This is a genomic window from Psychrobacter sp. YP14 (assembly GCF_003209315.1).
Lineage (GTDB): Bacteria > Pseudomonadota > Gammaproteobacteria > Pseudomonadales > Moraxellaceae > Psychrobacter > Psychrobacter raelei.
In genome coordinates, this window is sequence record NZ_CP029789.1 from 2,652,886 (window position 1) to 2,768,228 (window position 115,343).

Below are 115,343 nucleotides of genomic sequence, written 5' to 3' on the forward strand. Positions count from 1 at the left end.
TGAGAAGCGTATATAAATGTGCTGGGAGCACATTTTAGCTTCGCAAGAGAGAATCTGTGATTCTCTAGTGCTTTCCGTATTATAAGTGGTGGGTCTGATAAGACTTGAACTTATGACCCCCGCGTTATCAACACGGTGCTCTAACCAGCTGAGCTACAGACCCTTAAGAGCTTGCTAAATCAAAGAACAACTTGTTGTGAATTCTTGCTGACCGGATGCGTCAATAAGGAGGTGATCCAGCCGCAGGTTCCCCTACGGCTACCTTGTTACGACTTCACCCCAGTCATCGACCACACCGTGGTGAGCGCCCTCTAAAAGTTAGGCTACCCACTTCTGGTGCAATCAACTCCCATGGTGTGACGGGCGGTGTGTACAAGGCCCGGGAACGTATTCACCGCGGCATTCTGATCCGCGATTACTAGCGATTCCGACTTCATGGAGTCGAGTTGCAGACTCCAATCTGGACTACGATAGGCTTTTTGAGATTCGCATCACATCGCTGTGTAGCAGCCCTCTGTACCTACCATTGTAGCACGTGTGTAGCCCTGGTCGTAAGGGCCATGATGACTTGACGTCGTCCCCGCCTTCCTCCAGTTTGTCACTGGCAGTATCCTTAGAGTCCCCGGCCAAACCGCTGGTAACTAAGGAAAAGGGTTGCGCTCGTTGCGGGACTTAACCCAACATCTCACGACACGAGCTGACGACAGCCATGCAGCACCTGTATTCTAATTCCCGAAGGCACTCCCGCATCTCTGCAGGATTCTAGATATGTCAAGACCAGGTAAGGTTCTTCGCGTTGCATCGAATTAAACCACATGCTCCACCGCTTGTGCGGGCCCCCGTCAATTCATTTGAGTTTTAACCTTGCGGCCGTACTCCCCAGGCGGTCTACTTATTGCGTTAGCTGCGTCACTAAGGAATCAAGTTCCCCAACGACTAGTAGACATCGTTTACGGCGTGGACTACCAGGGTATCTAATCCTGTTTGCTACCCACGCTTTCGAACCTCAGTGTCAGTATGATGCCAGGAGGCTGCCTTCGCCATCGGTATTCCTTCAGATCTCTACGCATTTCACCGCTACACCTGAAATTCTACCTCCCTCTCACCTACTCTAGCCTAACAGTATCAGATGCAGTTCCCAGGTTAAGCCCGGGGATTTCACATCTGACTTATTAAGCCACCTACGCTCGCTTTACGCCCAGTAATTCCGATTAACGCTTGCACCCTCTGTATTACCGCGGCTGCTGGCACAGAGTTAGCCGGTGCTTATTCTGCAGCTAATGTCATCGTCTATGGGTATTAACCATAGAGTCTTCTTCACTGCTTAAAGTGCTTTACAACCAAAAGGCCTTCTTCACACACGCGGCATGGCTGGATCAGGGTTGCCCCCATTGTCCAATATTCCCCACTGCTGCCTCCCGTAGGAGTCCGGGCCGTGTCTCAGTCCCGGTGTGGCTGATCATCCTCTCAGACCAGCTACAGATCGTCGCCTTGGTAGGCCTTTACCCCACCAACTAGCTAATCCGACTTAGGCTCATCCAATAGCGAGAGCGCAAGCGCCCCCTTTTCCCCGTAGGGTGTATGCGGTATTAATTCGAGTTTCCCCGAGCTATCCCCCACTACTGGGCAGATTCCTAAGTATTACTCACCCGTCCGCCGCTCGTCAGCAAGAAGCAAGCTTCTCCTGTTACCGCTCGACTTGCATGTGTTAAGCCTGCCGCCAGCGTTCAATCTGAGCCATGATCAAACTCTTCAGTTTAATCTTGCTATGAAGCTCTTTAAAGAAGCTTCTAAACTTGGCTCATTCAATACTAGCAAATTGCTTTTCCGTATGTTTCATATAATGAATTAACTTCGAGTTTTTCTGCTATTAAAGAATGATAATTTTTATAGTTAGTCACTTACCCGAAAAGAGTAAGCCCCAACTTTAATTTTTAGCATCCTAAATCAGCAAAAATCCACACAAGTTGTTCTTTGATTTTAGCTTTTAAATAGTTGACTTATTACGTCGTCCGTATTAAGTTAATCACACTAAGAGAAGTTTAAGCAATTTGCTTTCCTACTTAGCGAGCTATCCAGTATACCATCAATTCGGTATGTGTCAAGCTTTTGTTTTAATTCGTTTCATCAGGTAACAATCTCTAAATCTTATTGATTATCAATCCCGCTGTCCCGATGAGGTGCGTATTATAGACGCTTTATTTTCTTAGTCAAGGGCTTTTTTCGTTTTATTTGATTTTTTATCGTTTGGTGTATTACCAATCTTATTTTAACCAAATCCACTAAAGTGCTTCCTTAACAGGAGATAAAGTATACTAGACTCTAGAAGATTAAGCAAACAGCCTGAGTTAATTTTATTAATAAAATCAAAATTTTGACATAGCCCACTCTCTTTTCATCTTATCTATGCGCTGGTTTTTCTGTCCACTAGCGATTAGAGCTTCCCCATCGCTTGGAAGAAATCCCGATAAGCGGCTACTTTTTTATCTAAAGCCAGTGGATACGCACGAGAGGTCGATGGCAACCTATATAAAGTAAGCTGACGCCCACCATAGTTATAGTCTATATGCTGATTGGTTTTGGGCATCTTAGATTTAGGAATAGCTTTGCCTTGCTCTTGCGCTAATAAGTCCATCAGGATTTCTGTCGCTTTACCGCCAGTGGTAAATAGTACGTCAACTTTTGGAACTTGGTTCAATACCTGCTTTAAATTGACCGCTTCTACAATGGTTAAGTCCTTATCTGCAGCATTACCTTGCTCACGGATGGCTTTTTTTACGGTGGGACACGAGGCAATAGCGTGCTGACTCAAAAAATCCTTAATACGCTCAGGATCAAAGCGCTTCTCATCGCCCACACGAAAGTAGTCTGCATCATCAAAAAACACCCGGCCATATATACGCCACATATCATTATAGAAGTTAGGATAATGAAATGGCATCGCCCACTTATCTTGGGTTGGTGGAAAAGTTCCCATCATCATGATAGTAGCATTGCTGGGTAGCACTGGCTTAAAGGGATGACTCTCTATAGGCAGCTCTTTCAAATGGTTTTCTCTTGTCGAACTCAAGGGATTAGCTCCTTATTTTGTCTCTTGTTATTTTTTTAAAATCAACGTGATTATTACTTTTTATTTCACTGGATAAGTACTTGAGTTTTAAATAGTGTTTTTAAAATAGCTTGTAACATAGAGTATCTGAACTACGAAGTCTGTCAGTTGCTTTTGTTTTATTGGTATAATTGTTTTGTTAACTGCATTCCATATGTTTGGGTGCAGCATTTTTTTATCCAATTTATATTGTCACCTGTATCCCCTTGATACTCTCCCCTAAATTCAAGCCCGCTGTTCCCACACAGACGATGCTCAAAGAGGTTTTATGAACAGTTTAAACATAGAAATTATTAAACACCCTTTAGTGCGCCACAAGCTGAGCTTAATGCGTGCCAAAGACTGTAGTACTTATAAATTCCGCACCTTAACCAGCGAACTTGCTCGCTTAATGGCCTATGAAGCGTGCCGTGACTTTGAAATCGAAGAATTCGCTATGCAGGGCTGGGATAATACAGAGATTACCGGTGAGCAAATTGTTGGTAAAACTGTGACAATCGTACCTATTCTACGTGCCGGCCTTGGTATGTTAGATGGTGTGCTCGACTTAATCCCGACTGCCAAAATCTCTATGGTGGGTTTGCAGCGTGATGAAGAGACACTACAGCCTGTACCATTTTTTGAAAAGCTAGTGGCTGATGTCGATAAGCGTCCTGCGCTGATTATCGATCCGATGTTGGCCACTGGTGGCTCGATGGTAGCTACTATTGATATGCTTAAGAAAAAAGGCTGCTCTACGATTAAGGCATTAGTATTGGTTGCAGCGCCTGAAGGCGTACGTTTGGTAAACGAAGCGCACCCAGACGTGAAGATTTATACCGCCTCTTTAGACAGTCACTTAAATGAAGATGGCTATATCATCCCAGGTCTTGGCGATGCAGGTGATAAGATTTTTGGTACTAAATAAGTGTTTATAACCAACCATCAAAAGCTATCGAGTCATTAGCCATAACTCGCTATTTGCCATAACCAACTACTGGCGATAATGAGCCAATAATCATAGCAAGTAGCGAGGGCAACAGCTTAGCTTATGCGATAATGCCTAATCAGATATTGCCTGTCTGATTGGGCATTTTTTTTGATCGCGTCCTCTTTGACCAACACCAACTGAGTGAAATCTAAAATCATCACATCATTGCGTCGTCCATCTCGAGTGCGCTTATTGTGCTTGATGGCAAAGGCTTTGACCTTATCAGACTGGGCTGTGATGAGGTTAATAATGATTGGATCGGTGGCTTTGGTTTTGCTATAAGATCGCAGTGCCTGCTGCAAGGCTTGATACGGATTCACAGTCGCAATGAGCAGTTTTTCTTGACGTACGCTCTTAGGCAGCACACCACCAAACAATAACACTTGTCCCACAGGTAACCGCTGAGTATGGCGCATCAGCTCATAGCGAAGCAGCTCGGGCATATCGGTATTAAATACATCTTCGTTTTGACGATAAAAGGCGCTGAAGCTGCGCTGTATATAACGTCCAAATACAGTAAAGTTCACCCAGTCTTGGTAGTGGGCATTGTGCTGTAGATGCTGACTAAACTGCTGCTGTGCTTGGGTAATACTCTCATCACTCGAGGCATCTGTTAAATCCGAGTTTTGTAATAACACCGCGATAAGCGCTTGTGCACTCTTAAAGCTTTTGTCTTGCCACAACAGTGGATATAGGCTCTCATCCAATAAAGGTAAAGCTGGCACAAGTTGTGTTGGGGGGCGTTTGACAAATAAAGAAAACATCAGATTTGGGGACTGTGGCCGGCAGCCTTTTCAAAGCCCAATATATTGCTGCGCTCGGTCGTCGACCAAGGCAGCTTCTTTGTACCCTCTTTATTTAGACGCACCAGCACTGACTCTCCTGTGGCCACTAAAGCTTGCTGAGCGGTACTAAAGTAAGCGTATTCCATAATAATACTGGTATTACCTAGCTTCTTAGTACGCACGCCGATTAACAAAGTATCTGGGAATACCACAGGCTTTAAATAAGTACAGCTCGACTGCGCCAATACGGTCGTCACCTCATTACTAAAAGCGCCCAGCTCATTAAGATAATTGATACGAGCCGACTCCGCATATCGATAATAGACCACGTTGTTGACATGATTAAAGGCATCCATGTCATTCCAGACCACATTTTGCACATAAATACTGCCAAAGCCGGCTAAAGCTTCAGGCGGCTTAACATGCTCGCTTAAAAATTCACTGCTAGAAACGCTCTGGCTCATGGTAATAAACAATCCTTATGCAATTGGCTGACTCATGGGGTGAAACAAGACTGCCAGTAATTTTAAATTAACCTCAAGATAAATTAGAATACAGAGCGCTAACCCCGCGCCACACCTCAGATGTATCCAAATTCTCAATACGCACGCAGTTTAGTTGTAGCTGGTTTAAGGTATCCGTTAAGCGCTTTCCAAAGGTCAGATAGTTAAAATCATTTAATTGATAGTTAGGCACGGTCTTATCTGATATCTCATCTATCGAAGCCATCAGCAAGCGCCAATTAGTAAACGCTTCACCACTGCTGATTAGTACCAAAGGCTTGTGCTTAGAGTTAGCGTCTGGGTTATCTAATGGGCTGATGTGTAAGCTATTTAGGCCATTTAAGTTAATTGCATCCGGCAATCTCGCTACTTCCGACAAACCCAGCTGTGGCAGCAGCTGCTTAAAATCATGCTCAGCCTGTGGTGGGCATTGGCGCTGATACCAAGCAATGGCATCGACACCCACGCCATTTTCTTGCAAAAAATTCACCAAAACTCGGCGGCCACCTCTGCCTCGCCAGACCAAAATACGATTACCCACCCCCAAGCGGTTCAGCTGAGGCATAAGCATCATACCTTCATTGCTGTACTCTACAGGACAATGCACTTGCCAGCCGGCAACGCGTAACACCTCGGCTGTGGCATGGCCTACCGCAATCACCGCACAGCGAGGAACAAAGCCTACCGGACACGCCGCCAGTCCCATACGAGCCGCAGTGGGACTGACCACTACCAAAGCCTGATATTGATCTGGCTGCTGATAAAAATGCTGTTGATATTGCTGCTCTCTTTGGCCAATCTCAATCGCTGTCAACTCAAGCAGCGGCAGTTCTAGTACCGTCAACCCTTTATCTTGCATGGCCTGCGTTAATGGCTGCGCACGTTCGATGGGACGGGTATTGATAAAAATCATAGCACCCCTTTAAGTGAGGTCATTTAAAGTTCAAGCAAATGGCGCCTAAGTTGGCAACACCCCCAATCATCACGCTTTGTCTTTATTGTTGTAAATGGTCGCTAATATACCATCTGCACCCAATGACAACAGCTCATCTGCCACATCTATACCCAATTGCTCAGCTTGTGCTTCACGGTCGGCTTGATTACCCATCAAAGCAATGCGCTTGTCAGCTTTAAGCAGAGTCGTTCCATCTTCTGAACCCACACGGCCACGTAGCCATAGGGTCTTGTTATGCGACCCTGTGTCGTCATTTTCAGCCCCTTTTTCAATGACAGCAAAAGCGGCAATCGGCACCTGACATCCCCCTTCCAAACGGCGGTTCAAGGAACGCTCTGCCATGAGACGAATACGGGCTTGGCCATCGTTTAATGGCTTTAATAAGCTCAATACCGCGTCATCATCGCTACGACATTCAATAGCTAAAGCGCCTTGACCCACGGCAGGCAAGCTGATATCGATATCAATCTCTTGTTTGATACGATCACTTAATTCAACACGCTTTAGACCACTGGTCGCCAAAATGATGGCGTCATACTCGCCGGCATCTAATTTGCTTAAACGGGTCTGAACATTGCCACGCAATGACTTAATGATTAAGTCGGGGCGATGTGCCTTTATCTGACATTGACGACGCAAACTGGCCGTACCCACTACTGCACCTTGAGGCAGCGCATCTAGTGAATCATAGGTATTTGACACAAAAGCATCGGTTGGGGTTTCACGCTTACAGTAAGTGCCCAAGATTAACCCTTCAGGCAAAACCATTGGCACATCTTTTAATGAATGCACAGCGATATCAGCACGGCCATCATACAATGCCTGCTCAAGCTCTTTAACAAACAACCCTTTACCGCCAATTTTCGCCAGCGGGGTATCTAAAATCTTGTCACCTTGAGTAACCATAGTCACTAGATTCACCTCCAAATCTGGATATAGCGACTCTAGACGTGCCTTAATGTGCTCTGCTTGCCACATGGCTAAGGGGCTTTTACGAGTGGCAATATTAAGGGTTTTTAATGAGGTGGTGTGGGCTGATGTGGTCATAAATATCTTTTATTAGTATAAGTAGAAGAAGAAAGTATAAATACCCTCATATTTAACCATAAATAAAGGGGTAATGCAGTGTTGATATGTTTGTGTGGGCGCTTAGCACTTAAGTTTCAAGGCTTAACGCACAAAACTGGGTGCTAAAAACAGCGGCGGCTTAACTAGCATGGCTGGCGTCTGGTTTGCTATACTGCTTTAAGTATTCTAACCGCTTTGTGCCCTTTACTGGATTTTAACCGATATGACTGCAAATAACGATTCGACCCCTCTTGCAACCGATACAGCCACTACTACTTCTAACGCCAAAGCTGGCAGTGGACAAGGCCAACAAATGTGGGGCGGCCGCTTCTCTGAGGCTACCGACAGCTTTGTTGCCGCCTTTACCGCCTCAGTAGGCTTTGACCAGCGCTTCGCCAAACAAGACATCCAAGGCTCTATCGCTCATGCCACTATGCTGGGTAAATGCGGTATCTTAACGCAACAAGAAGTAGACACCATTATCAGTGGTCTACATCAAGTGCAACAAGAAATTGATGCTGGTGAATTTAACTGGTCTATTACGCTTGAAGATGTGCACATGAATGTTGAATCTCGCTTGACCGACATTATTGGCACTGTGGGTAAAAAGCTGCACACAGGACGCAGCCGTAATGATCAGGTGGCCACCGATATCCGCCTATGGTTACGTCAAGAAGTCGATAACATTGTTGAGTTGTTGGTTAAATTACAATCAGGTCTACTGACTTTGGCGGAGCAGCACACAGATACCATCATGCCAGGCTTTACCCATTTGCAAACTGCACAGCCCGTAAGCTTTGGTCATCATGTATTGGCTTGGTTTGAGATGTTAAATCGTGACACAGAGCGTTTGATTGACGCGCGTCGCCGTATCAACCAAATGCCTTTGGGTAGTGCCGCACTTGCAGGCACTACTTTCCCTATCGACCGCACCATTACTGCTGAGTTGTTGGGTTTTGAAGGGATTTGTGAGAACTCTTTAGATGCCGTTTCAGACCGTGATTTTGCGATTGAGTTTACTTCTGCAGCGTCTATTTTGATGATGCATTTATCACGCATGAGTGAAGAAATCATCTTGTGGATGTCAGCGCAGTTCGGTTTTGTACAAATCCCAGACCGTTTCTGCACCGGCTCATCCATCATGCCGCAAAAGAAAAACCCAGATGTGCCAGAATTAGTGCGAGGTAAAGCCGCTCGCGTCTTTGGTCAACTCATCACGCTATTAACACTCATGAAAAACCAGCCATTGGCGTACAACAAAGACAACCAAGAAGACAAAGAGCCGTTATTTGATTGCGTAGATACCCTAACCGGCTCACTACTTGCATTTGTCGATATGTTGCCTAATATAGTACCTAATAAGGAAAACATGCGCGCCGCCACCATGAAAGGCTATGCCACAGCCACCGACTTGGCTGACTACTTAGTGCGCCGCGGCGTTGCTTTCCGTGATGCCCACGAGGTAGTGGGTAATGCTGTTGCTCTAGGTATTAAACAAGGTGTGGATTTAAGTGAATTAAAACTTGAGCAATTACAGCAATTTAGTGATGCTATTGGCGATGATGTATTTGATTATCTGACCTTAGAGGGTTCACTGGCTGCGCGTGACCACTTAGGCGGCACAGCGCCAAACCAAGTCATCCAAGCCGTGGCTCGTGGTCGCAAACGTCTGGAAAAATACAATAGCAATTTGAAATAATCAGTTGATAATTAATAGGATAATACAATGACAGCGACTTTTGACCCAAAAGCCAATATGGTATTTTGCCGTAAGTATCAGCAGGATTTACCAAAAATGCCAAACCCACCTTTTCCTAATAAAAAAGGAGAGGAGCTCCAAAACACGGTTTCAAAAAAAGCGTGGGATGAGTGGTTAGAGCTACAAACGATGCTGATTAATGAAAACCATTTAAGCATGATTAACCCTGAGGCCAAAAAATTCATCACCGAACAGCGTGAGAAGTTTTTTGACAACGCCGATTATGAGCGTCCACAAGGCTGGACACCTGAAGGTGACAACCAGTAAGCCGCTTACTTCGCCACAACTCAGTAATCAAAAAAGGAGCGCTCATTTGAGTGCTCCTTTTTTTTGGCAGACATGTTGAGCCTGTTAGTCGCCGCTATTGGTATTGGTGCGAGCCGCAATATTATTAGAGGCCTCTTGCACCGCTTGTTCCACGGTGACAAAGTCGGTATGGCGCACATCTTTGCCACTGGTGCAATAAATCACCAATTCAGCAATATTGCGCGCATGATCGCCTACCCGCTCTAACGCCCGCAGAACCCACAGAATATTAATAACTTTGGAGACATGACGGCTGTCTTCCATCACATAAGTCATTAATGAGCGGCTGGCCGACTGATACTCTTCGTTGACCACCTCATCGCTTTGCAGCACCATAAAAGCTTGTTCAGGATCCATGCGGTTAAAAGCATCCAGCGCATCCAATAACATCACTCGGACTTGATTGGATAAGTGCTGCACTTCAGAGTAGCCCCGCGGAGAGACGCCTTCTTTTTTAAGCTTGCAAGCCATACGCGCAATTTTACTGGCCTCATCACCTACCCGCTCTAAATCCACCACCCCTTTTGATAGGGCCATTATCAACCTTAAGTCGCTTGCGGCAGGTTGGCGTTTGGCAACCAATAAGATCACCTGTTCATCAACCTTAATCTCCATCTGATTAATTTGATGATCAGCTTCAATCACAGTAGAGGCCATTTCCTCATTACTATCGACCAACGCGTGCGTCGCTAAGGTGACCTGCTCAGCTGCCATACGACCCATCTTTAAAAATAAATCAATGCACTGATTTAGGTCATGGTCAAAGCTTCGAGACGAGTGCTTTTCAGTGAACATTGTAAGGCATTCCTAAAGTTGGAAAATATCATGCAAGGTAGTGATAGACAGGTAATCATAAAAACCCCAGTCCAAGTCTATGCTGTGTTAGCCATAACGGCCGGTAATATAGTCTTCCGTGGCTTTTTGAGCCGGATTGGTAAAGACTTGATTGGTCTCACCCATCTCAACCATATCGCCCAGATACATATAAACTGTGTAATCAGACACACGTGCCGCCTGCTGCATATTGTGGGTCACAATAGCGATGGTATAGTCGTGTTTTAAATCTTCAATTAAGTCCTCAATTGCACCAGTTGAGATAGGATCGAGGGCTGAGGTTGGCTCATCTAACAGCAATACCTCAGGCTTGGTTGCGACGCCGCGAGCGATACATAAACGCTGCTGCTGGCCGCCAGATAAGGATAGACCAGAGGCTTTTAGCTTGTCTTTGACTTCAGGCCAAAGGGCTGACTTTTTAAGCGCCCACTCCACACGCTCATCAAGCTCTGATTTGCTAAGCTTTTCGTACAAGCGCACACCAAACGCCACATTGTCATAAATAGACATCGGAAAGGGGGTGGGTTTTTGGAATACCATACCAACACGGGCACGCAGTAAGTTCACATCCACTGATTTATCTAAAATGTTTTTGCCATCAAGATTAATCAAACCTTCAGCACGCATACCAGGATACAGATCATACATGCGGTTAAAAGTACGCAGCAAAGTAGATTTTCCGCAGCCTGAAGGACCAATAAAAGCGGTGACTTTTTTCTCTGGAATATCGATATTGATGTTTTTTAGGGCTTTAAAATCGCCATAATAAAAGCTCAAATCACGCACCTGCATTTTAGCGGCTGGCATGTTGTCTGGTATATCCGCTAGCGTTTGCTGGTTAAAGCTTGTGGTATCCGGCTGAGCAATTTGGGCACCGGTAGTCATCGGCTGGCCCAGTAAGCTTGTCGCTTGCGTGCTGCTGGTTTTATTCACAGGTTTTCTCTTTAATGTATCACTCATAATTGTGTCCCATCTTGCGTGCAGTATGTGCTGTCATTGGTTGACTTAGTGCTTGTGCGTCATGTGTTGCTAAATTCAGTTTGGGCTTAGCGGCTTTGCTCTTTGCCACTGATTAAACGGGCCAAGATATTTAGTGTCAGTACCGTCATGGTAATAAGTAGCGCCGCCGCCCAAGCTAGTGTGTGCCAGTTATCATAAGGGCTTGAGGTAAACTGATAGATGGTATTGGGCAAATTGGCCATCGCCTGATTCATATCGGTACTAAAGAACGGGTTGTTAAAGGCGGTAAATAGTAAAGGCGCTGTCTCACCAGTAATACGCGCAAAGGCTAATAACACACCGGTCGTCAAGCCCACTCGAGCCGCTTTGACCGTCACTGTGGTAACCAGCTTCCATTTAGGGGTACCTAAGGCATAAGCAGCTTCGCGTAAAGTGTTGGGTACGAGGTTAAGCATGTTTTCTGTGGTACGGACCACAACTGGAATCACAATCAGTGCCAAAGCCAATGCACCAGCCCAACCTGAGAAGTGCTGACCTTTTACCATCAGCGCGTAGATAAATAGACCGATAACAATTGAAGGTGCCGATAATAAAATATCATTTAAAAAACGGGTTACTTTGCCAAGCCAGCTGCCTTGTGAGAATTCCGCCAGATAAATGCCGGCCATCATACCGATAGGCGCTCCAATAAATAAGCCTGAGAAAGCCAACATGATAGAGCCAACAATGGCGTTACGTAGCCCACCCTCAGTCTGTGGCGGCGGCGTGTCTGCCAAAAAGATCGGCATGTCTAAAACCGCTTGAGAGCCTTCAACAAACAAGGTAACTAAAATCCAAGCCAACCAAAACAAGCCAAATGCCATAGCAGAGATTGCAAAGCCCAAGCCAAGCTTATTAATAAAGCGGCGCTTACTATAAAGACCTTTGTTATAACGGCTCTCAAAACTTGAGGTTGAAATGGCAGTAGTGGCATTAGCAGAACGCATTGGCTTTTTTCTCCGTATTTATCAAAAACCACAACCGCGGCTTTGACAAACTTATATTCGGTCATTTAACTCGTTGAAATAAAAAATCGTTGGTAAACGTTGGTAAATACTGATAAACAGTGAAGACCTGGTCGGTGACTAGAGTGACTAATTGCCTGCTTTTTTGTCGATACGCATCAGCATAAGCTTTGAGATAGACAGTACAACAAAGGTAATAACAAACAAGATTAGACCCAAATGTAGCAACGAAGCTAAGTGTAATTCACTGCCTGCCTCCGCAAATTCGTTGGCCAAAGCTGAAGTGATGGTTACCCCTGAAGTAAACAGGCTTGGGCTAATGTTATAAGCATTACCGATTAAGAAGGTCACCGCCATTGTCTCTCCCAAAGCGCGGCCCAGACCCAAAATCACCCCACCGACTACACCCGCTTTGGTGTAGGGCAAGATAATTTTGAACATCACCTCCCACGTGGTCGCACCCATGCCATAAGCTGACTCTTTTAATAAGTCAGGTACGACGGAGAACACATCACGCATGGTGGCTGCAATGAAAGGAATGATCATAATGGCCAACACTAAAGAGGCGGTAAACATACCCAAACCAATTGGGGCACCAGCGAAAAGCTGACCCACCACTGGCAGTGGAGAGACATGCTCAATAAACCACGGCTGAATATAAGTGCTAAAAAATGGCACGAATACAAACAGCCCCCACATACCATAAATAATAGAGGGAATACCCGCCAGCAACTCAATAGCGATGCCCAAAGGACGCTTTAGAAATGCAGGGCACAGCTCAGTTAAGAAGATTGCAATACCGAAGCTGACTGGCACAGCGATTAAAATGGCAATAACTGAAGTGACCAAAGTGCCATAGATGGGCGCTAATGCGCCGTATTTATCCTCTACCGTATTCCAGTCATTACTGGTATAAAAGCCCAGGCCAAACTCTTGGATACTTGGCCAAGCTCCTATAATTAATGACAGTAAGATACCGCCTAATGACAATAACACCAGTATCGCAAATGCTTTGGTCGCATTAACGAATAAAAAATCATAACGCTTTTGTTTTGCTAACTGGGAGTGTAGATCTGCCATGACAGCCTCGTTTTATTGAATACCTAAATAACACCTAATCTAGCTGCTACTGCTTGCGTACCTAAATAACTGGGTATTTAGGTACCTAAACGTTAATACGAATATTGCTTACTGCGCTGGGGTATAAACTGGCTTGCCATCTTTATCCACAACTTCATTCCACTTAGCTTTGAATAAAGCCACAGCTTTATCTGAGAAGGGTACAAAGTCTAAGCTCATAGCATCTTCATCACCGCGGGTATATGCCCAGTCAAAGAAGTTAAGCACGCCGGCCACTTTTTTTGGGTTTTTTGGATTTTTGTGCACTAAGATAAAAGTAGCAGCAGCGATAGGCCACGCTTGATCGGTATCTGAGTTGGTAATAACCTTGTAAAAACCGTCTTGTTTTGACCAGTCAATATCACCGGCAGCGGCGAAAGTTTCAGCAGAGGGCTGTACGATATTGCCGGCTGCATTTTTCATGGCAGCATAAGACATGTTGTTTTGCTTAGCGTAAGCATATTCAACATAACCAATTGAGTTTGCCATACGACTGACATTGCTGGCCACGCCCTCATTACCCTTGCCGCCCACACCTGTCGCTGACGTTGGCCACTGCACGGTCTTATCAACACCGATGCTGTCTTTCCATTCAGGTGATACTTTGGCCAGATAGTCTGTAAAGTTAAAAGTAGTCCCTGAACCGTCTGAGCGAAACACTGTAGTAATCGCGGTGTCAGGTAGGGTCAACTCTGGGTTTAAGGCAGCGATTGCAGGATCATTCCACTTGCTGATTTTACCCAAGTAGATATTGGCTAACGTTTCGCCATCTAGCTTTAGTTCGCCAGGCTTGATACCTTCAACGTTGATAACAGGAACCACACCACCAATAACGGTTGGGAATTGGATTAAGCCCTCTTTTTCTAGCTCTTCAGGCGTCATTGGAGCATCAGAGGCACCGAAGTCTACTGTGTTTGAGACGATTTGCTTAATACCGCCTGATGAACCGATAGACTGATAATTCACCTGACCTTTGGTTTCTTTGTTGTAGTCCGCTGACCATTTGATGTAGATAGGCTGCGGGAAAGAAGCACCTGCACCGGTAATATTCATCTCAATGCCTTCAGCTGACTTGAACTCACCCGCTGCAGCAGACGCTGATTCTGAAGTATTTGCTGTGCTGGCTGCTGCCGAGCTAGCCGCTGTCGTATCATCAGCTGTTGCCGCTTCTTTCTTATCACAAGCAGTTAGGGCCAACATGCTGGCAACAGTGACAGCTAATAGTGAATAACGCATGGTCTCTCCTAAAGAGTAAAAAATGTTTTTATATAAAATATAAGAAATACAGAGACTTAATAACGGATAAAGCAAAGCGGCTTGATATAAATCACTGTAATTGACGACGCTTTTGTCGGTCTTGTATTGGATTGAACACATTTTGACGTCTAAATATGACAGTTTGATGAAATGAATATCTTTTGTAAGAAATAGGTAACTTCAAAAAAAGTCGGGTGAATAATGTTACGCAACTGTACTGCGCTGAACATTTGGCTATGACGGTGTTTGAACCTTACTGGCATAGCATAAGACGCTACTCGGTTAAGTATTCCTTACATTATCTTTAACCATTAGAAAGTATCGCTAAACTAATTACCTGTAGAATTAGCCCTCGATGTTTTGGTGCAGACAATTAGGTTTTGATCGCGGTTCACTGCTTTTCACAGTAACGCCAAGATTTTATTGCCATCACAGGTGCCAATCATTTATTCCATTACAGGTCCAATTTATGAAAAAGCTTTTTATGCCAGTTACCCTTCTATTAACCTTATTACTGAGTGCGCCTGCCAATGCTGGCCTTGCCTCTTGGTATGGTCCCGGGTTTCATGGAAAAAGAACCGCTTCCGGTGCTATTTATAATATGTACGCCATGACAGCCGCCCACAAATCATTGCCTTTTGGTTCAAAAGTAAAAGTTACTAACCTTAAAAATAACAAATCGGTGGTGGTAAAAATAACTGACCGTGGTCCTTTTGCGCCCGGCCGTATTATCGATTTGTCCAAGAAGGCCAACCAATCGCTAAATTGCAATCTTTGTAAAGTAACCGTTGAAGTATTAAGCAAGGGTGATGGCAAGTACCGCAAACAATAACTTTGTAAAACCGCAGCGCCCTAGAAAAAATTAAAATAATATTGAGGACTGTTATTGCTCTAAAAGTTTGATAAGATAGCCCTTGATAAAACCATTAAGACTCGGGGTGCAGACCTTGCGTTATCTGATAGCCGCTGAAATGCGATTATAGACAACCACGCGTTTGCTGAGACATCACCCGTTGAACCTGATGCGGTTAATACCGCCGTAGGAAAGTCATTGCAACTCCCCTATACCTTATTTTTATCACAAAAAACACAACGCTTATTACTATGACAGCCCTTGAGGGTTGTGAATTAATGCGTGCTCTGCGCTTAAGATAAATCAGTTTGGATGTATCTTATCTCAGGTTACTCTAAGCGTTATGAGTCAATGTGTTTGTGTTAAAAAAGAGGGATTCGCTTTGTTAAGCGGCAGAATCTGCACTCACTGAGTCTTTATTTTTACTACCGGTTTTTAGCCTTTTACCCTAAAAGCCTCTATGGCACCTTGCCATTAACAAAAAATAAGGACATTTCTATGAGTAATGAACAACACACCATTAAGACGCCAGCGCACCGTAATGTAAAGGATGAGCGCTTCGATGAAGAGGCTCGCGACTTAACCCGCAGCCTGCCGGCGTCAAGAAAAATATATATCGAGGGCTCTCGTCCTGATATTCAAGTGCCGATGCGTGAAATAACTTTAACCGATACGCCCACTGGCGGCTTTGGCCTAGAAAATGGAGAAAAGAACCCGCCTTTTTATGTCTATGACACTTCAGGCGTCTATACTGACCCGAGTGTCGATATTGACCTCACCAAAGGCTTACCAAAGCTACGTGAAAAATGGATTGAAGAGCGTGGCGATACCGAAGTTTTAGACGGATTATCAAGTAACTACGGTCAAGAGCGTGCACGTGATATTAAAACCGCCAACATCCGTTTTGCTCACATCGACAAACCACGACGTGCCAAAGCAGGCAAAAATGTTACTCAGATGCATTATGCGCGCCAAGGTATTATCACGCCTGAGATGGAATACATCGCCATCCGTGAGACCCAAAAGCAGCATGAATTAACCGATATGCGCCAACATGCCGGCGAGACCTTTGGCGCTAATACCCCCAAAATCATCACCCCTGAGTTCGTGCGTGATGAAGTGGCAGCAGGCCGTGCCATCATCCCGAACAACATCAACCACCCTGAATCTGAGCCAATGATTATTGGCCGTAACTTCTTAGTGAAAATTAACGCCAATATCGGTAACTCAGCGCTGGGCTCAAGCATTGATGAGGAAGTATCCAAGATGACCTGGGCTACCCGCTGGGGCGCCGACACCATCATGGATTTATCGACCGGTAAGAATATTCATGAAACTCGTGAATGGATTATCCGCAACTCGCCTGTACCCATTGGCACTGTCCCTATTTATCAAGCGTTAGAGAAAGTTGATGGCGTCGCTGAAGACTTAACGTGGGAGATTTTCCGTGACACGCTGATTGAGCAAGCTGAACAAGGTGTGGACTACTTCACCATTCATGCCGGCGTGCTACTGCGCTACGTGCCTTTAACCGCAAAACGTCTTACAGGTATCGTCTCTCGTGGTGGCTCTATCATGGCACAGTGGTGCTTAGCGCATCACAAAGAAAGCTTCTTATACACCCATTTTGAAGACATCTGCGAAATCATGAAGCAGTATGACGTGGCCTTTAGCTTAGGCGATGGCCTACGTCCGGGCTGTTTGCAAGACGCCAATGATGAGGCGCAGTTTGGTGAGCTCAAAACCTTAGGTGAGCTGACTCAAGTGGCATGGAAGCACGATGTACAGGTGATGATTGAAGGCCCAGGTCACGTGGCGATGAACCGCATTAAAGAGAACATGGATTTGCAGCTTGAGATGTGTTCTGACGCACCTTTTTATACCCTTGGTCCATTAACCACAGACATCGCGCCAGGCTATGATCACATTACCAGTGCTATTGGCGCCGCTATGATTGGCTGGTTTGGCACGGCAATGCTGTGTTATGTGACCCCAAAAGAGCATTTAGGTCTGCCTAATAAAAAAGACGTGAAAGATGGCATCATCACTTACAAAATCGCCGCTCACGCCGCTGACCTAGCCAAAGGCCACCCTGGCGCTCAGGCACGTGATAATGCGTTATCGAAAGCCCGCTTTGAGTTCCGCTGGGATGATCAGTTTAATCTAGCGTTAGACCCAGACACAGCTCGTGAATATCATGATGAAACGCTGCCTAAAGATGCACACAAATCGGCCCACTTCTGCTCTATGTGTGGTCCAAAGTTTTGCTCAATGAAAATCACCCAAAATGTGCGTGAGTATGCCGCAGGCCTGCCTACCGGCTCTGAGGTCACCCCAAGTAGTGGCGAATTATCTGATGAGGTGCATCTTATCAAAGAAGTAGACACTGAGCTTGTTGGTCAAGTCGGTGAAGCCAGTTTTGAAGAGGTACAAAAGGGCATGGCTCAGATGACAGAGAAGTATAATAGCGAGGGACGCCAGCTTTATAAGGAGGTTTAGTTTAATTACAAAGACTTAGAGCTACATTTAGTTTTATGGTAGCTAGAAAGTTAAATAAAAATTAAATAAATAGTGTTGCTATTCTGAAAAAAAGCGTATTATTTCAGAATAACAACACTTTTTTATACTTTGTTGTTAATTTTTTGTTTTTCTAAGCTATTTCTCTACTTTAGGTCTTATCGTATGAACCATGTATACCGAGTTGTCTTCAATCGCGCCTTAGGCGTTTATCAATGTGTATCAGAGATTGCCAAATCTCGTGGCAAGTCTTCAGGAAAATCAGCGACCTCTCGCTCTTCAAATCATCTCTCCACGACATTCAAACTGACCGCTTTATCAGTGGGTTTGGGGTTGAGTGGCATAGGTCAGGCCGAAGTATTAGATGACGGCGGTAGCTATACATGGAGCGGAAATGTTTATTATGGTATAGATGATACTATTACCAATAATACGACTTTTCAGGCAGATAATATTTATTTATCCAATAAGACACCTGCCTCTAAATTAAATATAACGAATAGCGGTAAGGTTAATGCCAAACTTACAATTCTTACTAATGACGCTGTTACGACAATAGACGCAGGTCAACTAAATAGTGATACACTTTCTATCGGCTATGAAGGTACGGGATCTATTAATGCTAATAATGGGGCTGTTATTAATGCAGCACAAGGAATTAATATAGGTGACGGTAATTCTAAAAAAGGTAATGGTGCTCTAAATATCTCGGGAGCAAACTCTAAAATCAACTCGTCTATATTTGGTGTTGGCGCTAACGGTAATGGCCAATTTAGCGCATCTGACTCTGCGAACGTTAATGTTGAAAGCATGGTGCTTGGAAGAAGTGATGCTTCTAATCAAGGTAAAGTAACCGTCTCCGATAAAGGAACTGATGTTACTATCAACAATGTTCTGATAGTTGGAGAATATGGCACTGGTATATTAGATATTAAAGATGGTGCGAAGTTAAATACAAAAGCAATCTCTGTAGGTAACTTTGCTGAATCGAAAGACAATACTATCGATGTTTCAGGTCAAGGTAGTGCCATTAATAATGACGGATTACTTCTTGTAGGTGATCTAGGTGAAGGTACACTTACTGTATCAGATGGTGCTACTGTCAATAGTAAAGCCGACATTGTTTTTGGTCGTGTTAAAGGCAGTCAAGGCAGTGGTGTCATAACTGGCGAAAACTCAACTATCAGCTCTAATGGTGATATCTTAGTTGGTGTGTCTGGCACAGGATCCTTAACTGCAAGCAATGCCTCTAAAATTATTACCAGTGAAGAGATTTATGTTGGTAGAGATGAAGGCAGTAATGGCACCTTGCTAGTACAAGGTGAGCGTTCAAGTATTGAGGCTGCGACACTAACAAGCGGTGGAAATGGAACAGGTAGTACAACCATTAGCAATAAAGCCACTGCTACTATAAATGGCGTGACAAGAATTTCAGGATACGGAAATTTCACAAGCGAGCAGGCTAAAGGCTCTCTGACCATAGATAATGCTACTTTTAACTCTCCATCTGTCGTTGTTGCATCTGGGGGCGAAGGTACGTTAAACATTATTAATAAAGGCATATTAAATACTCAAAATATATTTTCAAGTTTTGATACGAATGCCATTGTTAACATAGATAATGGTGAAATAAACGTATTAGCTCCTACTGACTCTGCCTTTCCTTCTACTCTTTTTAACAGTTTTGATGCAGCCGACACTATTAACATCGATCAAGGTGGCGCTACTATACGTAATGAGGCAAGAGTCGATATCATGCCACTTGCTGTAATAACAGGCAGTGGCAACTTCTCAAAAACTGGCGCTGGTAGTTTATTTATAACCAGTACATCTAAAAAATGGCAGGGCGCTACTAACATCGAGCAAGGTGTTTTGCATATTGATGGTAATTACATCATGCGAGACGGTGAGGTACTTGGTATCGGTTTAAACAGTTTAACTGACTATGGTCAACTTGAGGTTAATGGGACTGCCGATATCACCAAGGGCACACTAAATGTTAAAGCATCCGATGCGGTTAATGCCCTAACCGGCAGTAACGAATGGAAAAATGTTGTCACTGCGACCACTCGTACTGGTGAGTTCAACTCTGTTACAGACAATAACCTGTTGGTGGATTTTAAAGCAGATTATAGTGATGCCAATGCCGTTCATTTGCGTATGATCTCACAAGCCGAAGCAGACGCTAAAGCAGAAGCTGAACGTTTAGCCGCTGAGAAAGCTGCTGCCGAAAAAGCTGCTGCCGAAAAAGCTGCTGCTGATAAAGCCGCCGCTGATAAAGCTGCTGCCGAAAAAGCTGCTGCTGATAAAGCCGCTGCTGAAAAAGCCGCTGCCGAGAAAGCTGCTGCCGATAAAGCTGCTGCTGATAAAGCCGCCGCTGAGAAAGCTGCTGCCGATAAAGCCGCCGCTGAGAAAGCTGCTGCCGAAAAAGCTGCTGCTGATAAAGCCGCTGCTGATAAAGCCGCTGCTGATAAAGCTGCTGCTGATAAAGCTGCTGCTGATAAAGCTGCTGCTGATAAAGCTGCTGCTGATAAAGCTGCTGCTGATAAAGCCGCTGCCGATAAAGCTGCTGCCGATAAAGCTGCTGCCGACAAAGCCGCTGCTGATAAAGCCGCTGCTGAAAAAGCTGCTGCCGAAAAAGCTGCTGCCGAAAAAGCTGCTGCCGAAAAAGCTGCTGCTGAGAAAGCCGCTGCCGACAAAGCTGCTGCCGACAAAGCTGCTGCTGATAAAGCTGCTGCTGATAAAGCCGCTGCCGATAAAGCTGCTGCCGATAAAGCTGCTGCCGATAAAGCTGCCGCTGATAAAGCTGCCGCTGATAAAGCTGCCGCTGATAAAGCCGCTGCCGATAAAGCTGCTGCCGATAAAGCTGCTGCCGATAAAGCTGCTGCCGATAAAGCTGCCGCTGATAAAGCCGCCGCTGAAAAAGCTGCTGCTGATAAAGCCGCTGCCGAGAAATTGAAAGCTGAACAAGAAAAAGCCAACAATCAGAAATCTAAAGCGTTTACTCAAGCTGTGAATAGTATTAATAACCCATCTGCTCTTGGCTTAGCAACTGTTCTAGACCAAGTTATTGATGACCAATTAGATACCACGACATCAGCGAACCCACTGGCGAAGCAGCTTATCTCAGACATGGATGGTTTAGACCAAGCACAAGTCGCTGCTGCTGCTGCTCAGCTACAACCGCTATTTATGGGTGGTGCAAACCGCTTAGTAACAGATACCAACTATGCTGTTGGTCGTGCTATCGAAGAGCACAGCCAAACCACCCCTGAGCGTAACTTATGGGCTAAAGCCATCGGTAGTGATATGACTCATGACGCCGATGGTTACGTCACAGGTTATAACTCAGAAAACTATGGTGCTATCGTTGGTCTAGATGTACCTGTTAATCCTAATTTAAACTTAGGTGTGGCTGTCTCATACATTGATAGTGATGCAGATACCGATGGTCACGCATTAACCCATGAGATTGATGCCAAAAACTGGCAAATCTTAGGTTATGGTAACTATGCGGTAAGTGATGCCACTTCGGTTAACTTCCATGCAGGTGCGGGTCAATCGCAGATTAAAGGTGAGCGTCATATTGCTGGATTGAGCCCAGCGATTGCTAAATCAGACTATGATGTCGACACGCTACAAGCAGGCTTTGGTGTGGCGCATAGAATTGGTTCAACAGAGCGTAACCTATCTCCATTTGCGAGTATGAATTATGCCCGTGCTAAGAGTGACAGCTACCGCGAGACGGGCGCTGGTGTATATAACTTAGCCGTTGATTCAAACACTTATGACTCATTACGTTGGACAGCAGGTGTTCGCTTTAATCAAGCCCTAACACCAACAGTTGCTCTAACCGGTCAGCTTGCTGGTGCGGTTGAAAATGGTGACCAATACTCTGATATTACCGCAAGCTTTGCTGAAGTAAACTCAGGCAAGTTCACAACGCGCGGACAAGAAAGCAAAGATGCCATTGGCATAGCAGGTATTGGCTTAGCGTTTAACCCAACTGCAAATACTACCATCTCTGCTAACTACCGCGGCGAATGGCGTAGTAACTATGATGATCATGGTGCAGCTATCGTGTTCGAAACTAAGTTTTAATGAGCACAACCTAATCGTTTAACAAAAAAAGCTTGAATCCTTAGGATTCAAGCTTTTTTGCTTTTATAGACTTAAAACAGCAGTACTAAGATTAACACCTTAACACTGTGTTTCTAAGACAAATGACTATACTTTAGAGGCGTTATAGATTTTATCGATAGACGCATCGATGGTGGCTGCGAATTCTTCGTCTGTTTGAGACTTTGATAGGCCTTCAGTGAAAGCACGTGAGAAGCTGGCAATCATACCTGGATTTTGAGCTAAGCGATCACAAGACTCATCACGGCTATAGCCACCTGATAGCGCCACTACTTTAAGCACTTTTGGATGATCAATAAGCTCTTGGTAGAAGCCTTTTTCTTCAGGCAAAGTCAGTTTTAACATCACTTGATGATCATCATCTAAGCTATCTAGGTTACGTAAAATCTCTTCTTTTAATAACACTTCGCTTTCAAGCTTGTCTTTGCTTTCAATGTTTACTTCTGGCTCGACGATGGGCATAAAGCCTTCAGATAAAATTTGCTTAGCCACATCAAACTGCTGCTGAACCACAGTCTCGATACCATGCTGGCTAGCTTGATGAATCACAGAGCGCATCTTTGTGCCAAAAATAGGATAATTTTTCGCTTTTCCTAGTAGTGCTGCTAAGTTTGGAATCGGCTTCATCACTTGTACGCCATCGATCTCTTCAGCCAGACCTTTATCTACCTTTAAGAAAGGCACAATGTTTTTGTCTTCCCATAGATAATTGGCTGTTGGCTTACCATTGACTTCGCGATCCATAGTGTCTTCAAATAAGATGGCACCTAATACACGGCCACTATCAAAAGTCTCACATGTCATGATGCGAGTGCGCATTTCGTGTACTTTAGCAAACATCTCTTCATCATTTGAGTATTCGCTCTCTTCCACACCGTACATACGTAATGCTTTTGGGGTGCTACCGCCACTTTGGTCTAAAGCTGCGATAAAACCGATGTCATTTTTGATGCGTTGTAACTGTTGCTGATAGCTCATAGTGCTTCCTATTTCTATTAAAGAGTCATGAAAAAAGGGGAATAAAACCAGTGACTTAATTTTTGTTATAAAGGTAACATAGGACGACAATAAAATCCTTAACCTTAATGTTTAATGGACTGATTGCTTAGTATCTAAGAAAAATCTAGGCCCAAATCCTATACCAAACTCTATACCAAATCCTATGACAGTCACTATCAAAATAATCTTTGCGCCTATTATACGCTACTGCGACTGAAAAATAAGTGGCTGACAAAAAAATCCGCGTCCCAGCTCACAGACGACATAAAAATGGGGCTTATTAGGGGTATAAACGTGAGTATGGTATTTGAATGGTTAACGCAGCTTGTGTAGATTTGGTGGCTCTGTGATAATGGCAGGCTTAAGCTGCGCGCTCATAGCCACAATTAAACAACCATAGCTTTGCGCAGATTTACTCTATTTTATTTTTATTTGAAGGATATTCCATGAAAGCTTTGACCACTTTAATGATGACTGCCACCCTTACTATAGGGGCTCTTGCTACAGGTTGTCAAACCACCACCCATGTAACACCTGCGACCTCACATGCGCACCCACAAATTACCACCCATCCTTTGACCAATGCTGCACTACAAGCCAATGATTGGCAGTTAATCGATGCCATGGACAACAATGGTAACAAGGTTACTGACCTATTTATCGATCCTGCCAAGCCACTAACACTAAGCTTCAATAAAATTGACAATCATGACATGGTGTCATTTATCAATACTTGTAATAACATCTCATCGGCTTATACCATCAGTGATAATAAGCTAAAGCTTGGCAATATTATGAGCACCATGATGGCCTGTCCAGATGCTGAAGCTAAGTTCGATGCCGCTACAGTGGCCACAGCCATGGGTAATTACACGCTAAGTGAAGATACCAACAAACATCCCATGCTGGTTATCAGCAGCGAAAAGCAAGTAGCGCATTTTAAAGCAGTTCCTAAGAGCAAATAATCAGTCTGTAACACGTATTGATGACTGACTGATAACGTATTAATAAAAAGAGCACCTGTCTTATGTCAGGTGTTTTTTTTGGCGGCAAGTTTTGAATAACGTCAAGCTGGCATGCTGATTGTTTTTAACAATATCATGACCAAAATTCATGTTGATTAAAAAATATACTATTTAGTACATGAGCATAGAACGCTCTTTAATGACTCAGCTTCATGCTCAATATGGCTTGTTTATCAGATATCACACCAACAAAAAACCACTTCAAAACTCTTTGAAGCCTTATATTACAAGCCTAACAGCTAAAATATTATTGCAATATCCAACCCACCCTAGGCGTTATGATTAGATAGCTTAAATTATTAAAACTCAATAAGATGAATTTAATTCATGTTTTATTTAAATAGTATCGTTTTTATTCATCTCATAATTTGAGTATCATTCATCTCATACACAAATTTGGTTTTATCTTGAACAACTAGGGTAGCAAATATTATGAGCAATAAATTTACTTATTCGATTTCAAAAATCCGTTTTGATGAACACTATAAGCCGGCTGATAGCACCCGTCTGACCACCAACTTTGCAAACTTAGCACGTGGTGAGAGCCGTCAAGAAAACCTACGCAAGACGCTGACCATGATTAATAATCGCTTTAATGCACTGGCAAATTGGGACAATCCAAATGCTGACCGCTATTCTGTTGAAGTTGATATTGTTTCTGCAAACTTAGATGTCGAGGGTAATGGTAATACCTTCCCAGCCATTGAAATCCTGCAAACCACCATTGTTGATCACAAACAGAACAGACGCATCGAGGGTATTGTTGGCAACAGCTTCTCATCGTATGTGCGCGACTATGACTTTAGCGTGGTACTGCTAGATCATTTTGATAAAAATCCAAACACGCCGCCACCTGCAAGCTTCGGTGTCCTACATGGCAAACTGTTTCAGCATTTATTAAACTCAGACGCTTATAAAGCCAATTTTAATAAGCAGCCTGTCATTTGCTTGAGTGTATCGACCAGCAAAACTTATCATCGCACTACCAACCAGCATCCGGTATTGGGGGTGGAATACAAGCAAGATGAGTATTCACTGACTGATGACTACTTCCACAAAATGGGCTTAAGAGTTCGTTACTTTCAACCTAAGGGTAGCGTGGCTCCATTGGCCTTTTATTTCTCAGGTGATTTACTCGCCGATTACACGGACCTTGAATTAATCAGTGCCATTAGTACCATGGAAACCTTCCAAAAGATTTATCGCCCTGAGATTTACAATGCCAACTCAGCGGCAGGTGATGTGTATCAGCCGAGCCTAAACTATCAAGACTATTCACTGACTCAAGTGGTATATGACCGCGAAGAGCGCAGCCAACTGGCAGTAAAACAAGGCAAGTTCACTGAACAGCAGTTCATCAAGCCTTATCAAGACACGCTTAATAAGTGGGCAGCAAGCTATGAAGTGCGCTACCCTGCTGAAGCGGTCAAGCCTCAAAAACACGCGGCTTAATGGTTTATACAAAAAACCTTGTACCGCCTTTTAAACTAAGTTTTTTTAAGCCTTATTAAAATAGAGAAGATAACCACCATGGCACTATTATTACCGACTTCGACCGCTGGTAGCTTACCCAAACCCTCTTGGTTGGCTGAGCCTGAAAAGCTTTGGTCACCTTGGAAACTAGAAGGCGATGAGCTGATTGAAGCCAAGCAAGATGCGCTGCGCTTGACCTTACAAGAACAGCGACATGCCGGCATCGATATCGTTAGTGATGGCGAGCAGACCCGCCAGCATTTTGTGACTACCTTTATTGAGCATTTAGATGGTGTCGACTTTAAACAGCGTGAAACCGTCAAAATACGCAACCGTTATGAGGCCAGTGTGCCCTCGGTAGTGGGCGCAGTAAGTCGTCAAAAGCCAGTCTTTGTCGAAGACGCTAAGTTCTTACGTCAACAAACTGATCAGCCAATCAAGTGGGCTTTGCCTGGCCCGATGACCATGATTGACACCTTATATGATGGTCATTATAAAAGCCGTGAAAAACTGGCTTGGGAGTTTGCTAAAATTCTAAACCAAGAAGCCCGTGAGCTCGAGGCAGCTGGTGTAGATATCATCCAGTTTGATGAACCCGCCTTTAACGTATTTTTTGATGAGGTCAATGACTGGGGTATTGCCACCTTAGAGCGTGCCATTGAAGGTCTAAAGTGTGAAACTGCCGTGCATATTTGCTACGGCTATGGTATCAAAGCCAATAATGACTGGAAAAAGACCTTAGGCTCAGAGTGGCGCCAATATGAAGAGGCGTTCCCTAAGCTGCAACAGTCAAACATTGACATTGTGTCGCTAGAATGTCAAAACTCACGGGTGCCCATGGATCTAATTGAACTGATTCGCGGCAAAAAAGTCATGGTTGGTGCCATTGATGTGGCCACCAATACTATTGAGACCCCAGAGGAGGTGGCGGATACCTTACGTAAAGCGCTGCAATTTGTGGATGCAGACAAGCTTTATCCTTCGACCAACTGTGGTATGACGCCGCTGTCTCGCCAAGTCGCCCAAGGTAAGCTAAAAGCATTGAGTGCTGGCGCTAAAATTGTTCGTGATGAGCTAAGCTCTTAAGCTGTAGTCATCTCAAAAAAAGCGGCTCATCTGTAGCCGCCCTCGTTTTTTGATTTAGGATTGAAGTAATGATTGAAGCTACTGACTTTAGAGATGCCATGTCTTTGTTGAGCACCGCCGTCAATGTGGTGACCACCACTGGCGACTCTGGCATGCATGGGTTCACAGCCTCTGCGGTGTGTAGCGTTACTGATATGCCCCCAACTTTATTGGTTTGTATGAATCAAGCCTCACGCTCACACAGCCATTTTGTTAACAATAAAATTTTGAGTGTCAATGTATTGGGCGCGCAGCATGAATCCCTCTCTAATGCCTTTGCCTCAAGACTCACTCAGGCTGAGCGCTTTGAGCAAGGCCAATGGACTGAGCTTGCCACCGGAGCACCGGTATTACAAGATGCCTTAGTCAGCTTCGATTGTGAGATTGAGCAAATCCAGCAGGTAGGTACACACAGCGTATTTATGTGCCGTGTGGTAGATATTCAGCTGCCTAAAGCCGAAGATACTGCTGAGCAAAGTTTGGTTTACTTTAATCGCTCGTACCACCGGCTAGGCCAATTGGGTCAACTGGCACTATCCTAACCGAGACAGTTATTAATGCCGGTGGCTATTTTGCTTAAAAGGCCTTATAAATAACACAGCTTTTAAATGAAATGGCTGTCTCAATAAAGTAGCCCTCTAATCCAACTTTTAACTGAGAAGAAATTACCCTGTGGAATTAATCATCTTTTTAATCATTGGCGCTCTGGCAGGATTTGCAGCAGGGCTATTTGGCGTGGGCGGTGGTACCATCATCGTACCGCTGTTGTTTATTGTGTTTACTCAAATGGGCTATGACCCAGATACCATCATGCATCTAGCATTAGGTACCTCACTGGCGACCATTATTGTCACCTCGATAAGCTCACTTATGGCGCACAATAAAAAGGGCTCAGTGATGTGGCCAGTGTTCAAAAACCTAGCGCCTGGCATGGCATTAGGCTGCTTCTTTGGTGCAGGATTGGCCGGCCAGATATCGGGACTACACCTACAGATTATTGTTGGTATCTTCTTGCTGTGGGTAGCCTATAGGATGTTCTTCGGTGGCAAAAAGGCAGCGGCCAGCACGACTGATGCCAATACTGCGCAGGCCATACTGCCGTCAAAACCTAAACAGCTAGCAGCAGGAGGGGTGATTGGTATTGCTTCTGCCATCTTCGGTATTGGTGGGGGCAGCTTAACTGTGCCTTATTTGACCCGTTATGGCGTGGTTATGCAAAAAGCGGTCGGTACTTCTGCAGCTTGCGGCTTACCTATTGCCATCGCCGGCGCATTGGGCTTTATGTTATTTGGCATGCAGCAAAAAATAGATGTCCCTAATACCATTGGTTTCGTACACATTTATGCTTTTTTGGGCATCAGTGTCATGAGCTTTTTTACCGCCAAACTGGGCGCAAAAGTGGCGCACATTTTATCACCTGCCATGCTAAAAAAATGCTTTGCCATATTGCTTACGGTTGTGGGCTGTTATTTTCTCTACAAAGGACTACGTTAAGTTTTCGCCTCATTTGTAACTTAATAAGCTTGGCTCAAGCCTGCCATCAAAAAGCCCCTGCTAGATATCTAGCAGGGGCTTTTTCGTGCTTGTCCGTGAATGTGCTAAAGTCATATCGGCGTCAGCAGTATGATACTTTATTACTCGCTGACAGCTAACCTGTGTTATGACTGCCGATTATTCCACTGTCACTGACTTGGCCAAATTGCGAGGCTGATCCACATCCGTCCCACGCATCACAGCCACATGATACGATAAAAACTGTACTGGGATACTGTATACGATGGGCGCTAAATGCTCATTAACATCGGGCACATTAATCACATGTAAACGCTCATCGCTCACCAAATCACTTGACTCACTGGCAAAAACATACAGCTCGCCATGACGCGCATGAACCTCTTGCATGTTGGCTTTGAGCTTATCTAACATGCTGTCTTTTGGTGCCAACACCACAATCGGCATGTCTTTATCGACTAGCGCCAATGGACCATGCTTAAGCTCGCCTGCCGCATAACCTTCGGCATGAATATAAGAGATTTCTTTTAGTTTAAGCGCGCCTTCTAAAGCAATAGGATATTGCACGCCGCGACCTAAGAATAAGGTACTCTTTTTGTCCTCAAACTTCTGGCTCATGTCCTCAATGGCTTTATCTAATGCCAAGCTCTTATCAAGCTGACCTTTTAGATTGTGCATTTCGGTGACGATGGTTTTTAACTCATCGGCATTGATACGCTGCTGCACTTTACCCACTTTTAATACCAGTAGCATTAAGGCGGCAAGCTGAGTGGTAAAGGCCTTGGTCGAGGCCACACCAATCTCTACTCCAGCCAGTGTCGGAACAAAAATATCAGTTTCACGCACCAAGGATGAAGTGGCTACGTTACACACACTCAAGCTGACCAGTCCGTTGAACTCTCCTGCTTGAGCTCTACGCTGGGTCTCACGAAGGGCAGATAAGGTATCGGCTGTCTCACCTGATTGGGACAAACAAATCACCAAGGTATTATCTACCACTACCGGTTCGCGGTAGCGGTACTCACTGGCCACTTCTACCGAACAAGGTAGACGAGTTAAGCTCTCAAACCAGTATTTTGCTACCATACCTGCATGGTAGCTGGTACCACACGCCAGTACTTGAATTTGGCTTACTTTGGCCAAGGCTTCTTCATGACGCTGTAAAAACTCAGGTTTTAGATCATCAGCATCAATACCCATCTCTAAAGTAAGGGCCACTGCATCAGGCTGCTCGTAGATTTCTTTGAGCATATAGTGTTTAAATTCGCCTTTGTCGGCATTGTGATGCTTGGCATCTAATTCGGTAACTGCACGCTCAACCGCTACGCCATTGGCAAACACTTCAATGCTATTGCGCTTGATAACTGCAATATCACCCTCTTCTAGATACATAAAGCGGTTGGTCACCGGCAATAGTGCCAATTGGTCAGAGGCGATAAAGTTCTCACCAATACCCACACCGATAACCAGTGGTGAGCCTAAGCGAACGGTAATCAGCTCATCTGGATTATCCACGTGTAGCACACCCAGCGCAAAAGCACCATGTAAACGGGGGACAACTTGCTCTACCGCTTTAAATAGGTCATTGGTTTGTTGATAGGCATCTGCCACCAGATGCGCCACCACTTCTGTATCGGTCTGCGAGGTAAAGATATAGCCTTTATCTAACATCTCTTGTTTTAAAGGGCCATAGTTTTCAACGATACCATTATGCACCACGGCGACTTTACCCGATACATGCGGATGTGCATTCTGCTGCGCTGGCTCGCCATGGGTTGCCCAGCGGGTATGAGCAATACCGATATTGCCTTTGAAGTTATCGGTATTACTGGCCACAGCATCTACTAAAGATTGTACTTTACCCACCTGACGCTCACGGTACAGCTGACCATCACGAATCACGGTCAGACCCGCTGAATCATAACCTCGATATTCTAGGCGCTTAAGACCCTCTAGCAGAACATTAGAAATATTACGCTCAGCAATTGCTCCGACTATTCCACACATAACCCATCCTTAATCTTGCAAAATTCATCTTTAATATTAATAGTTGTTATTAATAGCTTGGTTCGCTCGTGCTGCAGGACTGTAGAGACGCACTACAGCCTGAACACTCAGCGCTTTTTTTGATTACTTTAATTTTAAATCTTGGTAAATAACTGACGTTGTTAACTGTTACAGCCCGATCACTTCTTCTTTTCAGGACGCTGATAGTTATCTTTTTGAACTTGACGACCTCGGCCGATGGCTAAAGCATTATCTTCGACGTTTTTAGTAATGACAGAGCCTGCACCAATAGTGGCAGTTTGACCAATAGTTACTGGTGCCACTAAACTGGTATTGGTACCAATAAAGGCATTATCACCGACGATGGTCTGATGCTTATTGACCCCATCATAGTTACAGGTTATAGCGCCTGCACCGAAGTTGACGCCAGCACCAATTTGGGCATCCCCCACATAGCTTAAGTGATTAACCTTGCTGCCCTCGCCAATACGTGATTTTTTTATTTCAACAAAGTTACCTAGACGGGTATTTTTTTCCAAAACTGTTTGTGGACGCAAATGGGCAAAGGGTCCAATGGTTGCGCCCTGCGCGACTTGTGCATCATCAAATACGCAGTAAGGCTTGATGTGGACATTGTCACCAATCTGACTGTCTTTAATCATACAGCCGGCTTCAATAGTCACATTATTACCCAAGCTGACTTTACCTTTGAACACCACGTTAATGTCAACAAACACATCTTGGCCGACGCTGACTTCACCGCGGATATCAACACGATTGGGATCAGCAAATTGCACGCCTTGGACTTGTAAATCCTCTACCAGTTTGGCTTGCCATTTGCGCTCAAGCTGTGCCAATTGCTGACGGTTATTAACCCCTTCAATTTCAAATTCATAATCAGGCTCAATGGCCGCAATGGCTATACCATCAGCCACCGCCATCTTAACGATATCCGTTAAATAATATTCTTGCTGAGCGTTGTCATTGCTCAAGTTGGGCAGATATTGATGCAATAAGGCATTATCTACACAGTAGATGCCACTGTTGATTTCACGGATGGCTTGCTCTTGCTCACTGGCATCTTTTTGCTCAACAATGGCAGTGATATTACCTTGCTCATCTCGCTTGATACGACCTAAGCCAAAAGGGTTATCAACCGTTAGAGTCAACATAGACATGCCTTGTACATTGGCCTGTTTTAATCGGCTCAAGGTCTCAGCACTTACCAAAGGCACATCGCCATATAAAATTAAGCTTTTGCCAGTACTTGGTAACTCATCTAAAGCTACCTTGACTGCATGGCCGGTACCCAACTGCTCAGTTTGCTCAACCCAAGTGAGGCTATAATCAGTCATCGCCTGCTGCACTTGATCACCACCAAAGCCGTACACCACAATGGTTTTGTCCACGCTGATGCTCTGACATGTATCGAGTACATGGGCTAATAAGGGTTTATCAGCCAGTGTTTGTAACACCTTAGGTTTGGCAGATTGCATGCGGGTGCCTTTACCGGCTGCTAAAATAATGGTGGTGAGCGTGTTATTCATATATTTCCAACTATTACCTAAAAGAGATATAAACGGGTAGACAAAAAACCATTATGACCCAGCTACAACATGTACCACTGGTACATGCACTCATAAATCCAACGATATTGAGTCGATATCGATATAAGTAGGCCAATACAAGGAGGCTTAGCGCATTAAAAGTTTAAAATTATGTTACTAAATATATCAAATCCAGCAAGACCAGTTCAGTTGCACAATTGTTGCCAATATTGGTGATAACACTCATCGCAAAGCCTTACTTGATATGGCACTAGCCTCACTATTTTTGTGATGAGCTTATCAGTTTGTATGACCTCTTATGACAATGGCTAGAGTTACAATGGATAGAACATCTCTACACTGGCCACTATCATAAGCCAAGCGACCAGTGCCATTATCCCCGCCAAAATATCATCCATCATGATGCCCAGCCCGCCGCTAAGCTTACTATCAGCCCACTTCACGGGATTAGGTTTGGCAATATCAAAAAAACGAAACAATATAAAAGCCAGCACAATGGCTGCACCATACAAACTAAGATTTAAGTGCTGCGGCAAATAAGTGATAATAAATGACAAAGGCAATAGGCTAATCCACATCCCAGCCCATTCATCCCAAACAATGTGTGGGTCATCATGCACTTGCATTAAATCTGAAGTACGCCCGCATATCCATACCCCGACGATGCTTGCCATCACAGTGACCATAAAAAAAGTAATAAAGCCCAACTGCAACAAGGGCAGAGCAACTATCAGCCCACCGACCGTACCCCAAGTGCCTGGTGCTCGCTTTGGTAGGCCACTACCCAGACCAATGCCCAACCAATACACCCCTTTATCTAATGCCGTTGCCCCCTTTGGTAATGGCGGGCAGACATTGGCCTTGCGGATATCAGGTTTATGATTGTGATTCATATCAGGCTCAGTTCGATTGGGTGGATTGGCATTACTGGGTGTCATCGGTGTGCTCTGCTATTAGCTGTGATGCATGGCTAAAATGCTGATACCCTTTTAAATCAGGATACTCAGTAAAGGGATAAGGTGCCTGCTTGCTTAGCCGCTGACCTTGATATCTTAATTCAATTAACGATAGCTTGTCGTTATTTGGGTTGAGATTCTCTGCCTTACTGTCGACAGATTTATCTATAGCCACTACCTCTCCAATACAGGTAATCTGGGTAAATGCTGTGGACATCAGCGTCTCTGACAGGCTAACAGAGGCCGGCAACGTAAATAACAGTTCGTAATCATCTCCACCAGTTAATTGACAGCGCAAACGCTGAGTAAGCTCAATGTTTTGTAAGGCGCTGCTGGTCGGCAATTTATCTAAATGTAACTGCACTGCCACATCGCTTTGTTCACAGATGTGGCTTAAGTCTTGAACTAAGCCATCAGAGACATCTATCATGGCGGTGACGTCACCTTCAGCCGCTAAAGTATTGCCCAAGCTGATACGCGGGGTAGGCATATTTAAGCGGTGCGACAGCTGCTTACCGACTTGAGTATCTGGATGATAAAGCGCATAGCAAGCATCGCCTAGCGTTCCTGAGACATACACCTTATCACCCACTTGGGCGCCGCTACGATAGATAGGGGTTAACGCTTTATCAATAAACCCATTGGCTGTGACACTAATGACCAGTTTTTCGCTGCGTGTGGTGTCGCCGCCGATAAGCTGCACCCCAAATTGGCTGCAAGCATGAAACAATCCTTTGGCAAAATCGCTTAGCCAAGCCTCCTTTGCCAGTTGTTGTGGTAGGGCCAGCGCCAATAAAATACTGTGCGGTTTAGCGCCCATGGCGGCGATATCTGAGACGTTCACTGCTACTGATTTATAACCAATGGCAAAGGCCAATGTCTCAACCTGATCCCAATCCTCAGCAAAATGCCGACCCTGCACTAAGGTATCCACACAGGTGACCCACTGAGTCGGCGAGGACAAGGCAACCACGGCTGCATCATCGCCCACACCTTTGGCAATCGTGGTACATGCTACCGATTGGCTCAAAGCCTGCTCACTGCTTGCCGCCGTAAAATAGCGTGAAATCAGCTCAAATTCAGTCATTGGTCTTCATCCTAAAGGGTGACTTGCGTAACTGCACATTAAATAAATATAAGGCTTTAAACAAAAGGCCATCTATTGACGCAATAGATAGCCTAAAAAGCAGTCATAAGGGGCGATAACTTATAGCAGTGGTCATCAATATGGTCATTGATAATCAGCTAAGGTGTTGTTCATCTATAAGCTGATTCACCCACAACCTTTGCCTATTTTTTTGGTTTTAATCCAATTCTCGGCTTAGGCTGACGTGATACTTCACTTATCTCATTGCTTGATTGCTCAGCGCTTGACCCCTCTACTGTCTCGTCACTTGCTGATTCAGTGGCCACCATCGGTGCTTCATCTGCACTTTGACTTTGCTGCTGTTGAGAGTGCTGCTGTTTTTTGTGTTTATAGCCTGTACCCGTGTCAGCCTCTACTTCCACGGTACGTAATTGAGCCGCCAACTTATCCATCACAGCATTAATCAGTTTGTGGGCATCTGTGGCACCAAAGTGAGTGTTGAGCTTCATGGCTTCATCAAGCACCACTTTATAAGGGATATGCAGGCTATTTTTTAGCTCATAAGCACCGATAAGTAGCACCGCATGCTCTACCATATCAATCTTATCGATGGCCCGATCTAAATGCTGAGCAATAAGTGCCTCAAGATCAGTAATCTGCTCAGGGATTTCGCGCATTAAGGTATGATAGTAACCCAAATGTACGGTATGCATGGCATTGGTGGCACGTGTACGGGCGGCGATGTCATGAGGTGGGTTCGCTTTCCACTCCCCCTGCCCCATCTGCTCGAAGCGATGATCCGTCATTAACCACTCATACAATCCTTGTAGTGCAAAGCGACGTGCCTTACGCACAGCTGCGTGGCTAGTTTTATAACTAGATTCATTGATATCAAACTGGTCATTTGATTGATGCTCATTTAGACGGTTGTCTTCAGTTTGTGCCGGATTTTTGTTGCTCATGTATATAAATACCTATCATCAAAGGTGCAGCTTTGACATTACTATGGAGTATGAACTCAGAATAATTGGTGGAAAAGCCCACTGCAGTCTCAGGCTACAGTGGGTGTACCGCTATAAAAATAAGCTGATACCATAAAAACTAGTCTTGGTCTTGATCTTCATAGTCAACATCAAGCTGAGACAATACGGCGATCATCTCAAGAGCAACCATGGCCGCTTCAGCGCCTTTGTTGCCCGCTTTGGTGCCTGAACGTTCAATGGCTTGCTCGATGGTGTCTGTCGTTAAGATACCGTTAATCACTGGAATATTGTAATCCATAGACACGCTGGCCAAACCACTTGCAGAGCTGTTAGCCACCACATCAAAGTGCGGGGTACTACCACGGATAACCGCACCTAATGCCACAACGGCATCAAAGCGGTCTGATTCTGCGGCACGCTGCGCAGTCAAGGGTAATTCAAAAGCACCAGGAACACGAATCACACTGATGTTGTTGCCTGAGACGCCGTGACGTAATAATGCATCAATGGCGCCATCTACTAATGACTCAACAACAAAAGCGTTAAAACGACCCACAACAATACCAATGCGCGCGTCTTTGTTTTGGTATAAATTGCCTTCAATATGAGTAATGGCCTCACGTTCTTTTTGTAAATCTTGCATAACGGCATCCTAATGTGAATGATGAAGAAAAATTACAGCTATGATAACATTTTTTAAAGGCGGTTTTAGCGCTGATTGGTGGTTAAAAGTAAAGTCTTTGCCAAAAATTTTAGGCCAGTGACCACTTGCCTGCGCTTAATGGCCACTTTTGCAGCGGCTTAGGCGTTGAGCGCCTTTTTATTTACCAGTTATTTACCAGTTATCTACCAATTATCCGCTTATCTAAGCCGGCTATAAGCGCATCTCTATGCCTTGCTTAGCCATAAACTGCTTGGCCTCAGCAATGCTGTATTCACCAAAGTGAAAAATACTGGCCGCCAGTACCGCATCCGCACCACCCTCAAGCACACCATCTGCCAAATGCTGCAAGTTACCGACACCACCTGACGCAATCACGGGTACATTAACTGCGCTGGTAATGGCCTTCATTAACGCCAAATCATACCCCTTTTTCGTGCCATCGCCATCCATAGAGGTTACCAGAAGCTCGCCGGCGCCAAGCTCTGCCATTTTGACCGCCCAAGCTACCGCATCAAGACCGGTCGGCTTACGGCCGCCATGGGTAAAAATCTCCCATCTTGGCTGACCCTCGACATCCTCAACTTGTTTGGCATCAATGGCAACCACAATACATTGGCTACCGAATTTGGCGGCCGCTTCTGCCACAAACTCGGGGGTGAATACTGCCGCTGAGTTAATCGCTACTTTATCGGCACCAGCATTAAGCAGGTTGCGAATGTCTTCTATCTTGCGCACCCCTCCGCCGACTGTCAGAGGCACAAATACTGTCTCTGCTATGCGCTCTACCATATCATAAGTGGTCTCACGACCATGATGGGTCGCAGTAATATCCAAGAAGGTAATCTCATCTGCGCCTTGCTCGTTGTAACGGCGCGCCACTTCCACCGGATCGCCAGCATCTTTGATATCCACAAATTGCACGCCTTTAACCACACGGCCATTGTCTACGTCCAAACAGGGGATAATTCGTTTTGCTAACATTGCCTACATCCTATCGTTAATGGGTTGGTTGGGGTGGCGGCTGGGCTAAGCTTTAAGCATAAAGCTGGCTTAATAAGCCGCTTAAACTGCGCCTTCGCTTAGCATTTTAGCAAAAATTGACCGTAATATTTGCGCTATTATTCTATTATTGGTCACGCCCACAATTTAACAAACATTTGACTGATAACTGCCCGTCCGCATTGATTCAATGACCCACAGCGCTCTTATTGTCACGCTGGGTTGGCTATAATCTTCAGCTCAGCTTATGATAGTATCAATTGTGCTTATTATAGCCGGATCTATCGCCCTGTCTTGCCGTGACTTATTGGCTGTCTTATGAAAAATCGCTATCTCAACAGTATGGTGCCCCCTGTGATATTAAGGCACCTTAAAAAAGCAAAGTTCTTGGGATTGGTGCTGCTGCTTATCGCCTTGGTGTACTCTTTTGTCATGAGCTCAGCTTGGCTGGTATTGTGCTATGGTCTGGCGCTATTTTTGTTTGGTATGCAGTGTATAGAAGGCGCATTGCAAAGCGCGGCTGGCGGTAGGCTTGAGCAGATTATGGCCAAAAGCACTGAGACTCCGATTAAGTCTTTTTTGTTCGGCATTGGGGCCACTTTTTTATTGCAGTCCACCACCTTAGTCTCTTTACTAACCATCGCTTTTTTGAGCACAGGCATGATTAGTCTTGCCGGCGGACTGGCGGTGATACTGGGCACCAATTTTGGGGCAACCAGTGGTATATGGCTTTTGGCTTGGGCGGGACAAAGCTTAAGCTTAAGTCCGGCTGCACTGCCCATGCTGGTAGTGGGTGTTTTGCTCGGCTTTATAGATAAGCGGCTCAAGGTGTTCGGTCAGGCATTGATTGGTATTGCGTTAATTTTTTTAGGGATCGATTCCATTAAAGACGGCTTTGGCGCCTTTGGTCAAATTGAGTTGTCTGATATTAAGGCCAGTGGTATCTCTCAAGTGCTGCTATTCACCCTGCTGGGGTTTTTGCTCACTTGTGTACTGCAGTCCTCTCACGCCACTTTAATCTTGGTATTGGCCGCTTTGGCTGCTGGCCAATTAACCCTCACCCAAAGCTTTGCCATTGCGCTAGGGTCTAACTTAGGCAGTAGCTTTACCACCGCCTTGGTGGGCATGCTCAGCAGCGATAGAAATGGTCAGCGCTTGGCACTGGCGCACCTGATATATAACTGGGTGACCGCATTATTAGCCCTGATACTATGGCTGCCTCTTACCTTTGCTGTGGGGGCGATTGCCACTGTCATTGGGATGCACTCACCGTTGTTGCAACTGGCCTTGTTCCACACCTTATTTAACGTATTGGGCGTTTCAGTATTTTGGGGTATTCAGCAGCCGTTTATCGAAAAGCTGCACCTATTTTTACCCGATAAATCACCAAAAAAACAACTGCCCGATGGGGCAGAAGCTGTACACCCTCTACATTTACACCGCAATATGCTCAAGTCCACAGACACTGCCATTCATGCCGTCCATCAAGAGATTGAGCACTTAACCACCTTAGGGCTTGAGGTGGTTTGTCATGCCATTTATGTGCCCAACGCGCAGCTATATACGCCTTCTTCTGAGCTGCCTAACCCTGCTCGGCCGCTGCAGCTTGATGTGCAAAGCTTATACGAGTGGCAGATTAAGCCACTGTATAGTGAAATATTGAATTTCACCAGTAAAATAGATATCCATGCTAATAAGGTACAAAAGAAGCTTACCGATGCTCATATCAATGCCTTCCACGTGGTAGAAATGGTTAAGCAAAGCAAGCACTTACAAAAAAATATGCAGCAATTTTTAAATACTCCTGGCACCTCCATTTATCAAGATTACATGGCGCTGCGCCAGCATCTTTTTGATATGCTCATAAGCTTTAATCGGGTACGCAGCCTACAAAAACAAAGCCTTGATAGGCAGCAGGCCACCGAGATTTTTGTGCAGCACACAGAAGCGTCCATGTCACCACACCACCATGTGCTCGACAAGCTTAGAGAGCATAAGATTGATAAACTGCAAGCCTCCTCGCTCATTAACGACATGAACTATGTGCGCCGTATTAATAGTGGATTGTCTGAGATTTTAATCAATAGCCAAGATTTAAGCCTTAACAGCGTGAGTACAACTGGGTCTGCCACTAAAGTGATAGACACCCCCATTGGTGTAGACAAGTCAGATAACGCTTAGTTATAGCGGTGCAGACAGATGCCTCTTGCCTGCTTTTGCGTATAATGAGAGTATAGGCTATAAATTAGCGATTATCTTTGAGCCTTTGTGCTGTATCTTTTAACTGGCTTTTACCCATTAACCCCTCATCGATTAAGAGAGCCTCATGTCTGTTTATACTCATCTTTCAGAAGACCAATTTGCTGCTTTTTGCCAAGCTTTCGGCGTATCTTTTGCTAAAGCCATTCCCATTACCCAAGGCATTAAAAACTCAAACTGGTTCATTCAGACCACAGAGAATGCAGACGGTGAATACTCTTATGTCTTTACCTTATTTGAGGAGCGTCCACCAGCTGATATCACCAAAATGGCCACCATTTTAAACCGCTTAAAAGGCACTTTACCTGTCGCAGCACCTTTGGCTAAAAAAGCTCGAAAAGCTGATGGCTCAGCCGACTATCTGATTCAATACGAAAATAAAGCCATTACCTTAGTGCCTTGCCTATCAGGTGGTCATCCGGACAAGACCACACCCAGCATGTGTTACAGCATGGGACAAGCACTAGCGACCTTACACAACACGCTACAAAGTCTCACACCAGCCGAAGATTACGGGGTACCGTTATACCCTTGGCATCAGGTGCGTGATCGTGAAATCAAATTTATGCCCGCTGATGAAGCACGGCTTATGCAAGACATCTGGCAAAGCTATGAATCGCTGCCTTTAGAGTCTTTGCCCAAAGGTTTGTGCCACTTAGATATGTTCGCTGATAACACCTTATGGAACCTAACCTCTGGCAAAGAAGAGCTGACCGGATTACTTGACTTTACTGAAGTGAGTGTTGAGCATTATGTGATGGATATTGCCATTACGATCAACGACTTCTGTACGACTTGGGGCGTGGCCGGTGATGGCGAATCGGTGAATTTTGACACTCAAAAAATGCAGGCTTTTATTGAAGGCTATCAAAGTGCTCGTCCTCTGAGCACCGCTGAGCAGCAAGCGCTGCCCATCATGTTGGCCATGGCAGCCGTTACCTTCTGGCTACTGCGCTTAAATGTCATATATTACAACCGTGAACAAGGTCGAACCGGCGATAATATCATGGTCAAAAACCCAGACCTGATGAAACGCTTGGCCGCTTATCACTGGGGACAAGTCGAAAAACTTGGTAATGACCAACAAACGGTGTATGTGTTAGAGCATGCCCGCTGTAAGGATGATAATCCTGACAATGATGTGGAACACTATAAACTTATCGGGGTGTTTGCCACTCAAGAACAGGCAGAAGCCGCCATTGAGCAATTAAAAAGTAAACCAGGCTTTAAAGACTATCCAAATGGTTTTCATATAGATGCTTATCCACTGGGTCAAATTAACTGGTCATCGGGGTTTGGTGACTAGATTGGTTGTAGATAAATATTAAGTGTTTCACGTGGAACAACGCTATCTCTATAGTGATAATGACCAATTAGAAAGATCAATAAATAACGATAAAAGGGATTCAAAATGACTCAACACGTAGATGACTGGCATAAACTGGCGACTTATGACACCAATATACAAGCTGAACTGCATTCTAATTTGCTCAAAAACAACGGCATCAATGTCTCACTACAAGCACTGAGCGCCATCCCTGGTATGAACTCAGGTGCGGTATTATGGGTGCGTCATGATGATCTAAATGAAGCCAAACGTATTTTGTATAATATTGATTCTGCTGATTCAAGCGATCACAGCAGTCGTTAATTAAGCAGTCATTAATTAAAGAATTAAATTAGGTGGTAAAACGTAGATGTGTCAATTACTAGGAATGAATGCCAACACCCCCACTGACATCGGGTTTAGCTTCACAGGATTTCACAACCGAGGCGGAAACACCGACCACCATAGCGATGGTTTTGGTATCGCTTTTTTTGAACCGAGCAAATGTGATGCACCCAACCAGTCTGAGGCACAAGGTCGTGGCCGCGGACTGCGCCTGTTTCATGATGATAAGCCAAGCTATGAATCCCCAGTGGCCGACTTAGTAAAAAACTATCCCATCAAAGCACTTAACGTAGTGGCTCACATCCGTAAAGCCACCCAAGGTAGCAACTGCTTGGCCAACACCCACCCTTTCGTGCGTGAAGTGTGGGGCGAGCAATGGGTATTCGCTCATAATGGTCAAATGAGTGAAGGCTTTATTAAGCGCTGCCAACGTTTACAAGACAATGGCAATAGCGAGTACTGCCGGCCAGTTGGCACAACCGATTCTGAAGTGGCGTTTTGTTATTTAATTAATCGTCTAAAATCCACCTATAAAAAACGCCCCTCTGATGAGGAGCTGTTTCGATTTTTGACCGCCCAGTGTCGTTATTTGGCAGCCAATGGATTGTTTAACTGTCTGCTGTCTAATGGAGATTGGCAATTGGCGTATGCCAACTCCTTACTGTTTTATCTGACCCGTAAGGCGCCCTTTGGTGAAGCCAAGCTGGCTGATGATGAGTTATCTATTAACTTTGGGGATGTCACAACCGATAAAGACAAGGTGAGCATTTTGGTCACTGTGCCGTTGACCGAAAATGAAGAGTGGCAGCAACTGGCGGTCAATGAATGTTTGGTCTTTCAAGAGGGCGATATTATATTTCGTGACACCCCAAGCCTACGCAAATACTTAACCATTGAAGAGGGTATTGCCATTGCCCGTCAAGTGGGCGCCAGTTTATAAATACGCCCCGCAGCAACGTTTGAACTTCTCACCGGAGCCGCAGAGACAAGGCTGCTTTTGGCTAAGTCCCATCACCACTGTGGGGTCTAAAAAATACCAGACGCTTTGCTCGGTGGCCGCGTCACCAGCTGGCTTGTTGCCGCTTGTTACTTTAACAAAAGTAGACAGCTCATGATGGGCATGTAGCGCTAAATTACCAGCTTCTAGACTGTGATAGTAAGCTTTAAATTCAACTTGTGAGTGGCGTTTGTCCAGCTTAGCAATGTGCTGCACAATTTGTAGTCCGGCCCACTGGGTCTGCTGCGCCCAGTCGCTAATGTCTTGACGGCTGAGTAGGCTTTGCTGAGCAGGAATAGTGGTGTCGATAATATAATCGATCAACTGCAACACAAATGCACTGTAGCGAGAGCGCATTAAGGCCTCACTGGTCGCGGCTATCGCTTGGCCTTGGTGCAGGGGCTGACAACACTCACTATAGCTCATTTGTGCCTGCACAGCATCGCTATCTGTGTGGGTACCCAAGGCGACAGTGGCCGGTACAGTACGGCAGGGGCAAAGTTCTTTTGGCATAAGTATTCAACCTTAGAGCACAATTATTCAATCCATTTTAATATCAGGATCACGGTGATGATTGGTATCAAAATCAAAGCAGGTCTGACCCTCACGCTACTATTAATAAGCTGTTATTAATGAGCTGATACTAATAAGATAACCTAGTACTGAGCTTAGCATAGTATTTGCAGTTACTGCACGCAAGCGCTAACTTAGCGGCCGCTATGTGGTTGTCTTTTATTCACTGTTAAATTGGCGAGGCTTTATGCTATTAACCTCTTTATGCGCCACCTCCGCTTTGTCTTTATCTTTACAGACAATCAACTGCCGTAACGACTCTAACCCCATCTCTTTAGCGAGCTCTGCATCGGCCTTCTATGTTAAAGATAATGGCTCATTAGAGAGCTCTCAACTAAGCACAAGTGACCGAGTAGCACCTATTGCGGCAAGTACTCACACTGGCGCTAGTCATCCTCAGCTTAAACCCAATAAAGCGCCATATTTACTCGGTGCAGCTCAAGCTGATATCACAGGCGCTGCGGCAGAGACAGGTATGTTCGGTTATGCCGCGCAGCAAGTGGCTCAAGGTATCAATGATAGATTGTACGCTCATGCCTTTATTATTGTAGACAATCAGGCAGACAGCGCACAAACCACTCAAAACAGCGCCCGTATTGTCTATGTATCGGCCGATATGGGTGCCATGTTTAATGCGGTCAGACTCGAAGTGTTAAAACGCTTGCACGCCTTGTATGGCCCACTATACACAGATGCCAACGTTATGCTCACGGCTACCCATACCCATGTGGGCAATGCCGGCTACTCCCATCAAAGACTGTATCAAATTGCCAGTAAAGATGACACCACTGCCGGCTATAGCGAACAGAACTTCACTGCCATAGTTGATGGCATCGTACGCGCTATTAGTAAGGCGCATCAAAGCTTAACACCCGGCACCTTATCACTAGCACAAGGCAAGCTCACAGGCGCGACACGCAACCGCTCAGCCGCCGCTTATAACAATAATCCCGATGCCAAAGCCTATGACAGTAATGTCAATGACACCATGACTCAGCTGCGCCTTGATGATCAAAATGGCAAGCCTTTGGGCGCCATTAACTGGTTTGCCATTCACCCAACCAGCTTTAGCAATCAGTTTATGTACTTAAGTGCTGATAATAAAGGCTATGCTCAGCAAGGCATGCAAGCGGCCATTACCAAAAAAACAGGCCAGCCCTTTGTGGCCGCCTTTGCCAACGCTGATGAGGGAGATGTGGTGGCCGCAGGAGGTAATGCCCACTCCTCGGCAGGCTTCGAGGGAGAAGATGAGGAATGGCATAACGTGGTTCGTGATGGCTCCTTGCAGCTTAATAAAGCACTTGAGCTATGGGACAAAGCCGAGCCGATAGTCGGACCCATTGACACACGCGCCCGCTGGATTGATTTAAATGGCTATGTGGTGGATGCTCAATACACCCACGGTGCTGGCGAGCAAAGATTATGTGTGCCAGCTCGCGGCTATGCGTTTGCCGCCGGTGCGGAAAATGGCCCCTCCGACATACCCGGTATCTATGAAGGTATGACCAAAGACTCTTTGAGTATCACTGACAAGATTAACAGGACCGATACTTCGATATTGGGCAGCGCTACTCGAGCCGCTTTTGGTGTGGTGGGCGCTGTCAGTCAAGATCCGTGTCAGGCCGAAAAGCCGGTGCTCCTACCTACCGGTAAATTGGGCTGGGTCAATAGCAAACAGCCGGTACAATTAATGCGCATTGCCAACCTAGCCTTAGTGGCCATACCCGGAGAGCCAACTACCATGGTGGGGCGGCGCTTGCAATCTGCGGTGCTGGATGAATTAAAAGACAGCGGCGTCAATACTGTCATCGTCAATGGACTGGCCAATAACTATAGCGGCTATGTTGCAACCCGTGAGGAATATGCACTGCAACATTATGAGGGCGCCTCTACCGAATATGGCCCATATCAAAGTAATGCCTATGTGCAAGAGTATGTACAACTGGCTCGGGCACTCAAACACAATCAGCCGCTAAAGAACCATACCGCGCCATCTTCTATAGCAGCTGGCAAATTCGCTGAGCGACCCGGCGTCGTATTTGATGACAAGCCCTTTAACCAAGCTTGGGGACAGGTACTTGTGCAGCCCAAGCAGCATTATCAGAAGGCCGAGGTGGTTAGTGTGAGCTTCCGCGGTGCCCATCCAAAAAATAACTTACGCACCGAGGACACCTTTTTAAAAGTGCAGCGCCTAGTGCAAGGTAAATGGGTAGACTACCTGACGGATGCAAGCTTTGATACTCGGTACAGTTGGGCGCGCGAGGGCATCACGTATAGCAAAGTTACCATTGATTGGCGCATTGATAAAGACACGCCTTCTGGTACTTACCGTATACTGCATCAAGGAGATTGGAAAAACGGATGGGACGGTAAAATCACCGCGTATGCGGGTGCGTCTTATGCTTTTGAAGTGGAATAACCTGCATAAAAAAAGCCAGATACACGGGGTATCTGGCTTCTTTAATGGGGAGAAAAGTATGAAACAAGTGTGTTGATTGCAACGTTTAATTTAACCGCAGTGCTTAATTTAAACTCAGTATCATTTAAACTCAGTATCAACGGGTTAACAAAAAGCGTTAAACAAAAAAGTTACTTTTTCTTCCACACTTGGCTGCGTGAGAATGGACCTAAGTGACCTTTAAGCTTTAGGTCATTTCCTTTTAAATCAGCAGTTAGACGATACGTTTTGCCATTTTCTGGATCAGTAATCTGACCACCGCTGTACTTACCGCCACCCGTTGCTTTTAGACCAGACATTACAGTACGGCCCACAAACTTCTTACCTTCAGCGCGTGTAGTAGAGATGATTTTGCCAGTTAATACGCCGCCAGATTCAGTGATTTGAACCACAGCTTTTGGTTGACCATCGTCATAAGTTTGCCAAGTAGTATTGGCTAATGGATCTGCTGCCATCGCTACGGTAGCGATGCCTAAAGCTGATAAAGCGAGAACAGACTGGTTGAATAGTTTCATAGTACGATTCCTTTCGAAAAGTGGAGACATGGGTTGATTGAGATAAAAAACTTAAAGAGTTAATGCATACGCTTAGTAAAGCTAAACACAATCACCACTCAATCTGCCATGCTTAAATCATGGTTTAAGATATCTTAGACACTCAATTGAACACGGTCAAGATATTTTTTTATTTAACTACCATAAAAGGTATGATTAATTATAACGTCTAATAAATAAAAAAAAAGTGTTAAATCAATAAATTATTACTACACTATTTTTAAAACGTAAGAGTTATGAAAAAGGATTGTCTACTTCCTTGCTATTTTGCGTCTGCTCACTTACAAAACCTTGGGATTTTGAAATTGGCTCAAGCTCGCCTGTTGACTGAGCCGCTTGTAGCTCACTGACGATATCAGAAAACAGGGCTTGTAATCGCATGGCTTGGCTTAAACCCTCTGGCGTCTTTTGAATATCTATATCACCATAGACGATGATTTTATCGGTCTGGTTTTCAAATATTAATGAGCCAATTTGCAAGCTTTGATGGTCATTTTGATAAGGAGCAAAGGCTGGCTTTATACGTTGATCAGCTTGACTCATTGGGTCTTTGGTCTGTGTTTGCTCAATATTTTGTTCGGTATTTATGGCACTGTCTGGCTGCGTCATGATAAGGCATCCTATGTAAAAGAGAGATGGCTACTATAGCGACTTACTTCTTAAAAAAATTATCCACTACCCAGTGTAAAATCTCAATCAAAATAAGATACCACAGCGGCTGTTCTTGATCGGCTTTCGGGTCGGCTTTTTTTTTGTTGTCATAATCGCCCCTATCACTGACATCACCGAGGCTAATCTCTAACGGCATAGCGGCGGCCTTGGCCTGTGAACTAATGGCAGGAAAGACATCAATCCCAGAGCGCAGCGCCAACTCATCGACGCTGATAATCTCTACAATGTCACTGTCATCATTGGGTGAGTAGTATACCCCCGCTTGCTCAGTCTGCGGCACATATACCGCCTTGAACATATGACTTGGTACCAATACCCGATTATTAATCTGAGTGACCTTTTTACCGGCAAATACCACACCGGTCACAACATACACCTCACCATGCTTTTTGGTTAAATAGCGGGTAACCGATTCAATATTTTTCCAAGAATAACGGTTATTTCTGGGGTCCTGCGGCACAATATTAGCCAGACTAAAGCTGTCATATTGCTGACTGGTATTGGCCATATCAGCATTCGGGGCTAAATGCCCACGGTCATAGCCTGAATTTTTGTAATCGGCCAATTGTGCTTGCATGCTATTTGGCAGGCGGCTTTCACTATGAAAACTGTCTTCTCGAGGGATTTGCTCAGCTTGATATAAGCGCTCACGGGTTAAATGCTCCGCTGACCATAAAGGGGTTCGAGAAGCACCAGAATACAAGGTTGCAAATCCATCGAAGCAAAGCTCCATGCTTTTATTAAGTAGCTTTTGATTAAGATAATCAGGGGCGGTGACGGCATAGAAGTTTTGTTTGCAGTTATCAAAGCTCCCCGCCCAAGCCCCGGATGACAACAAGACACTAAGAAGTATTAGCCCAAGCTTAACGAACAGCGTGGCTACTGACAACGCTGGGTTGTCGTGCTTATGAGTTATCTCTAGGCTGCCAGTTAGCTCTTTGCTAGCACCTGCTATTAATCTTATATGGCTTATGTGACTGATATGATTGTGCCACTGTAGAGGCCTCTTATGATGATTTACCACTGTTAATCTCTACCCTAACTAAATTACGCCGCTGTATTTAAAGCGATAAGCCAAAAAAACCCACTGTCTTTTCAAGCAGTGACATGCTAGCAATGCCCATCCCAACTGTAAAGACTTCAAGCAGCATAAACGTCACTGAGTGACACTTAGCCTCTTTTTTTTGTGCCCAAACTGCGCCTAAAGCTTCATTAATTGCTTGAATTATTATCAAAACCTGTGACTTAGGATGACAACTGCCCTGCCTTTAGGTATACTATGGGGCTGCAAAACGGTGAAGTGGCTGAGTGGTCGAAAGCGCACGCCTGGAAAGTGTGTATACGTTAATAGCGTATCGAGGGTTCGAATCCCTCCTTCACCGCCATTCTTGTTATTTATGTCCTCATCAGTCGTCTGTTTTTACTCTCCTTATCAGTGTTTGCTCTTTCTATCTTTTTTTTATAGTGGCACAATGTGATCACAAGCAATCAACTTATGTGCTTTAACCTATTTAAATCAGAACGAACCACTGAAAAGGATTTTTCTATGCACGCAACCAAATCGCTTAATGCCTTAAAGCTTTTTTCTCCTAATAGCATACAACATGCCGGCTACCTAGCTGTTGCCAAGACCCGTGCCAAAGCTTTACATGCCTTTGCAATGGTCGCTCCCATTCCAAGACCTCAATTATTTATCGGCGAACAGTCCTGTTATGAGCTGTGCGACTTGATGATTAATGAAGGCGCTACCAATGTACTAATCGTCACTGATGCGGTATTAAACCAGTTGGGTGTTCCCGAAAAAGTCACTACTTATTTAGAAGATAAACGCGTCAGCTATCATTTGTTTGATGGTATTACGCCAGACCCTACCTTTAGCGTGGTAGAAGAAGGTTTACGCCACTCTGTGGACAATCACTGTGACGCCATTTTAGCCATCGGCGGTGGCTCGGTTATCGATGCCTCAAAAATTATTGCGATGAGTCAGGCCACCAAGCGCAAACCTCAGCAATTAATGGGGTTATTAAAAGCCTCTAAATGCATGCCTTTATATTGTATCCCCACCACAGCAGGTACCGGTTCTGAGGCAACATTAGGCGCGGTAATTTCAGATGACAAGACTCACCAAAAGTCTTTATCCATTGATCCACGCATGGTACCTCTAGCCTCAGCGGTAGACCCTGTGATTATGAAAGGCATGCCGCCCCACATTACTGCCGATACCGGTATTGATGTGCTAACCCATGCTTTAGAGGCGTGGATGAGTGCCAATGCCAGCAGTGAGACTGACTACTATGCCGCCTCTGCCACTAGAACGGTGATGCAGTATCTGCCGCAAGCTTATAAAGATGGCTCGGATCTAAAGGCTCGAGAAGAGATGGGTGTGGCTGCGCACTACGGCGGTATTGCTTTTAATAAGGCCGGCTTGGGATATGTTCACGCCATCGCTCACCAGTTAGGGGCGTTCTATGGTATTCCTCATGGCCGTGCTAACGCCATCGTATTACCGCATATCTTAGAAGTTAACCGAAAGGTATCACAGCACAGATTGGCGGCCTTGGCCAAAAAAGTAGGGATTTTAGGGGCAGCTGATACCCATGCTGAAGACAGCGAGCTGACTGACCATTTGATTGCTAAAGTGAAATCCTTAATTGCTTCTCTAAACATCGATGTCACGGTTAAAGGTATTAATCCGGCTGACTTTAAAAAGATGGCCAAAGCCGCTGCCAAAGAAGTCAGTGATACTTATGCGGTGCCAAGATATCTGACCTCAGCACAGATTATTGATATTTTAAATGACATCAAGGCCGAAAGCGATGCGCTTGCCAAATAAGCCTTAACTGCGCTTATCTGCTACTGATATGCTGGTATATAATGACATACAAAGCCCTTCACTTTTTGTGAGGGGCTTTTTGTTTGGCTAACGCTTTTAGGTTATATATTTATCCCAATAAGGGTCATCGCCAATTGTTTCAATAATATAGTCAATAAGCAATCGGCAGCGCTTGGATAAAAATCTATTTTCAGGATAAACCGCATAAGCATTTAAAGTAGGTAGCTCAAAGTCTGCCATAACGGGGATAAGTTTACCCTCTGCCAAGCTTTGATAGGCAATAAAGGTGGGCATATAAGCAATACCATAGCCTTTAATTGCCATGTCTAGTAAGAAATTACCATTATTTGCCTTAATTCTAGACTGAGTCTCAATCTTATGATGCTGTCCTGAAGCATCAATGAGGTCTATTTCTCCTTGCTTACTTTGTAGCCCATATTGCAAAAATGCGTGCTGCTTTAAATCTGCAATAGTCTGTGGCATGCCCGCTCGCGCTATATAATCAGGACTGGCACACAGCACACGCCGAATCACAGTTAGCCGCTTGGCTTGATAAGAAGAGTCTTTAAGCTCACCGATACGAATGGCCATTTCATACCCCTCTTCTACCAAATCAATATGCCGGTCAGAGAAATCAAGCTCAAAGTTTAGCTGCGGATGCTGCTGTGCATAATTGTGGATAATGTCATTTAGATGCATCAGCCCAAAAGACAACGGAGCGGTCATTCGCATGGTGCCTTCTATCTGCGAATCCACACCACTGATTTGTTCATTAAGCACCTCAATTTCACTAAGAATGCTACATGCCTGTTGGTAGTATTTCTGCCCTGCCTCAGTCACCGTAGAGCGACGGGTGGTGCGGCTAATCAGCTGTGTATTTAAACTGGTCTCAAGCTCCTTTAAGCGGCGACTTACGGCAGACTTAGCAATGTCTAGTTGCTCCGATGCTTTAGTAATGCTGCCAGATTCCACGATACGTACGAATAATGCCATATCTTCTAATTTACCCATCTTTACTCCAAAGTCAGTATCAAAAAAATCTGCTCAATTGTATTGTTCTTTATAAAAGAACTATAATTTGCAATTATTAGGGTTTACATAAGTTTAGTCAACAATTAAAATATTGCCATTACTTAATAACATTACACAAAACTCTCTCTTTTTAAGGAATTACTTATGAACCAGCTACAAAACATCAGTGCTCCAGTTGGCCGCTTCTTATTAGTTGCGATCTTCATCTACTCAGGTATCGGTAAAATCACCGGTTATGCAGCCACACAAGGCTACATGGAAGCCATGGGCGTTCCAGGTTTTATGCTACCTTTAGTGATTATCTTAGAAGTATTGGGCGGTATTGCTATTTTATTTGGATTCAAGGCGCGTTGGATTGCTCTATTAATGGCAGGCTTTAGCATTCTATCTGCGTTAATCTTCCACCCATTTAGTGATCCTGAGCAACAAAACAACTTCTTGAAAAACTTTGCAATGGCTGGTGGTTTCTTAATGATCTTCTCACACGGTCCAGGTGCATTCTCTTTTGACGAAGGTATTGACGGTACTCGCACTCAAAAAAGTGTACGATAAGGCCAGCTTTATTTAGCGTAAAATATCCTTATTTTGAACTAAGTTTTTAATCGAGGGTGTATTGAATAGATGTTCAATACACCCTTTACTATTAGAGTAATTAACCTGTTAAAAAACCTAAGCCATAGCTTAAGTTGATGCCTACTCTATCAAGCAGCACACAAGAGTGCTTATGACTTAACCCCTGCTCAAATATAAAAAACCATAATAAAAGTAGGGATTATCATTTATTAGTAGTGGATGCAAAACGTTTAAGCTTTTAACTGAAACACAACCCAAAAGCTCATAGGCATATAGCATAATTAAATCACGGTAATAAGCTTGATACAGACCAAATTCGTGAATTTTGTATAGTTTTTATACTTCACTGAGTTGAGCCAGTAACAGGTTTATTTTTTTATCTAAAAGCATATTTATCATCCCATTGTTTAATTAATTTTTATAAAGATGGCCATAAATGGGCAGCCAGACAATAGGCTATCTGATTGATTATAAAATAATAATGATTATATTGTGGATGAGTTACATTGGGAGAATTTCATCATGGATAACACAAAAAAACTTGGCCTAATCATTGGCAGTTTGCGCAAAGACTCTATCAACCGTATGGTAGCTGAATATATCGTATCTCAGCTTCCTGAAAATATAGAGGTCGAAGAGATCGAGATTGCACAACTGCCTTTATACAATCAAGATTATGACAAACAAACCATCGAAAGCTACGATCAGGTCCGTCAAAAAATCAAAGAAGTGGATACGGTGTTAATCGTGACGCCAGAGCACAATCGCACCTTACCTGCTGCCCTAAAAAACGTGATAGATATTGCCTCACGTCCTCATGGCGACAGCGCTTGGAGTGGTAAAAAAGTAGCGGTGGTTACCGCGTCACCAGGCACTTATGGTGGAAGACAATGTGGGCTTGATGTGCGCAAATCGATGCAAGCGTTGTCAGCCAAAGTGATGATTGCCCCTGAGGTCTATTTGAGTCATGCCTCTGACAGTATTGAAGATGGCAAAGTCAGTAACGAAAAAACTCAACAGTATTTAACTAAATTCGCCGATGCACTAGTCCAATTTATAGAAGAATAATATGAGTAATCAAAATATTGACGATAGAAAAGACGAAAGCAATAAGATTGAAAAACCCAAGTCAACAGGCGGTGGTTTTTGGAAGCGCTTTGAGGCGGCAATCTTATTAACCTTAGTGGGCGGCGCAATTGATACCATTGGTTTTATCGCCTTACTTGGCTTCTTTACCAACCACGTCACAGGAAACTTAGTGATGGCTGGTGGTGGACTGGTCAAAGGTGGCGATGATCTTTGGATTAAACTTGGGGCCTTACCGGTATTTATTATTACCGTCATGTTCACTCAGCGTTATATCACCAGAAGATCGGCTGATAAGCCTATTTTAAGCGAACTTTTATTTGCAGAAGTGTTGTTTTTAACGGCCTTTATGGTTTCAGCACTGATGTTCGGTCCTTTCGAAGACCCAGGTGCTATTGACTTAGCCATTACTGGTTTCTTAGGTCTGATGGCCTTCGCTATTCGTAACACAGCGGGTAAGACGGTCATGGGTAAAGTACGTCCCACACTACTGATGACGGGTAATACCACACAGTTGGGTATCGATTTATCAGATTATTTCTTTGACCGTAATCGCTGCAACATGGAAAGCTTAAAGCACAGTGCGGCTATTGTTTTCTTCTTTGCCTTTGGTGCATTAATTGGTACTTTGCTCTATATGAAGATTGGTTTTTGGTCGATTGCGCCATTTATCCTGCCTGTGTTTTATTTGGCCTTTAAATCTCGTGACGAGCAATATCTGGTACAACAAAACATGTCAGCTAAGTCTTGATTGCAGCATGCTATACCCGAATAACAAACACATAGAACACCTTCGGGTGTTCTTTTTATTTATATCATAATCATAATCATCTTCCATGCAATCTATCTGATATCTGGCACTCAGTTCATTTTTCATTGTTATCCTTTTTGATTGTGTTACTCCAAAGTCAAGTTACATACAATACTTACAAAGCAAGTACCAAACAATACTAAGTCAATAAAGTGATTTTATAAGGTAATGGTATTCTTTAATTGTATCGATACTACTTAGTTCTAATAACATTACGATTAACTTAATGAAGACAACATTATTAATGTGCTGAGGGATAAGAACAAGGCATTGATAATACAACTTAATCTAGACTCACTTTTACGACTATAAACCGACTAAAAAAAGGATCAAAGTATGTTTAAGCCAAAAAAAACAAAACTTAAAACTGATGACAATCTTTATAAACGTCTTTCTGTAGATGACGCTGTGGTCTTATTTGTAGACCATCAAACTGGCCTTCAGACCCTATGCCGAGACATGCCAGCTGATGAATTCAAAAAAAACGTGTTGGCTATGGGCAAAATTGCTAAATACTTTGATTTACCAGTGGTAATGACTACCAGCTTTGAGCAAGGTCCTAATGGTCCAATGATGCCAGAGTTAAAAGAGATGTTTAAAGATGCAGCTTACATTGCTCGTCCTGGTGAAATTAACGCTTGGGATAATGCAGACTTTGTTAAAGCAGTTAAGAAAACTGGCCGTAAACAAATCATTATTGCCGGTATCGTAACGGAAGTTTGTGTGGCATTCCCAGTATTATCTGCTCTGGCTGAAGGCTATGAGGTGTTCGTAGTTACAGATGCTTCAGGCACCTTTAATGATATGAGCCGTAACGCCGCTTGGTTACGTATGCAGCAAGAAGGCGCTCAGTTATTGACTTGGTTTGCTATGTCGAACGAATTACGTCGTGACTGGCGTGAAGATATGGAAGGCTATCTAAATCTGTTCTATGAGATCAGTACAGAGTATGCCCCCTTGGTAGACAGCTACAATGCGGTTAAAAATGCCAATCCAAAAGATCTACTGTAATAATTGATCACCTAAGATCGCAGCAGTTTTCTAAGATAAGGTCGGCTTTGTTATATTTGTTTATGCTAACTAGGTCATCATTTATCTGCTAAACCGCTGGTAGCTTATGTGGCAGCTTATAGTAATGTCATTAGTAAGCCTTATTTTCGACATCCCATTTAGCCTATGGCTATTTGGGATGTTTTTTATAGACAGCCAGCAAGTAAGTTAGTTAAAAGTAAGTTAGTTAAAAAATGCCAGAATAAGAGACACCAGCATTTAAAGTAAAAAATTTAAAGTAAAAAAATGAGCGGCGCTGTGCCACTCACTTTATATAAAACGTCATTGAGATGAGGCGTATTTAAATCATTCGCTCTGCTGATCACACTTTGCTTTACAGGTCATTTAAATCGGCTCAATTGACAGATAACTTAACCTATGGCGTAGCGTTATGAAATACTGAGTTGTCTTGATATTGAGGGTGCTTATTAATGTAAGCTTTGATAAAGGGACAAATAGGCTTTACACGCAGCTTATTTTCAGCGGCATAATCTAGTAAATATTTGGCCAAAAATCCCGCAATGCCACGGCCGCCGAGCTCTTTTGGCACTTCTGTATGCAAATAGGCAATACCAGGCTCACCAGCACTTGTCGTAAAGAAATCATAATCTTCAAATGCCACATAGCCATCTACATGGATTTCAAATTTTTTGGCTTCTTTATTATCGATAACTTCGTAACTTGGTTTTTGATTGTCCGTCATAACGATTCTCTCTTTTTATTAAATTTAACTTGTGCCAAAAATCGACCAAAAACCGATTCATGTCAACAGCAACATGAACAGCCCCGTCAAATAGCATTGACTAGTGATGATACTCACTAGCAAAGCAAGCGTCTAGTTATACTGTGTATTAACTGTATCATTTGCTTAACCAAATCTTCAGGATTGGGTCATATATTTAACCCACTACCCCTTAATTAAGCCGCCATTCTAGGCAACTTTGATTGATTTTGGTAAAAATAAATTACCCTGACTTGAATTATTTTTCAAAGATACTATTATGTAGTCATATTAAATTTATATCTGACTTTATTAAGACAGCTTAATAAAACTTAAACAGTGCTTATAAAATAATTAAATAACATATTACTGACATAAGGGGCAGGTATGAAGACCGTCCATCACCCAGCCACAAGTCGTGGCGGCTCTCACCACGGTTGGCTTAAAAGTAAGCATACCTTTAGCTTTGCTGACTACTATGATCCCAAGCGCGTAGGCTTTGGTGCCTTGCGTGTGATCAATGATGACCATGTTGAAGGAGGGATGGGCTTTGGCGATCACTCCCATGCCAATATGGAAATCATTAGCATTCCGCTGTCTGGCAGACTTCGTCATGGTGACAGTATGGGCAACTATGGCACCATTCGTAGTGGTGAAATTCAGGTAATGTCGGCCGGTACTGGTGTGGTCCATTCTGAGATGAACGATGATGACGAAAATCCAGTCAAATTCTTGCAAATTTGGGTAGTGCCCAATAAGATGGATGTGGCACCACGCTATCAACAAGTAAACTTGGTAGAACTGCTCCAGCGCAATAAATTCAACCAAGTGCTCTCCCCTAATCCAGAAGATGCTGGCGTATGGATCCATCAAAACGCTTGGTTTAGTATCGGTGAGTTTGACAAAGGTGTGACCACAACTTATAGCTTACGCAGTACTCTTAATGGTGCTTATGTGTTTGTTATCTCAGGCAAAGTGGTGATTAATGGTAATACCCTAGAGCCTCGTGATGGGCTTGGTATCACCGATACCAAAAACTTCACAATGGATGTAATTGAGGATGCTCAAATTATTGTCATAGATGTCCCAATGAGCTTCTAAATAAATGAACTTCTAAATAAGCGTAGCAGCAGATGGTGCATTAACCGACAATAATTAAACAAATAATTACCCACGTGCCTACTGAAGAAACGACAATAAGTGACTACTTTATTATCCCCCAAGCTAGAGCAGCCTTTAGCTGAGTTTTGCTAATTTTTTTATAACGACAAATCGAGGTCTATTATGAAAACTGAAATTCTTGAACCCCGTATCGCTGATGTCGGTGGTATTCCCATTGCTCGTTTATTACCAAATAAAGGCAAGCGTCCTATTGGTGCTTGGTGCTTCATGGATCATGCTGGTCCTGCCGAATTTGGTGACGATGAAGAAGGTATGCAAGTGGGTCGCCATCCACACATCAACCTACAAACTTTCAGCTGGATGATTGAAGGTGAAGTCCTACACAAAGACAGCATCGGCAATGAACAATTGATTACCAAAAACCAAGTCAACGTGATGACGGCGGGTACTGGTAACGATCAGGGTATCAGTCACACTGAGCAAAGCGTATTCCCAGAAACGGGCGGCTCTGCTGATGCTTGGCGTGGTATGAACATGGTTCAGCTGTGGATTGCGCTACCGCTTGATCAAAAAATTGAACGTAACTTCCATCACTACCCAGAGCTACCAAGCTGGTCTACTGATACTGCTGACTTTGTACTAACCACCGGTAGCTACACCACGCCACAAGGTGACAGCTACGAAGCACCGACTATTCAGTACACCAAACTTATTGGTCTAGATGTGCACATGACTCAAGACGATGACGTTGAGCTGACCTTAGAGCCTGGTTTTGAATACGGTATTTTAATGGTTGTAGATGGTATCGAGTATCAAGGCCAGCAGTACAAACAAAACGAATTAATCCGTTTTGATGACATCTCTGAGACAACAACCATTAAAGTTTCAGGTAAAAAAGGCGCTCGCTTTATGTTGTTAGGCGGTGAGCCATTGAATCAAAAAGTGCTACTGTGGTGGAACTTCGTTGCTGATAACAAAGCAGATATTGAACTGGCCATTAATGATTGGAATAATAATCACCCACGTTTTGGTAACGTAGACTCTGATCTAAAACGATTAGAAGCCCCTGCTTTACCTGAAGGTTTTAAAGAATAATCTCTTTAGAATTATTTAAATAATAGGTCGCACTGTTTAAATAAAATTACAAAAAACTAGTGGCGAATTTTTTTATTTATTTTATAATTAGCTCCAGTTGTTTCCACAGGCGTTGACTCGACCTAGATACTCAGCAACTGGTGGCTGCTTATAACCGTAAGTGATTTTATTTGCCCTACCTCTTGTAGTATTTAATAATAAATGACGACCTGTACTAAATGAGCTAATCTCACTTTTAATAACATCCACTCATAAATTGGAGTATTATTATGTCAAATCTACAAGCATTTCAAACACTAGCAGAAGCACGTCGTTCTATCTACGCTATCAACGATCAACTACCAGTATCTAAAGAAGAGATCGTTAAGTTAGTTGAGCACGCTGTATTGCACACGCCATCAGCTTTTAACTCTCAGTCAAGCCGTCTGGTTGTACTATTTGGTGAAGACCACAAAAAATTATGGCAAATCACTGAAGACAAGCTACGTGCTATCGTAAATGACGATACTGCTTTTGAAAGCACCAAACAAAAAATTGACAGCTTCAAAGCGGGCGCTGGTACAGTATTGTTCTATGAAGATCAAACTGTTGTTAAAGGTTTACAAGAAAACTTCGCACTATACGCAGACCGCTTCCCAGTATGGTCAGAGCATGCTAGCGCTATGCATCAGTACGTAGTTTGGACTGCTCTAGCTAGCCAAAACATTGGCGCAAGCTTACAGCACTACAACCCAATCATTGATGAAGAAGTTGACAGCACTTGGAATATCGACCCTGAGTGGGACCTTGTTGCTCAATTAGTATTCGGTGGTATCGAGCAGCCTGCAGGCGAAAAACAATTCGCTCCTGTTGACAGCCGCCTAAAAGTATTCGGTCTATAATTAACTGGCCAATACTGCTGTCCAAAGAGCCCTGATAAACGGCTTACTCATAAAGTTTATCCAAAAAAAGCAGCCCTAAGAAATTAGGGCTGCTTTTTTATGGGTAGGGATGACAGTAAGTTGATTAGCGGTGGTTTAATTTTTACTCTTGTCTTGTCTTTTGGCCCCTTGCTTACGGAAGCTATCCACAAAATTGGCTGTGGTCTGCGGAAAAATATTGGCAATTTTTGCCACCACACCACGGCTTGGCGGTAGAACCATTTCAAAAGGACGTTTTTTTAGTACCGGTCCGACAATGGCATCAACCACTTCATCCACCGTTAACGTACGACTGCCAGAGAAGGTCAATGCTGCCTGCTCTTTATCTTTTTGCTGATCGAGCATCGGTGTTTGTACTGCATCTGGACATAAGGTAGTCACTGCGATGCCGTATTTTTCAAGCTCCATGCCAGCTGCTAGGGAGTAAGCACGCACCGCATACTTACTGGCACTGTATAGTGACAAACCTGGTACAGGTGATAACGCCGCCAACGATGCCACATTAATAATATGACCACTGCCTTGATTACGCATGGTATCTACCACACTTTGGGTCCCAAAGATGGTGCCTTTGACATTGATATCAAAGTGCAAATCAACGTCATCAGGAAGGGCAATATCTGCAATCCAGTTATCTTTTAAGACCCCTGCTATATTACACATCACATCAATGCGCTGCCACTGAGCTATCACCGTGTTAACGACCTCTTGCCACTGCTGCACATCACGCACATCTAACTGCTGCAAGATTAGCGAACCACCGGCATCTGCCAATTTATGATTGGCATAAATCTGCGTTAGGGCCTCATAGTTGATATCACAGGCACAAACTTGATTGCCTTTGTCTGTCAGCAGCCGCTCACATAAAGCACGGCCGATACCTGAAGCAGCACCAGTTACGATATAAGTTTGCGCCACAGGCCACCCCCTTTTTTAGCTTTGGTTGTTTTTGGTGTAAAGGTACCAAATTCTAACTCACCCATACGTACGGTAGGGGCGGTACCAGGGAACAGATAATAGCCGGCAGACTCAGATGAAAGCGCCATATTAAAGAAGCGCTCATCTTTTGGATAAGGGCCCGCCACCGTTTTCTCTTGAATCATAGACAAGTACTGATCGATACCATATTCCAATGTATTGCCATTCATCACCACTTCTGCATCAGTAAGTTCGGCATATTTTGCCAAGCCTTTAATATTAGAATGCTGCGGCGCATAGGCGTCCATGCTCACGCCATTTTCTGAGGTGACCAATAGGCCTTGATCGGTATGTGCCACGATAGAGTGGTTGCCCTCGGTGTGACCCTTAGTATGCATCAAGGCTACCGAACCATCTCCCAAAAATACGTCGCCATCGAGAATCTCAATCCGACTGTCGTCAATGCCGTCGATACCGCCTGGGCAATACCACTGATTCTGCCACGGCAGCAAAGCTTGGGTACTTTCCCACTCTTCGCGCATCACCAATAGCTTAGCATTGGGGAAGATGGCCGCTTGACCATTACCGCCCAGCCAGCGGGTGAGATTCTGGGTATGCAAGTGGTCATAGGTAATATAGTCTACATCTTCAGGAGCCAAACCTAGCTTGGCAATAGCGCTAAGCACAGTATCACTGGCTCGAACAATCATCTTTTCAACTGGCTTAGATAAAACCCCCATATCCTCTAGCATATGGTAAAAGTAAGGTGTATCACGCTGATTTTCCCAATCAGAAGGACTAACCAGCAAGGTCTTAATCCCCTCCTCGCTATCAAACTGAATGACAAACAGCTTATTACAGATGTGCATATAGGGCGTAGGCAAGGCGTAGGCATTAAGATAGCCATACTTGGTGGGATAAGGTATTCTGATCAACTCAAAGGTCTTATAAAACTTAACCTTTGGGTTGGCCAGCATAGTTTTGCGGAAATCTTCAGCCGCAGCACGCACCTCCTCTACTCTATGTAGGGGCTTGGCAGCGTCACGGGCCGATTTAAAATGAGAAGCTGAATGAATAATGCTCATGATACGGTCCTTGTAGTTCAGTGTCTTATATCTACTTAAATAAAATACTACTTGTCGCAAGATATTAAAAGCCTCAATTGAGACTTCATCAGTTTTCATAAGTAACATTTTTTAAAGCTAAGGACGCGTATCAGTAGTTAAGCTTTAAAATGGCACTGCACTCTCCCAGGCCATCCAAGTGTTCATAGTGGGATGTTTTAGGCGCAGTTTATGGGCATGTAGGTTAAGTCTTGGCGCCAAGCTAAGCGCTTCACCTTCGGCATAAATAGGATCACCGATAATCACATGGCCCAAATGCACCATGTGCACCCTTAATTGATGGCTGCGACCAGTTACAGGATGTAGCGCCACTCGGGTTACCGGTTGGCCTTTGCGCAGCTCATGATGCAGTACCTCATAATGGGTTAGCGCATGCTTTTTCCACTCAGGGTCGGCCACGTGCTTGGGCTTAATACTTGGCTCATAACGTACGGGTATATTGATCTCGCCTTTTTTGCCAGGTATGGCAAGCGTGCCTTGTACAATCGCTTGGTATTCCTTTTGCGGGATGCGCTCGATGAACTGCTTACTGATGTGAGTCTGTGCCTGTTTGTTTTTGGCAAATATCATGAGCCCCGAGGTGTCCATATCCAAGCGATGAATGAGTTTTACTTCTGGATTGGCACGCTCTAAGCGAGAAAGCAAGCTGACCTTTAAGTCCTTGCCATCAATGCTTAAAAGACCGGCAGGCTTATCCACCAACAATAAATCCTCATCTTCATAGACAGTAACTTGGGTCATAAAGTCTTTGAAAAACTGAGTGTCACGGGCCGCTTCTTCAAGGTTTAATTGATTTACAGTTTCTATCGAGATTGCCATAGTAGATCACAAATTTGAGAATAAAAAAAATAAGCACAGTGGCTTTTTAGCCAATTTTTTGGCCAATAACTGAGCATGGCAGTATACCATCAATCCAACTGATACCAATTATTAACCATACTTAACGGCTCAAAGACAAAATTTGGTGCAATAAATGGTAATATATACCTTATGATTCAGACACGGCAGTTTTTGAAGATATTCCTTCAGTGAAAACCGGCAATAAACGCAGTAAATAATATAGCTGGCCGCTGATGTCTGTACTGTTTTATTCAGATTTTAACATCCATAAAAGGAAAAAATTATGTCAGATTTAATCGTTAATTCAACCGACTCAAACTTCGAACAAGATGTTGCTCAGTCTGATGTGCCTGTACTGGTAGATTTTTGGGCAGCGTGGTGTGGTCCTTGTAAAGCCATCGCGCCTGTATTAGAAGAGCTTGCTGATGACTACAATGGTAAAGTTAAAATTGTTAAGATTGATGTCGATGAAAACCCAGAAACTGCCAGCCGCTTTGGCATCCGTAGCATCCCAACTTTAATGGTATTTAAAGGTGGTGAAAAAGTAGATACAGTTATGGGTCTACAGCCAAAGTCAGATCTAGCCGCTTTACTAGACAAGCATCTATAAGCGCTTATACGCGGTCATTAACCGCTATAAAGTAAGTAGGCTTGCCTGATATAGGCAGCGATAAAAAAGCGACTGTTATTGTTATGGTCGCTTTTTTTTGTGCTAAGCGTCGCAAAAATCTGATTTACTGCAACAAAAACATTGACATGATAAGGGTAAACACCGTATAGTTTAACTCCTAGAGAATACCTATTGTCAATTTGCGAGCCCCCATTAGAAATGGTGTGCGACATAGATTTAACTATGACAAGCTCACACTTATCTGCACGCAATCTTTGCTTTATCATCTTTTATTAACACAATCCTATTCAATCTTGCGCAGTTGTCGACCCATACGCCAGTGGATAGCCTTTATTGATGATGCCAATGGCTACAGGCCAAATTTACTTCGTTATAATAGTGACTGTATTAAATATATACAGCTTAATGCGTGGCTAAAGTAAGCAGCATACTGACAATCAAAACATCTTTTCTCACTGTCTTGCATAACCGTATATCCCATCTGTACCTGATACATACTTTATATTTTAAGAAGTTAATAAGCTGTGCGCTTATCTTTACCTAATGGACTATAAATCTTATTGAATTAAGTAAGATTCTTCATGCTAATGACACAACCATTTTCCTACTTTTGTTTTTTACCAACTCTATCTACGTGTAGCGCAGGCCTTTTGTCGCCTACACCATTATCATTTATTGCATATGCTTAGTTTTTAGGCGTACCGGCAGCTGACTATGACTCAACAACCATCGAACGAAACCTCTATGAACCTGACTGAACTAAAAAAGAACTCCGTTGCTGAATTGCTAAATATAGCAAAAGAAATGGGGCTCGATAATTTGGCACGTAGCCGCAAACAAGACATCATCTTTGCTATTTTAAAAAAGCACGCCAAAAATGGTGAAGCCATTTACGGCGACGGGGTACTTGAAGTGCTTCCTGATGGATTTGGCTTCCTAAGATCTTCAGAAGGCTCTTATTTGGCTGGACCTGATGACATCTATGTAAGCCCAAGCCAAATCCGCCGCTTTAGCCTAAAAACAGGCGACTCTATTGCCGGCACCATCCGTCCACCAAAAGATTCAGAACGTTACTTTGCCTTACTTAAAGTGGGTGAAATCAACTTCGATACCCCAGATCGCTCACGTCACAAATTAATCTTCGAGAACTTAACCCCACTATTCCCCACCGAGCAATTAAAGCTTGAGATGGGCAATGGTACAACCGAAGACTTAACCGGACGTGTCATTGACTTAATCGCCCCTATTGGTAAAGGCCAGCGCTCTATTATCGTGGCGCCGCCCAAAGCCGGTAAAACTGTTCTACTACAAACCATCGCTCAATCTATTACCCGCAATAACCCTGAATGCTATCTGATTGTATTACTTATCGATGAGCGCCCAGAGGAAGTGACCGAAATGCAGCGTACTGTGCGTGGTGAAGTGGTTGCATCAACCTTTGATGAACCGCCACAGCGTCACGTTCAAGTGGCTGAAATGGTCATTGAAAAAGCCAAGCGCTTGGTAGAACATAAGCAAGATGTGGTGATTTTATTAGATTCAATTACCCGATTGGCTCGTGCCTATAACACTGTGGTGCCCTCATCAGGTAAAGTGTTGACTGGTGGTGTGGATGCCAACGCTCTAGCCCAGCCCAAGCGCTTCTTTGGTGCGGCACGTAATATCGAGGAAGGGGGCAGCTTAACCATCATTTCAACTGCGCTGATTGATACGGGCAGTAAAATGGACAGCGTTATCTTTGAAGAATTCAAAGGTACTGGTAACCAAGAGATTACCCTTGAGCGTGACTTAGCCGAAAAACGAGTATTCCCAGCCATTAATATCAAAAAATCAGGCACCCGCCGTGAGGAGCGCTTGCTTGACGAAGATACGCTGCGTAAAGTTTGGATTTTGCGTAAACTGCTACAGCCTATGGATGGCGTACAAGCCACTGAGTTCTTATTAGATCGCTTAAAAGAAGCCAAGACCAATGACGACTTTTTCGATCAAATGAAGCGCAAATCACAAAACTAATAAGCTCAAGATAAGCTATATAAATAAAGGCCACTGATTCAGTGGCCTTTATTTATATAGACAACCAAAAAAGCTTGATAGGTTGGCAAAATCGATACATAGGTGTAACAACAATTACGTATTGAAGGTATAGGTTAGCTATTTTGATACAGTTTTTATGCAGTACTAAGGTAATATGAATTATAAATAACATGAACTATAAATCAGGCCTGACTCATTTTAGTGTATTAGTGCTTTTTTAAAGCTTTCTAATTTACTTATTTACTTAAGGTCACTTCACGCTTAGGATTAATAAGCTTTAACTCCAAGGAATATATTATGAAACTTGCCAAAACTTTAGCTCTCGCTACAATGACCAGCTCTGCTCTACTGATGGCAGGCTGTAACTCAACAGGTGGCTACAACTACAACAATATGAGCAATACTGCCAAAGGTGCCACAGCAGGCGCGGTTGCTGGTGCTCTTATTAAAAGTAAAGGCGACAGCAAAGATATCGCTAAAGGTGCTGCGGTAGGTGCTGTATTAGGTGGTGGTACTGGTTACGTTATCGACCATACTAACTAATCTAAAGCCATATTAGATTAAACTCATACGATAAAAAAAAGCCTGCAATTGCAGGCTTCTTTGTCATCTATCGCCGTAAAACCACCGACTGTAGAGGATAAGGATAAGATAACATCGAGACTATATCCAGACTATATATCCAAACTATGCCAAAAAGTAAATGCCAAAAACTAAATCGCTCCTGAGAAGGTATCACAATTACGGATATCGCCACTTTGAAAGCCACGAGTAAACCAGTTAACGCGCTGCTGGCTGGTACCATGGGTGAAGTTATCAGGCATAACAGCACGGCCACTGGCTTGTGCTAAGCGATCATCGCCAATTTGACTGGCCGCTTGTAGTGCCTCATCGATATCACCCTGTTCCAAAAACTGAACGCGCTGTTGATTGCGGTTGGCCCACACCCCAGCATAACAGTCAGCCTGTAACTCTTGGCGAACTGAGAGCTGATTGCCTTGTGCTTCACTCAATTGGCGGCGTGCTTCATTTACCTTTTGTGAGGTACCAAGCAGGGTTTGAACGTGGTGGCCGACCTCATGCGCAATGACATAGGCTTGAGCAAAGTCACCTGCTTTGTCTGCGTTTTCAGAATCACCTGATCCTTGTTGATCGCCGGTAATACCTAAATTGTGACGCATTTCTGCAAAAAATGAGGTGTCCAAGTACACTTGCTGATCGCCTGGGCAATAAAATGGGCCGGTCGCTGAGGTGGCACTACCGCAAGCTGAATTAACACTACCATTGAACAGCACCAAGGTAGGCTCCTGATAGCGGCTACCTAGTTCTTGAAATACCTCTTGCCAAACCGCTTCAGTGTCCTTTAATACCACAGATACGAATTGTGCATCGCGGCCTTCATCATCGAGAGGCTGCGTGCTGCTGCTACTGCCTGCTGTCATAGATTGGCCTGTCTGAAAAGCGGTCATGGGGTTCACCCCAAATACCAGCCACAATACCAAACCAATAATAATACCAAAGATACCACCACCTGCAGCCTTACCGCCACTCATACGTACGTTTGAGCTGCCACTTCTACCACGCCATTTCATCGATATACGCCTCGAATATTAGATAAATTGTTTTATATAGTCGTCAAATGCTATGTGTTAACAACGTCAGAGAGAATTTAGAGATAAATAATTACGCTTTATATAAAATTATAGATGCAGTTTGCTCAGTGAAAAAGTATAATTAGCACATATTAGGCACTATTATCAAAACTTGTGCTGCTAAAACTGTCTATATTTACAATTAGTCACTTTTTACCTAAAGTATTTTATAGCTTTTTACTAGCAAACCTATATTATATGCAACCATATAGGATTAGAGTTTAGAGCACCTGCAAACTTTATAAATAGCTATTTTGTATATTTGTTTAGCCAACAGTGGCAATGGTCCGATTACTATAAGTCGCATGTTACGTTAAAAATTGTATCTAAATACAATCTTTAACCAAATTTACTTTCACTTGTAATATTAGTGATGTATAATCGCTAACGAATTCTGACTCTACGAAATTTGATTTATATCAAGTTTAATGACAACAATACTTCCTATTGCTGCGTAACTTTTTATAATGCGTTTTGTCAGTTATATTTCACTTTCTTGGAGAAAATTATGAAACTTAAGCTACTTGCACTTTCAGGTTTAATGGCAGCTACTATGGGCCTAGCAGCTTGTGACAGCAACAAAGAAAACGCTGTTGAAGATGTAAACGACGCTCAAGAAGAGCTACAAGACGCATCTGCTGAGCTTGATCAAGCCGCTGCTGAAGGCGAAGAAACTGCTGCTGCAGACGCTGCTTTAGCTGACACTCAAGCCGCTGCTGCTGATGCAGAAGCTGCTGCTGCTGCTGGTGATGCAGAAGCTACTGAAGAAGCTAACAACTTAGAAGCTGCTGGTACTGACGCTAACGCTGAAGCTGCTGCTGCCGCTGATACTGCTGCTGCAGACACTGCTACTACTACTACTGAGACTACTACTACTGAGACTACTACTGCTCAGTAATTCAGTAATATAGCTTTAGACCTGTCTATTGCCTAGTAACTTTACTTTGTAATAGCACAAAAAAAAGGGAGCCATTGGCTCTCTTTTTTTGTTTGCAGTGCGGAAGCTACTAGACAAATATAGCCTCCAACACGCCATCTAATTGACCTAACTACTTATAAAGCTTATGCCTGTAGCTGACTTTCGTCTACTTGGCGGCGTAATTTTTGACCTGCTTTGAAAGTGACGACACGGCGAGCTGATATCTCTACCTCCTCCCCCGTCTTAGGATTGCGTCCTGGCCGGCTTTTTTTATCTTTTAGAATAAAATTACCAAAGCCTGATAGCTTAACATCCTTACCACCTACTAAATTATCATAGATTTCATCAAAAAATGAATCTACTAGCATGCGGCCTTGTTGTCTGGTAAAACCAAACTTAACCACCAAATGATCAATAATATCTGCTTTGGTTAATGTTTGTGTCTCTGAGTTTTTTGCTTTCATTACGGCTTCCTTATCGTGTAAAACCCTTTTAAATAGTCATCATGACCGGGGAGATTTCATAGAGGGTATCTACCAAGCATCCTACTCAGTAGACCCCCACTTTTTTAGCTGTCTCTTAACTGTGCCCCATGCTCAGTTTGTAGTGCAGCAATCACTTTTTGCATCGCATCATTGACCACGTCATCAGATAAAGTCTGAGCAGGGTCTTGCCATACTAAGGCAAAGGCTACTGAACGCATGCCCTGTGGTGTATGCTCACCTTGATAAACATCAAATAACCAATGCTGTTGCAATAACGCGCCACCAGCTTGGCGAATGCTTTGAGACAAGGCCTGACGTGAAACTTCAGCATCCACCAATAAAGCAATATCTCGGCGCACTTGGGGGAACTTCGATGGGCTAGTGATGCTTTGAACAGCGCGCGCTTGACCCAAAATTGGGGCCAATGCCAACTGCGCCACCCAAGTGCTTGGTAAATCAAGTTTCTGTGCCACACTGGGGTGTAATTGACCCAGCCAGCCCACCACTTCACCATCAATTAACAGCTCAGCACTTTGGCCTGGGTGTAAAAATGCCAACTCACTACGCTGATAGCTGATACGTGATTCATCCAGTGTTGCAGGTAGCAACTGCTCAACATCATGCTTAAGGTCGAAGAAGTCCATAGCACGATTGCTGTGCGCCTGTTCAGGATATACATCACCTGTGGCCACAATAGCTAAGCTTGGCGTTTGCACCAGTTCATCTATGGTAGCCCCCACAAAGCTTAGACCCGTCTCAAAGAAACGCACCCGAGGCTGCTGACGGTTCAAATTATATTGCACACAAGGGATTAGGCTTGATAGCAAGGTGCGACGCATGACGGCTAAATCTGATGAAATGGGATTGGCCAATGCCAATAAGTTACCCAAATTGACGTCATCTAAGATATTTTCAATCTTTTCATCACTAAAGCTAAAGCTGATGGCTTCCATATAACCGGCATCTACCATCGCCAGTTTTAAGCGATGGGTTAAGTCAGCGGTGTCATCATAACGCATGTCCACGCCTAGCTTAGGCAAGGTACTTGGAATATTGTCATAGCCGTAGATGCGGGCAATCTCTTCAATCAAATCTTCTTTGATTTCAATATCAAAGCGGTGGCTTGGTGGCAAGCAATTAAATACGGTATTGCCATCTTGCTCGCTCACTTCAACGTCAATCTCAAGCTGAGTGAGTATGTCAATAATACGCTGTTTTTCTATCTCAATGCCAATAACTTCTGCAACTTTATTAAAAGGCAGCTGTACGGGTACCCGTTTTGGCAGTTTATCACTGTGTTCAATGACGGTAATTTGACCGGCTTTGCCGTGAGCTATGCTGCTGATTAAATTTACTGCACGGCGCAGCGCCGTCAATGGCAGCTCAAAGTCCACCCCACGCTCGAAGCGCTGTGAGGCATCCGTATGTAAGCCAAACCGGCGAGCACGACCGGCTATGGCCAATTGATCAAAAAATGCACTTTCTAACACAATATTGGTGGTGCTATCGCTCACACTACTTCGCATACCACCCATAATACCCGCTAAGGCCAAGATGCCTTGGTCATCCGCGATAACCAACTCGTCACCTGTCAAAGTTACGGTCTGCTCATTAAGCAGCTCCAACTGTTCGCCAGCTTTGGCCATACGTACTTGAATATCGCCCACAATCTTATCGGCATCAAAAGCATGTAACGGCTGACCCAGCTCTAATAGGACATAGTTGGTCACATCTACTAAGAAATTATGTAAACGCTGACCACTTTGTAATAAGGACTTTTGCATCCAATCTGGTGTCTCAATACTACGGTCAATCTCAAGTACAGGCTGCGCTAAGTAACGTGGGCACGCCTCGGTAGCCTCAACAGTTACTGCTTGTGATGCTTGTACTTCATCGGCTTGAGCCGTAACCTCTGGGGCGGTAATTGGCAAACCATTAATGACGCCAATTTCACGGGCGATACCGCGCACACTAAAGCAATCACCACGGTTTGGGGTAATTGAGATGTCTAATATCTTATTGTCCAGACCCAGATACTCACGAATGTCTGTGCCGATGGGCGCATCATCTGGCAGCTCAAGCAAACCATCTACCACATCAGGCAGATCAATTTCTGATGCCCCGCACAGCATACCTTGTGATTCCACACCGCGCAGCTTGCTTTTTTTAATTTTAAAGCCTTGACCATCTGCGGTAGGCAGCTTGGCACCGATGATGGCCACAGGCGCTCGCATACCGACTCGTACATTGGGCGCACCGCAGACGATTTGTAGCGGCGCATCAGAGTTGATATTGACCTGAGTCACTCGTAATTTGTCAGCGTCTGGATGTTGCTCAACACTGATAACCTCGCCCACAACCACACCACTAAAGTCGGCAGCGACCGCTTCGATATCATCAATCTCAAGGCCTGCCATGGTTAATTGGTCGGCCAAAGCTTGGGTATCATTATTGGGGTTTACCCACTCGCGTAACCATTGTTCGCTAATTTTCATAGAATTCTCAAAAAGGCTGTCAAATTATTATGTCTGTTATCGTATAAAGTATTTACCAGATAACCTGCCCTAAAGCATATGGGGTCTCCGGATTTATCAGCGCCGAGCTTAGCCAAACTGGCGTAAAAAACGCACATCGTTTTGGAAGAATAAACGCAAGTCATCAATACCGTAATACAGCATTGCAAAACGCTCAATACCCATACCAAAGGCAAAGCCTGTATATTTTTCGGCATCAATACCACAGTTGGTCAATACTTTTGGGTGCACCATACCGCAGCCCATCACCTCAAGCCATTTGCCGTTGTCCGCTAAGATATCCACCTCTGCTGAGGGCTCAGTGAAGGGGAAGAATGAGGGACGAAAGCGCACTGTAAGCGGCTTACCAAAGAAGGCAGCTAAGAACTCGTTAATTAAACCTTTGAGCTCAGCGAAAGTGGTACGCTCAGTGACCATTAGCCCCTCTAATTGATGGAACATAGGTGAATGGGTTTGGTCTGAGTCGCAGCGGTAAACACGGCCAGGACAAATAATACGAATTGGTGGCTCACCCGACTCCATCGTGCGAATTTGTACCGGACTAGTGTGCGTACGCAGCAAATAATGGGCATCAAAGTAGAAAGTATCGTGCATGGCACGCGCCGGATGGTGCGACGGAATATTGAGCGCCTCGAAGTTATAATAATCGCTTTCTACTTCAGGGCCAGTCGCCACGTTAAAGCCTGCTTGCATAAAAAATTGCTGCATGCGCTGCGCAGTCATGGTCACTGGATGCAGCTGACCTTTTTGTTGGCCACGGGCCGGCAAGCTGATATCGAGACGCTCTGCATTTAGCTTAGCGGTCAATGCTGCTTGCTCTAAAACTTGCTGCTGAGCATTAAGGCTGTCGGTAATCTGGGTACGCAGCTGGTGTAGCCAGCCGCCCATGGTCTTTTTGGCCTCAGCATCAAGCTTGCCCATCTGTTTTGACCACTGGGTTAAGGCGCTTTTTTTACCGGTTAGATTCACCCGCATCTGCTGCAGATCAGCACTGGTTGCAATCTCACTTACGGCCGACTGCGCCGCTTGAGCGTAGTCTTGCAACTCAGCTTCGGTTAACTCGCTTAAAACATCCGATAAGCTTGGCAAACTGGCGATAAGCTCAGTTAAGCCACGTTTACTCTCAGAGGCCGTATGGGTAGCCGTGCTGTCTTGAGTAGATGAGGTGTTATTAGGTGAAACGTCAGATTGAGTCATGTAAGCATTCTCAGAGTTTGTTAGCTATTGGCGATATGGGCTTAAGACGCCTAAAGTTTATGAAAAATCAGATACTGGCCGCACATTAAGAGCAAGTTTATAAGGCGTGTTTGTATAATAATTATGCTAAAGCCACTCAAGTAATTGTAAGCAAATAAAACAAAAAAAGCCATCATATGCGATGGCTTCTTTTATAAGAATAAAAACTACTTAGTGCTTAATTTGTCTACAATAAATTAAGCTAAGGCAGCTTTTGCTTTTTCAGTCAATGCAGTGAATGCAGCAGCGTCATGCATAGCGATATCAGCTAGTACACGGCGATCGATTTCGATGTTTGCTTTTTTCAGACCATTGATGAAACGGCTATAGCTTAAGCCATTTAAACGTGCACCAGCGTTGATACGAGCAATCCAAAGACGACGGAAAGTACGTTTTTTGTTGCGACGGTCACGATAAGCATATTGGCCAGCTTTAGTTACAGCTTGAACCGCTACGCGATAAACACGTGAACGAGCGCCGTAATAACCTTTAGCGCGCTTTAAGATTTTTTTGTGACGACGGTTTGCTTGAACACCACGTTTTACACGGGCCATAAGATACTCCTAATAAATTGATTTGCCTGAACTTATACTGTCTGTATATTCAATAATATAAGAACTTCGAAAATTAAGTGGGTTAGATGTATGGGCACATACGGCGAACCGCAGCTACATCAGCAACGTGCACCAGTTTAGTACCACGTAATTGGCGAATACGTTTAGGAGACTTTTTGGTCAGAATGTGACGTTTGAACGCTTGTTTGCGCTTGAAGCCGTTAGCAGTTTTTTTGAAACGCTTAGCAGCACCACGTTTTGTTTTCATTTTAACTTTCATAAGAACCTCTTATTCTTTGTTGCCAGCTGAGTGCGTATCTATTAATAGATGACACCTAACTTAACAGCCAAGGGAAAACCTGTTCGTCAGTGGGTATGTAGCTATAAGCCCTAATAAATCACGGCTTATAAATACCATTCCAGCACTGCCTTGAGGTGGGAAGCGCGCATTATATCAGATACTCAGCCTTTAACCAACTAAATTCCTGCGATGGCGCATAAGAAATATGGTAATGATAACAGTGATACAGCGTTTAGCGACACTACAAGCTTCAATCTTGTCATAAAGCTCATTTGCAGCTGTATTAATCGCACCAATCATAGACTACAATGTGATGCCGAGTCGCCTCAAAACCTATATACTAAAACTGATATGTTTATTGTTAAGCCTTTGATACGACTTGGCCGCCTGCTACCCTAGCATACCTTGAGCAGCAAAGACGTCAAGACAACTCATTTAACCAGATACAATAGGGTGCTTTATGTCCTCTCACAATACGCAAACTGCCAAGCCACAACAGATGACAGATACCAATACCGCTTGGTTAGAACAAGTAACTTTTACCGCTGATGGCCTCATTCCCGCCATTGCACAAGACAAAGACAGCGGCGAAATCCTAATGATGGCTTGGATGAATAAAGAGGCATTGCATCTGACTGCGCAGACCAAAACTGCCGTGTATTTTTCACGCTCGCGCGGTAAGCTGTGGCACAAGGGGGAGAGCTCAGGGCACACTCAAATTGTGCATGACATTCATCTAGATTGTGACGCGGATGTGATTGTACTGACCGTGACCCAAATTGGGGATATTGCTTGTCACACAGGACGCAGATCGTGCTTTTATCGTAAGCTTGACCTATCCGGTGGGGCGCCAAGTTGGCAGACCGTCGCTCCGGTATTAAAAGATCCTGACGCCATCTATGGCACTACTGCATCTGAGTCTGCCAATGATATAATAGCGGCTCAGCATACTGCTCAAGATGGCAGTACTGACACCTATGCGCAGCCAGCATCACAGACACAAGCTCACAGCGTATTACAACAGCTAGATGCGGTATTAGTGGCGCGCAAAAAGGCCGATGCCAACAGCTCCTATGTGGCAAGCCTTTATGCCAAAGGTCTTAATAAGATTTTGGAAAAAGTAGGTGAAGAAGCAGTAGAGAGCATTATTGCGGCCAAAGACTTGGCTGCGCTAAGCCAGGTGTCTGCACCTAATACCCAAAACTCTGAGCCGCTAGATGAGGTACAGCAAGCCTTAAGCGATGATTTGATCTATGAGATTGCTGATGTGTGGTTTCACACTTTGGTCACATTGGCATGGTTTAATATCGGGTCCGATCGCATACTGGCTGAGTTGGCGCGCCGCTTTGGCCTCTCAGGCATCGAAGAGAAAAATAGCCGCCCCCATTAAGAGTTAAGTTAATATCTTTATCCCTTTTTTCTACCCTTGCTCGACACGTATAGCCATTTATAACACGGCGATTAAGGCAAACCATTAAGTTAAACCACTGAGTTAATAAAAGGACACCACCATGAGCTTATCTCCCATGCAGTTACTAATTATTCTGGGTATTGCACTGTTGATTTTTGGCACCTCAAAGCTAAAAAATGCTGGTAAAGATTTAGGCGGCGCGGTCAAAGGCTTCAAAGATGCGGTAAAAGATGAAGAAGACGCCCACGCCAAAAGCAAGATTGAACCCAAAGTTATCGACCACGAAGCCTCTACGCACCCTGAGGTGAAAGTGGACGAGATAAAAATCAAAGCTGAAGACACGCATCAATCCTAATCCTTATTTAATACCGTAATAGGATAATAAGCGGCTATGTTTGACTTTAGTTTTTATGAAATGTTGGTGTTCGGCATCATCGCACTCATTGTCTTGGGGCCAGAAAAATTGCCCCAAGCAGTACGTACGGTCGGCACTTACTACTCTAAGTTTCGCCGCACTGTAGGCACCTTGAAAGCTGAGATGGAGGCAGAACTTGATTTGGCCGAAACCCGTCAGCTGATGCAAAAGGAGCTGGAAAAAATTCGTCTTGCCGAGGCTGAGATGCAAAAGGAGATGGACGAGCTGCGCGGTAGTATGAAAGAGTTTGAGCAACAAAAATCGCAGCTACAGCAAACCTTAAACAGCGCAAGCTTTGCCTCCTCTACAGATACCTCTGTTGAAGTAGAGGCATCAAGTACGTTGAGCGATTCTAATCAGAACATCGCTGAAAAGGCTGCCAGCAAACAAAAGGCATCAGAGCGCTTAGAAAAACCATGGGTGCATCCGGTAGCCAATGCCACTACGATGGGCCAATCTCATTCAGATTATGCTTATGCACCCTCAGCTGCCACTGCTTATATAGACCCTCAAGACCTAGATAGCAGCCAAGCCAACATCCCTGATACTGATACTGATACTGATACTGATACTGCAGCTCAGCAAAATCAGCTGCCGCTTACCAGACCTTGGGAGAACATGTGGTTTTTGTTGGGAGATTATGACCGAGCCCGGCGGCTACCGCCAGCACCCTTTGTTCCTGACTATAAGGCCATTCCCCTGCTTTATGATACAGCAGCTGGGCAAAGCACTAAGGTGGGACCATGAGCTTATTTAAAAACAAAAAAAGCCGCTTTGACACCCCAGCTTCGCTGCTAGACGGTGAAAAAGTGAGCGATAGCATAGAAGACAGTAACAGCTTGGCTGATATGCCCCTAACTGAGCACTTAGTTGAGCTTAGAATGCACCTTATAAAAATCATGGTGGTGGTGGCAGTTATTTTCCTAGCTTTGGTGGGGTTCTCTCGTGAGCTGTATGACTTTATCTCAGAGCCACTTGTTGAGATACTGCCCCATACCTCAACCATGATTGCCATTGATCCGGTGGCCAACTTCATGGCTCCGATCCGCCTAACCTTATTGACTTCGGCATTTTTTGCCATGCCGTTTATCTTATACCAGATTTGGTCATTTGTAGCGCCTGGACTTTATAAGCACGAAAAGCGGATTGCTGTGCCTATTTTATTGTCCTCTATTGTGCTGTTTTATACGGGCGTGGCTTTCGCTTACTTTATCGTATTACGCCGGGCACTGAGTTTTTTGATTACTTTCTCGCCCTCAAGCGTGGTGCCAATGACCGATATCGAAAGCTACTTAAGCTTTGTCACTAAGCTACTCATGATGTTTGGCATTACTTTTGAGATACCGGTGGTGGTGCTTATTTTAGTATTGACCGGTATTGTGTCGGTGGCATCATTAGCGGACAAACGTCGTTATGTGATTGTGGCTTGCTTTGCTGCCGCTGGGGTGATGTCACCGCCGGATGTGCCCTCTATGTTTTTATTGGCCATTCCAATGATTTTATTGTTTGAATTTGGCTTATTGATGGCCAGATTACTGGTAAAAGAGAAACAGGCGGCACTTAAAGAGGGTGAATAACACATACATGCAAGGCAAATACGTCATTTAGGCTGGGTTAATCTAACGGCTTAAACCCTTAACTGCGCTCGTCAGTCATCCTCCTTATTATCTATGTTGAATCTGTTATAATAACTAAAGCCAGTACACGTTCGCTACTGGCTAGGATACCCTTCATTGATTGTCTAAATACCCTGTGCGCTGATACAGACCTCATACGCTTCACCTGCTGCCATTGCCTCGTCAATGGTTTTTTTAACGGTAGTATTTAGCCTATGGCTTAAGTAGATACCGGATTTATTCAGCATTATAGTCCTGCCGTATTTAAGTTATGCTCTACGTGCTACAAACGCTTGGCGCCAAACCCCCGATTTTTTCCATCCATAGGTAATAATATGTCATTAACTGCTCCGTCCGCTCAAATGCCCGCTTACATGAGTGACCCAACCGATGAGCAGTTGGCTGCTTTAAACATGGCCATGGACGGCAAATCCTTTAAAGTCGTGGCCTATGCTGGCGCCGGTAAGACCACCACTCTTAAGCTTATCGGTGAGCGTCTGCGCGGCCGAGGCCTATATTTGGCCTTCAACAAAGGCATCGCCAATGAGGCCAAACAAAAATTCCCAGCTCATGTTGATTGTCGCACCTTTCACTCGCTGGCCTATCGTCATGTGGCGCGCGATATTACTGCCAAATTGTCCTTGCCCAGATTTTCGCCAAAACGTTTAGGCGATGACTTGGGGTTGCATACCGTACAGGTACGCCGGCAGATAGATGGCAAAACCACTTATGTAAACTTGACCCCTGCCCGCCAAGCTCGGTTTGTCAGTGATGCGGTCAGCTATTTTTGTAGTACCCATGCCAGCCATCCTGCACCCCGGCACCTGCAGTTCCCAAGTTGGGTCAGTGCTGAGGATGCGGAGCAATTACGTGAGCGCTTATATCCGGCCGTTGAACAGCGCTGGCTACAATCTACCGATGCACGCCACCCCGCAGGTATTGGTCATGACATTTATCTTAAGCTTTGGGCACTGTCAAAACCTGTGATTCCAGCCGACTTTATCTTATTCGATGAAGCGCAAGATGCTGACCCATTAATGATGGGTATCTTAACTCAGCAGCCGCGTCAGGTTATCTATGTGGGCGATGCGCATCAGCAGATTTATGAGTGGCGAGGTGCGGTAAACGCCATGAAAAAGCTGCCTTTGCCGCAGACCTTGTTGACCCAATCCTTTCGCTTTGGCGATGACATTGCTGATGTGGCCAACTTATTACTCAAGGCGCTACAAGAGGAGGTGCCACTCAAAGGCAATCCTAATAAAACCTCCACAACCCATAAAACCTCAGGCAGTGCAAAAAAAGACGCCATCTTATGTCGTACCAATGCCGCTGCTATGGCACAGTTATTGGCAGGATTAAAAAACGGCCATAAAGTAGCGCTACAGGCCGACGCCGATAGAATGCTTAAATTCTGTCACGCAGCCGAAAGCTTAAAAGCAGGCAAGTCTGCTTATGGCGTGCCCGAATTGGCTTACTTTTATAACTGGAATGATGTGCAAGATTATGCCGAGACCAATGAAGGCAGTGATTTAAAGACCTTGGTAAAATTGGTCGATGACCATGGCACCGATGTGCTGTCCAAAGCAGTCAACAGCTTAACTGATGTGCGTGATGCCGATTATGTCATCTCTACTGCCCACAAGGCCAAAGGTCTTGAATGGGGCCGAGTACAGCTTGATGATGACTTTTATTATGACGTTACGCCCAATGGTATAAAAATCAGCCCCGAGGAGCTGCGTTTATTATATGTGGCCTGCACCCGAGCACAGGATAATTTAGACATTGCCAATATCAGTGATCTCATCTCTGGATTAAGAGATGGCAAAAAAGTTATCTATAATAAGTCGCCATAAATAAAACAGATACGTTATCATGCCCTCTTTTAGCCCATACATGTGACCGCCATGTCTTTTTCTGACCAGTTTTTTTCATCGCCTGTCCGTCTTTTGGCGCCCATGGAGGGGCTTACAGACCCACTGATGCGCCAAATACTCACCCAAATTGCCAGCGACTTGGGTCGCCCTTATGATTGGTCGGTCAGTGAGTTTATCCGTATCACTCATCATGTCTTGCCTGAGCATGTCTTTTACCGCTTCGTCCCTGAGCTGTTGCAGTCAGGCACAACCGATAGCGGCACCCCTATTCATGTGCAGCTGCTTGGCAGTGAGCCTAAGCTTATGGGCGCCAATGCCTTGGCAGCCGCTGAGCTTGGCGCACCAGCAATTGACCTAAATTTTGGCTGTCCAGCAAAAACGGTGAACAATCACCGCGGCGGCAGTGTGCTGCTCGATGAGCCACGCCTCATGCGTGATATCATCTCTGCGGTGCGAGAGGCTGTGCCGGCTCACATTCCGGTCTCGGCTAAAATTCGCTTGGGCTATAATGACACCAACAATATCGATGATATCCGCCAAGCCATTGCCGATAGCGGCGCTGACTGGCTGACCATTCATGCCCGCACCAAGACTCAAGGCTATAAGCCGCCTGCTTATTGGGAAAAGATTGTGGCATTTACTGAGCTACCGATACCCATTATTGCCAATGGCGAGATTTGGAATGCGCAGCACGCGCATCAGTGTATTGCGCAGTCTCATACGTCACATGTGATGCTCGGCCGCGGTGCCGTGACCCGCCCAGATTTAGTGGCCCAAATTGATAACCCAGAGAGCGTCATTGAGTGGCAACATCTGATTGCACATCAAATTGCCTTTTTGCAAGGGGAGGCCAAGAATGACTTGGTGCTTATTGGCCGTTACAAACAGTGGTTAGGTATGCTCAGTAAAGGCTATGTGGAGGCCAAACAGCTGTGGGAGCAGATTAAACGTGAGCGCAATAAGCAGACCATTGTTGATTTGCTACAAGCACAGTTAGGCTAAAAACAGCTCTGGTGTTTAACAAGCTTATTAACAACGCAACCACTTAGCGTAACAATCAGACCGCCATACGCAGTGCTAGATAGAACAGCATAAAGCAGCATGCCATGGATAGTGCCCAGACAATAGAGCGTAACGTGGGCAGATTAACAATATAGGCAATGCCATAGCCCACTCGCAGCACAATATAAAGCACGGCCAAATAGTTAATGACAATCTGAGGCACAAAGAACAGCATGGCCACAATGACTGAGGCCAAAAATATGGGCAGACTCTCAAAGCTGTTTTGCTGAGCGGCATTGGCACGAGCCGCTTTACCGCTAAACGTTGCCATCACTTCACGGGGTTGTGCATTGTCTGCCATACCAAACCCACCGAGTACCTTAGCGAGCAAAGTAAATATAAAAGGCAAGGCACTGGCAATTATCATGGTCCAAATCGCCACGCCGGAAGAATCAGGTATCAGGGCAAAGAACCAACTCATAGGACTGTCCTTTTGGCTTGTTAGCTTGCGACCACTTCAAAGCTGTGGGTAATATTTACGCCGCCTGCGGCCAACATCTTGCTCGCTGAACAGTATTTGTCTGCAGAGAGCTCAACCGCTTTGGCCACTTGTTTTTCTTTAACATCCTTACCGGTCACCACAAAATGCAAATGAATATCGGTGAACACCGCAGGCACTGTATCAGCTCGTACTGCTGAGAGTTCACAGCGCACATCTTCAATGTCTTGACGTCCCTTCTCTAAAATACCCACCACATCATAGCTGGCGCAGCCGCCTAAACCCAGTAAAATCAACTCCATAGGACTGGCGCCATTGGTTTTATTGCCATCCACATCGACGGTTTGACCGGAAGGGGCCGTGCCCAAAAAATGTCTGTCTTTTTGCCACACCAGCTCACCTTGTAACGGCATGGCTTTTGGATCGATGGTAGGAGTTTTGGTGCTCATAGTCAGTCTCTTATCGTTGGGTTTATTATCATTTGTTATTCTTAAACAAAACCAAGCTTAATCGTACCACGCTCTTGTAAGGATGCAAATACGCTTCACGTAATCATTGTCTTCAATTAATCTTATCAGCGGTTTTTGGACTTAAAAATTAAAAAGGCCAGATAGTAAGCTATCCAGCCTTTGTCTTTTATCCGTACTATTGAGGCTATTAGCGCCAATTAAAACGAGCTGCTAAGTCCCACAAACACACTGGTCATATCGTCGTTATCGCCGCTAGAGTGTGATACACCTGCATTGGCATTGATATTACCAAACTGACGCGATAAGCCTAACGTCATACCAAAGCTGTCATCATCAATCTCTGATTGTGGCGTGGTAAATGGCAGATCCGGCTGAGTGTTTAGACGGGCGCTGACCGCTTTACGATTGTCATCCAATTGCTTTTGATAATGCAAATCTCCAAACACATTTAAGCGATCACTTAAACGGCTGCTGGCTTTGATACCCAAAGTGCCATAAGTGGTATTGTATTTTTGCTCTTCAAACTGCATTGCAATGCCTGTAACTTGTTTTTCACGAATGGCATCTAACGTCACTCGGTTCACCGTGGCGCCCAGATAAGGGGTCACAGTGGTATCACTAAATTGAGCCATATTGGCCATTGGCATGGGGTAACCGGCCTGCACCGTGGCATAGTAGCGCTTACCATCTGCTTGCGACTTAAAGCTTTGCTTTATGTTGTCTAGACTCACTGTCCGGTTTAGATCCATATCGATTTTGCCATAGCCAATGGCGCCATTGAGCTGAAATTGACCCAGTTTATTGCTGTGATACAGACCCACGCCAAGCTCATCTAAGTCGACATCATTAAAGCCACTGCGTCTATTGGCATCAAGCTCGGTTTGGCTCATATTGGCATAAATACCACTGACGGCGTCAGGGCTGCCGGCATGATCAAAATCCATACCCAATAATAGCTGAGTATTACCACTGCTATCAAAGCCTGCTGCATCTAAAGAGTTGACATCGGCTGAGGCCCATATTGAAGGGCCGGTATTTTGCTTAGTGTTAGTAGAGCTTTGTCGCCCATTGATGTGTGTCTGCAAACGCTGGTTGGTCGCCATTCCGGCTTGGGTGGCAATGTGAGGTAATACACCCACTTGACTGGGCGCAGTCACCACCGCATTGGCATAATCGGCAATCATCTGATGGGCGCGGCCTGTGGGATGAACGCCATCGGCGAAGAAATAGCTGTTTTCAGCACCGGCTTCCTTCAAGTCATCTCTACCACATTCAAGAGAGCTGACCGAACCACAAGCAAGCTCATTCATGTTGCTAAATCCATAAGCTGCTGGATTGGCCGCTACCTGCTGCAGCAAGTTAAAGGTGTCTAGTGGAATAACATTGGCGCCTGTCTGCTTAATTCCTGAATAGAGGCCATTGTTGTACTGATCAGAAAGCGACGTACCATATGAGGCAAACGGAGTGTTTACAAAATTAGGGGTCAGCCCCACATCTGGAATATTAGGCACGACAATATAGTTGGCGCCGTTATCATGTAGTTTTTTAATAATTTCTACTTCATCACCCACAGCAGATGAGATGATATTTGACGCATTACCCAAATCATCTACAACCGCAAAAAGATCATTGGCACCAGTCCATACCGTATATAGACCTTTCGATTCCACACGATGAGTGGTCAAATAGTTGTCTAGCTGAGTCTTAACTGAGTCTACAGGTATCCCCTCTCTTTCCACATCAATGCCAGTTCTAGCACCGCCAATCGCATAGTTGTTGCCTGATTTTTTATCGAAAATGGTGTTGGCGGTCGAGCTAAATCCTAGCTGCTCAGCAAATGAGGTGGCCCAAGTATTATCAGGGTTGGTGGTGAATTGACCTGACTCTGCTTTGTCTAATACCGGCTTAAAATAACCGCCATCTGTCAAGCTATCACCAAAAAAGGTGACGCTGCTATAGTCGCTGGCATGGGCACTGCTTATGCCTGCTAATGTAACGGCTAAAATAGCTTGGGATAAGGTCTTTATAGAGGGGGTATACAAGCGCGGCTGTGTGGCTTGTTGATACAGGTGAGATTTAATCATCTTGACTTCCTTGTCATAGCATAAAGTAAACATAAAATAAGGCATGAACAATGCGCCGATCATCGAAGCACTGTGGTGACACTCTGCATCGCAACCTACATGACCTTCACACTAACAGGGATAATAACCGAGCAATAACAACCACCTTAACATCACTCACCTGGTCGCAACTTTTATTACGGCCATCGCTATTATTGTCGCTTATTATAGTGTACGATTGTACACAACAGGCCGAAAGCTGGCAAATTGTTTCATCCCTAGCAACAAAATAGCACACTCTAATGGATTTGACCCCAAGTTATTTTACTCGCTGTGCAGCGTATATTTTTAGGGCTTTCTATTAAGTGTAGTTTAGCGGTTAGTGTGATTTTTTTGGCGCTTAAGCCAATGAATTGGTTGATATTTAAGTGGCTAGGTCATAGATAAAGTATGAAACATTTTATATCAAAATATGATTACCATTTAACTTGATTTACTGGTTTAATAGAGGTAACGAATTTCAGTCTGTCTGTTTTTTGTTGTTTATTGGAAATTAAAACGATAACAGATATTCAAGCGCAGCTTTAAGGCAGTAGACTGATTTTATTTCAACATTTCTAAATTTTAAGGTTTTCGTCATGATTGATGCAGACGGCTTTAGAGCCAATGTCGGTATCATCTTGGCAAATACACAAGGACAAGTACTATGGGCAAAACGAGTTGGTCATGATTCTTGGCAGTTCCCGCAAGGGGGTATCGATGAGGGAGAAACCCCTCTTGATGCTATGTACCGAGAGCTGTGGGAGGAGGTAGGCTTATATCCTCGACACGTCCAGCTTTTGGCTGCTACTGACAATTGGCTAAGGTATCGCCTGCCCAAACGTTACATACGTCACGGGCAGCATCCTTTGTGTATAGGGCAAAAACAGAAGTGGTTTTTGCTTAAGCTAGATGAGCCGAATACCGAACATATCCGCTTTGACACCGCAAAGCCAGAGTTTGACCATTGGGAATGGGTCAGCTACTGGTATCCGCTGGGTCAAGTGGTTCATTTTAAACGAGGTGTGTATCGCCGTGCGCTGCGAGAGCTGGCACGTGAGTTACCACTTAAAAAGGAATTGATTTTACCTGAGACTAAAAACCATTTGCTTCAGGTTTGATTTCAATAAAGTTTTGCGTTTAATTTGAGTATGATTTAGTTTTTAACTTATTTTTTATGTGAAGAGGCCTGTATCTAGTGATACAGGCCTCTTTTTCGTCTGGTGTTCTTTATCGATTAGATAGCGTAATACTAAAGAGCAGTTAAGGTTTACAAAGATGATAAAAGTCACTCTAATCTGCTGTTATTTTTTAGCCAAATGCGCATACTCGCGGCTCACCAACTGTAGCTCAACACCAGAATTATCTTCATCGCCTCTTAGCAGGGTCAAAATACTCTGAGTCCGAGTGCCATAATTGGGTAACTCGGGAGTATCAATACAAATCGAAGATAAGGCTTGCTCTAGAGCAGGAGGCATACCGGTATCAGGTAGCTGTTCATCTGCAGCTTGCAGCGTATCGGTGAGTACGTTCCACGCCGCAGGTAGCCAATACTCCTTATCTGCTTGATGAAACTGTAAGCTTTCGCTGATTAATGGCAGCACCTCTTGACGCACTCTGCCGCGCAAACGCTCAGATTTAAACCAAGCCTCATCAGGCTGACCATTTGAAATAATATGCAGACCACTGTGCAGGGGGGTCGCAGGATAGCCTCTATTGTTCACTAGCACCGCTTGCTTCTCGTCCCCCACTATTAGGTTAAAGCCTGCATAAGCCTGCAACTCTATCTGACGCGCATAAGCCAAAGGCGATAAGTGACCGGTTAAGAAATTCGTTACCAGCTCCCCCCGTGATCTTTGGTCAGGCGTGGCTTGCACCCCATCTCGAAAATTCAATACCGCCGCCCAGCGTCCGTTTTGACTAAATAGCGGATTTGTTTGTTTCGACGTTTCAGACTCTAAGGGCTGCTGGTGAATGCCCAGCCACGTGCCGCCACTTTTATCATCTCGTCCCCCAAAAATAGGCAGATCCTCCCATTGATGGGCTTGGGTGGTAGGGCGTGCTAAAAACTCATCTCTATTAGACAGCAGGACTAACGGCATCTCATCAAACAGCTGCCAAGCAATGGCGGTAATACACATAGGCTTTCCTTAAAAGGCACAAACAGTACTCTGGATCTTCTACATTATGGGGCAGCCTCACTGATTTATCTATATGATGCGCAACACAAGTCTGAGCCTTTGCTATTTTTTGTGAGCGTAGGCTTACTTTTACTCAACTCAAATACACCGTTCAGTTAATGTCTTACAGGCTGATTTTTGCTATTATGACGACCATCAATTAACCAGGCAGAACTCGCTCATGATGATTCATCCCCAATTTGACCCAGTGGCTTTATCCGTTGGACCACTTCAAGTCCATTGGTATGGCTTTATGTATCTACTGGCCTTTGCGGCCGCTTATGGCTTGGCTTGGTACCGCAGCACCAAGCGTGAAGGTTGGACCACGGATATGGTGTCCGATTTGGTATTCTTCGGTGCTTTAGGGGTTATATTAGGCGGCCGTATTGGCTATGTGTTGTTATACCAATTCGGTGAGTTTTTGGCCAACCCTACCTATTTGTTCAAAGTCTGGGAAGGCGGTATGTCGTTCCATGGTGGCTTTGTAGGGGTTGCGTTGGCGATGATATATTTTGCCCGTAAGTACAAAAAACCCATTTTTAGCGTATTAGACTTTATTGTTCCTTGCGTACCGACCGGATTGTTATTTGGTCGTATTGGTAACTATATTAACGGCGAGCTTTGGGGCCGAGTTTCTGACGGCGGTTACAACTGGTTGACCTACTTTCCGCAAGCGGCCAAGTTTGATTCCGCGCTAATTACCACCAACCCTGCGCTACAGCCTTTAATGACCCAAATTGAGGGTAACTACCTCTTGCCGCGTCATCCCTCACAGCTGTATGAAGCATTCGCTGAGGGCTTATTAACCTTTATTATTGTGTGGTGGTTTTCTTCCAAGCCTCGCCCGCGTATGGCCGTAAGTGCCTTATTCATGCTGTGCTATGGTATCAGCCGCTTTACTATTGAGTTCTTCCGCCAGCCAGATGAAGGCTATTCACTGATCTTTGGTTGGATGAGTAAAGGGCAGCTTTATACCTTGCCGATGATTATCTTTGGCTTAGTATTGATGGTCTTAGCGTACCGCCGTCAGCAATATGACTGGGGCAAATACGCCGCTTAGAAATAATAGATTTTTGCTGTATTAACTGTTTTAGTTCACTTACTTTGTTAATTATTTGACTGTAGACCTATGATAACTTCCAAAAATGAAGCCGCTTATCTTGATTTAATTCGCTATGTGCGTGACCACGGTACCGAGAAGGGAGACCGTACAGGTACGGGCACCCGCAGTCATTTTGGTGCTCAGTTGCGCTTTGATTTAAAAGATGGCTTTCCGCTGTTAACGACCAAAAAAGTGCACATGAAGTCGATTACTTATGAACTGTTTTGGTTTTTAAAAGGCGATACCCATGTCAAATATTTGCAAGACCATGGGGTACGTATTTGGAACGAATGGTCAACTGCGGAGCAAACCGCTCGCTTTGGTCGCCCTGAGGGTGAGCTGGGTCCTATCTATGGTCATCAGTGGCGTAATTATGGGGCCACTAAAGCAGAGGACGGCCGCTACAATCAAGATGGGGTGGACCAAGTTGTTGAGGTAATTGAGCAAATTAAGAGCAACCCCAATTCGCGTCGTTTGATTGTGTCCGGTTGGAACCCAGCCGAGGCGACCCAAGTGGCGCTACCGCCTTGCCATACATTATTTCAGTTCTTTGTGGCAGACGGCAAACTGTCTTGCCAGCTGTATCAGCGCTCCGCAGATTTGTTTTTAGGAGTGCCTTTTAACATTGCCAGCTACTCTTTATTAACACATATGATTGCTCAAGTTTGTGACCTAGAGGTGGGTGAGTTTATTTGGACAGGTGGTGATTGTCACTTGTATCAAAACCATATTGAGCAGGTCAATGAACAGCTGTCTCGCGAGGCTTATGAGTTACCTAAATTATGGCTCAACCCTGAAATCAAGGATATTTTTGATTTTACTTTTGATGATATCCGAGTTGAGGGCTATCAGTCGCATCCAGCGATTAAAGCACCCGTCGCGGTATAAATAGCCCGTCGCGGCATTAATAGATAGTTACAGCATAAATAGATAGCTTAGCCGCTATACGCCAAGCCGTTTATCAGACAATTGGTTATTATTGATTAAGGATATTTGTATGAGCTACGCCCACACTCAAGTTGCCCAAATTGTGGCCATTAGCCGCAACCGCTGTATCGGCAAGGGCAATGATTTGCCTTGGCATATCCCCAATGATTTAAAACACTTTAAGGCCATGACCACCGCTGAGACCGATGCTTATGTAGATACAGGCCTAAAAGGTATTGTCATTATGGGCCGTAAAACTTTTGAATCGATGGGCTCAAAGCCGCTGCCAAAACGAGTGAACTTCATTGTCACCACTCAAATGGACTATGCGCAGCAAAAAGGGCTAGAAGGTCTTAAAGATGTGCATGTGGTGCATAACTTGGATGATGCTTTAACCCATGCAGCCAACGTTGCTCATGGCTTAAAGTTTGAAACTATTTGGGTTATTGGCGGCGAGCGTGTGTTTAAACGTGCCATGATGTTCACCGACCGCATTGAGCTAACGGTTGTCGATACCGACATTGAAGACGGCGATGCGTTTTACCCAGAGATACCCGAAGACTTTGAACTCACTCAAGAGTCTGAGTCATTTACTGATGAAAAAAGCGGCCTGAGCTATAAGTTTATGACTTATATGGTCAAAAAGGGCTAACCCTTCTTTAGTTTTTTGCTTCTATAGACAGCTATTGTCTGAAGCCCGCTATGCTCTAGCGGGCTTTTTTATGACCACCCTTTTGCTATTATGACTCAAGCCCCGCTTCTTTTATCACACCACACTGTCTGTTATCTCAAAAGAGCCACCTTATGTTAATAAAGGCGTTAAAAACAATCTTGCTATTTAGTGTGGGTTTCATTGCGCTCTTGAGCCTTTTGGCACTAGTGACTCATCAAAGCTTGCCTGACCATCAGTCACACACCGCCTCTCGCCATTTAGCAGTCGACCCTAGTAGCTTTTTGGCACAGCGGCTACTGCCTTTGTTGCAGCAGCATCCGGGCTTAAGTGGCATTTATTTATTGGATGACAGCCACGAGGCCTTTTTGGCTCGATTGGCATTGGCAGCGTCTGCACAAGACACCTTAGATGTGCAATATTACATCTGGCATGATGACACCACAGGTCACTTGCTCATGCAAAGCTTGTACCAAGCCGCTGAGCGCGGAGTTCAGGTGCGTTTGTTGCTCGATGACAATAACACTGGCGGCATGGATCCGCTGCTGGCCAGCATCGATGCGCATCCCAATATTGAGGTGCGGCTATTTAACCCCTTTATGCAGCGTACTCTTCGGCCTTTGGGCTATCTTAGTGACTTCTTTAGGCTAAATCGGCGCATGCACAATAAGTCTTTTACAGCAGATGGTCTGGTGACCATAGCGGGCGGGCGTAACGTCGGTGATGAATATTTTGGCTTTGGTAGCGGGGTAATGTTTGCAGATTTAGACATGGCGGCTGTTGGACCCGTGGCCGAAGATGTGGAGCAAGACTTTGACCGCTACTGGGCAAGTCAGTCTGCTTATCCGCTCCAAAGCATCATTAAGCAACACGCCCCCGCACCTTTTGATACCACACCTGCAACCGATAAACAAACGCAGATTTTCTTAAAAGAGCTGGGAGAGTCCAGCTTTGTCAAACAACTTCGTGAAGGCTCATTGCCGCTAATTTGGACTCAGGTACGGCTGATTAGTGATGACCCTGCAAAGGGATTACAAAAATCGAAAGAGGCGGACTCGGTACTGGCTCATCTTGTTCCCTTAATGCAGGGCACCCGTGAGGAGCTACTGATAATCTCTCCCTATTTCGTACCCGCCAAGCAAGGTACTGCTCTGTTTCAGCGCCTGGCCAAACAGGGCAAACAAGTCGCCGTCCTCACCAATTCTCTAGCCGCAACCGATGTTATTCCGGTACATGCCGGCTATGCCAAATATCGCAAACCACTGTTACGCGCCGGCATCGCCTTATATGAGCTTAAACCGCAGGCCACAGTTATCACCAAAAATCATGGCGGTATTCTCAAAAGCAGTGGTGCCAGCTTACATGCTAAGACCTTTATTATTGATAATCAAACGCTGTTTGTGGGCTCTTTTAATATGGACCCTCGTTCTGCTGCATTAAATACAGAAATGGGCTTTGTGTTTGATAGCGAGCAGATGGCAAGTTATCTGGCAGACAATATGAAGCAAAAACAAATGGAGTACAGTTATAAGGTGAGCAAAACCCCGCAAGGTAAATTACACTGGCAGACCTTAGATGACGGTAATACTGTCGAGTATGATAACGAGCCACACAGTAGCCTATTTTCTCGACTTGGCGTTTGGGTGTGCTCTTTGCTGCCTATTGAGTGGCTATTGTAGGGCTTACATACCGGCTGAAGCCTTGAAGTAAAAGACAAGCCCTAAAAAATCCGCCCAACACATAAGTTGGGCGGATTTTTTACTTTATACGTCTCGTGACGTCAATACGCCACAGCCTCAAATAAAGTCAGGGTTTAGATGGCTTTTGTGCGCTCAGTCAGCCACGCCAAAGCCGCCCCTGAAACACGGTCTTTTAGCTCATTGAATACGTGGCTGTGGTAGTCGTTCAACCACTCTATTTCGTCTTGGTTAAGCAAGCTTGGCTCTACCAAACGGGTATCAATGGGGCATAACGTAACCGTTTCAAAGTTTAGATAATGACCAAACTCAGTCTCTTGCGGTGTTGGCACAGGCTGGTTCACCACTAGGTTTTCGATGCGAATCCCCCAGCGGCCTTCACGGTACAAACCAGGCTCATTACTTGAGATCATACCCACCTTCATGGCACGCTCTGGTGGGTTGCTCGCCGCATAAGCAATGACCTGAGGGCCTTCATGCACATTTAAGAAGTAGCCAACACCATGGCCGGTACCATGACCGTAATCCATTTGGGCTTGCCACAGTGGTGCACGGCAAATCGCATCAATCAGTGGTGAAGCAATCCCATCTGGGAAACAGGCTTTGGCTAAGGCAATGTGTGCTTTTAACACCATGCTAAAGTCACGTTTTTGCGTCTCATTAACTTGGCCAATGCCAATCACACGGGTAATGTCGGTGGTGCCGTTTTGGTACTGAGCACCAGAGTCAATTAATAACAGTCCATCACCGTCAAGGTAGCTAAATTTGTCTTCTGTGGCACGGTAATGTGGCAGCGCCCCATTTTCATTGAAGCCGGCAATGGTTGGGAAGCTTGGTGATACATAGTGCGGCTGTTTGCTACGCACATCAATCAACATACTGTCCACATCAAGCTCGCTTAAGCGTTCGCCTTGATGTAAACGTGCTTCAAACTCGCTAAAGAACTCACACAATGCCGCACCATCTTGACGCATGGCCTCACGCACATGCTCGATATCCTCTTTAGACTTGACGGATTTTAGCAATGTGCTTGGCGCAACTTGCTCAATCATAGCAATGTCATCGCCTAAGTCATTTAAGGTGCCTACTGCCACCTTATTGGGATCTAATAACAATAAATCCTCTGGCGTTAGCTCACTTAAAGCACTTTGAACTTGATCATAATCTGCCACGCTAATACCGGCGTCACTTAATAATTTGGCGATATCCTCGCCCACTTTGGCATTGTCAATATAAAGCGTTGCCTTATCTGCAGTGACTATCATGTGTGCCAAAAATACAGGGTTGTAATCGACATCACTGCCACGTAAGTTGGTCAGCCACGCAATATCATCCAAGCTTGAAATGAGATGATGGGTGGCGCCAATTTGCGCCATATGTGCCCGCACTTCGGCCAGCTTCTCTTGCGCCGACTGTGACACAAACTGCGCATCATGGGCATAAAGCTGAGCCACAGGCAGCGCCGGACGGTCTTGCCAAATCTCGCCTAATAAATCCAGCTCAGTGACCAGACGGATACCCTCCTCTTCACTTTCAGCCGCCTCATCGAAAGCATCTAACAGGCGATCTTGTTCAGCCAGTGACAACACATTGCCATCGATGGCCACACTATCGCCGGCCTTTAAATACTCACCCAGCCACTGGGCGTGATTAGGAGAGCCTGGTTGTAGTTTTTGTAGGGTAATACCAGTCCCCTCTAATTGTGCCGCTGCTTGTACCCAATAACGGCTGTCCGCCCACAGACCTGCAAAGTCATGAGTCACAACCAAAGTACCCACAGAGCCTGTAAAGCCCGATAGCCACTGACGACCCTGCCAATACTCAGGCAGATACTCAGATAAATGAGGATCAGCCGATGGGATGATCAGGGCGCTGATTTCGTTATTTTTTAGAACTTGGCGTAATTGATGGATACGCTCTTGGATGACAGACTTACTCATAATGTTCCTCGGGATAAATGGTATGTTTTTTATTGTGGTTTTTTTTGCCAATTTCAAATGTGAAAAACGTGCTACCAGATTATGGTAACACGTTTGATTTGTTGAACCGTTTTCAGTTAGTAAGCAGCTTAAAAGCTTACCATGAATCTAAAGCTTATTTAAACAGCATTGCGGCGTTCATCTTCCGCTTCACTGCGGTCTAACATGGCTCTGACCGGTTTTGATAAAGCCAGCAAGATTAAAGCGGTCACTACCAAGAAGATGGTCATGGTAGTGAACAGGCCAGGCAAGCCATCAATGGTATCTGCTGACACATGACCGCCAAAGAAGGCAGCAACTAAGTTACCCATGGCCACAGAAGTGAAGAACAGACCCATCATTTGACCTTGCATACCTTTTGGCGCAAGCTTAGTCATTGAAGATAAGCCGACAGGACTTAATGCCAACTCACCCAAAGTTAATAACAACAAACTGCCTGTGAGCCACAAAGGCGATACTAGAGTGTCTGGATTAGCGACCACCAGTTTAGAGGCCATCGTCATCAAACCAAACCCTGCTGCCGCCAATAGCATACCCAAAGAGAACTTGGCCATACTGTTAGGTTCAAGATTACGCTTACCTAACCACACCCAAATGATACTCACAATGGGCGCCAGCATTAGGATAAAGATGGGGTTTAATGACTGGAACCAAATGCTTGGTACATCAAAGCCCATGACATTAAGATCGGTATAACGATCGGCAAACAAGTTAAATGAAGTGGGCTGCTGCTCAAAGCTTGACCAGAATAACGTTGAGCCGATGATTAAAATAAAACAAATCAGCAAACGCAGCTTATCGGTCTTATCAAGCTTAGGGGAGACAAACATATAACCAAAATACAGCAGCACAGTGGCGGCAATAACATAGGTCATGTATTCGGCAACCAGACTGGGGTTAAAAGGCATAACACCAGTAGCCACAAGCACAATGAGCGCAATTAAAATCGCTAAAAATAGACCCACCCAGCGGCCGACATTTTGATACTGATCGTTGGCCACTTCCCATTCAGGGGTGATGCCTTTCGCTTTCGCAAAGCGCTTTAGGTTTTTGCGGGCAGCAAAACGGTATACCAATAACGACACCAACATACCCAAACCACCGACACCAAAGCCAACATGCCACATTTGCTGTTCTTTAAACACACCAACAATCAGTGCAGCCAATAAGGCACCAATGTTAATGCCCATATAAAACAGGGTAAAACCACCGTCACGGCGCGAGTCACCCTTGGGATATAAAGCGCCGACCATCACTGAAATACAGGTTTTAAATAAGCCTGAACCAAGCACAATACAGACCAGACCAATAAAAAACATAGACATGCCAAATAAGGCAGACAAAGCGATACATAAGTGGCCCAGCGCAATGATGATACTGCCCCACCATAAGGCACGCTCTTGACCTAACCAATTATCAGCAAGCCAGCCACCTGGTACCGCAGCAAGATACAAAGTTCCGGCAAAAATACCATATATGGCAGTCGCAGTGGTATCATCGAATCCAAAGCCGCCATTACTAATAGAGGCCACCATAAACAGCACCAGTAAAGGGCGGATACTGTAGTAAGAAAAGCGCTCCCACATTTCGGTGAAGAATAAGGAACGTAGCGGCTGGGGATGCCCCATAAAGCCATTGTCTAGTCCCTTAAATTCAGCAGAAGACTCTGTGTTTTGAGAGTTTACACTACTCATAATTTCTATTCCTTAGATCTATAACAGAGAAGCTGACTCTAACGATCAGGGAGAGCCATCGTCTCACTCTGTTTTGAAGTTAGCTTAATTTTATGTCTTCAGGTTATCAAAAGTTAATAGGGAGATAACTTTCAGTTTCATAAAAAAAACTGCAGTATTGTTTCATGGACTTACAGCAGGGTAAAGAAAAAAAATTTTAATACTACCCAAAAAAGCCCGTACAGTCATAAAGACTGAACGGGCTTTAACGCTAGTTCTATAAGGGTTTAGCAGCTATCTAAAAAAATTACTGAGCAGTCTTTTGTGTGTCTGTATCAGTACCAGGTTCAGCGGCATCAGTAGCTGTAGGCGCAGCAGCTTCAGCTTCAGCGTTAGTGTCTGAGGTAGTAGCGGTATCTGCAGCAGGTGCAGCTTCGGTACCAGCGGCAGGCGCTTCAGCAGTAGCGGTCTCGGCAGTAGCAGGGTCGGCCTCAGCAGTAGCGGCGTCCGCAGGCGCGGCTTCAGCAGTAGCTTCGGCTTCTGTGGCAGGTGCAGCAGCAGCTTCAGGTGCCGCGGCTTCTTCAGTGGTTTCTTCTACAGCAGCTTCAGGGGCCACATGATGGCCTGCTGGGCGTAAGAAGGCTGAGATACCAATAAGAAGTACGATAGCCAAAAAAGCAGCAGTGCCCACTAGAGCATACATAAATTCTTTCTTCGGTTTATTTTGGCTTGCATCTGCCATAGGTCACCTATCTGTATAATTTGATAAAGGTTTAAGAGAGTAAGTTCCTCTGTAATATGGTACTTTTTGAAACTAAGTAGCTAAGCTCTAATATGAGTCAACTCCCTGTAATCTCTACACTATGGCGCCATATTACCGTCAGAACCGGTCACGTTTCTTGCTATTATATCGCAATTTGCTACCTTTTGTGAAAACGCCCCATCCTATTTGTGGATTAGCAGTATATTTTTACACATCACACTCAAGGATTGAAGTATTAATTCATCCTAATTAACGCTTATTGTTGCGCGCGCTTAGCCAGATAGCTTAACACTAAAAACAGCCCAATAAGTATCAAAATAGGATAATTACCAAAGCGAACATAGGGCGTCATGCCGGTACGCGACTGCACCTCACCACGAAGCACCGTACGCTCAAACTGGGGAGCCTGTGCCACAATACGACCTTTATGGTCAATAATGGCAGTCACTCCGGTATTGGTCGCACGCATAAACCAGCGGCCGGTCTCAAGCGAGCGCATTTGCACCATTTGTAAATGCTGCAAGGGGCCCGCTGAAGTACCAAACCAAGCATCATTGGAGATGGTTAATAAAAAGTCGGTATTTTGCGCATTGCGGCGCGTGGTATCCGGATACGCCACTTCATAGCACACGGCAGCTCCAAGATTGTGGCCGCGCACTTTTAGAGGCAATTGGTCTTTTGGACCACGGCTATAGCTTAATACTTCATTGCTACCGGCCAAATTGGGGAATAAATCCAGCGCCCCTTGAAAAGGGATGTATTCACCAAAGGGTACGAGATTTTGCTTTTTATATAGCCCATCAGCCTGAGCGCCAAGCGCAATCACGCTGTTATAAAACGGTGCGTATTTATCCGTTTCAGGATTATAAGCCGACTCATCTTTGTAAGGAATGCCAGTGACCCAAGTGGTGTCCGTGTCTTTTGCGACTTTGACCACCTCGGCAATAAATGGCCAAGCTTCTGTCTGGAACATAGGAATAGAGGACTCTGGCCATACCACCATATCCTGGTCCCACTCCGTACTGCTTAGCTTGGCATAAATCTCAAGCGTCTTATAGCGGTATTCGGTAAGCCACTTTAAATCTTGAGGAATATTACCTTGTACTAAGGAGACTTTCAGATTGGGGGTATTGGGCTTAGGCTGCGTCCACGCCGGATCTGTCAACCACAAACCAATACTTAACGCTAAAAATAGTATCGAAACCAGCAGATAACCGCCGCGCTTGCGGAATAAATCGACTAAACTTGCTGCCAGTAAAACAACCACAAAAGAGATGGCAAATACACCAGCCACAGGCGCTAATGATGACAACCAGTGCTGCTCGGTAAAAGCATATCCGACAAATAGCCAAGGAAAACCTGTCAGTAGCCAAGTCTTCATCCACTCTTGCAGCACCCAAAGCGCAGCAAAGGCCAGCGGCTGCTTACCGACAAAGCGGTTAAATATCAGCGCCATAAAACCATGAAATAGCCCCATGCCCAGCCCCATCACCGCAATGGCCAATAGGGCCAGCGGCATGGGCACATCCCCATAATCATGGATCGAGGTGTATAGCCAGAATGCGCCCACGCACCAAAGCCCCATGCCATACGCTTCACCGATAATAAAAGCACGCTTATTGCTCATATCACCAAGCAGTAGCGAATACAGTAAAGCGGGGGAAATCAGTGCGATAATCCAGTAGCCATAGGGCGCCAAAGACAGCATAAACATCGCCCCAGCCAGCCAAGCCACAATCACTGCTGTACCGATAGGCAACTGTGAGCTGCGCTGGTGATCATAAGGTTGGTTTAATCTGTCTTGCACATGTTGGGTTGAGGCTCGCATGACGGCTCCGGTAACGGGTATCTTTATAAGGGGAAAAACTGGCGGATTGAGATGGTAAGCTCACACAAAGCGAACGCAAAAAACAGCGCTTATCAAAACCACTATTCATAAAGCCAATAATATGCGTATGATAACAGTCTGGACTCAAAAAATCTTAGCCCAGATACAGTATATATAATAAGCCCTGATGAACCGGTAAAATATCCTCTATAATCTTATGATAAAGGGGCCATAAGGCGACAGATTTACCCCATTTTTAATCACTAGCTCTTAAATTTTGCCAATCGAGAGACGCACTATGCCAATCCCCTCAAACACTCATACGCCCGCCTCGCACACACCCGTGAACCAAAGACAAACCGCTGTCGATTTGCCTGTTCAGGTTTTGGCTGGTGTGGGCAGTAAAATTGAGGGTCAGCTTGAGCAGCTGGGTGTGTCACGCTTGTTTGATTTGCTACTGCATCTGCCGCGTGATTATGAAGACCGCAGCCGTTTGGTCAATATCAGCGACTTACAAGACGGGCAGTCGGCGCTTATAGAAGGGCAAGTCACTTATGTGGATAACAAACGTGGCGGCATGACGGTGGTCATTGAAGATGCCACTGGCGCCATTCAGCTGCGCTTTTTTAAGGTCTATGCAAGCTTGGTACAGACCATGACGCTCGGCACACGGCTCAGGCTGTTTGGTGAAGTCAAAATCAGCCGCTATGGCATGCAGATGGCGCATCCTGAATACAACATGGTGACCGCCGGTACGCCTGTAGTAAACACCGGCCTACAGCCCATTTATCCTGCGGTTAAGGGGCTGCATCAAAACAAACTACGTACCTTGGTCAAACTGGCACTACAGACCGTTCATCAACAAGGGCTGCCTTTAACAGTATTTGATGAGACCGACTGGCAAGCCATCAATCACCTGCCAGCACCGCTACCGACCAATAGCTATGGCCTGCCCAGCTCGGCAGCATCTCAGCAAACCAGCCCATCACCTAACAGCGCCCCAAGTTGGCAGCATTTAACGTTGTTTGAGGCATTGACCTTAATCCATACCCCACCGATGCATACCGATATTACGTTGCAAACGGCGCAGCTTGAGCAGTTAAAAGCGCGCACTCACCCTGCCTGCCAGCGGCTGATTGTGGAGGAGTTGACCGCACACCAATTAAGCATGCTATATCGCCGCAAGCAGCTGCATCAACACAAAGCGCCTAAATGTGATGGTGATAGCCCACTGGCTGAGAAGCTGCTAGCCAACCTGCCCTTTAGCTTAACCGGTGCGCAAGACCGAGTGATTAAAGAGATTACCAGTGATATGGCGACCTCTATTCCAATGCTGCGCTTGGTACAAGGTGATGTCGGTGCTGGTAAAACTTTAGTCGCGGCATTGGCAGCCTGTTATGCCCTCGATAGCGGCTGGCAGGTGGCGGTCATGGCGCCCACTGAGATTTTAGCCGAACAGCATCTGATTAACTTTAAGTCTTGGTTTGAGCCACTAGGTATTGGTGTCGGCTGGCTAGCTGGCAAACAAACCGCTAAGCAGCGCCGTGAAGCGCTGGCTGATGTTGCCGAAAATGAGGTTCAGATTGTGGTCGGTACGCATGCACTGTTTCAAGATGCGGTGGTGTTTGCCAAATTGGGACTGGCAATTATTGATGAGCAGCACCGCTTTGGGGTTGAGCAGCGTATGGCATTGACCAACAAAGGCGTGGCCAATAGCACCCCGCACCAGCTGATTATGACAGCCACTCCGATTCCGCGGACGCTGGCCATGAGTGCCTATGGCGATATGGACACCTCTATTATTGATGAGCTGCCGCCAGGGCGTACCCCGATTACCACGGTTACCATTGACCGTGCCCGCCGTGATGAAGTGATTGAGCGCATCGCCGCTAACTGTAAAGAGGGCAAGCAAGCGTACTGGGTCTGCCCACTGGTCGACGACTCAAGCACCTTAAATGCGCAAGCAGCCGAGGCCACCTTTGCCGACTTAAGCGAGCGTTTGGATATTCGTATTGGCATGGTACACGGCAAAATGAAGTCAAAAGAAAAGCAAGAGATTATGGCTGCGTTTAAGAACGCCGAGCTTGATCTATTGGTCGCAACGACCGTGATTGAGGTCGGCGTCGATGTACCTAATGCTTCATTGATGGTAATAGAAAATGCCGAGCGTTTGGGATTATCACAGCTGCATCAGCTGCGTGGCCGTGTTGGGCGTGGCTCAACTAAAAGCTTCTGTGTGCTGCTATATCAAACCCCACTATCAGAAACTGGCATCGAGCGTCTCAATGTACTGCGTGACAGCAATGATGGTTTTGTCATTGCTCAAAAAGACTTGCAACTGCGTGGCCCAGGTGAGCTACTTGGTAAGCGTCAAACCGGTAATATTGGCTATTATGTGTCCGATTTGACCCGTGATGAGAATTTATTAATGATCGCCAGTCATTTGGCCAAACGCCTGATTAATGATGACAATCGTAAGGCAGAGGTCACCCAACTGATTCACCGCTGGATGCCTGAGGCGAGCAAATATACCAATGTGTAGCTGGCTTGCTTTAATGCGCTTGGTTTAAAGCACTTAGCCAACTTAGCCAAACCCTAAAAATCAACCGTAATACCCGCATTGATACTGCGCCCTGGTAATGGAGCAATGTATCTTAGAGGCGATGCGTGTGGTCTGGCCTCTTCATCCAATAAGTTACTGGCATTAGCAAAGAGCTTAACCCTAGAATCGGCCCAACCATTAATGGTTTTGGCGATACTTACATCCATCATGTTATAGCTGGGCAGCGCCACCTCAGTGTTGATCTCTTTCCCTAAATACTTGGGCTTAGCGTAGTGAACAAAGTTTATCTCACTCTCCCAGCTGTTGTTTTGCCAATTAAGACCAATGCCGTAACGGTCGGTTGGGATATTGGTGAGATACTCACCATTTGTCTCACCGTCTTTGGGCTTATTTTTCACCAAATCAACAAAAAGATGCGCCGTCACATCACCATATTGATCAAAATCAAAGCGCTTGCTTGCATCAATCTCAAAGCCGCTCACCTTGGTATCTATTTGTTGCCAATACTTTAAAGGCAGGCGATTGGCCAAAAAGGTCGTCCCGGAGGGTCTAAGCGAATAATAACCATCAAAATCATGTTGATACGCAGTGGCGACAACGTCGATATCTTGATAGTTAATCAGTGCACTAAGCTCGGTACTGGCGACCTTTTCTGAATCTAATGTCTGATTACCCTCTTCATGCGCCATACTGCTAAAGTGTGCCTGACTGGCGTACAGCTCATTCACCTCGGGGGCTCTCTCAGAGTTAGCATAACGCAGGTTAAATGCCAAATAGTCATTGACATCAAACTTGGCGGACAGCTCATAACTGTTTAGATTAAAATCCGTATCGAGCAGTTTGTCATAATTCGGTGACTTGCTAGAGGGATTAAAATCGCTGCCTTGAATCTTGTGTGTCACCTTCTCATAGCGGTAGCCTGCCCCTAATGTCAGATAATCTAACGGCAGACTTTCTTTGACAAACAGTGCCTGCTTTTGGGTTTCGACATCGGGCAGGTAACGCTGCTCACCCCTACCTTTAATGTCACGATATGACAAATCAGCGCCCAGCTTTCCAGATAGCACGCCAAGCTTACCTAGACTTGGCTGATGCTGAGTGACCACAGTGGCGTTATAAGTATCAAAGTCATAATGATTGGCGACATCATCACCCAGCCACTCCTCATTGCGCTCCTTAATATGGGCCATATTCACATTAAGCTGACTTAACCAGTCATACGTCAAATCAACTTGCGAATCGAGCAGATACTTTGTCTGTTCTGCATCGATTTGCACCGGAACATTTGAGGTGTAATCTTGAGTGTAATTTAGATTGGACATTGAAAATCCAGGCAAGCCGTAACGGCTGGTTTTATTATCCAAAGCAGCAGCAACATAGCCATTGTCAAAAAAATAACTGCCCGATATTCCCAAGCGGCGATTGTCTAAATGGCTGTTCCCAAGCTTATTATGATAATTCTCTGTCACATCGTTAATCTTGCTAATGCGCTCGGCATATTCGGGCTGATCTGGCTCGTATTGCGGGTTCTCTGCCGTACCATAGCCGCCATAATTGGTATAAACATCCCCTGGCGATAAGCCATAGTCATAATAGGTCTGCGTATATTCAAGCGTGCTCGGGTCAACATAATCGGTATAAAAATACTGTCTCGATTTGGGGTTAAAGGTGGTTGTTTTTTCGACATGCTTTTGGCAGGCGTCTGCCAATACTGTATTTACCCCCAAGCCGTATTCATTGCTGCGAACCAAGTCTGTTTGACAGACCTTCGCCTTGCTGTCACCAGGAATATCGTAATGCCCTTGGCGCTGCGCCGAGTACAACAGATTAATGCTTAGGTTGTCCTCGTTATTCATATTGGCTTTTATGCCCTGTGAGCGAGGGGCATTGGTTCCATCCTTAATAGCCAGCGTAAGATTTTGAGGTTTGTCCTCTATTTGCCGCGAGATTAATCCACTGTCAATGTCCACACTGCCGCCGATGGCACGCCCGCCTGATTCAATGACTGAGTTGTTCTTGTTCACTGTAATCTGGTGGCTAAAGACCGGATCAAACAGCAAGTTGGTCGCTGGACTGATCGCATTGAGCCCATTAACATTTGTACCATCTTCATTGATACTAACGCGATTGCCTTGTAATCCGCGAATAATAGGCGAGCCTGAGTGTGGGCCAAAGCTGCCAGAGTGGACCCCTGATACTTTCTCTAACGCCTCGCCTAATGTATGCGTATCAATCTGTTGATCCTGTATCGTGACCGTGTGGCTAGAAACTGGACTGGCTGCGGATTTTACAGTGATGGTGGGCAGTACGACTTCGGGGCGAGTGATGTCGTTATCGCTAATAGGCGGTGTGTGAGGCATGTCATCTTGTGCGAAAGAAGAGTGGGAAATAACTAAAATCATCAAGGATAGATAACGGTATTGCATGGTTAATGGGTACCTTAAAAACAATAATGGGGCGAATAGACGGTGTAAGTTATTGTTACCTTTTTAAACGTTATGTTATAGTATAACATAACATTTTTACCGAAATGTACTCTAACCTGCCTAGCGGCATTCATTTTTATTGTTTAGGTAAGCCCATGCTCACAAACTATCAAAACCACCAACCCTCAAAACGCCGAACCAACCGCCCTTTATCGCCACTGATGATGAGTATCCGTCTATATACCCAAGCAATCTGTATCCAAAACAGTAAGTTGCCTACTGCATCTGCCAAGCTGCCGTATTTGCTCCAAGCAGCTACGTTAGCAGCACTGGGCGCCTATAGCACAGCGGCATTAGCAGAAGATAAGCCTTCGGTTGAGCTGGCGCCCGTTGTGGTTACCGCCAGTGCGTTTGAGCCACAAGCGGGTGATATGGCGACCGCAACCAGTGTCATCACCCAGTCACAGATTATGCAGCAAGGCAGATCCACCTTAGGCGATGCACTAGCAAATGAGCCCGGTGTCAACTCAGATACCTTTGGTCAAGGTGCGACACGTCCTATCATCCGAGGTCAGACTGCACCTAGAGTACAAGTGGCTCAAAATGGCATGCTGGTACAAGATGCATCACAAATATCACCCGATCACCAAGTCTCTGTGCCTGTGCTTGGCGCCAAACAAATTGAGGTAATCAAAGGCAGCTCTGCCCTAATGTATGGTGGCGGCGCTATTGGCGGTGTGGTCAATGTGGTCGATGACACCATCCCATCCGAGCCGATGCATGACACAGTCAGTGGACAATTTGGTTTGATTGGTCAGCAAGCCACAGACGGCTATCTAGGCTATGCCCAGTTAAATGGTCAGCTCAATGACAATTGGCAGTGGACGGGGCGTTTTCAAAAGACCGATCTAGATGACGTAAAAGTACCCAAGTCACGTTATGACAAAGTCAAAAACAGCTGGTATAAGCAAGACAACGCCAGTGTTGGCTTTGCCTATGTGAATGAGCTTGACTATGTTGGCTTCTCTTATCAGCGTCAAGATTCAGACTATGGTCTGCCGTTTCATGTGCATAACCACTGTCAGCCAGATGAGCATCGTATAAATAGACTGACGTGCGGCTTAGATGAGCACGAGCATGGGACGCATGAGCATCACGATCATGACCATGAAGAGCACGGACATGAAGAACATGGGCATACAGAGCACGAACATGGTCATGACGAACATGAAGAGCATGAACACGACCATGAAGAGCACGGACATGGGCATGAAGAGCATGAACACGAACATGAAGAACACGATCATGACGAGCATGAGCATCATCATGAACATGGCGAGCTGCCTTACGTTAAGCTAAAATCCGATGTGTATCAGATTCAAACCGAGCATTTGGTACCCTTAACCGGTATTGATAAACTGGCAACAAAGTTTAGTTATACCGATTACCAGCATGATGAGATTGATGAAGGGGTTGTCGGTACCACATTCAAAAACAAGGCCTTTGGGGCGACCGTTCAGGCCACTCATGCCACCCATCAAGTCAGTAATTTAGGTTATATGAAAGGAATCATTGGTGTCGATTATGCCAATAGCAAATTCTCCGCAGAGGGGCTAGAAGCGTATTTGCCAAAGACCAAACGCAATCAAGTAGGCACTTATATTATTGAGCGTTTAACACCGACTTATTCTGGTGCCCAAATTAATGACGCCGGCAGATTAGGTGCCCAATCCTCTAAGACACAGCAAGATCATCTGGGTCATAATCACGGTAATAACACCCTTCCTACCGACAGTACCGCTGCCAAGCTTGCAAAGCAGGGCAAAGACTTATGGTATGTACAGTTTGGCGGCCGTCAAGATATTCAAAAAATCGAAGATATGGATAACAATATCTCCAAATCTGATAACGCACACTCTTTGAGTTTAGAAGCTGGGCGTTACCTGACACCGACGACCCAAGTATCCGCTCGCGTTAGCCACTCTGAACGATTGCCTGCCTCACAAGAGCTGTATGCTAATGGCGCTCACTTGGCTACCAATACTTGGGAGCGTGGTAACCTACAGCTGGATAAAGAGTCGACCGATGGTATCGAGCTTAGCCTGCGCTATGACAATAATAAAAACTTTGACCTGAGTACTTCTGTGTTTTATAACGACACGGAGGACTATATCTATGCAAAAACTCAAGACTTGGTGACCGAAGGGGAGTCGAAAGGCTTTAGACTGGTTGATTACCATCAATCAGATGCCAAACACTATGGCGGTGAGATTAAAGCACGCTATTATTTAAATGATTATATTAGTATCGGCGGCTTTTCAGATATTGCCATTATCGAGCTAAAAGACAAACAACTCGGCAGTAAGTATGCACCAAGACTGGCTGCGCCTAGAGTCGGCGGCGACATTACTGCACAGTTCAATCAATTTGATGTGGTGTTGTCAGGCTATCACCGTTATAAACAAGATAAGGTGGCAGACTTTGAGCACACTACGCCTAGCTATAATATGCTAGATGCCAAAGTAACGTACCATAGCGCGGGGGCTCATGATTACACCGCATTCTTGCAAGTCTCTAACTTGTTAAACGACTTGGCCTACAATCACAGCTCCTACCTTGTCGAGCATATGCCGCTGGCAGAACGCTCTTTTAATGCCGGCATCACTTACCGCTTCTAAGTTCACCCTTGCCATAAAAAAAGTGCCTCAGTTCTGAATGGACTGAGGCACTTTTTATGGGTTAGGGATGACTTATTTACAGATTACTTATTTGTAGCCATCATTTTTGTAGGCATCATTTTTATAGACACTGTCATGATGGAGTGTCATCGCCGCCATTATGAGCCTGCTTTTGCTGCTTTTTTCGCTTGGCGCTCTGCATCACTTAGATTGCTCTTGGCTTGACGGTTAGAGCGATTAGACTCTTTTAAGGCTTGAATTTGGCTATATTTTGTTAATCCCATATCCAGGACCCACAAGCCGGCCTATAATAGCAAGTTTTCTGCTGTTTTATACAGCTGTCTAATTTAGATGGCCATAGGATTTTTTGTGAGCAAACGTGACCTCATAACCTTTATTACCCTGGCCTTCATGTGGTCGTTGTCTTTTATCTTTTACCGCATTGGGGTGCCTGAATTTGGCTCAGTTGCCTTTGCCAGTATTCGCTTGGAGCTGGCGGGGATAACCATGCTTTTATTTGTGCTACTAAACCCAAAAAACCGTCAAGGCATTTTGGCTAACTGGAAGCTACTGACCATTATCGGCTTATGCTCTACTGCCATTCCATTCGTGCTGTTCGGCTATGCCGCAAAATCGGTTAATGCCGGTGTACTGGCGGTATTAAACGCCTCTGTCCCAATGATGAGTGGGGTAATGGCCAGCCTGTTCTTCAATGATAAACTGTCAAAAAAACAAATACTGGGACTTGTCATTGGGGTCATTGGCGTGTTTATTTTGATGAGTGAAAATTTCTTGGCGATGATGCACAGCAGTGGCGGCGATCATAGCAGCTTACAGTCCCAATTGTGGCCCATGGGCTTTGCGCTGTTTGCCTGTATTGGCTATGCCACCGGCGCCAACCTCACCCGCAACTATCTAGAGCACATCTCTCCCATCGCCATTACGGCCGGCACCTTGATTACGGCCAGTATTGTGATGCTGCCGGTCGCTATTTATAATTTCCCCTATCATCACTCTATTAGCGCCAAAGCTTGGGGTTCGGTGATTTGTATTGGTATTTTATCCACTGCGATTGCACTGATATTTATGAATCAGTTGATCAAAAGTATTGGTCCAGTACGCGCCACCAGCATCACCTTGGTCATCCCCATTTTTGCCATTATTTTTGGCTATATATTACTCGGTGAATCACTTGATATCTTTGCCATTGTGGGCTCGGTGGTAATTTTATTCGGCACTTATCTGTCATTAAACCTATCTGTTAAAAAACTGGCCGAACCTCAAGTCTAAACACCTAAAAAAAGCGCCTGATTGCTCGCTCAAGGCGCTTTTTTTATGGGTATACTGTCAGAGGGTTCTAGCACAGCTTTTTGTCATGGCCATCTTTGGGCATGATATCAACTGCTGATCGATAAATATCCGCTCTCAACAAAGGATGGATTATGGCCTGAGTGGCGGTGTGTTAAGCTACAGTTACCTCAGTACCTGTCTTTACCCCAGTTTAACTCAAGGATGATTTATGCCCATTTTCTCCCCTATTAATCGCTTAATACCTGTTCTAACTGCATCAAATACTGCAGATGACAGCGCTGCCCCTTTGGGATTAGCTTCAATGCGGACACAGTATTTACCGCAATTGCCAGCACTACCCAACTTACCCAAACGCGCCGCCGCTTCGGCACGCAGACTGCTGCCGGTGCTACCCTTTAATAAAAAGCCTGATTTTGAGGTGTTAATTATAGGCGCAGGCGTATCCGGCATTGCAACAGCCAGTCATCTACAGCGCGACAAGCTACTTAGCCCACTGATTACACACAAAAAAGTAGCCATTGTGGAGAAGCGAGCCGCCATTGGGGGTACTTGGGATTTATTTAAGTACCCTGGCATTCGCTCAGACTCTGACATGACTACTTTTGGTTTTGCTCACCGCCCCTGGCTGGGCAAAAAGACCTTGGCGGATGCCGCTTCAATTAAGCGCTATATTGAAGACACTGCTACAGAAGAAAACTTACAGCCTTTGATACAGTTTAATACCGAAGTGAGTGCATTAAACTGGTCAAGCCGGCACCAATACTGGCAGGCTCAGCTCACCGACGTCACTACAGGGCAAACCCGCCATATCACCGCCCGCTTTGTCATTGGCGCCACGGGCTATTATGACTATGACGCAGGTTATCAGCCTGTTTTTAAGGGACAGCAAGCGTTTAACGGTAAAATCGTACACCCACAGCTGTGGGATGAGACCATTGATTATGACAATAAACGGGTGGTGGTCATTGGCAGTGGGGCTACTGCGGTGACGTTGGTACCCGCGCTACTAAGTCGAGACGCTTATTTGGCTTCTGCTTCACCTGCCAAGCCACAAGTTGCGGCGCAGGTCATCATGCTGCAGCGTTCACCCACTTATATCGCCAGCATCCCAAGTGAAGATCCAAGCTATGTTCTACTCACCGAGCGATTTAAATTACCGCCCAATGCTGCCTATGGCCTAGTTCGAGGTCGTAACATACTGCTGCAGCAAAGCCTATATAGATTATCTCGAGTGGCGCCCAAACTCTTAAAAACCATCCTCACCCAGCGTAATAAATATGCACTTAAAGGCAGCGGTGTGGCATTAAACCATTTCGTGCCTGATTATAATCCGTGGGATGAGCGTCTATGCGCTGTACCAGATGGTGATTTATTTAAAGCGATGCATACAGGTCATGCTGATGTGGTGACAGACCATATTGATCACTTTACTAAGGACGGTATACAGCTGGCTTCTGGTCGTCATTTGCCTGCAGATATTATTATCACCGCCACAGGCCTCAAGCTGCAAATGCTTGGCGGCGCTAAACTTACTATAGATGGCAAAGCTCTTGATGTCAGTGCGCGCATGAGTTACAAAGCGGTGCTGCTAGAGGGCGTTCCTAATATGGCTGTGTTGTTCGGCTACACCAATGCCTCTTGGACACTCAAGATTGACCTCGCTGCGGCCTATCTGACCCGATTGTTACGCCACATGCATCATTACGGCTATAAAAGCGTCATCCCCGATGCGGTAGCTACCGATGGTGAACAGGCCAACCGACTGCCAGATACAGTCATGGGGTCACTGAGCGCCGGCTACATTCAGCGGGCCCAAAACACCCTACCCAAGCAAGGCGACCGGTATCCTTGGTATGTGACTAATAACTATCTAAGCGACCGTATGATGCTCAAGCAGCACCGCGTTCATGATAAATGGCTTCGCTTTGGCCGTTAAGCTGTTGCCATTACTTTACGCTTAGCGCCACGATCGGCAGGTAATAAAAAAATAGGACAGCTTTCGCTATCCTATTTTTTTTAACAAACCATTAATGGCGCTTATTTTTTCTTAGCTTTTTTGTCTTTCTTAGCTTTTTCTTTCTTTTTTTGGTCTTTTAGCTTATCTAACTCTTTGACCTTTTTCTCTACTTTTTTCTTAGCTTTTTTGATGTCTTTTTTCAGTTCTTGTTTTAGCGCTTTAATATCAGATTTAGACATGATGGCTTCCTTATATTTATTTTATAAATCTATCATTAAGTATCTTATGTTTAACCTATCAGGTAATGTTTTACCTAAAGTTATTATTTACCGCAGCAACCAGAGCCTTAACATCCGCTAGGTTGAGAACGATAAATAATGACTTATATCGATAGTATCAAATTAGATTTTTAAAACAAGAGACTACTGTATTTAGAATGTAATATTAAATTGCACTACCTAATTACTGTAATCGCTTTAAATAAAAAAACCTCACACCATTCTTGTCTGCCTCGAACGCCAAACCATGAATGCTAATGACTGATTTACCACATCAAATCATCAGGGATAACATAAGCAGCATACGGATCATCTTCAGCAGGCTCATCTTGCGCCTTGTCATTAGACTCAACAATAAACCCTTCTAGCTTCTCATTAATACGATCGGCTAACGGACGTGGCAACAATGCATACCCCTCCTCCAATCGGGCAATACTGACATGACCGGCAACAATCTGATCAAACAGCTTTTGGGTGATGTGCATCTTTTTGATTTTGCTGTCATCAACAAAGCGGTATTCGCTATCGCCCTGGGTATCTGTAATCTGGTGCTGATGAATCATCTGTACGATATTGGCTCTTAAGGTTTTCTCTTCTAGTGCTTGCTGTCTTTGCTGATTTAGAGCTTGGTCTTTTTTGAGCTTTTCGGCCTGTGCTTCTGCCACTGATTGTTTGATTTCTGCATCGGGGGCATTGCCCGTGCGCTTGGCATGTTCAGCTTGTTTGGTTAGCTTTTTGGCTTTTTTGTTATCCACCAACCCTGCTTTTAAGAGTTGGGCTTGTAAGGCATTTTTGGCCATGTTGATATCCTTTGTGCTTCAAATAGTTTTGCGCTTTAAATAAAAAGGCATAAAAAAGACAGGGTACAAGTTTTATGTCACCCTGTCATCACTTTCATCGCTTTACTTAACGCCTATGAATCAGTGCTCGGCTTTGTGTTGTACATAGCCCTCAAATACTTGGGCTAATTCATCTCGGCTATAGTTTACATTGAGCTCATTTTGCATAATATCAATAAAGTGCTCAAGCTCAGTAATGGTCACCTGCTCGGTATGATCTGCATAAATCTTAAAATAATCAGTGTTTCTGAGCGAATAAATCACATCCTCGCCATAGCAGGAGACAACCAAGTTATTACGCCATATGCCCTCAGGATTCATATAACAATAAAAATTACCCACCTCAAAGTCTGCATCGATATTTTCAATCAAATCAAAGGCAGTGGCATTGTAAGGCTCATTTTTTTCCATTAATTGCATGGTATACACGTTTTTGTCTGCATCCACAGGCAACACGTTGTATTCAATACCTAAATGACTCAGCGTCGGCTGGGTGTCACCTATTTTGATAACCACCGTCGGGCTTCGAAATCCAACACCCACATCCACCAAATACTTCTCACCTTGATAATACAAGACAGTCACACGATGCGTCATAGGAATGGTAGGTGGAGATTGGTTGTTCACCACTCGAGCAAGGTGTTGAGTCACCTCAAAGCCTTTGGCCTTAAGCACCTCATACATAAGCTTATTATGCTCAAAGCAGTAGCCGGCTCTTTTATTGACCACTAGATTGTTATATACAGACTCTAAATCAATGGGGATCGCCTCACCAAGTAAAATCTTGGGATTACCAAAGGCATAAGTTTGTAAATGGGCTTTTGCCAGCGTTGAAATATCCTCTAAGCTTTTGATATCTTGGTCAATATTGAGTGTGTCCAGATAGTTTTTAACAATTTGTTCGGTATCCACATTGATCTCCTAGTCTAGTATAGGCCTCTAATTAACCGCTTTTTTGGCACACTGGCTGACACGCATTTTTATTTTAATGTCTTCTATTTTGACATGCTCACCTTTAATGTGCTCTAAATAACTCATCATTAAATAAATACAGTTAATCATCGTTAAATAGCTGGGGTTAAAGGCTAAGGTTAAATAGAGAGTGATGTGGTTTTATATTAACAAAGCACTGCGTAAATAACGGTAACGATTGGTTAGGGTAATGTCATATCTCCTGGCTCTATCCAGCCGCTGCGGCGCATCCACCATGCTACTAGCCCAGCGATTAGTGCGGGTAACACAAACATCAACAGCACAATTGCCAGCCAAATAGTGTTGAGCGTTAGGCTGCCTGCCGATGCCTCAAGCACCCCAAATACTCCCACAAAACCCGCTGTCCCCATACCAGCGCCACTGGCGGTACTCATGAGTCCAAACCCAGTAGTTGCTATGGGTCCGACAACGGCACTGGCAATCACAACTGGCAGCAAAATAATTGGCTTTTTGAAGATATTGGGAATTTGCAGCATACTGGTGCCAAGCCCTTGGGCAATGACGCCGCTGATACCATTGTCTTTGAAGCTTGCCACCGCAAAGCCAATCATATGCGCCGCACAGCCGACTACCGCTGCACCGCCGGCCAGACCATCTAGCCCAATGGCAATACAAATGGCGGCACTTGAGGTCGGCATGGTCAGCAGCAAGCCCACCACCACAGCGATGACCACACCCATCATAAATGGCTGCAACTGCGTAGCCAGCGCAATACCGTCACCAATACTGTTAACCAAATTGACCACAGGTGGGTTTATCCATGCACACACTGCCAACGCCACCAGTCCTACTGCCCAAGGCACTAAGATAATATCAAGCTTGGTCTTACCTTGTACCCAGCTGCCGGCACGGTAGGCAAAGACAGTGGCCAAATAGGCACCGATCGGATTGCCTGGTACGGCCAAAAAGGTAGCAGGCGCCCCCGCTTGCGGCGTGAATAATTGACCGGCCATTAACGCCTCAGAGTGTGCGCCCATCATGCCGGCCACTAAGCAGGCGAACACCACCAGCGTCGGCGCCTTGAGATAATAGGCAATGCCCACACCGATGCCTGCGCCCATCAAGATAGAGGCCAGCTTGCCCAAATCCATCAGCAGCGGCATCTCTAACGCCTGCCCCACTTGGGAGAAAATAAGCCCCGCTATTAAAGTGACAAACAGCCCTAACGCCATACCGGTAAAGGCATCGATAAGATATTTATTAAAAAAGTCACGCACAAAGACAGGTAAAACATGGGCAGAGGCCGATGAGGTCATAACATCATTCCTAGGGCAGCGAAAATAGGGTCAAAAAACAGTCGTCACAAGAGCAAGCACAAACGCATTATATAGAGCGTTTACAAACACAGCACGGTTTGCTACGGGGTTATTCTAGCGGTTTTTAGAAGCAGCCGCTTTAATAAGTAAAGTCCAAAATGGACAGTCTTATACAAAATAGGCTCAACCTAGAAAATTAATAGACCGCTTATCGATTATTATTAATCGGATAAAAATACTTTTCTTCACTATCTCAAATGTAGGAGTTAACTATGAATGCCCCCGCTATCTTATTTCAAAAACAAATTTATACCAAAGATGATCACAATCGTGAGCACCCAGTGACCCTAACCCTTATTCAAGCAGATATTACGACATTGAAAGTCGATGCCATTGTCAATGCTGCCAATTCAAGCTTGCTCGGTGGTGGCGGGGTTGATGGCGCCATTCACCGCGCTGCAGGGCCTGAGCTTGTCGCCTATTGCCGTACCTTAAACGGATGCCCGACTGGGGAGGCTAAAATCAGCCCAGGCTTTAAGCTGCCGGCCCAGTATGTCATTCATACCGTAGGCCCTGTTTGGCATGGCGGCAATCAAGGTGAGCCTGAGCTGCTTGCCAGCTGTTATCGCAATAGCATTCAATTGGCAGTAGATAATGATATTACTAGCATTGCTTTTCCGGCCATTAGCACCGGTGTCTATGGCTACCCTATCGAGCAGGCCACAGACATTGCTATTAATAGCGTGATAGACAGTATCCAGCAAGCTTCGGTATCACAGCTTGTGATTACAGAGGTGATTTATTGCTGTTTTTCAGCCGCCGATGCCGCGGTCTATAAGCAGCAACTGAATTTATAAAGCAAGCAGCCTTACATCTTAAAGCTGGGCTTACGGCCAAATCTTGCCTGGGTTTAAGATATTATTCGGGTCAAGTGCGTGCTTAATGGCCTGCATCACCCCTACGGCATCGCCATGTTCATACGCCATATATTTGCGCTTGCCCTGACCAATACCATGCTCCCCAGTACAGGTGCCATCCATATCGATGGCACGTTTTGCCAAGCGTCCGACCAAGTCTTCAGCCGTCTGCACCTCATCAGGATTATCGGTGTCAACGAGTAGCAATACATGAAAGTTACCATCGCCTACGTGACCGACAATAGGGCCAATCATGCCAGCCTCTTTAATATCTTTGGCAGTCTCGCTGACGCATTCGGCCAACCTTGAGATAGGCACACAGGCATCGGTTGATAAGGCTTGAGCCTCTGGGCGTAAGGCACGGCTGGCAGGATAGGCGTTGTGACGGGCATGCCACAGCTTTTTGCGCGCCTCTTCATTACTGTCCCACGCAAAGTCTGAGCCGCCGCATTCTTCAACAATATCATTAAAGATCTGTGCCTGCTCTTGCACGCCAGCTGTACTACCATGAAACTCCACAAATAAGGTCGGCATCTCTTTTAGCGTGAGGTTAGAGTACTGATTGCAGGCTTTGACTTGCATGGTATCTAACAGCTCAATACGGGCAATGGGCAAACACATTTGAATGGTCATCATGGTCGCCTCACACGCCGCCTCAACCGTGGGAAAATGACAAATTCCGCTGCCCACACATTCTGTGATGCCAAAGAGCTTTAGAGTAATCTCAGTGACCACACCTAACGTACCCTCTGAGCCGATTATCAAGCGGGTTAAGTCATAGCCTGCGGCTGACTTTTTGGCACGCGAGCCTGTCTTGATAACTTTACCGTCAGCAGTGACTACCTCAAGTGCCAATACCACATCTTTCATGGTGCCGTAGCGCACCGCATTGGTGCCTGATGCGCGAGTGGCGACCATACCACCGATAGTGGCATTAGCCCCAGGATCAATCGGGAAGAATAGTCCTGTATCACGCAAATAGTGATTGAGCTGCTCACGGGTCACCCCAGGCTGGACCGTTACCGTTAAGTCCTCACTATTGACCTGCAAAATCTCATTCATCTCACTCATATCAATACACAGACCGCCATAAGGGGCATTCAGCTGCCCCTCTAAAGAGGAGCCAATACCAAAGGCAATCACTGGCATGTTGTGAGTATTACAAATAGCCACCGCTTGGGCGACTTCTTGCTTATCACGGGCCACAAGCACCGCATCGGCCGGCTGACTCTCAAGCCACGTCATGGTATGTGCGTGCTGCTGACGGGTGGTTAGATTGGTACTAAGCCTGTCACCAAATTGTGCTTTTAGCTCAGCTATCGCTTTACTGTGATCTTTTGTCGGTCTAGAGCTTGGTGCAGATGGTATTGCATCAGAGGGTACTGTGGTGGTCATATCATATTCCTTTGCTAAAAAGCTGATGGTGTCATACTCGCTATACTTAAGATAAATTTATCACTTTTATAAGGATTCAGTCCATGAAATTTAGTGTACAACTGTGCATTAGTGTTTGTATTATATAAGCTTTTTTACAAACTTATTTATAATTTATTTTAGTAACAATGATTGACTATCATTATTAAGTTTTCTAGAATGAAGTAATTGTTGAAACAATTTTTAATGATTTAAGCTATAAATACATAATAATTGTTTTAATAAGTGAATGCTTAGCAGGGCCGTCTGCACGGAAGTTGACCGCTCACTCTGTTTTGGTCTTTACAATAACTCAGTACCTTAGCGTTATGAGGTGCTAGTGGAGACTAAGCACTATATAGGTAGCTTCAGCTATTTATTAAATTGGCGGCAAAGCCTACTCCTACATTATATTTACAAGGACGTATTATGAACAAACCCCTCTCTTTTGCCTGTGCAGTAGCTGCACCTATACTATTTAGCCATTCAGCTATGGCTCAATTTGATTATTCAAAATACATAGAAACAGATGGAAGCTTCAAGCGCTTCTCAGTTTCAGCAGGTTGGTTGCATGCAAATCCAACCGGTGATGCTACGCCAGTTAAAAATACCACTGCGATATCAGATGGTACAAGCCACAACAATGGTAGCGTGAGATCAGGCACCGTAAAACGGGTGCTAGATCCAGACCAAGGCCTAGACAGTGCTGCTGAAAACCAAGCAAGATTTAATGAAATTAATAGCGGCTTGAGCCTTCCGGGTGACGACAATACTGACTTATCCAATACCGCTTTAGGTAATTTGTCAGGTACAACTGTGATTAACGGTCTACAAAAATTTGCGACACCTGGCACAGGTCTTGAATCAGATGATGTAGATACTTTGGGTATGCTAATAAACTATCATATAGATGATAACTGGTCAGTAGAGGTGAAGGCTGGCTTTCCGCCTAAAGTCGACATCTTAGGTAAAGGTACTGTGGTTGCACCTTTTAGAGGTGTGGTAACCCCATCAGGTATTGCCGAACGAGCCATTGGTGACTTTAATATTAAAGATGACATTGTGATTACCGATTTATCACAAGGCAGCAAAGCCTCTACTGCACGTGCTTGGTTGCCGGCCACAGAGCTACATTATAAGTTTGGTAAATCAGGGGTTAATAAATTCCGTCCTTATGTAGGCGCAGGTGTGATGTATGCCTATTTTAACGACTTAAAACTAAATTCAGGTATTCGTCAAGATTTAGTGGATGCTGGCCATATGATTCAAAACATCAAAGAGGGCAATGCCGGTACCTCTTTGCAATACGATGGTCCTGACGGTCGAACAACACCTTCTAGTAGTGGCATGCACGTAAAAGTTAAGGCTGATAGTGCTTGGGCACCTATTGTCACTGTCGGTGCTACCTATGACTTCGATGACAGCTGGTTTGCCGTAGGATCATTATCTTATGCTAAGTTGGATAGCGACAGCACCATCACCGTCTCTAACGATAACGGCGAACAATTAATTAAAGCAGTTTCTAAGATTGATATTGATCCTTATATCAGCTACTTAGGGGTCGGTTACCGCTTCTAATTAAATGGTTGACACTCTATTTAAAAAACGCACTTTTAAAAGGTGCGTTTTTTTATAGTGATGATTTTAAATTGATCGATAAACCCATGTGCTGTTTGTTATAGTAAAAAGCCTCATAATCTTAGAGAGTATATCTATTTATGACACATTCACCCTTGTCACCACGATCAGATAGCGCCCCCATTAGCCCTCCCCTGCATATCGCCACACTAAGCTGTGTACGGGCTGGAAAAGCCATGCCCTTCACTCGAGAGCAGCTTAGCGCCATTAATAAAATCCCTGTTAAGCAGCCAGTCGCCATCAATTACATGGGGCTTGTGAGCGATGAGCAGGCAGATCGGCGCCATCATGGCGGGCACCTAAAGGCAGTACATCAGATGTCTACGGCCACTTATGATAGGCTAAATATTGAATTTGGGCTTAAGCTTGAACCGGGGTTATTGGGTGAAAATTTAACCACCACACCCGTTTTAGGTACAGACAATTTAACTGAGGCAAACGTATGTATCGGCGATGTCTATCAATATGGAGATGGCGAGAGTGCTGTACAGCTTTGCATCGTGCAGCCTAGACGGCCTTGCTATAAGATTAATGATCAAATTGGGGTGACGGCCAGTCATAGAAATATCGCCTCTTGGATCACCCAGCAAGGTCTCTCTGGCTGGTACTTTAAGGTGGTCAAAGAAGGGATTATTGATAACGGTATGCCCGTCTATTTGATTGAGCGCCCTTATCCGTTTGCCACTTTACAATCGCTTTGGCAGCTTACCAATAGCAAAGAGCCTATTGAGGCCAGCATTATTGAGCCTTGGCTTGGCATAGACTGCTTAGAGGAAAGCTGGAAAAAAGCACTGATCAAAAAAGTACGGGCCTAACAAAAAAAAGACCCCAATAAAGTTATTGAGGTCGATTATCTTTACTTGATATGCCCTAGTTCAGGGGCAAAGTTTGGATAACACGCTATTTTATTTGATAAAAAGCCTACTGCTTCATAAAAGGCCTACTGCGCTCTAATACGGCGGTTTTCTTGAACCTCTACTTGACCAGGCTGAGTGGCTTGTAGTTCACCACGCTTGTCCTTAATCTTTTGCTGCAAGGTAATGGCTGTCGACTGTGCAGTCACGCCCTCACCTTCACCCCATGCAGAAGTCATATTGGTGCTACCTCCAGCTTGAGCAGCGTTTTGCTGCGCTTGGGTCACTGCAGTTGCTTGAGCGGTGTCATCATCTTGCGCTTTGTCAGCGGCATCCTGCGACATTTGGGTGGTGTGTGGCATCTGTCTCATAGCCGCTTGCTGCTCAGCTGTGCCGTCGTCTACTTCTGCAGTGTCTACATCGGCTTGGGTATCAGCGTCATAATTGCGCTGATCATCAGCTTCTAACTCATCACCAGCCATATCCATATTGGCTTGAGCGGTGGTTACTGCATGAGCAGCGGCAGGGTTTTGAGCGGGGGCTGCCGCAAATGCGGTAGCTGATAGTGCCAATACACCTGTTATTAAGGTAGATACCATCAAGCCTTTTTTGGCTGCAGCTTTGGTTTGCGTGTCCGTATTGATCGCTTTCATAGTAATTCTCCATACTTTATTTTATGCTAAAGTAGTTTTTAATAAATAATTATTGAACAGTCTGTTAATAGTTAAGCCTAAACAGTTATCTAAGCTTTGAGCACACTTGGTAACTGCTCATGGCTGAGCTATCTCAATGACCGATTAAAAAAAGCGATTTATATCGCCTAAATGTCGTGATCCCTAATTAAACTTGTCCGTTTATAGTGAAAGTATAAAAATAGTGAAAGTATAAAAAAATATAAACGAGCCTTTGGAATTAACTTATGTGCCAAGCTTTTTATTTCGTTTTCTAGTATACGAGCACCCATTGCAATTTTTAGAGTGGCTTTGTAAAGTTTTTCTTGCCAGCTGTAGCTTTTAAGCGCGCTTACTTACTTGACTGTTATTTTTTGGTATATATTGCTGCTATAGCCACAAGCTTAGTAAATAAAGGGCTTTGATATAAAAATTCTTTTATTAAGCTCTGGTTTTTACAATGACAGTTTTATAAATCCAAGCTTCATAGCATCATACAACACCCAGATTTAGTTTAACTGTACTTCATAATAGCGTTAAAAATTTACTACGATATCGCTCTAAACATAAGAGATATATTTAACGTATAATTTAAATTATTTTTTATTTATCCAAACCCCAGTGTTTGCGAGACTAATATGACTTCTTATTCTGATCCCAATAAAAAGACCCCTGATGAGGCGTCTACTGAGCTTAAGGTGGATGCAGCTGCTGCTACCCAAGGCTCTGATGATTTCAAGCCTTATACTGCCGCAGAAACCAAAGCCAAACCAAACTGGCTATGGGTATTACCCCTTATTTTATTGACCTTGGCGGTTGGTCTATTTGCCGGTCGTATGTGGGGCCAAAAGCAACTTGAAGACAACAGCGCAGAAACGCAGAGATCTGTCGTGCCTGAAGGCGGTACAGCTACTGGTATCACTGAAATAGAAAAGCCGGTCAATCAAAAGCCGGTACTGACGGTTGAAACCGTTACCCCAACTCAGTCAAGTGTGGCCAATGACATCTCAGCAGACGGTACCATCAGTCCTGAGACTACCTCTAGTGTGAGCGGAAAAGTAAGTGGGGTAGCCATTGATCAGGTTCTGGTACAAGAGGGAGCCCGAGTCAAAAAAGGACAGGTATTGGCCGTCTTTGATACCGATGCCATGCGCCAACAAATTATTCAGTCTCAAGCTGAGCTGGCAGAAGCTCAGTCTAGCTATGACTTGGCCAAGCGAGATGCCGAGCGGGTACTACCTTTATTAGAGATTAATGCCATTAGCCAGCAAGAAGCTGATCGTTATGTGGCCACTGCCAATCAAGCTGCCGCTTCTGTGGCTGCCTCTAAGGCGCGCTTGAACAATCAAAACCTAAATATGCAAAATGCCAAAGTAGTGGCACCCGTCAGCGGGGTCATTAGCGAAAAAAATGCCAATGTTGGCAGCGTTCCTGGTCCTGAACCTTTGTTCACCATTATCGAGGAGGGCAAGCTTGAGTGGCAGGCCCAAGTGGATCCTAATAAAGTGGGAGAAATCAATATTGGTACGCCGGTGGAAGTGAGCCTACCCAATAATAAGAGCGTGGCCGGTAAGGTCACTCGTATCTCACCCACTGCTGAAGATGGCAGCCGCCAAATTACTATTTATGCCGCTTTAGCGCCTAATCCCAATGCGCGCGCAGGGATGTATCAACGCGGCACCTTTAAGCTTGGTAGCGATGCCAAAGTGACCATCCCTGTCAGTGCTGTGGTCAGTGAAGATGGCTATGATTATGTGATGCAGGTCAAAGCGGTGAAGGATGAGAATCGCGACACCATCTACCGCGTCAACCGAGTCAAAGTGAAGCTGGGTGAGCGTCAAGGCGACCGTGTGGTTCTGCTTGAGCCGCTACAAGGTGACGGCAATATCGTACGTCAAGGTGGCAGCTTCTTAAGTGACGGTGATGTGGTAACTTTGGCCACAGCCACACCCGAGCCAGCTAAGTAAGTAGCTTGAGGGTATCATCTATTCGCTGATACGACGGGACATCGATGTTGATGTCCTGTCCTTGGCATCGACAGTGACTATTTGTGCTGATCCTCAAGTTATACTGGCCCTCAAAGCATATTTATTAAACGTTATGGTTTATCTACTGCACCGCTGATTTCGACCCATTTGTCCAACCAGGATACTCTTTATGAGCCTCAACGTCTCAGCCTATTCAATAAAAAATCCCCTTGTGGCGATACTGCTATTTGTCCTTCTTACCTTAGGCGGTATCTATGGCTTCATGAAAATGAAAGTGCAGCAGTTCCCTGATATCGACTTACCTGCTGTGGTGGTGACCGTCACCCTACCCGGTGCGGCACCCAGTCAGCTTGAGAATGATATCGCCAAAAAAATTGAAAATAAGCTGTCTAGTATTGAGGGGGTGAAGCACATGCGCACCACCTTACAAACTGGAGCGGCGACCATCGCAACTGAGTTTGTGTTAGAAAAAGACATTCAAGAAGCGGTAGATGATGTGCGCTCAGCCGTCGGTGAGGTACAAGGCGATTTACCGGCTGCTGCCAATGATCCTATTATCACTAAGGTAACCACCGCAGGCTTGCCCGCAGTAACTTATACCGTGGCCGCTAATGGCATCAGCCCCGAAGATTTATCTTGGTTTGTGGACGATATCATTAATAAGCGCTTATCTGATATCAAAGGGGTGAGTACGGTAAGCCGTGTCGGCGGGCTTGAGCGTGAAATCAGCGTTGAGGTCGACCCCATTAGCTTAAATGCGCTGCGCCTGCCCATCACTCAGTTATCTGAACAAATCACAGGGCTACAGCAAGACAGCTCAGGCGGTGAGTCAGAGGTCGGCAATAGCAAACAAAACATTCGCGTCCTAGGCGGGATACAAACGGCGCGTGAGCTTAATGACTTGCAAATTGCACTGCCTACAGGGGGTACTCAAGCGCTTGGCAGTATGGCAACCATAACCGATGGCACGGCTGATGTCTCCTCTATTGCCAAACTTAATGGCACCACAGTGGTGGCCTTTAACGTGACCCGCTCACGTGGCGCCAGTGAAGTCGAAGTGGTCAAGCTGGTCGATGCCGAGCTTGCCAGGCTACAAAAAGACATGCCCAATTACACCATTACCAAGGTGTTCGACCGTGCCACTCCCATTGATGAGGACT

At 45.0% G+C, this 115,343-nt stretch carries 98 protein-coding genes, 2 tRNA genes, 1 rRNA gene and 1 riboswitch (1 of these 102 running past the window's edge); of the genes, 49 read left to right on the forward strand and 52 right to left on the reverse strand.

Annotated features, from left to right (window positions below; all coding sequences use genetic code 11):
• Positions 1-86 precede the first annotated feature (86 nt).
• The 3 genes from DLE54_RS10900 to DLE54_RS10910 form a co-directional block, all read right to left on the reverse strand.
• Positions 87-163 (reverse strand) — tRNA-Ile (locus tag DLE54_RS10900).
• A gap of 61 nt (positions 164-224) precedes the next feature.
• Positions 225-1,759 (reverse strand): 16S ribosomal RNA (locus DLE54_RS10905).
• A 675-nt stretch (positions 1,760-2,434) separates the two neighbouring features.
• The gene (locus DLE54_RS10910; RefSeq protein WP_110817154.1) at positions 2,435-3,070 is read right to left on the reverse strand and encodes a DNA glycosylase; all 636 of its coding nucleotides are present in this window, start codon (positions 3,068-3,070) and stop codon (positions 2,435-2,437) included.
• Positions 3,071-3,377: 307 nt separating this feature from the next.
• Here DLE54_RS10910 and upp point away from each other — a divergent pair, with 307 nt between their 5' ends.
• Positions 3,378-4,016: a uracil phosphoribosyltransferase gene (gene upp / locus DLE54_RS10915; protein WP_110817155.1), complete on the forward strand. Its 639-nt coding sequence runs from the start codon at positions 3,378-3,380 to the stop codon at positions 4,014-4,016.
• A 116-nt stretch (positions 4,017-4,132) separates the two neighbouring features.
• Here upp and DLE54_RS10920 read toward each other — a convergent pair whose 3' ends face one another.
• The 4 genes from DLE54_RS10920 to hemC all read right to left on the reverse strand — a co-directional run bounded on the left by DLE54_RS10920 (position 4,133) and on the right by hemC (position 7,369).
• Positions 4,133-4,804 (reverse strand): hypothetical protein, encoded by a 672-nt coding sequence (locus DLE54_RS10920; RefSeq protein WP_227535263.1) that lies wholly within the window; start codon positions 4,802-4,804, stop codon positions 4,133-4,135.
• A 38-nt stretch (positions 4,805-4,842) separates the two neighbouring features.
• Positions 4,843-5,328, reverse strand: coding sequence for an acyl-CoA thioesterase (locus tag DLE54_RS10925; RefSeq protein ID WP_110817157.1), 486 nt, complete (start codon positions 5,326-5,328; stop codon positions 4,843-4,845).
• Between the two features lie 73 nt (positions 5,329-5,401).
• On the reverse strand, positions 5,402-6,280 hold the full coding sequence (locus DLE54_RS10930) for a uroporphyrinogen-III synthase (protein ID WP_110817158.1): 879 nt from the start codon (positions 6,278-6,280) through the stop codon (positions 5,402-5,404).
• Positions 6,281-6,349: 69 nt separating this feature from the next.
• The gene (gene hemC / locus DLE54_RS10935; protein ID WP_110817159.1) at positions 6,350-7,369 is read right to left on the reverse strand and encodes a hydroxymethylbilane synthase; all 1,020 of its coding nucleotides are present in this window, start codon (positions 7,367-7,369) and stop codon (positions 6,350-6,352) included.
• Positions 7,370-7,703: 334 nt separating this feature from the next.
• Here hemC and argH point away from each other — a divergent pair, with 334 nt between their 5' ends.
• Together argH and DLE54_RS10945 are read left to right on the forward strand one after the other, a co-directional pair.
• Positions 7,704-9,089, forward strand: a complete 1,386-nt coding sequence (argH, locus tag DLE54_RS10940; protein WP_041773855.1) for an argininosuccinate lyase — start codon at positions 7,704-7,706, stop codon at positions 9,087-9,089.
• Positions 9,090-9,116: 27 nt separating this feature from the next.
• Positions 9,117-9,416, forward strand: a complete 300-nt coding sequence (locus DLE54_RS10945) for an oxidative damage protection protein (RefSeq protein ID WP_110817160.1) — start codon at positions 9,117-9,119, stop codon at positions 9,414-9,416.
• Between the two features lie 84 nt (positions 9,417-9,500).
• Here DLE54_RS10945 and phoU read toward each other — a convergent pair whose 3' ends face one another.
• The 5 genes from phoU to pstS form a co-directional block, all read right to left on the reverse strand.
• On the reverse strand, positions 9,501-10,250 hold the full coding sequence (gene phoU, locus DLE54_RS10950) for a phosphate signaling complex protein PhoU (protein WP_110817161.1): 750 nt from the start codon (positions 10,248-10,250) through the stop codon (positions 9,501-9,503).
• 87 nt (positions 10,251-10,337) lie between these two features.
• The gene (pstB, locus tag DLE54_RS10955; protein ID WP_110817162.1) at positions 10,338-11,249 is read right to left on the reverse strand and encodes a phosphate ABC transporter ATP-binding protein PstB; all 912 of its coding nucleotides are present in this window, start codon (positions 11,247-11,249) and stop codon (positions 10,338-10,340) included.
• An 86-nt stretch (positions 11,250-11,335) separates the two neighbouring features.
• Positions 11,336-12,235, reverse strand: a complete 900-nt coding sequence (pstA, locus tag DLE54_RS10960) for a phosphate ABC transporter permease PstA (RefSeq protein ID WP_011961480.1) — start codon at positions 12,233-12,235, stop codon at positions 11,336-11,338.
• A gap of 147 nt (positions 12,236-12,382) precedes the next feature.
• The gene (gene pstC, locus DLE54_RS10965; RefSeq protein ID WP_110817163.1) at positions 12,383-13,333 is read right to left on the reverse strand and encodes a phosphate ABC transporter permease subunit PstC; all 951 of its coding nucleotides are present in this window, start codon (positions 13,331-13,333) and stop codon (positions 12,383-12,385) included.
• Positions 13,334-13,441: 108 nt separating this feature from the next.
• The gene (gene pstS, locus DLE54_RS10970; protein WP_110817164.1) at positions 13,442-14,608 is read right to left on the reverse strand and encodes a phosphate ABC transporter substrate-binding protein PstS; all 1,167 of its coding nucleotides are present in this window, start codon (positions 14,606-14,608) and stop codon (positions 13,442-13,444) included.
• A 490-nt stretch (positions 14,609-15,098) separates the two neighbouring features.
• On the opposite strand from pstS, the gene DLE54_RS10975 reads away from it, so the two are divergent.
• The 3 genes from DLE54_RS10975 to DLE54_RS12030 all read left to right on the forward strand — a co-directional run bounded on the left by DLE54_RS10975 (position 15,099) and on the right by DLE54_RS12030 (position 22,100).
• Positions 15,099-15,461, forward strand: coding sequence for a septal ring lytic transglycosylase RlpA family protein (locus DLE54_RS10975; RefSeq protein ID WP_011961483.1), 363 nt, complete (start codon positions 15,099-15,101; stop codon positions 15,459-15,461).
• A gap of 92 nt (positions 15,462-15,553) precedes the next feature.
• Positions 15,554-15,692: riboswitch (TPP riboswitch) on the forward strand.
• 288 nt (positions 15,693-15,980) lie between these two features.
• A complete protein-coding gene (gene thiC, locus DLE54_RS10980) occupies positions 15,981-17,981 on the forward strand; it encodes a phosphomethylpyrimidine synthase ThiC (RefSeq protein ID WP_110817165.1) in 2,001 nt (666 codons plus the stop codon).
• Between the two features lie 183 nt (positions 17,982-18,164).
• A complete protein-coding gene (locus tag DLE54_RS12030; RefSeq protein WP_162617746.1) occupies positions 18,165-22,100 on the forward strand; it encodes an autotransporter domain-containing protein in 3,936 nt (1,311 codons plus the stop codon).
• A 126-nt stretch (positions 22,101-22,226) separates the two neighbouring features.
• Here DLE54_RS12030 and DLE54_RS11020 read toward each other — a convergent pair whose 3' ends face one another.
• Positions 22,227-23,117, reverse strand: coding sequence for a fructose bisphosphate aldolase (locus tag DLE54_RS11020; protein ID WP_110817166.1), 891 nt, complete (start codon positions 23,115-23,117; stop codon positions 22,227-22,229).
• Between the two features lie 467 nt (positions 23,118-23,584).
• Here DLE54_RS11020 and DLE54_RS11025 point away from each other — a divergent pair, with 467 nt between their 5' ends.
• The 5 genes from DLE54_RS11025 (at position 23,585) to DLE54_RS11045 (ending at position 28,255) form a co-directional block, all read left to right on the forward strand.
• Positions 23,585-24,103: an META domain-containing protein gene (locus DLE54_RS11025; RefSeq protein WP_110817167.1), complete on the forward strand. Its 519-nt coding sequence runs from the start codon at positions 23,585-23,587 to the stop codon at positions 24,101-24,103.
• Between the two features lie 492 nt (positions 24,104-24,595).
• A complete protein-coding gene (locus DLE54_RS11030) occupies positions 24,596-25,615 on the forward strand; it encodes a DUF1852 domain-containing protein (RefSeq protein ID WP_011961488.1) in 1,020 nt (339 codons plus the stop codon).
• A gap of 78 nt (positions 25,616-25,693) precedes the next feature.
• Entirely contained in the window at positions 25,694-26,722 is a 1,029-nt protein-coding gene (locus DLE54_RS11035; protein WP_011961489.1) for a methionine synthase, read from the forward strand.
• A gap of 68 nt (positions 26,723-26,790) precedes the next feature.
• Complete coding sequence (locus DLE54_RS11040) at positions 26,791-27,303, forward strand: flavin reductase (protein WP_011961490.1); 513 nt, start codon at positions 26,791-26,793, stop codon at positions 27,301-27,303.
• 130 nt (positions 27,304-27,433) lie between these two features.
• Positions 27,434-28,255 (forward strand): sulfite exporter TauE/SafE family protein, encoded by an 822-nt coding sequence (locus DLE54_RS11045; RefSeq protein ID WP_110817168.1) that lies wholly within the window; start codon positions 27,434-27,436, stop codon positions 28,253-28,255.
• Positions 28,256-28,432: 177 nt separating this feature from the next.
• On the opposite strand, the gene glmS is transcribed toward DLE54_RS11045, so the two are convergent.
• From glmS to hisF, 7 genes are all read right to left on the reverse strand, one after another.
• A complete protein-coding gene (gene glmS / locus DLE54_RS11050; RefSeq protein WP_110817169.1) occupies positions 28,433-30,280 on the reverse strand; it encodes a glutamine--fructose-6-phosphate transaminase (isomerizing) in 1,848 nt (615 codons plus the stop codon).
• Positions 30,281-30,459: 179 nt separating this feature from the next.
• Positions 30,460-31,827: a bifunctional UDP-N-acetylglucosamine diphosphorylase/glucosamine-1-phosphate N-acetyltransferase GlmU gene (gene glmU, locus DLE54_RS11055; protein ID WP_110817170.1), complete on the reverse strand. Its 1,368-nt coding sequence runs from the start codon at positions 31,825-31,827 to the stop codon at positions 30,460-30,462.
• Between the two features lie 335 nt (positions 31,828-32,162).
• Positions 32,163-32,786, reverse strand: a complete 624-nt coding sequence (locus DLE54_RS11060; RefSeq protein ID WP_110817171.1) for a phosphatidylglycerophosphatase A — start codon at positions 32,784-32,786, stop codon at positions 32,163-32,165.
• On the reverse strand, positions 32,773-33,891 hold the full coding sequence (thiL, locus tag DLE54_RS11065) for a thiamine-phosphate kinase (protein ID WP_110817172.1): 1,119 nt from the start codon (positions 33,889-33,891) through the stop codon (positions 32,773-32,775). Before thiL ends, DLE54_RS11060 begins: the two co-directional genes overlap by 14 nt.
• A 203-nt stretch (positions 33,892-34,094) precedes the next feature.
• Positions 34,095-34,853 carry a transcription antitermination factor NusB gene (gene nusB, locus DLE54_RS11070; RefSeq protein ID WP_110817173.1) on the reverse strand — a complete coding sequence of 253 codons (759 nt, stop codon included), beginning with the start codon at positions 34,851-34,853 and terminating at the stop codon, positions 34,095-34,097.
• Positions 34,854-34,992: 139 nt separating this feature from the next.
• Positions 34,993-35,517: a 6,7-dimethyl-8-ribityllumazine synthase gene (ribE, locus tag DLE54_RS11075; RefSeq protein ID WP_011961497.1), complete on the reverse strand. Its 525-nt coding sequence runs from the start codon at positions 35,515-35,517 to the stop codon at positions 34,993-34,995.
• Positions 35,518-35,748: 231 nt separating this feature from the next.
• Positions 35,749-36,519 carry an imidazole glycerol phosphate synthase subunit HisF gene (hisF, locus tag DLE54_RS11080; protein ID WP_011961498.1) on the reverse strand — a complete coding sequence of 257 codons (771 nt, stop codon included), beginning with the start codon at positions 36,517-36,519 and terminating at the stop codon, positions 35,749-35,751.
• Positions 36,520-36,855: 336 nt separating this feature from the next.
• On the opposite strand from hisF, the gene DLE54_RS11085 reads away from it, so the two are divergent.
• From DLE54_RS11085 to DLE54_RS11100, 4 genes are all read left to right on the forward strand, one after another.
• Entirely contained in the window at positions 36,856-38,718 is a 1,863-nt protein-coding gene (locus DLE54_RS11085) for a Na/Pi cotransporter family protein (protein ID WP_110817174.1), read from the forward strand.
• A gap of 145 nt (positions 38,719-38,863) precedes the next feature.
• The gene (locus DLE54_RS11090) at positions 38,864-40,102 is read left to right on the forward strand and encodes a homoserine kinase (RefSeq protein ID WP_110817175.1); all 1,239 of its coding nucleotides are present in this window, start codon (positions 38,864-38,866) and stop codon (positions 40,100-40,102) included.
• Positions 40,103-40,207: 105 nt separating this feature from the next.
• Entirely contained in the window at positions 40,208-40,447 is a 240-nt protein-coding gene (locus DLE54_RS11095; protein ID WP_110817176.1) for a DUF2007 domain-containing protein, read from the forward strand.
• 46 nt (positions 40,448-40,493) lie between these two features.
• Positions 40,494-41,408, forward strand: coding sequence for a class II glutamine amidotransferase (locus DLE54_RS11100; protein WP_110817177.1), 915 nt, complete (start codon positions 40,494-40,496; stop codon positions 41,406-41,408).
• On the opposite strand, the gene DLE54_RS11105 is transcribed toward DLE54_RS11100, so the two are convergent.
• Entirely contained in the window at positions 41,403-41,978 is a 576-nt protein-coding gene (locus DLE54_RS11105; RefSeq protein WP_110817178.1) for a YchJ family protein, read from the reverse strand. The genes DLE54_RS11100 and DLE54_RS11105 overlap by 6 nt on opposite strands.
• A gap of 247 nt (positions 41,979-42,225) precedes the next feature.
• On the opposite strand from DLE54_RS11105, the gene DLE54_RS11110 reads away from it, so the two are divergent.
• Positions 42,226-44,457: a neutral/alkaline non-lysosomal ceramidase N-terminal domain-containing protein gene (locus DLE54_RS11110; RefSeq protein ID WP_110817179.1), complete on the forward strand. Its 2,232-nt coding sequence runs from the start codon at positions 42,226-42,228 to the stop codon at positions 44,455-44,457.
• 170 nt (positions 44,458-44,627) lie between these two features.
• On the opposite strand, the gene DLE54_RS11115 is transcribed toward DLE54_RS11110, so the two are convergent.
• The 3 genes from DLE54_RS11115 to DLE54_RS11125 form a co-directional block, all read right to left on the reverse strand.
• On the reverse strand, positions 44,628-45,011 hold the full coding sequence (locus DLE54_RS11115; protein WP_110817180.1) for a DUF2147 domain-containing protein: 384 nt from the start codon (positions 45,009-45,011) through the stop codon (positions 44,628-44,630).
• 273 nt (positions 45,012-45,284) lie between these two features.
• Positions 45,285-45,659 (reverse strand): hypothetical protein, encoded by a 375-nt coding sequence (locus DLE54_RS11120; RefSeq protein ID WP_049751020.1) that lies wholly within the window; start codon positions 45,657-45,659, stop codon positions 45,285-45,287.
• Between the two features lie 43 nt (positions 45,660-45,702).
• Positions 45,703-46,611 (reverse strand): DNA/RNA non-specific endonuclease, encoded by a 909-nt coding sequence (locus tag DLE54_RS11125; RefSeq protein WP_227535302.1) that lies wholly within the window; start codon positions 46,609-46,611, stop codon positions 45,703-45,705.
• Positions 46,612-47,016: 405 nt separating this feature from the next.
• Between DLE54_RS11125 and DLE54_RS11130 the strand changes: the two genes are divergently transcribed.
• Positions 47,017-47,107: transfer RNA gene (locus tag DLE54_RS11130), tRNA-Ser, on the forward strand.
• 161 nt (positions 47,108-47,268) lie between these two features.
• Positions 47,269-48,555, forward strand: coding sequence for an iron-containing alcohol dehydrogenase (locus tag DLE54_RS11135; protein WP_110817181.1), 1,287 nt, complete (start codon positions 47,269-47,271; stop codon positions 48,553-48,555).
• Positions 48,556-48,651: 96 nt separating this feature from the next.
• Here DLE54_RS11135 and DLE54_RS11140 read toward each other — a convergent pair whose 3' ends face one another.
• Positions 48,652-49,566 carry a LysR family transcriptional regulator gene (locus DLE54_RS11140; RefSeq protein WP_110817182.1) on the reverse strand — a complete coding sequence of 305 codons (915 nt, stop codon included), beginning with the start codon at positions 49,564-49,566 and terminating at the stop codon, positions 48,652-48,654.
• A 165-nt stretch (positions 49,567-49,731) separates the two neighbouring features.
• Here DLE54_RS11140 and DLE54_RS11145 point away from each other — a divergent pair, with 165 nt between their 5' ends.
• The 4 genes from DLE54_RS11145 to ycaC all read left to right on the forward strand — a co-directional run bounded on the left by DLE54_RS11145 (position 49,732) and on the right by ycaC (position 53,068).
• Positions 49,732-50,139 (forward strand): DoxX family protein, encoded by a 408-nt coding sequence (locus DLE54_RS11145; protein ID WP_011961510.1) that lies wholly within the window; start codon positions 49,732-49,734, stop codon positions 50,137-50,139.
• Positions 50,140-50,682: 543 nt separating this feature from the next.
• On the forward strand, positions 50,683-51,228 hold the full coding sequence (locus DLE54_RS11150; RefSeq protein WP_110817183.1) for an NADPH-dependent FMN reductase: 546 nt from the start codon (positions 50,683-50,685) through the stop codon (positions 51,226-51,228).
• Position 51,229: 1 nt separating this feature from the next.
• Positions 51,230-51,997 carry a YoaK family protein gene (locus tag DLE54_RS11155; protein WP_110817184.1) on the forward strand — a complete coding sequence of 256 codons (768 nt, stop codon included), beginning with the start codon at positions 51,230-51,232 and terminating at the stop codon, positions 51,995-51,997.
• Between the two features lie 396 nt (positions 51,998-52,393).
• Entirely contained in the window at positions 52,394-53,068 is a 675-nt protein-coding gene (gene ycaC / locus DLE54_RS11160) for an isochorismate family cysteine hydrolase YcaC (RefSeq protein ID WP_110817185.1), read from the forward strand.
• Between the two features lie 415 nt (positions 53,069-53,483).
• Here ycaC and DLE54_RS11165 read toward each other — a convergent pair whose 3' ends face one another.
• Positions 53,484-53,810, reverse strand: coding sequence for a GNAT family N-acetyltransferase (locus tag DLE54_RS11165; protein WP_110817186.1), 327 nt, complete (start codon positions 53,808-53,810; stop codon positions 53,484-53,486).
• Between the two features lie 405 nt (positions 53,811-54,215).
• Here DLE54_RS11165 and DLE54_RS11170 point away from each other — a divergent pair, with 405 nt between their 5' ends.
• The 3 genes from DLE54_RS11170 to DLE54_RS11180 all read left to right on the forward strand — a co-directional run bounded on the left by DLE54_RS11170 (position 54,216) and on the right by DLE54_RS11180 (position 56,926).
• Positions 54,216-54,929, forward strand: a complete 714-nt coding sequence (locus DLE54_RS11170; protein ID WP_110817187.1) for a pirin family protein — start codon at positions 54,216-54,218, stop codon at positions 54,927-54,929.
• A 183-nt stretch (positions 54,930-55,112) separates the two neighbouring features.
• Positions 55,113-56,045, forward strand: a complete 933-nt coding sequence (locus tag DLE54_RS11175) for a pirin family protein (RefSeq protein WP_011961516.1) — start codon at positions 55,113-55,115, stop codon at positions 56,043-56,045.
• A 269-nt stretch (positions 56,046-56,314) separates the two neighbouring features.
• Positions 56,315-56,926: a nitroreductase family protein gene (locus DLE54_RS11180; protein WP_011961517.1), complete on the forward strand. Its 612-nt coding sequence runs from the start codon at positions 56,315-56,317 to the stop codon at positions 56,924-56,926.
• 135 nt (positions 56,927-57,061) lie between these two features.
• Here DLE54_RS11180 and DLE54_RS11185 read toward each other — a convergent pair whose 3' ends face one another.
• The 3 genes from DLE54_RS11185 to DLE54_RS11195 form a co-directional block, all read right to left on the reverse strand.
• On the reverse strand, positions 57,062-57,883 hold the full coding sequence (locus tag DLE54_RS11185; RefSeq protein WP_110817188.1) for an SDR family NAD(P)-dependent oxidoreductase: 822 nt from the start codon (positions 57,881-57,883) through the stop codon (positions 57,062-57,064).
• Positions 57,862-58,968: a hypothetical protein gene (locus DLE54_RS11190; protein WP_011961519.1), complete on the reverse strand. Its 1,107-nt coding sequence runs from the start codon at positions 58,966-58,968 to the stop codon at positions 57,862-57,864. The genes DLE54_RS11185 and DLE54_RS11190 overlap by 22 nt, the downstream gene beginning before the upstream one ends.
• A 144-nt stretch (positions 58,969-59,112) precedes the next feature.
• The gene (locus DLE54_RS11195; protein ID WP_110817189.1) at positions 59,113-59,826 is read right to left on the reverse strand and encodes an RluA family pseudouridine synthase; all 714 of its coding nucleotides are present in this window, start codon (positions 59,824-59,826) and stop codon (positions 59,113-59,115) included.
• A 304-nt stretch (positions 59,827-60,130) separates the two neighbouring features.
• Between DLE54_RS11195 and trxA the strand changes: the two genes are divergently transcribed.
• From trxA to DLE54_RS11215, 3 genes are all read left to right on the forward strand, one after another.
• Entirely contained in the window at positions 60,131-60,457 is a 327-nt protein-coding gene (gene trxA, locus DLE54_RS11200) for a thioredoxin (protein WP_011961521.1), read from the forward strand.
• Positions 60,458-61,222: 765 nt separating this feature from the next.
• The gene (gene rho / locus DLE54_RS11210; protein WP_041773372.1) at positions 61,223-62,491 is read left to right on the forward strand and encodes a transcription termination factor Rho; all 1,269 of its coding nucleotides are present in this window, start codon (positions 61,223-61,225) and stop codon (positions 62,489-62,491) included.
• A 318-nt stretch (positions 62,492-62,809) separates the two neighbouring features.
• Complete coding sequence (locus DLE54_RS11215; RefSeq protein ID WP_011961523.1) at positions 62,810-63,055, forward strand: YMGG-like glycine zipper-containing protein; 246 nt, start codon at positions 62,810-62,812, stop codon at positions 63,053-63,055.
• A gap of 170 nt (positions 63,056-63,225) precedes the next feature.
• Here DLE54_RS11215 and DLE54_RS11220 read toward each other — a convergent pair whose 3' ends face one another.
• Positions 63,226-64,104, reverse strand: a complete 879-nt coding sequence (locus DLE54_RS11220; RefSeq protein WP_110817190.1) for a neutral zinc metallopeptidase — start codon at positions 64,102-64,104, stop codon at positions 63,226-63,228.
• Between the two features lie 568 nt (positions 64,105-64,672).
• Between DLE54_RS11220 and DLE54_RS11225 the strand changes: the two genes are divergently transcribed.
• Positions 64,673-65,062, forward strand: a complete 390-nt coding sequence (locus tag DLE54_RS11225) for a hypothetical protein (RefSeq protein WP_110817191.1) — start codon at positions 64,673-64,675, stop codon at positions 65,060-65,062.
• 164 nt (positions 65,063-65,226) lie between these two features.
• Here DLE54_RS11225 and DLE54_RS11230 read toward each other — a convergent pair whose 3' ends face one another.
• From DLE54_RS11230 to rpmI, 5 genes are all read right to left on the reverse strand, one after another.
• A complete protein-coding gene (locus DLE54_RS11230) occupies positions 65,227-65,547 on the reverse strand; it encodes an integration host factor subunit alpha (protein ID WP_011961526.1) in 321 nt (106 codons plus the stop codon).
• Between the two features lie 104 nt (positions 65,548-65,651).
• A complete protein-coding gene (gene pheT, locus DLE54_RS11235) occupies positions 65,652-68,063 on the reverse strand; it encodes a phenylalanine--tRNA ligase subunit beta (RefSeq protein ID WP_110817192.1) in 2,412 nt (803 codons plus the stop codon).
• 108 nt (positions 68,064-68,171) lie between these two features.
• Positions 68,172-69,299 carry a phenylalanine--tRNA ligase subunit alpha gene (pheS, locus tag DLE54_RS11240; RefSeq protein WP_227535315.1) on the reverse strand — a complete coding sequence of 376 codons (1,128 nt, stop codon included), beginning with the start codon at positions 69,297-69,299 and terminating at the stop codon, positions 68,172-68,174.
• 236 nt (positions 69,300-69,535) lie between these two features.
• On the reverse strand, positions 69,536-69,892 hold the full coding sequence (gene rplT / locus DLE54_RS11245; RefSeq protein ID WP_007394884.1) for a 50S ribosomal protein L20: 357 nt from the start codon (positions 69,890-69,892) through the stop codon (positions 69,536-69,538).
• An 82-nt stretch (positions 69,893-69,974) separates the two neighbouring features.
• Positions 69,975-70,172 (reverse strand): 50S ribosomal protein L35, encoded by a 198-nt coding sequence (gene rpmI / locus DLE54_RS11250; protein ID WP_011961529.1) that lies wholly within the window; start codon positions 70,170-70,172, stop codon positions 69,975-69,977.
• A 481-nt stretch (positions 70,173-70,653) separates the two neighbouring features.
• On the opposite strand from rpmI, the gene hisI reads away from it, so the two are divergent.
• From hisI to tatC, 4 genes are all read left to right on the forward strand, one after another.
• On the forward strand, positions 70,654-71,583 hold the full coding sequence (hisI, locus tag DLE54_RS11255) for a phosphoribosyl-AMP cyclohydrolase (protein WP_110817193.1): 930 nt from the start codon (positions 70,654-70,656) through the stop codon (positions 71,581-71,583).
• 121 nt (positions 71,584-71,704) lie between these two features.
• Positions 71,705-71,959 carry a twin-arginine translocase TatA/TatE family subunit gene (gene tatA, locus DLE54_RS11260; RefSeq protein ID WP_110817194.1) on the forward strand — a complete coding sequence of 85 codons (255 nt, stop codon included), beginning with the start codon at positions 71,705-71,707 and terminating at the stop codon, positions 71,957-71,959.
• Between the two features lie 36 nt (positions 71,960-71,995).
• Positions 71,996-72,766, forward strand: a complete 771-nt coding sequence (tatB, locus tag DLE54_RS11265) for a Sec-independent protein translocase protein TatB (RefSeq protein ID WP_110817195.1) — start codon at positions 71,996-71,998, stop codon at positions 72,764-72,766.
• Positions 72,763-73,596, forward strand: coding sequence for a twin-arginine translocase subunit TatC (tatC, locus tag DLE54_RS11270; protein WP_011961533.1), 834 nt, complete (start codon positions 72,763-72,765; stop codon positions 73,594-73,596). Before tatB ends, tatC begins: the two co-directional genes overlap by 4 nt.
• A gap of 164 nt (positions 73,597-73,760) precedes the next feature.
• Here tatC and DLE54_RS12180 read toward each other — a convergent pair whose 3' ends face one another.
• Positions 73,761-73,883, reverse strand: coding sequence for a hypothetical protein (locus DLE54_RS12180; protein WP_255016728.1), 123 nt, complete (start codon positions 73,881-73,883; stop codon positions 73,761-73,763).
• 87 nt (positions 73,884-73,970) lie between these two features.
• Between DLE54_RS12180 and DLE54_RS11275 the strand changes: the two genes are divergently transcribed.
• A complete protein-coding gene (locus DLE54_RS11275) occupies positions 73,971-75,488 on the forward strand; it encodes a UvrD-helicase domain-containing protein (protein ID WP_110817196.1) in 1,518 nt (505 codons plus the stop codon).
• A 51-nt stretch (positions 75,489-75,539) separates the two neighbouring features.
• Positions 75,540-76,511: a tRNA dihydrouridine synthase gene (locus DLE54_RS11280; RefSeq protein ID WP_110817197.1), complete on the forward strand. Its 972-nt coding sequence runs from the start codon at positions 75,540-75,542 to the stop codon at positions 76,509-76,511.
• 55 nt (positions 76,512-76,566) lie between these two features.
• Here DLE54_RS11280 and DLE54_RS11285 read toward each other — a convergent pair whose 3' ends face one another.
• The 3 genes from DLE54_RS11285 to DLE54_RS11295 all read right to left on the reverse strand — a co-directional run bounded on the left by DLE54_RS11285 (position 76,567) and on the right by DLE54_RS11295 (position 79,564).
• Positions 76,567-76,992 (reverse strand): MAPEG family protein, encoded by a 426-nt coding sequence (locus DLE54_RS11285; protein ID WP_110817198.1) that lies wholly within the window; start codon positions 76,990-76,992, stop codon positions 76,567-76,569.
• 20 nt (positions 76,993-77,012) lie between these two features.
• Positions 77,013-77,423 (reverse strand): OsmC family protein, encoded by a 411-nt coding sequence (locus tag DLE54_RS11290; RefSeq protein ID WP_413775378.1) that lies wholly within the window; start codon positions 77,421-77,423, stop codon positions 77,013-77,015.
• Positions 77,424-77,677: 254 nt separating this feature from the next.
• Positions 77,678-79,564 (reverse strand): autotransporter domain-containing protein, encoded by a 1,887-nt coding sequence (locus DLE54_RS11295; RefSeq protein WP_110817199.1) that lies wholly within the window; start codon positions 79,562-79,564, stop codon positions 77,678-77,680.
• 617 nt (positions 79,565-80,181) lie between these two features.
• Between DLE54_RS11295 and DLE54_RS11300 the strand changes: the two genes are divergently transcribed.
• Positions 80,182-80,703: an RNA pyrophosphohydrolase gene (locus DLE54_RS11300; protein ID WP_011961539.1), complete on the forward strand. Its 522-nt coding sequence runs from the start codon at positions 80,182-80,184 to the stop codon at positions 80,701-80,703.
• Positions 80,704-80,886: 183 nt separating this feature from the next.
• Here the strand turns inward: DLE54_RS11300 and DLE54_RS11305 are convergent, their stop codons facing one another.
• Positions 80,887-81,723: an NRDE family protein gene (locus tag DLE54_RS11305; protein ID WP_110817200.1), complete on the reverse strand. Its 837-nt coding sequence runs from the start codon at positions 81,721-81,723 to the stop codon at positions 80,887-80,889.
• 220 nt (positions 81,724-81,943) lie between these two features.
• Here DLE54_RS11305 and lgt point away from each other — a divergent pair, with 220 nt between their 5' ends.
• From lgt to DLE54_RS11325, 4 genes are all read left to right on the forward strand, one after another.
• The gene (gene lgt / locus DLE54_RS11310) at positions 81,944-82,822 is read left to right on the forward strand and encodes a prolipoprotein diacylglyceryl transferase (protein ID WP_110817201.1); all 879 of its coding nucleotides are present in this window, start codon (positions 81,944-81,946) and stop codon (positions 82,820-82,822) included.
• A 69-nt stretch (positions 82,823-82,891) separates the two neighbouring features.
• Entirely contained in the window at positions 82,892-83,752 is an 861-nt protein-coding gene (locus DLE54_RS11315) for a thymidylate synthase (protein WP_110817202.1), read from the forward strand.
• A 109-nt stretch (positions 83,753-83,861) separates the two neighbouring features.
• Positions 83,862-84,443 (forward strand): dihydrofolate reductase, encoded by a 582-nt coding sequence (locus DLE54_RS11320; protein WP_011961543.1) that lies wholly within the window; start codon positions 83,862-83,864, stop codon positions 84,441-84,443.
• A gap of 152 nt (positions 84,444-84,595) precedes the next feature.
• Positions 84,596-86,140, forward strand: coding sequence for a phospholipase D family protein (locus tag DLE54_RS11325; RefSeq protein ID WP_110817203.1), 1,545 nt, complete (start codon positions 84,596-84,598; stop codon positions 86,138-86,140).
• 134 nt (positions 86,141-86,274) lie between these two features.
• Here the strand turns inward: DLE54_RS11325 and DLE54_RS11330 are convergent, their stop codons facing one another.
• From DLE54_RS11330 to lnt, 4 genes are all read right to left on the reverse strand, one after another.
• The gene (locus tag DLE54_RS11330) at positions 86,275-88,098 is read right to left on the reverse strand and encodes an aminopeptidase P family protein (protein WP_110817204.1); all 1,824 of its coding nucleotides are present in this window, start codon (positions 88,096-88,098) and stop codon (positions 86,275-86,277) included.
• A gap of 158 nt (positions 88,099-88,256) precedes the next feature.
• Positions 88,257-89,831, reverse strand: coding sequence for a peptide MFS transporter (locus DLE54_RS11335; RefSeq protein WP_011961546.1), 1,575 nt, complete (start codon positions 89,829-89,831; stop codon positions 88,257-88,259).
• A 286-nt stretch (positions 89,832-90,117) separates the two neighbouring features.
• Entirely contained in the window at positions 90,118-90,552 is a 435-nt protein-coding gene (locus tag DLE54_RS11340) for a hypothetical protein (protein WP_110817205.1), read from the reverse strand.
• 277 nt (positions 90,553-90,829) lie between these two features.
• Positions 90,830-92,401 carry an apolipoprotein N-acyltransferase gene (gene lnt / locus DLE54_RS11345; protein ID WP_110817206.1) on the reverse strand — a complete coding sequence of 524 codons (1,572 nt, stop codon included), beginning with the start codon at positions 92,399-92,401 and terminating at the stop codon, positions 90,830-90,832.
• A gap of 298 nt (positions 92,402-92,699) precedes the next feature.
• Between lnt and recG the strand changes: the two genes are divergently transcribed.
• Positions 92,700-94,943, forward strand: coding sequence for an ATP-dependent DNA helicase RecG (gene recG / locus DLE54_RS11350; protein ID WP_110817207.1), 2,244 nt, complete (start codon positions 92,700-92,702; stop codon positions 94,941-94,943).
• A 53-nt stretch (positions 94,944-94,996) separates the two neighbouring features.
• Here the strand turns inward: recG and DLE54_RS11355 are convergent, their stop codons facing one another.
• Positions 94,997-97,390 (reverse strand): TonB-dependent receptor domain-containing protein, encoded by a 2,394-nt coding sequence (locus DLE54_RS11355; protein WP_110817208.1) that lies wholly within the window; start codon positions 97,388-97,390, stop codon positions 94,997-94,999.
• A 155-nt stretch (positions 97,391-97,545) separates the two neighbouring features.
• Between DLE54_RS11355 and DLE54_RS11360 the strand changes: the two genes are divergently transcribed.
• Complete coding sequence (locus DLE54_RS11360) at positions 97,546-100,068, forward strand: TonB-dependent receptor (RefSeq protein WP_110817209.1); 2,523 nt, start codon at positions 97,546-97,548, stop codon at positions 100,066-100,068.
• A gap of 158 nt (positions 100,069-100,226) precedes the next feature.
• On the opposite strand, the gene DLE54_RS12185 is transcribed toward DLE54_RS11360, so the two are convergent.
• A complete protein-coding gene (locus tag DLE54_RS12185; protein ID WP_264755952.1) occupies positions 100,227-100,352 on the reverse strand; it encodes a hypothetical protein in 126 nt (41 codons plus the stop codon).
• A gap of 85 nt (positions 100,353-100,437) precedes the next feature.
• On the opposite strand from DLE54_RS12185, the gene DLE54_RS11365 reads away from it, so the two are divergent.
• Both DLE54_RS11365 and DLE54_RS11370 read left to right on the forward strand, forming a co-directional pair.
• The gene (locus tag DLE54_RS11365) at positions 100,438-101,358 is read left to right on the forward strand and encodes a DMT family transporter (RefSeq protein WP_110817210.1); all 921 of its coding nucleotides are present in this window, start codon (positions 100,438-100,440) and stop codon (positions 101,356-101,358) included.
• A gap of 322 nt (positions 101,359-101,680) precedes the next feature.
• On the forward strand, positions 101,681-103,315 hold the full coding sequence (locus DLE54_RS11370) for a flavin-containing monooxygenase (RefSeq protein ID WP_110817396.1): 1,635 nt from the start codon (positions 101,681-101,683) through the stop codon (positions 103,313-103,315).
• A gap of 101 nt (positions 103,316-103,416) precedes the next feature.
• Here DLE54_RS11370 and DLE54_RS12035 read toward each other — a convergent pair whose 3' ends face one another.
• The 4 genes from DLE54_RS12035 to DLE54_RS11390 form a co-directional block, all read right to left on the reverse strand.
• The gene (locus tag DLE54_RS12035) at positions 103,417-103,575 is read right to left on the reverse strand and encodes a hypothetical protein (RefSeq protein ID WP_011961554.1); all 159 of its coding nucleotides are present in this window, start codon (positions 103,573-103,575) and stop codon (positions 103,417-103,419) included.
• 305 nt (positions 103,576-103,880) lie between these two features.
• Positions 103,881-104,414: a DUF2058 domain-containing protein gene (locus DLE54_RS11380; RefSeq protein WP_110817212.1), complete on the reverse strand. Its 534-nt coding sequence runs from the start codon at positions 104,412-104,414 to the stop codon at positions 103,881-103,883.
• A gap of 120 nt (positions 104,415-104,534) precedes the next feature.
• On the reverse strand, positions 104,535-105,365 hold the full coding sequence (locus tag DLE54_RS11385) for an arylamine N-acetyltransferase family protein (RefSeq protein ID WP_162617747.1): 831 nt from the start codon (positions 105,363-105,365) through the stop codon (positions 104,535-104,537).
• Positions 105,366-105,607: 242 nt separating this feature from the next.
• Complete coding sequence (locus tag DLE54_RS11390; protein WP_110817214.1) at positions 105,608-106,702, reverse strand: PTS transporter subunit IIC; 1,095 nt, start codon at positions 106,700-106,702, stop codon at positions 105,608-105,610.
• A gap of 272 nt (positions 106,703-106,974) precedes the next feature.
• Between DLE54_RS11390 and DLE54_RS11395 the strand changes: the two genes are divergently transcribed.
• Positions 106,975-107,559, forward strand: a complete 585-nt coding sequence (locus DLE54_RS11395; RefSeq protein ID WP_110817215.1) for an O-acetyl-ADP-ribose deacetylase — start codon at positions 106,975-106,977, stop codon at positions 107,557-107,559.
• 30 nt (positions 107,560-107,589) lie between these two features.
• Here the strand turns inward: DLE54_RS11395 and DLE54_RS11400 are convergent, their stop codons facing one another.
• A complete protein-coding gene (locus tag DLE54_RS11400) occupies positions 107,590-109,014 on the reverse strand; it encodes an FAD-binding oxidoreductase (RefSeq protein ID WP_227535320.1) in 1,425 nt (474 codons plus the stop codon).
• 447 nt (positions 109,015-109,461) lie between these two features.
• Here DLE54_RS11400 and DLE54_RS11405 point away from each other — a divergent pair, with 447 nt between their 5' ends.
• On the forward strand, positions 109,462-110,610 hold the full coding sequence (locus DLE54_RS11405; RefSeq protein WP_110817216.1) for an OmpW/AlkL family protein: 1,149 nt from the start codon (positions 109,462-109,464) through the stop codon (positions 110,608-110,610).
• Between the two features lie 140 nt (positions 110,611-110,750).
• On the forward strand, positions 110,751-111,485 hold the full coding sequence (locus tag DLE54_RS11410; RefSeq protein WP_110817217.1) for an MOSC domain-containing protein: 735 nt from the start codon (positions 110,751-110,753) through the stop codon (positions 111,483-111,485).
• 125 nt (positions 111,486-111,610) lie between these two features.
• On the opposite strand, the gene DLE54_RS11415 is transcribed toward DLE54_RS11410, so the two are convergent.
• Positions 111,611-112,177 carry a hypothetical protein gene (locus tag DLE54_RS11415; protein ID WP_110817218.1) on the reverse strand — a complete coding sequence of 189 codons (567 nt, stop codon included), beginning with the start codon at positions 112,175-112,177 and terminating at the stop codon, positions 111,611-111,613.
• A 656-nt stretch (positions 112,178-112,833) separates the two neighbouring features.
• On the opposite strand from DLE54_RS11415, the gene DLE54_RS11420 reads away from it, so the two are divergent.
• Together DLE54_RS11420 and DLE54_RS11425 are read left to right on the forward strand one after the other, a co-directional pair.
• Positions 112,834-114,162, forward strand: a complete 1,329-nt coding sequence (locus DLE54_RS11420) for an efflux RND transporter periplasmic adaptor subunit (protein ID WP_011961564.1) — start codon at positions 112,834-112,836, stop codon at positions 114,160-114,162.
• Positions 114,163-114,352: 190 nt separating this feature from the next.
• Positions 114,353-115,343 carry the 5' portion of an efflux RND transporter permease subunit gene (locus DLE54_RS11425; protein WP_110817219.1) on the forward strand. It continues 2,093 nt past the right edge of the window, so 991 of the gene's 3,084 nt are visible here — the first part of the coding sequence; it begins with the start codon at positions 114,353-114,355; the stop codon falls past the right edge of the window.

Excerpts from the sequence above, each read along its gene's own strand:
- DLE54_RS11145 (WP_011961510.1), top strand. The coding sequence starts at position 49,732 with ATGAACCAGCTACAAAACATCAGTGCTCCAGTTGGCCGCTTCTTATTA.
- DLE54_RS11370 (WP_110817396.1), top strand. The coding sequence starts at position 101,681 with ATGCGGACACAGTATTTACCGCAATTGCCAGCACTACCCAACTTACCC.
- DLE54_RS11305 (WP_110817200.1), bottom strand. The coding sequence starts at position 81,723 with ATGTGTATTACCGCCATTGCTTGGCAGCTGTTTGATGAGATGCCGTTA.
- DLE54_RS11280 (WP_110817197.1), top strand. The coding sequence starts at position 75,540 with ATGTCTTTTTCTGACCAGTTTTTTTCATCGCCTGTCCGTCTTTTGGCG.
- DLE54_RS11025 (WP_110817167.1), top strand. The coding sequence starts at position 23,585 with ATGAAAGCTTTGACCACTTTAATGATGACTGCCACCCTTACTATAGGG.
- rho (WP_041773372.1), top strand. The coding sequence starts at position 61,223 with ATGAACCTGACTGAACTAAAAAAGAACTCCGTTGCTGAATTGCTAAAT.
- glmS (WP_110817169.1), bottom strand. The coding sequence starts at position 30,280 with ATGTGTGGAATAGTCGGAGCAATTGCTGAGCGTAATATTTCTAATGTT.
- DLE54_RS11085 (WP_110817174.1), top strand. The coding sequence starts at position 36,856 with ATGAAAAATCGCTATCTCAACAGTATGGTGCCCCCTGTGATATTAAGG.
- argH (WP_041773855.1), top strand. The coding sequence starts at position 7,704 with ATGTGGGGCGGCCGCTTCTCTGAGGCTACCGACAGCTTTGTTGCCGCC.
- DLE54_RS12035 (WP_011961554.1), bottom strand. The coding sequence starts at position 103,575 with ATGTCTAAATCTGATATTAAAGCGCTAAAACAAGAACTGAAAAAAGAC.
- DLE54_RS11215 (WP_011961523.1), top strand. The coding sequence starts at position 62,810 with ATGAAACTTGCCAAAACTTTAGCTCTCGCTACAATGACCAGCTCTGCT.
- rplT (WP_007394884.1), bottom strand. The coding sequence starts at position 69,892 with ATGGCCCGTGTAAAACGTGGTGTTCAAGCAAACCGTCGTCACAAAAAA.
- DLE54_RS11340 (WP_110817205.1), bottom strand. The coding sequence starts at position 90,552 with ATGGCAGATGCAAGCCAAAATAAACCGAAGAAAGAATTTATGTATGCT.
- DLE54_RS11190 (WP_011961519.1), bottom strand. The coding sequence starts at position 58,968 with ATGAGCATTATTCATTCAGCTTCTCATTTTAAATCGGCCCGTGACGCT.
- DLE54_RS11405 (WP_110817216.1), top strand. The coding sequence starts at position 109,462 with ATGAACAAACCCCTCTCTTTTGCCTGTGCAGTAGCTGCACCTATACTA.
- phoU (WP_110817161.1), bottom strand. The coding sequence starts at position 10,250 with ATGTTCACTGAAAAGCACTCGTCTCGAAGCTTTGACCATGACCTAAAT.
- DLE54_RS11400 (WP_227535320.1), bottom strand. The coding sequence starts at position 109,014 with ATGACCACCACAGTACCCTCTGATGCAATACCATCTGCACCAAGCTCT.
- DLE54_RS11020 (WP_110817166.1), bottom strand. The coding sequence starts at position 23,117 with ATGAGCTATCAGCAACAGTTACAACGCATCAAAAATGACATCGGTTTT.
- DLE54_RS11180 (WP_011961517.1), top strand. The coding sequence starts at position 56,315 with ATGTCAAATCTACAAGCATTTCAAACACTAGCAGAAGCACGTCGTTCT.
- DLE54_RS12030 (WP_162617746.1), top strand. The coding sequence starts at position 18,165 with ATGAACCATGTATACCGAGTTGTCTTCAATCGCGCCTTAGGCGTTTAT.
- DLE54_RS11140 (WP_110817182.1), bottom strand. The coding sequence starts at position 49,566 with ATGGGTAAATTAGAAGATATGGCATTATTCGTACGTATCGTGGAATCT.
- DLE54_RS10975 (WP_011961483.1), top strand. The coding sequence starts at position 15,099 with ATGAAAAAGCTTTTTATGCCAGTTACCCTTCTATTAACCTTATTACTG.
- thiL (WP_110817172.1), bottom strand. The coding sequence starts at position 33,891 with ATGACTGAATTTGAGCTGATTTCACGCTATTTTACGGCGGCAAGCAGT.
- DLE54_RS11420 (WP_011961564.1), top strand. The coding sequence starts at position 112,834 with ATGACTTCTTATTCTGATCCCAATAAAAAGACCCCTGATGAGGCGTCT.
- DLE54_RS11040 (WP_011961490.1), top strand. The coding sequence starts at position 26,791 with ATGATTGAAGCTACTGACTTTAGAGATGCCATGTCTTTGTTGAGCACC.
- DLE54_RS11275 (WP_110817196.1), top strand. The coding sequence starts at position 73,971 with ATGTCATTAACTGCTCCGTCCGCTCAAATGCCCGCTTACATGAGTGAC.
- recG (WP_110817207.1), top strand. The coding sequence starts at position 92,700 with ATGCCAATCCCCTCAAACACTCATACGCCCGCCTCGCACACACCCGTG.
- DLE54_RS10925 (WP_110817157.1), bottom strand. The coding sequence starts at position 5,328 with ATGAGCCAGAGCGTTTCTAGCAGTGAATTTTTAAGCGAGCATGTTAAG.
- ycaC (WP_110817185.1), top strand. The coding sequence starts at position 52,394 with ATGTTTAAGCCAAAAAAAACAAAACTTAAAACTGATGACAATCTTTAT.
- tatB (WP_110817195.1), top strand. The coding sequence starts at position 71,996 with ATGTTTGACTTTAGTTTTTATGAAATGTTGGTGTTCGGCATCATCGCA.
- ribE (WP_011961497.1), bottom strand. The coding sequence starts at position 35,517 with ATGCAAGATTTACAAAAAGAACGTGAGGCCATTACTCATATTGAAGGC.
- DLE54_RS11035 (WP_011961489.1), top strand. The coding sequence starts at position 25,694 with ATGGCACTATTATTACCGACTTCGACCGCTGGTAGCTTACCCAAACCC.
- DLE54_RS11300 (WP_011961539.1), top strand. The coding sequence starts at position 80,182 with ATGATTGATGCAGACGGCTTTAGAGCCAATGTCGGTATCATCTTGGCA.
- lnt (WP_110817206.1), bottom strand. The coding sequence starts at position 92,401 with ATGCGAGCCTCAACCCAACATGTGCAAGACAGATTAAACCAACCTTAT.
- thiC (WP_110817165.1), top strand. The coding sequence starts at position 15,981 with ATGAGTAATGAACAACACACCATTAAGACGCCAGCGCACCGTAATGTA.
- DLE54_RS12180 (WP_255016728.1), bottom strand. The coding sequence starts at position 73,883 with ATGCTGAATAAATCCGGTATCTACTTAAGCCATAGGCTAAATACTACC.
- nusB (WP_110817173.1), bottom strand. The coding sequence starts at position 34,853 with ATGAGCAACAAAAATCCGGCACAAACTGAAGACAACCGTCTAAATGAG.
- DLE54_RS10930 (WP_110817158.1), bottom strand. The coding sequence starts at position 6,280 with ATGATTTTTATCAATACCCGTCCCATCGAACGTGCGCAGCCATTAACG.
- trxA (WP_011961521.1), top strand. The coding sequence starts at position 60,131 with ATGTCAGATTTAATCGTTAATTCAACCGACTCAAACTTCGAACAAGAT.
- DLE54_RS11290 (WP_413775378.1), bottom strand. The coding sequence starts at position 77,423 with ATGCCGTTACAAGGTGAGCTGGTGTGGCAAAAAGACAGACATTTTTTG.
- rpmI (WP_011961529.1), bottom strand. The coding sequence starts at position 70,172 with ATGAAAGTTAAAATGAAAACAAAACGTGGTGCTGCTAAGCGTTTCAAA.
- DLE54_RS11330 (WP_110817204.1), bottom strand. The coding sequence starts at position 88,098 with ATGAGTAAGTCTGTCATCCAAGAGCGTATCCATCAATTACGCCAAGTT.
- DLE54_RS11320 (WP_011961543.1), top strand. The coding sequence starts at position 83,862 with ATGAGCTACGCCCACACTCAAGTTGCCCAAATTGTGGCCATTAGCCGC.
- DLE54_RS11170 (WP_110817187.1), top strand. The coding sequence starts at position 54,216 with ATGAAGACCGTCCATCACCCAGCCACAAGTCGTGGCGGCTCTCACCAC.
- pheS (WP_227535315.1), bottom strand. The coding sequence starts at position 69,299 with ATGACTCAATCTGACGTTTCACCTAATAACACCTCATCTACTCAAGAC.
- glmU (WP_110817170.1), bottom strand. The coding sequence starts at position 31,827 with ATGAATAACACGCTCACCACCATTATTTTAGCAGCCGGTAAAGGCACC.
- DLE54_RS11120 (WP_049751020.1), bottom strand. The coding sequence starts at position 45,659 with ATGACGCAGCCAGACAGTGCCATAAATACCGAACAAAATATTGAGCAA.
- upp (WP_110817155.1), top strand. The coding sequence starts at position 3,378 with ATGAACAGTTTAAACATAGAAATTATTAAACACCCTTTAGTGCGCCAC.
- DLE54_RS11390 (WP_110817214.1), bottom strand. The coding sequence starts at position 106,702 with ATGACCTCATCGGCCTCTGCCCATGTTTTACCTGTCTTTGTGCGTGAC.
- DLE54_RS11175 (WP_011961516.1), top strand. The coding sequence starts at position 55,113 with ATGAAAACTGAAATTCTTGAACCCCGTATCGCTGATGTCGGTGGTATT.
- DLE54_RS11135 (WP_110817181.1), top strand. The coding sequence starts at position 47,269 with ATGCACGCAACCAAATCGCTTAATGCCTTAAAGCTTTTTTCTCCTAAT.
- DLE54_RS11225 (WP_110817191.1), top strand. The coding sequence starts at position 64,673 with ATGAAACTTAAGCTACTTGCACTTTCAGGTTTAATGGCAGCTACTATG.
- DLE54_RS11105 (WP_110817178.1), bottom strand. The coding sequence starts at position 41,978 with ATGCCAAAAGAACTTTGCCCCTGCCGTACTGTACCGGCCACTGTCGCC.
- pstS (WP_110817164.1), bottom strand. The coding sequence starts at position 14,608 with ATGCGTTATTCACTATTAGCTGTCACTGTTGCCAGCATGTTGGCCCTA.
- DLE54_RS11415 (WP_110817218.1), bottom strand. The coding sequence starts at position 112,177 with ATGAAAGCGATCAATACGGACACGCAAACCAAAGCTGCAGCCAAAAAA.
- DLE54_RS11030 (WP_011961488.1), top strand. The coding sequence starts at position 24,596 with ATGAGCAATAAATTTACTTATTCGATTTCAAAAATCCGTTTTGATGAA.
- DLE54_RS12185 (WP_264755952.1), bottom strand. The coding sequence starts at position 100,352 with ATGGGATTAACAAAATATAGCCAAATTCAAGCCTTAAAAGAGTCTAAT.
- DLE54_RS11165 (WP_110817186.1), bottom strand. The coding sequence starts at position 53,810 with ATGACGGACAATCAAAAACCAAGTTACGAAGTTATCGATAATAAAGAA.
- pstA (WP_011961480.1), bottom strand. The coding sequence starts at position 12,235 with ATGCGTTCTGCTAATGCCACTACTGCCATTTCAACCTCAAGTTTTGAG.
- DLE54_RS11295 (WP_110817199.1), bottom strand. The coding sequence starts at position 79,564 with ATGATTAAATCTCACCTGTATCAACAAGCCACACAGCCGCGCTTGTAT.
- DLE54_RS11095 (WP_110817176.1), top strand. The coding sequence starts at position 40,208 with ATGACTCAACACGTAGATGACTGGCATAAACTGGCGACTTATGACACC.
- DLE54_RS11285 (WP_110817198.1), bottom strand. The coding sequence starts at position 76,992 with ATGAGTTGGTTCTTTGCCCTGATACCTGATTCTTCCGGCGTGGCGATT.
- tatA (WP_110817194.1), top strand. The coding sequence starts at position 71,705 with ATGAGCTTATCTCCCATGCAGTTACTAATTATTCTGGGTATTGCACTG.
- DLE54_RS11060 (WP_110817171.1), bottom strand. The coding sequence starts at position 32,786 with ATGACACCCAGTAATGCCAATCCACCCAATCGAACTGAGCCTGATATG.
- DLE54_RS11110 (WP_110817179.1), top strand. The coding sequence starts at position 42,226 with ATGCTATTAACCTCTTTATGCGCCACCTCCGCTTTGTCTTTATCTTTA.
- DLE54_RS11230 (WP_011961526.1), bottom strand. The coding sequence starts at position 65,547 with ATGAAAGCAAAAAACTCAGAGACACAAACATTAACCAAAGCAGATATT.
- DLE54_RS11155 (WP_110817184.1), top strand. The coding sequence starts at position 51,230 with ATGAGTAATCAAAATATTGACGATAGAAAAGACGAAAGCAATAAGATT.
- pstB (WP_110817162.1), bottom strand. The coding sequence starts at position 11,249 with ATGAGTGATACATTAAAGAGAAAACCTGTGAATAAAACCAGCAGCACG.
- DLE54_RS11115 (WP_110817180.1), bottom strand. The coding sequence starts at position 45,011 with ATGAAACTATTCAACCAGTCTGTTCTCGCTTTATCAGCTTTAGGCATC.
- DLE54_RS11100 (WP_110817177.1), top strand. The coding sequence starts at position 40,494 with ATGTGTCAATTACTAGGAATGAATGCCAACACCCCCACTGACATCGGG.
- DLE54_RS11410 (WP_110817217.1), top strand. The coding sequence starts at position 110,751 with ATGACACATTCACCCTTGTCACCACGATCAGATAGCGCCCCCATTAGC.
- DLE54_RS11380 (WP_110817212.1), bottom strand. The coding sequence starts at position 104,414 with ATGGCCAAAAATGCCTTACAAGCCCAACTCTTAAAAGCAGGGTTGGTG.
- DLE54_RS11395 (WP_110817215.1), top strand. The coding sequence starts at position 106,975 with ATGAATGCCCCCGCTATCTTATTTCAAAAACAAATTTATACCAAAGAT.
- DLE54_RS11090 (WP_110817175.1), top strand. The coding sequence starts at position 38,864 with ATGTCTGTTTATACTCATCTTTCAGAAGACCAATTTGCTGCTTTTTGC.
- DLE54_RS11325 (WP_110817203.1), top strand. The coding sequence starts at position 84,596 with ATGTTAATAAAGGCGTTAAAAACAATCTTGCTATTTAGTGTGGGTTTC.
- DLE54_RS11195 (WP_110817189.1), bottom strand. The coding sequence starts at position 59,826 with ATGGCAATCTCGATAGAAACTGTAAATCAATTAAACCTTGAAGAAGCG.
- lgt (WP_110817201.1), top strand. The coding sequence starts at position 81,944 with ATGATGATTCATCCCCAATTTGACCCAGTGGCTTTATCCGTTGGACCA.
- pstC (WP_110817163.1), bottom strand. The coding sequence starts at position 13,333 with ATGGCAGATCTACACTCCCAGTTAGCAAAACAAAAGCGTTATGATTTT.
- DLE54_RS11150 (WP_110817183.1), top strand. The coding sequence starts at position 50,683 with ATGGATAACACAAAAAAACTTGGCCTAATCATTGGCAGTTTGCGCAAA.
- DLE54_RS11315 (WP_110817202.1), top strand. The coding sequence starts at position 82,892 with ATGATAACTTCCAAAAATGAAGCCGCTTATCTTGATTTAATTCGCTAT.
- DLE54_RS11360 (WP_110817209.1), top strand. The coding sequence starts at position 97,546 with ATGCTCACAAACTATCAAAACCACCAACCCTCAAAACGCCGAACCAAC.
- DLE54_RS11335 (WP_011961546.1), bottom strand. The coding sequence starts at position 89,831 with ATGAGTAGTGTAAACTCTCAAAACACAGAGTCTTCTGCTGAATTTAAG.
- hisI (WP_110817193.1), top strand. The coding sequence starts at position 70,654 with ATGTCCTCTCACAATACGCAAACTGCCAAGCCACAACAGATGACAGAT.
- pheT (WP_110817192.1), bottom strand. The coding sequence starts at position 68,063 with ATGAAAATTAGCGAACAATGGTTACGCGAGTGGGTAAACCCCAATAAT.
- DLE54_RS10945 (WP_110817160.1), top strand. The coding sequence starts at position 9,117 with ATGACAGCGACTTTTGACCCAAAAGCCAATATGGTATTTTGCCGTAAG.
- DLE54_RS11220 (WP_110817190.1), bottom strand. The coding sequence starts at position 64,104 with ATGAAATGGCGTGGTAGAAGTGGCAGCTCAAACGTACGTATGAGTGGC.
- tatC (WP_011961533.1), top strand. The coding sequence starts at position 72,763 with ATGAGCTTATTTAAAAACAAAAAAAGCCGCTTTGACACCCCAGCTTCG.
- DLE54_RS11355 (WP_110817208.1), bottom strand. The coding sequence starts at position 97,390 with ATGCAATACCGTTATCTATCCTTGATGATTTTAGTTATTTCCCACTCT.
- hemC (WP_110817159.1), bottom strand. The coding sequence starts at position 7,369 with ATGACCACATCAGCCCACACCACCTCATTAAAAACCCTTAATATTGCC.
- hisF (WP_011961498.1), bottom strand. The coding sequence starts at position 36,519 with ATGTTAGCAAAACGAATTATCCCCTGTTTGGACGTAGACAATGGCCGT.